The sequence below is a fragment of the Cryobacterium algoritolerans genome (genome assembly GCF_004402785.1).
GTDB classification, from domain to species: domain Bacteria; phylum Actinomycetota; class Actinomycetes; order Actinomycetales; family Microbacteriaceae; genus Cryobacterium; species Cryobacterium algoritolerans.
The window spans coordinates 1-102,535 of record NZ_SOFP01000083.1 but is presented as its reverse complement, the minus strand read 5'-3'; the positions used below and the strand labels follow the sequence as shown (position 1 = coordinate 102,535).

Annotated in this window: 102 protein-coding genes, 4 tRNA genes and 2 pseudogenes; 69 read left to right on the top strand and 39 right to left on the bottom strand. The window is 65.5% G+C overall.

All coding sequences use genetic code 11. From position 1 onward, the window contains the following. Nucleotides 1-826: 826 nt before the first annotated feature. The 5 genes from E3O19_RS17280 to E3O19_RS18525 all read left to right on the top strand — a co-directional run bounded on the left by E3O19_RS17280 (nucleotide 827) and on the right by E3O19_RS18525 (nucleotide 5,225). A complete protein-coding gene (locus E3O19_RS17280) occupies nucleotides 827-1,138 on the top strand; it encodes a hypothetical protein (RefSeq protein WP_134569510.1) in 312 nt (103 codons plus the stop codon). A gap of 161 nt (nucleotides 1,139-1,299) precedes the next feature. Further along, entirely contained in the window at nucleotides 1,300-1,662 is a 363-nt protein-coding gene (locus E3O19_RS17275; protein WP_174776959.1) for a DUF4190 domain-containing protein, read from the top strand. Nucleotides 1,663-1,889: 227 nt separating this feature from the next. Beyond that, entirely contained in the window at nucleotides 1,890-2,999 is a 1,110-nt protein-coding gene (locus tag E3O19_RS17270) for a hypothetical protein (RefSeq protein WP_134569509.1), read from the top strand. Between the two features lie 147 nt (nucleotides 3,000-3,146). Further along, nucleotides 3,147-4,238, top strand: coding sequence for a type I restriction endonuclease (locus tag E3O19_RS17265; RefSeq protein WP_134569508.1), 1,092 nt, complete (start codon nucleotides 3,147-3,149; stop codon nucleotides 4,236-4,238). A 561-nt stretch (nucleotides 4,239-4,799) separates the two neighbouring features. Beyond that, nucleotides 4,800-5,225, top strand: a complete 426-nt coding sequence (locus tag E3O19_RS18525; protein WP_241981464.1) for an NINE protein — start codon at nucleotides 4,800-4,802, stop codon at nucleotides 5,223-5,225. Nucleotides 5,226-5,292: 67 nt separating this feature from the next. On the opposite strand, the gene E3O19_RS17255 is transcribed toward E3O19_RS18525, so the two are convergent. After that, complete coding sequence (locus tag E3O19_RS17255; protein WP_134569507.1) at nucleotides 5,293-5,994, bottom strand: SOS response-associated peptidase; 702 nt, start codon at nucleotides 5,992-5,994, stop codon at nucleotides 5,293-5,295. Between the two features lie 378 nt (nucleotides 5,995-6,372). Between E3O19_RS17255 and E3O19_RS17915 the strand changes: the two genes are divergently transcribed. Further along, nucleotides 6,373-6,642 carry a helix-turn-helix domain-containing protein gene (locus tag E3O19_RS17915; RefSeq protein ID WP_166804611.1) on the top strand — a complete coding sequence of 90 codons (270 nt, stop codon included), beginning with the start codon at nucleotides 6,373-6,375 and terminating at the stop codon, nucleotides 6,640-6,642. Nucleotides 6,643-6,774: 132 nt separating this feature from the next. Here E3O19_RS17915 and E3O19_RS17245 read toward each other — a convergent pair whose 3' ends face one another. Together E3O19_RS17245 and E3O19_RS18900 are read right to left on the bottom strand one after the other, a co-directional pair. Next, nucleotides 6,775-7,191 (bottom strand): hypothetical protein, encoded by a 417-nt coding sequence (locus E3O19_RS17245; protein WP_134569505.1) that lies wholly within the window; start codon nucleotides 7,189-7,191, stop codon nucleotides 6,775-6,777. 157 nt (nucleotides 7,192-7,348) lie between these two features. Further along, nucleotides 7,349-7,597, bottom strand: a complete 249-nt coding sequence (locus E3O19_RS18900) for a helix-turn-helix domain-containing protein (protein WP_134569521.1) — start codon at nucleotides 7,595-7,597, stop codon at nucleotides 7,349-7,351. A gap of 171 nt (nucleotides 7,598-7,768) precedes the next feature. Here E3O19_RS18900 and E3O19_RS17235 point away from each other — a divergent pair, with 171 nt between their 5' ends. Both E3O19_RS17235 and E3O19_RS17230 read left to right on the top strand, forming a co-directional pair. Continuing rightward, the gene (locus tag E3O19_RS17235) at nucleotides 7,769-8,656 is read left to right on the top strand and encodes a site-specific integrase (protein ID WP_134569504.1); all 888 of its coding nucleotides are present in this window, start codon (nucleotides 7,769-7,771) and stop codon (nucleotides 8,654-8,656) included. Beyond that, the gene (locus tag E3O19_RS17230) at nucleotides 8,653-10,404 is read left to right on the top strand and encodes a hypothetical protein (protein WP_134569503.1); all 1,752 of its coding nucleotides are present in this window, start codon (nucleotides 8,653-8,655) and stop codon (nucleotides 10,402-10,404) included. The genes E3O19_RS17235 and E3O19_RS17230 overlap by 4 nt, the downstream gene beginning before the upstream one ends. Before the next feature lie 232 nt (nucleotides 10,405-10,636). Here E3O19_RS17230 and E3O19_RS17225 read toward each other — a convergent pair. Continuing rightward, nucleotides 10,637-10,720, bottom strand: a tRNA-Leu gene (locus E3O19_RS17225). Nucleotides 10,721-11,059: 339 nt separating this feature from the next. Here E3O19_RS17225 and E3O19_RS17220 point away from each other — a divergent pair. The 7 genes from E3O19_RS17220 to pknB all read left to right on the top strand — a co-directional run bounded on the left by E3O19_RS17220 (nucleotide 11,060) and on the right by pknB (nucleotide 19,931). Continuing rightward, nucleotides 11,060-11,809, top strand: a complete 750-nt coding sequence (locus tag E3O19_RS17220; protein ID WP_134569502.1) for an FhaA domain-containing protein — start codon at nucleotides 11,060-11,062, stop codon at nucleotides 11,807-11,809. Next, nucleotides 11,806-12,396 carry an FHA domain-containing protein FhaB/FipA gene (locus tag E3O19_RS17215; RefSeq protein WP_134569501.1) on the top strand — a complete coding sequence of 197 codons (591 nt, stop codon included), beginning with the start codon at nucleotides 11,806-11,808 and terminating at the stop codon, nucleotides 12,394-12,396. The genes E3O19_RS17220 and E3O19_RS17215 overlap by 4 nt, the downstream gene beginning before the upstream one ends. Before the next feature lie 4 nt (nucleotides 12,397-12,400). Then, nucleotides 12,401-13,630, top strand: a complete 1,230-nt coding sequence (locus tag E3O19_RS17210; protein WP_134569500.1) for a PP2C family protein-serine/threonine phosphatase — start codon at nucleotides 12,401-12,403, stop codon at nucleotides 13,628-13,630. Further along, the gene (locus E3O19_RS17205) at nucleotides 13,614-15,026 is read left to right on the top strand and encodes an FtsW/RodA/SpoVE family cell cycle protein (RefSeq protein ID WP_134569520.1); all 1,413 of its coding nucleotides are present in this window, start codon (nucleotides 13,614-13,616) and stop codon (nucleotides 15,024-15,026) included. The genes E3O19_RS17210 and E3O19_RS17205 overlap by 17 nt, the downstream gene beginning before the upstream one ends. Then, nucleotides 15,026-16,477 (top strand): peptidoglycan D,D-transpeptidase FtsI family protein, encoded by a 1,452-nt coding sequence (locus E3O19_RS17200; RefSeq protein ID WP_134569499.1) that lies wholly within the window; start codon nucleotides 15,026-15,028, stop codon nucleotides 16,475-16,477. Before E3O19_RS17205 ends, E3O19_RS17200 begins: the two co-directional genes overlap by 1 nt. Beyond that, the gene (locus E3O19_RS17195; protein WP_134569498.1) at nucleotides 16,474-18,171 is read left to right on the top strand and encodes a serine/threonine-protein kinase; all 1,698 of its coding nucleotides are present in this window, start codon (nucleotides 16,474-16,476) and stop codon (nucleotides 18,169-18,171) included. Before E3O19_RS17200 ends, E3O19_RS17195 begins: the two co-directional genes overlap by 4 nt. Nucleotides 18,172-18,299: 128 nt before the next feature. After that, complete coding sequence (pknB, locus tag E3O19_RS17190; RefSeq protein ID WP_241981462.1) at nucleotides 18,300-19,931, top strand: Stk1 family PASTA domain-containing Ser/Thr kinase; 1,632 nt, start codon at nucleotides 18,300-18,302, stop codon at nucleotides 19,929-19,931. Between the two features lie 24 nt (nucleotides 19,932-19,955). Here pknB and E3O19_RS17185 read toward each other — a convergent pair whose 3' ends face one another. From E3O19_RS17185 to E3O19_RS17180, 3 genes are read right to left on the bottom strand one after another with little or no spacing between them, the layout of a single operon-like run. After that, nucleotides 19,956-20,594, bottom strand: a complete 639-nt coding sequence (locus E3O19_RS17185; RefSeq protein WP_134569496.1) for an anthranilate synthase component II — start codon at nucleotides 20,592-20,594, stop codon at nucleotides 19,956-19,958. Continuing rightward, entirely contained in the window at nucleotides 20,591-20,752 is a 162-nt protein-coding gene (locus tag E3O19_RS17910; protein WP_166804610.1) for a hypothetical protein, read from the bottom strand. Before E3O19_RS17910 ends, E3O19_RS17185 begins: the two co-directional genes overlap by 4 nt. 8 nt (nucleotides 20,753-20,760) lie before the next feature. Continuing rightward, nucleotides 20,761-21,600: a class E sortase gene (locus tag E3O19_RS17180; RefSeq protein ID WP_134569495.1), complete on the bottom strand. Its 840-nt coding sequence runs from the start codon at nucleotides 21,598-21,600 to the stop codon at nucleotides 20,761-20,763. 83 nt (nucleotides 21,601-21,683) lie between these two features. Between E3O19_RS17180 and E3O19_RS17175 the strand changes: the two genes are divergently transcribed. Then, entirely contained in the window at nucleotides 21,684-21,929 is a 246-nt protein-coding gene (locus E3O19_RS17175) for a cell division protein CrgA (RefSeq protein WP_134569494.1), read from the top strand. A gap of 82 nt (nucleotides 21,930-22,011) precedes the next feature. Here the strand turns inward: E3O19_RS17175 and E3O19_RS17170 are convergent, their stop codons facing one another. Together E3O19_RS17170 and E3O19_RS17165 are read right to left on the bottom strand one after the other, a co-directional pair. Beyond that, on the bottom strand, nucleotides 22,012-22,845 hold the full coding sequence (locus E3O19_RS17170; RefSeq protein WP_134569493.1) for a rhomboid family intramembrane serine protease: 834 nt from the start codon (nucleotides 22,843-22,845) through the stop codon (nucleotides 22,012-22,014). A 12-nt stretch (nucleotides 22,846-22,857) separates the two neighbouring features. After that, nucleotides 22,858-23,397, bottom strand: coding sequence for a peptidylprolyl isomerase (locus tag E3O19_RS17165; protein ID WP_134569492.1), 540 nt, complete (start codon nucleotides 23,395-23,397; stop codon nucleotides 22,858-22,860). Between the two features lie 127 nt (nucleotides 23,398-23,524). Between E3O19_RS17165 and E3O19_RS17160 the strand changes: the two genes are divergently transcribed. After that, nucleotides 23,525-24,052, top strand: coding sequence for a hypothetical protein (locus E3O19_RS17160; protein WP_134569491.1), 528 nt, complete (start codon nucleotides 23,525-23,527; stop codon nucleotides 24,050-24,052). Nucleotides 24,053-24,503: 451 nt separating this feature from the next. On the opposite strand, the gene E3O19_RS17155 is transcribed toward E3O19_RS17160, so the two are convergent. From E3O19_RS17155 to dnaA, 10 genes are all read right to left on the bottom strand, one after another. Further along, nucleotides 24,504-24,576: transfer RNA gene (locus tag E3O19_RS17155), tRNA-Ala, on the bottom strand. A gap of 70 nt (nucleotides 24,577-24,646) precedes the next feature. Beyond that, a tRNA-Ile gene (locus E3O19_RS17150) sits at nucleotides 24,647-24,720 on the bottom strand. A gap of 83 nt (nucleotides 24,721-24,803) precedes the next feature. Then, nucleotides 24,804-25,211 (bottom strand): DUF3566 domain-containing protein, encoded by a 408-nt coding sequence (locus E3O19_RS17145; RefSeq protein WP_134569490.1) that lies wholly within the window; start codon nucleotides 25,209-25,211, stop codon nucleotides 24,804-24,806. Continuing rightward, nucleotides 25,204-27,753 carry a DNA gyrase subunit A gene (gyrA, locus tag E3O19_RS17140; protein WP_241981468.1) on the bottom strand — a complete coding sequence of 850 codons (2,550 nt, stop codon included), beginning with the start codon at nucleotides 27,751-27,753 and terminating at the stop codon, nucleotides 25,204-25,206. The genes E3O19_RS17145 and gyrA overlap by 8 nt, the downstream gene beginning before the upstream one ends. Nucleotides 27,754-27,814: 61 nt before the next feature. After that, complete coding sequence (gene gyrB, locus E3O19_RS17135; protein WP_134569488.1) at nucleotides 27,815-29,791, bottom strand: DNA topoisomerase (ATP-hydrolyzing) subunit B; 1,977 nt, start codon at nucleotides 29,789-29,791, stop codon at nucleotides 27,815-27,817. Between the two features lie 120 nt (nucleotides 29,792-29,911). Beyond that, nucleotides 29,912-30,376, bottom strand: a complete 465-nt coding sequence (locus tag E3O19_RS17130) for a DciA family protein (protein ID WP_134569487.1) — start codon at nucleotides 30,374-30,376, stop codon at nucleotides 29,912-29,914. A gap of 16 nt (nucleotides 30,377-30,392) precedes the next feature. Next, entirely contained in the window at nucleotides 30,393-31,595 is a 1,203-nt protein-coding gene (gene recF / locus E3O19_RS17125; protein ID WP_134569486.1) for a DNA replication/repair protein RecF, read from the bottom strand. Nucleotides 31,596-31,600: 5 nt separating this feature from the next. Beyond that, entirely contained in the window at nucleotides 31,601-32,488 is an 888-nt protein-coding gene (gene gnd, locus E3O19_RS17120; protein ID WP_134569485.1) for a phosphogluconate dehydrogenase (NAD(+)-dependent, decarboxylating), read from the bottom strand. 14 nt (nucleotides 32,489-32,502) lie between these two features. Continuing rightward, the gene (gene dnaN / locus E3O19_RS17115; RefSeq protein ID WP_134569484.1) at nucleotides 32,503-33,651 is read right to left on the bottom strand and encodes a DNA polymerase III subunit beta; all 1,149 of its coding nucleotides are present in this window, start codon (nucleotides 33,649-33,651) and stop codon (nucleotides 32,503-32,505) included. A gap of 365 nt (nucleotides 33,652-34,016) precedes the next feature. Next, complete coding sequence (dnaA, locus tag E3O19_RS17110) at nucleotides 34,017-35,435, bottom strand: chromosomal replication initiator protein DnaA (RefSeq protein ID WP_134569483.1); 1,419 nt, start codon at nucleotides 35,433-35,435, stop codon at nucleotides 34,017-34,019. Nucleotides 35,436-35,831: 396 nt separating this feature from the next. Here dnaA and rpmH point away from each other — a divergent pair, with 396 nt between their 5' ends. The 8 genes from rpmH to E3O19_RS17070 all read left to right on the top strand — a co-directional run bounded on the left by rpmH (nucleotide 35,832) and on the right by E3O19_RS17070 (nucleotide 40,819). Continuing rightward, nucleotides 35,832-35,969, top strand: coding sequence for a 50S ribosomal protein L34 (gene rpmH / locus E3O19_RS17105; protein ID WP_134507576.1), 138 nt, complete (start codon nucleotides 35,832-35,834; stop codon nucleotides 35,967-35,969). Nucleotides 35,970-35,977: 8 nt separating this feature from the next. Beyond that, nucleotides 35,978-36,361, top strand: a complete 384-nt coding sequence (rnpA, locus tag E3O19_RS17100; RefSeq protein WP_134569482.1) for a ribonuclease P protein component — start codon at nucleotides 35,978-35,980, stop codon at nucleotides 36,359-36,361. Nucleotides 36,362-36,367: 6 nt separating this feature from the next. Beyond that, nucleotides 36,368-36,679: a membrane protein insertion efficiency factor YidD gene (gene yidD, locus E3O19_RS17095; RefSeq protein ID WP_134569481.1), complete on the top strand. Its 312-nt coding sequence runs from the start codon at nucleotides 36,368-36,370 to the stop codon at nucleotides 36,677-36,679. 8 nt (nucleotides 36,680-36,687) lie between these two features. Continuing rightward, nucleotides 36,688-37,659 (top strand): membrane protein insertase YidC, encoded by a 972-nt coding sequence (gene yidC / locus E3O19_RS17090; protein ID WP_134569480.1) that lies wholly within the window; start codon nucleotides 36,688-36,690, stop codon nucleotides 37,657-37,659. An 18-nt stretch (nucleotides 37,660-37,677) separates the two neighbouring features. Further along, nucleotides 37,678-38,193, top strand: coding sequence for a Jag family protein (locus E3O19_RS17085; RefSeq protein WP_134569479.1), 516 nt, complete (start codon nucleotides 37,678-37,680; stop codon nucleotides 38,191-38,193). Nucleotides 38,194-38,207: 14 nt separating this feature from the next. Next, complete coding sequence (rsmG, locus tag E3O19_RS17080; protein ID WP_134569478.1) at nucleotides 38,208-38,837, top strand: 16S rRNA (guanine(527)-N(7))-methyltransferase RsmG; 630 nt, start codon at nucleotides 38,208-38,210, stop codon at nucleotides 38,835-38,837. 85 nt (nucleotides 38,838-38,922) lie between these two features. Beyond that, entirely contained in the window at nucleotides 38,923-39,867 is a 945-nt protein-coding gene (locus E3O19_RS17075) for a ParA family protein (RefSeq protein ID WP_134569477.1), read from the top strand. Next, nucleotides 39,860-40,819: a ParB/RepB/Spo0J family partition protein gene (locus E3O19_RS17070; RefSeq protein ID WP_134569476.1), complete on the top strand. Its 960-nt coding sequence runs from the start codon at nucleotides 39,860-39,862 to the stop codon at nucleotides 40,817-40,819. The genes E3O19_RS17075 and E3O19_RS17070 overlap by 8 nt, the downstream gene beginning before the upstream one ends. Nucleotides 40,820-42,012: 1,193 nt before the next feature. Here E3O19_RS17070 and E3O19_RS17905 read toward each other — a convergent pair. The 7 genes from E3O19_RS17905 to E3O19_RS17030 all read right to left on the bottom strand — a co-directional run bounded on the left by E3O19_RS17905 (nucleotide 42,013) and on the right by E3O19_RS17030 (nucleotide 51,633). Further along, on the bottom strand, nucleotides 42,013-42,408 hold the full coding sequence (locus tag E3O19_RS17905) for a hypothetical protein (protein ID WP_166804609.1): 396 nt from the start codon (nucleotides 42,406-42,408) through the stop codon (nucleotides 42,013-42,015). 1,331 nt (nucleotides 42,409-43,739) lie between these two features. After that, on the bottom strand, nucleotides 43,740-44,696 hold the full coding sequence (locus tag E3O19_RS17055) for a D-alanine--D-alanine ligase family protein (RefSeq protein WP_134569474.1): 957 nt from the start codon (nucleotides 44,694-44,696) through the stop codon (nucleotides 43,740-43,742). A gap of 40 nt (nucleotides 44,697-44,736) precedes the next feature. Further along, entirely contained in the window at nucleotides 44,737-46,056 is a 1,320-nt protein-coding gene (locus tag E3O19_RS17050; RefSeq protein ID WP_134569473.1) for an aminotransferase-like domain-containing protein, read from the bottom strand. A 186-nt stretch (nucleotides 46,057-46,242) separates the two neighbouring features. Continuing rightward, on the bottom strand, nucleotides 46,243-46,566 hold the full coding sequence (trxA, locus tag E3O19_RS17045) for a thioredoxin (protein ID WP_134569472.1): 324 nt from the start codon (nucleotides 46,564-46,566) through the stop codon (nucleotides 46,243-46,245). 11 nt (nucleotides 46,567-46,577) lie between these two features. Beyond that, entirely contained in the window at nucleotides 46,578-47,552 is a 975-nt protein-coding gene (trxB, locus tag E3O19_RS17040) for a thioredoxin-disulfide reductase (protein WP_134569471.1), read from the bottom strand. Nucleotides 47,553-47,714: 162 nt separating this feature from the next. Further along, a complete protein-coding gene (gene murJ / locus E3O19_RS17035; protein WP_134569470.1) occupies nucleotides 47,715-49,331 on the bottom strand; it encodes a murein biosynthesis integral membrane protein MurJ in 1,617 nt (538 codons plus the stop codon). Next, nucleotides 49,324-51,633, bottom strand: coding sequence for a DUF6049 family protein (locus E3O19_RS17030; protein ID WP_134569469.1), 2,310 nt, complete (start codon nucleotides 51,631-51,633; stop codon nucleotides 49,324-49,326). Before E3O19_RS17030 ends, murJ begins: the two co-directional genes overlap by 8 nt. Before the next feature lie 80 nt (nucleotides 51,634-51,713). Here E3O19_RS17030 and E3O19_RS17025 point away from each other — a divergent pair, with 80 nt between their 5' ends. From E3O19_RS17025 to E3O19_RS16960, 14 genes and pseudogenes are all read left to right on the top strand, one after another. Next, a complete protein-coding gene (locus tag E3O19_RS17025) occupies nucleotides 51,714-53,144 on the top strand; it encodes a CCA tRNA nucleotidyltransferase (RefSeq protein ID WP_134569468.1) in 1,431 nt (476 codons plus the stop codon). Next, on the top strand, nucleotides 53,134-54,030 hold the full coding sequence (locus E3O19_RS17020) for a carbohydrate ABC transporter permease (protein WP_241981461.1): 897 nt from the start codon (nucleotides 53,134-53,136) through the stop codon (nucleotides 54,028-54,030). Before E3O19_RS17025 ends, E3O19_RS17020 begins: the two co-directional genes overlap by 11 nt. Further along, the gene (locus E3O19_RS17015) at nucleotides 54,017-54,838 is read left to right on the top strand and encodes a carbohydrate ABC transporter permease (RefSeq protein WP_134569466.1); all 822 of its coding nucleotides are present in this window, start codon (nucleotides 54,017-54,019) and stop codon (nucleotides 54,836-54,838) included. Before E3O19_RS17020 ends, E3O19_RS17015 begins: the two co-directional genes overlap by 14 nt. 45 nt (nucleotides 54,839-54,883) lie before the next feature. Next, a complete protein-coding gene (locus E3O19_RS17010; protein WP_134569465.1) occupies nucleotides 54,884-56,218 on the top strand; it encodes an ABC transporter substrate-binding protein in 1,335 nt (444 codons plus the stop codon). A 457-nt stretch (nucleotides 56,219-56,675) separates the two neighbouring features. Then, nucleotides 56,676-57,044, top strand: a pseudogene (rpsF, locus tag E3O19_RS18725) (30S ribosomal protein S6); the annotation flags it as partial. 180 nt (nucleotides 57,045-57,224) lie between these two features. Next, nucleotides 57,225-57,728, top strand: coding sequence for a single-stranded DNA-binding protein (locus E3O19_RS17000; protein ID WP_134569463.1), 504 nt, complete (start codon nucleotides 57,225-57,227; stop codon nucleotides 57,726-57,728). A 54-nt stretch (nucleotides 57,729-57,782) separates the two neighbouring features. Continuing rightward, nucleotides 57,783-58,046 (top strand): 30S ribosomal protein S18, encoded by a 264-nt coding sequence (gene rpsR / locus E3O19_RS16995; protein ID WP_035835236.1) that lies wholly within the window; start codon nucleotides 57,783-57,785, stop codon nucleotides 58,044-58,046. A 9-nt stretch (nucleotides 58,047-58,055) separates the two neighbouring features. Further along, nucleotides 58,056-58,505 (top strand): 50S ribosomal protein L9, encoded by a 450-nt coding sequence (rplI, locus tag E3O19_RS16990; RefSeq protein WP_134569462.1) that lies wholly within the window; start codon nucleotides 58,056-58,058, stop codon nucleotides 58,503-58,505. Nucleotides 58,506-58,945: 440 nt separating this feature from the next. Then, nucleotides 58,946-60,337: a replicative DNA helicase gene (gene dnaB / locus E3O19_RS16985; protein WP_134569461.1), complete on the top strand. Its 1,392-nt coding sequence runs from the start codon at nucleotides 58,946-58,948 to the stop codon at nucleotides 60,335-60,337. 259 nt (nucleotides 60,338-60,596) lie between these two features. Further along, nucleotides 60,597-61,742 carry a Re/Si-specific NAD(P)(+) transhydrogenase subunit alpha gene (locus tag E3O19_RS16980; protein WP_134569460.1) on the top strand — a complete coding sequence of 382 codons (1,146 nt, stop codon included), beginning with the start codon at nucleotides 60,597-60,599 and terminating at the stop codon, nucleotides 61,740-61,742. Then, on the top strand, nucleotides 61,742-62,053 hold the full coding sequence (locus tag E3O19_RS16975; RefSeq protein ID WP_134569459.1) for an NAD(P) transhydrogenase subunit alpha part 2: 312 nt from the start codon (nucleotides 61,742-61,744) through the stop codon (nucleotides 62,051-62,053). The genes E3O19_RS16980 and E3O19_RS16975 overlap by 1 nt, the downstream gene beginning before the upstream one ends. After that, nucleotides 62,050-63,423, top strand: coding sequence for an NAD(P)(+) transhydrogenase (Re/Si-specific) subunit beta (locus E3O19_RS16970; RefSeq protein ID WP_134569458.1), 1,374 nt, complete (start codon nucleotides 62,050-62,052; stop codon nucleotides 63,421-63,423). The genes E3O19_RS16975 and E3O19_RS16970 overlap by 4 nt, the downstream gene beginning before the upstream one ends. Nucleotides 63,424-63,518: 95 nt before the next feature. After that, nucleotides 63,519-64,118, top strand: coding sequence for a DUF308 domain-containing protein (locus E3O19_RS16965; protein ID WP_134569457.1), 600 nt, complete (start codon nucleotides 63,519-63,521; stop codon nucleotides 64,116-64,118). After that, the gene (locus E3O19_RS16960) at nucleotides 64,115-64,369 is read left to right on the top strand and encodes a hypothetical protein (protein ID WP_134569456.1); all 255 of its coding nucleotides are present in this window, start codon (nucleotides 64,115-64,117) and stop codon (nucleotides 64,367-64,369) included. The genes E3O19_RS16965 and E3O19_RS16960 overlap by 4 nt, the downstream gene beginning before the upstream one ends. Nucleotides 64,370-64,431: 62 nt before the next feature. Here the strand turns inward: E3O19_RS16960 and purB are convergent, their stop codons facing one another. Both purB and E3O19_RS16950 read right to left on the bottom strand, forming a co-directional pair. Next, nucleotides 64,432-65,814, bottom strand: a complete 1,383-nt coding sequence (purB, locus tag E3O19_RS16955) for an adenylosuccinate lyase (protein WP_134569455.1) — start codon at nucleotides 65,812-65,814, stop codon at nucleotides 64,432-64,434. Then, complete coding sequence (locus E3O19_RS16950; protein ID WP_134569519.1) at nucleotides 65,811-66,338, bottom strand: low molecular weight protein-tyrosine-phosphatase; 528 nt, start codon at nucleotides 66,336-66,338, stop codon at nucleotides 65,811-65,813. The genes purB and E3O19_RS16950 overlap by 4 nt, the downstream gene beginning before the upstream one ends. Before the next feature lie 44 nt (nucleotides 66,339-66,382). Here E3O19_RS16950 and E3O19_RS16945 point away from each other — a divergent pair, with 44 nt between their 5' ends. Then, the gene (locus tag E3O19_RS16945; RefSeq protein WP_134569454.1) at nucleotides 66,383-66,760 is read left to right on the top strand and encodes a hypothetical protein; all 378 of its coding nucleotides are present in this window, start codon (nucleotides 66,383-66,385) and stop codon (nucleotides 66,758-66,760) included. Next, the gene (locus tag E3O19_RS16940; RefSeq protein ID WP_134569453.1) at nucleotides 66,757-68,229 is read left to right on the top strand and encodes an alpha/beta hydrolase family protein; all 1,473 of its coding nucleotides are present in this window, start codon (nucleotides 66,757-66,759) and stop codon (nucleotides 68,227-68,229) included. The genes E3O19_RS16945 and E3O19_RS16940 overlap by 4 nt, the downstream gene beginning before the upstream one ends. A 43-nt stretch (nucleotides 68,230-68,272) precedes the next feature. Here the strand turns inward: E3O19_RS16940 and E3O19_RS16935 are convergent, their stop codons facing one another. Further along, nucleotides 68,273-68,665, bottom strand: coding sequence for a phage holin family protein (locus E3O19_RS16935; protein WP_134569452.1), 393 nt, complete (start codon nucleotides 68,663-68,665; stop codon nucleotides 68,273-68,275). Nucleotides 68,666-68,749: 84 nt separating this feature from the next. Between E3O19_RS16935 and E3O19_RS16930 the strand changes: the two genes are divergently transcribed. The 9 genes from E3O19_RS16930 (at nucleotide 68,750) to E3O19_RS16890 (ending at nucleotide 77,528) form a co-directional block, all read left to right on the top strand. Then, entirely contained in the window at nucleotides 68,750-69,856 is a 1,107-nt protein-coding gene (locus E3O19_RS16930; protein WP_134569451.1) for a histidinol-phosphate transaminase, read from the top strand. Between the two features lie 4 nt (nucleotides 69,857-69,860). Then, nucleotides 69,861-70,988 (top strand): thiamine pyrophosphate-dependent dehydrogenase E1 component subunit alpha, encoded by a 1,128-nt coding sequence (locus tag E3O19_RS16925; RefSeq protein WP_241981460.1) that lies wholly within the window; start codon nucleotides 69,861-69,863, stop codon nucleotides 70,986-70,988. A gap of 95 nt (nucleotides 70,989-71,083) precedes the next feature. Further along, nucleotides 71,084-72,043, top strand: coding sequence for an alpha-ketoacid dehydrogenase subunit beta (locus tag E3O19_RS16920; protein WP_134569517.1), 960 nt, complete (start codon nucleotides 71,084-71,086; stop codon nucleotides 72,041-72,043). Between the two features lie 115 nt (nucleotides 72,044-72,158). Continuing rightward, the gene (locus E3O19_RS16915) at nucleotides 72,159-73,553 is read left to right on the top strand and encodes a dihydrolipoamide acetyltransferase family protein (protein ID WP_134569450.1); all 1,395 of its coding nucleotides are present in this window, start codon (nucleotides 72,159-72,161) and stop codon (nucleotides 73,551-73,553) included. A gap of 100 nt (nucleotides 73,554-73,653) precedes the next feature. Then, nucleotides 73,654-74,658, top strand: a complete 1,005-nt coding sequence (locus tag E3O19_RS16910; protein WP_198413942.1) for a metal ABC transporter substrate-binding protein — start codon at nucleotides 73,654-73,656, stop codon at nucleotides 74,656-74,658. Between the two features lie 7 nt (nucleotides 74,659-74,665). Beyond that, nucleotides 74,666-75,457, top strand: coding sequence for a metal ABC transporter ATP-binding protein (locus E3O19_RS16905; RefSeq protein ID WP_241981459.1), 792 nt, complete (start codon nucleotides 74,666-74,668; stop codon nucleotides 75,455-75,457). Next, complete coding sequence (locus tag E3O19_RS16900; protein WP_198413941.1) at nucleotides 75,458-76,327, top strand: metal ABC transporter permease; 870 nt, start codon at nucleotides 75,458-75,460, stop codon at nucleotides 76,325-76,327. Continuing rightward, nucleotides 76,327-77,133 (top strand): metal ABC transporter permease, encoded by an 807-nt coding sequence (locus tag E3O19_RS16895; RefSeq protein ID WP_134569449.1) that lies wholly within the window; start codon nucleotides 76,327-76,329, stop codon nucleotides 77,131-77,133. Before E3O19_RS16900 ends, E3O19_RS16895 begins: the two co-directional genes overlap by 1 nt. Beyond that, on the top strand, nucleotides 77,130-77,528 hold the full coding sequence (locus tag E3O19_RS16890; RefSeq protein WP_134569448.1) for a Fur family transcriptional regulator: 399 nt from the start codon (nucleotides 77,130-77,132) through the stop codon (nucleotides 77,526-77,528). Before E3O19_RS16895 ends, E3O19_RS16890 begins: the two co-directional genes overlap by 4 nt. A 177-nt stretch (nucleotides 77,529-77,705) precedes the next feature. Here E3O19_RS16890 and E3O19_RS16885 read toward each other — a convergent pair whose 3' ends face one another. Beyond that, nucleotides 77,706-78,239 (bottom strand): hypothetical protein, encoded by a 534-nt coding sequence (locus E3O19_RS16885; RefSeq protein ID WP_134569447.1) that lies wholly within the window; start codon nucleotides 78,237-78,239, stop codon nucleotides 77,706-77,708. Nucleotides 78,240-78,741: 502 nt separating this feature from the next. On the opposite strand from E3O19_RS16885, the gene rpmB reads away from it, so the two are divergent. From rpmB to E3O19_RS16860, 5 genes are all read left to right on the top strand, one after another. After that, a complete protein-coding gene (gene rpmB, locus E3O19_RS16880; protein WP_104099753.1) occupies nucleotides 78,742-78,978 on the top strand; it encodes a 50S ribosomal protein L28 in 237 nt (78 codons plus the stop codon). After that, nucleotides 78,978-79,145: a 50S ribosomal protein L33 gene (rpmG, locus tag E3O19_RS16875; protein ID WP_104099752.1), complete on the top strand. Its 168-nt coding sequence runs from the start codon at nucleotides 78,978-78,980 to the stop codon at nucleotides 79,143-79,145. The genes rpmB and rpmG overlap by 1 nt, the downstream gene beginning before the upstream one ends. Nucleotides 79,146-79,147: 2 nt before the next feature. After that, nucleotides 79,148-79,453 carry a 30S ribosomal protein S14 gene (gene rpsN / locus E3O19_RS16870; RefSeq protein ID WP_134569446.1) on the top strand — a complete coding sequence of 102 codons (306 nt, stop codon included), beginning with the start codon at nucleotides 79,148-79,150 and terminating at the stop codon, nucleotides 79,451-79,453. A 269-nt stretch (nucleotides 79,454-79,722) separates the two neighbouring features. Then, on the top strand, nucleotides 79,723-80,010 hold the full coding sequence (locus E3O19_RS16865) for an HU family DNA-binding protein (RefSeq protein WP_134521924.1): 288 nt from the start codon (nucleotides 79,723-79,725) through the stop codon (nucleotides 80,008-80,010). A gap of 118 nt (nucleotides 80,011-80,128) precedes the next feature. Further along, a complete protein-coding gene (locus tag E3O19_RS16860) occupies nucleotides 80,129-82,123 on the top strand; it encodes a bifunctional copper resistance protein CopD/cytochrome c oxidase assembly protein (protein WP_174776958.1) in 1,995 nt (664 codons plus the stop codon). Between the two features lie 5 nt (nucleotides 82,124-82,128). On the opposite strand, the gene E3O19_RS16855 is transcribed toward E3O19_RS16860, so the two are convergent. Beyond that, the gene (locus E3O19_RS16855; protein ID WP_134569445.1) at nucleotides 82,129-83,172 is read right to left on the bottom strand and encodes a hypothetical protein; all 1,044 of its coding nucleotides are present in this window, start codon (nucleotides 83,170-83,172) and stop codon (nucleotides 82,129-82,131) included. Between the two features lie 140 nt (nucleotides 83,173-83,312). On the opposite strand from E3O19_RS16855, the gene E3O19_RS16850 reads away from it, so the two are divergent. Continuing rightward, nucleotides 83,313-84,623 carry an ATP-dependent DNA helicase gene (locus E3O19_RS16850; RefSeq protein ID WP_134569444.1) on the top strand — a complete coding sequence of 437 codons (1,311 nt, stop codon included), beginning with the start codon at nucleotides 83,313-83,315 and terminating at the stop codon, nucleotides 84,621-84,623. A gap of 155 nt (nucleotides 84,624-84,778) precedes the next feature. Here the strand turns inward: E3O19_RS16850 and E3O19_RS16845 are convergent, their stop codons facing one another. Both E3O19_RS16845 and E3O19_RS16840 read right to left on the bottom strand, forming a co-directional pair. Beyond that, nucleotides 84,779-85,030 carry a hypothetical protein gene (locus E3O19_RS16845; protein WP_134569443.1) on the bottom strand — a complete coding sequence of 84 codons (252 nt, stop codon included), beginning with the start codon at nucleotides 85,028-85,030 and terminating at the stop codon, nucleotides 84,779-84,781. Nucleotides 85,031-85,089: 59 nt separating this feature from the next. Further along, nucleotides 85,090-85,506 (bottom strand): DUF4383 domain-containing protein, encoded by a 417-nt coding sequence (locus E3O19_RS16840; protein WP_134569442.1) that lies wholly within the window; start codon nucleotides 85,504-85,506, stop codon nucleotides 85,090-85,092. Nucleotides 85,507-85,670: 164 nt separating this feature from the next. On the opposite strand from E3O19_RS16840, the gene E3O19_RS16835 reads away from it, so the two are divergent. Next, entirely contained in the window at nucleotides 85,671-87,002 is a 1,332-nt protein-coding gene (locus E3O19_RS16835) for a serine hydrolase domain-containing protein (RefSeq protein WP_134569441.1), read from the top strand. 9 nt (nucleotides 87,003-87,011) lie between these two features. Next, entirely contained in the window at nucleotides 87,012-87,533 is a 522-nt protein-coding gene (locus E3O19_RS16830) for a DinB family protein (protein ID WP_134569440.1), read from the top strand. A 74-nt stretch (nucleotides 87,534-87,607) separates the two neighbouring features. On the opposite strand, the gene E3O19_RS16825 is transcribed toward E3O19_RS16830, so the two are convergent. Further along, nucleotides 87,608-87,871, bottom strand: a complete 264-nt coding sequence (locus E3O19_RS16825) for a GlsB/YeaQ/YmgE family stress response membrane protein (RefSeq protein WP_134569439.1) — start codon at nucleotides 87,869-87,871, stop codon at nucleotides 87,608-87,610. A gap of 102 nt (nucleotides 87,872-87,973) precedes the next feature. Next, nucleotides 87,974-88,366, bottom strand: coding sequence for an Asp23/Gls24 family envelope stress response protein (locus E3O19_RS16820; protein ID WP_241981458.1), 393 nt, complete (start codon nucleotides 88,364-88,366; stop codon nucleotides 87,974-87,976). A 339-nt stretch (nucleotides 88,367-88,705) separates the two neighbouring features. Between E3O19_RS16820 and E3O19_RS16815 the strand changes: the two genes are divergently transcribed. After that, entirely contained in the window at nucleotides 88,706-90,142 is a 1,437-nt protein-coding gene (locus tag E3O19_RS16815) for a nitronate monooxygenase (RefSeq protein WP_241981457.1), read from the top strand. A 142-nt stretch (nucleotides 90,143-90,284) separates the two neighbouring features. Here the strand turns inward: E3O19_RS16815 and E3O19_RS16810 are convergent, their stop codons facing one another. Further along, on the bottom strand, nucleotides 90,285-91,178 hold the full coding sequence (locus E3O19_RS16810) for a D-hexose-6-phosphate mutarotase (protein WP_166804608.1): 894 nt from the start codon (nucleotides 91,176-91,178) through the stop codon (nucleotides 90,285-90,287). A gap of 152 nt (nucleotides 91,179-91,330) precedes the next feature. On the opposite strand from E3O19_RS16810, the gene E3O19_RS17900 reads away from it, so the two are divergent. From E3O19_RS17900 to E3O19_RS18895, 3 genes and pseudogenes are all read left to right on the top strand, one after another. Next, entirely contained in the window at nucleotides 91,331-91,669 is a 339-nt protein-coding gene (locus tag E3O19_RS17900; protein WP_166804607.1) for a 2TM domain-containing protein, read from the top strand. A gap of 43 nt (nucleotides 91,670-91,712) precedes the next feature. Continuing rightward, entirely contained in the window at nucleotides 91,713-91,934 is a 222-nt protein-coding gene (locus E3O19_RS16800) for a PLDc N-terminal domain-containing protein (RefSeq protein ID WP_134569435.1), read from the top strand. Between the two features lie 252 nt (nucleotides 91,935-92,186). Further along, nucleotides 92,187-92,931: pseudogene (locus E3O19_RS18895) on the top strand (SOS response-associated peptidase). Here the strand turns inward: E3O19_RS18895 and E3O19_RS16780 are convergent. Further along, a tRNA-Gly gene (locus E3O19_RS16780) sits at nucleotides 92,931-93,001 on the bottom strand. The pseudogene E3O19_RS18895 and the gene E3O19_RS16780 sit on opposite strands and share 1 nt — an antisense overlap. A gap of 71 nt (nucleotides 93,002-93,072) precedes the next feature. Here E3O19_RS16780 and dcd point away from each other — a divergent pair. Together dcd and E3O19_RS16770 are read left to right on the top strand one after the other, a co-directional pair. After that, nucleotides 93,073-93,678 (top strand): dCTP deaminase, encoded by a 606-nt coding sequence (gene dcd / locus E3O19_RS16775; RefSeq protein WP_134569433.1) that lies wholly within the window; start codon nucleotides 93,073-93,075, stop codon nucleotides 93,676-93,678. Nucleotides 93,679-93,967: 289 nt separating this feature from the next. Then, the gene (locus E3O19_RS16770; protein ID WP_134569432.1) at nucleotides 93,968-94,489 is read left to right on the top strand and encodes a hypothetical protein; all 522 of its coding nucleotides are present in this window, start codon (nucleotides 93,968-93,970) and stop codon (nucleotides 94,487-94,489) included. Nucleotides 94,490-94,693: 204 nt separating this feature from the next. Here the strand turns inward: E3O19_RS16770 and E3O19_RS16765 are convergent, their stop codons facing one another. Both E3O19_RS16765 and E3O19_RS16760 read right to left on the bottom strand, forming a co-directional pair. Further along, nucleotides 94,694-95,494, bottom strand: a complete 801-nt coding sequence (locus tag E3O19_RS16765) for an isocitrate lyase/PEP mutase family protein (protein WP_134569431.1) — start codon at nucleotides 95,492-95,494, stop codon at nucleotides 94,694-94,696. Between the two features lie 72 nt (nucleotides 95,495-95,566). Beyond that, a complete protein-coding gene (locus tag E3O19_RS16760) occupies nucleotides 95,567-96,892 on the bottom strand; it encodes an MFS transporter (RefSeq protein WP_134569430.1) in 1,326 nt (441 codons plus the stop codon). A gap of 189 nt (nucleotides 96,893-97,081) precedes the next feature. Between E3O19_RS16760 and dnaK the strand changes: the two genes are divergently transcribed. Genes dnaK through E3O19_RS16735 form a run of 5 tightly spaced genes read left to right on the top strand, consistent with a single transcriptional unit; the run spans nucleotide 97,082 to nucleotide 102,156 of the window. Then, nucleotides 97,082-98,968: a molecular chaperone DnaK gene (gene dnaK / locus E3O19_RS16755; RefSeq protein WP_134569429.1), complete on the top strand. Its 1,887-nt coding sequence runs from the start codon at nucleotides 97,082-97,084 to the stop codon at nucleotides 98,966-98,968. After that, complete coding sequence (locus E3O19_RS16750) at nucleotides 98,968-99,558, top strand: nucleotide exchange factor GrpE (protein WP_134569428.1); 591 nt, start codon at nucleotides 98,968-98,970, stop codon at nucleotides 99,556-99,558. The genes dnaK and E3O19_RS16750 overlap by 1 nt, the downstream gene beginning before the upstream one ends. Further along, complete coding sequence (locus tag E3O19_RS16745; protein ID WP_134569427.1) at nucleotides 99,551-100,555, top strand: DnaJ C-terminal domain-containing protein; 1,005 nt, start codon at nucleotides 99,551-99,553, stop codon at nucleotides 100,553-100,555. Before E3O19_RS16750 ends, E3O19_RS16745 begins: the two co-directional genes overlap by 8 nt. Nucleotides 100,556-100,557: 2 nt before the next feature. After that, the gene (locus E3O19_RS16740) at nucleotides 100,558-100,977 is read left to right on the top strand and encodes a heat shock protein transcriptional repressor HspR (protein WP_134569426.1); all 420 of its coding nucleotides are present in this window, start codon (nucleotides 100,558-100,560) and stop codon (nucleotides 100,975-100,977) included. A 6-nt stretch (nucleotides 100,978-100,983) separates the two neighbouring features. Then, on the top strand, nucleotides 100,984-102,156 hold the full coding sequence (locus tag E3O19_RS16735; protein WP_134569425.1) for a class I SAM-dependent methyltransferase: 1,173 nt from the start codon (nucleotides 100,984-100,986) through the stop codon (nucleotides 102,154-102,156). Nucleotides 102,157-102,535 lie beyond the last annotated feature (379 nt).

Here is a 102,535-nt window from a genome sequence, read left to right as displayed (position 1 = left end):
CGGCGATCAAAGACGGGCTGGACATGATGGTGGATTCCTCATTCTCGCCCTACGTCATACGGCGGACTTGCTGTTAGCTACTGGCCTCACCCAACCCTGACACGTAGGGGTTTCCGCGCCGGGCTGAACCTATCCTGAAGTGTCTTGCGAACGATCGTTACCGTACGCCACACTCCTTGGCGTCGGATATTCGACGAATCCCATCGCCACCCCCGTTGATCCCACTTGTTCGGGGGTCTGTCGGACTGGTCTCCCGGCTGCTAGACAGAAGGGTGCCTGTATGGATGGGCGCTTGGGGGAATTGACGTGGGGCAACATGGGGCATGGTCCTAGAGACTGGAACCCGCCGGGATATTGGGACGCACCGGCGGCCAACACAATCACACGCCCCCGCAGTAGGTACGTTGCGACCCAGCCGCGCGCCAGGTCGAGCAATTTGACTGGCTTGCTGGCCGTCGCGTTAGGCCTCTTCTCTACTCTCTTGCCTCTCGCTCATCCGGACGTCAGCACGGGGTTCCGCGGATTTGCCTTCACGACTGCCGGCATCACAGCGATCTCGCTCGCCATTCGAGCAACGCAGCTGCGACGGGAAGGCCGAGCGTCGAGCCGGTTACTGCCCGCAATCGGCGGCACTCTCGGTGTCGCCGGGACACTGCTGTCCATTTGGAGCCTGGCGTTCTTCTATGCCCCAAACGCCGTACCCCCCATGCCGAGCCTGGCTTCGCTAACCGCTCTGACCCAGCCCATGGCCACCGCGCCTGGTGTCCTCCCACAGGCGATCCCGGCAGCCCCGGCACCGCAAGTAGTTCCAGACGCCCCAGCGACGATGCCGCTGGCCACCACGCCACGTTCTCCCGAAGAAACCCGTGCAGCCATGCAGATGGCAGCCGGCACGATCTCGTTTGTCCTCAAGAATCTACAAACGCCTGGACAACCATGGCCGACGGAACTCCTCATCAACGCGGACAACATGGTCTCGACACCAGAAGGCCATGCGCTCTTTCAAATCCCTGTGGGCACAACAGGCGGATACGCACGGAGCACTAGTGGGGAGAATTATCGCCTCACGATCAGCGACGACTCCTCGGGTGCCGGCGTAACCTTCGATTCCGCAACTGGCCTCGTGACCAACAACTGACCGCATGATGAACAAAGCAACCGCGGGAATCGCCATCCCTACAACTCCGCGACAAGCACCAGCCCGGTGCACATCGACGCCTGGTCGGCAGGCGCCAATCACACGAAGCCGTCCTTATCAACGACGACGGACGCTTCCGAGCGCACTTCCCCACAAACGAAATGAGTGACCAGCAGATGTCCTCCTACCCGCAGCAGCAGATCATCTATCAGCAGGTCATCAAGCCACCCACCAACGGCATGGCGGTCACCTCACTTGTTCTCGGCATAGTCGCCATCGTCACCGGGATCTGGATACCCATCCCGATCCTCGGGCTGGTCATGATGTTCTTGGCCTTCCTGCCTGCAGTGCTCGCTGTGATCTTCGGCCACGTTGGATTGCGAAACGCAAGCCGCCTCGGCGGCATCGGACGCGGCGCCTCACTCACAGGGCTCATCCTGGGGTACGTCACGCTCGGCATTTCCGTGATCACGACTTTCCTGTGGATAGTCACCGCAGCGGCGGCATCAAGTTCAGGCCAATAGAGTCTCCCGGGCGTGTCCCGCCATCGTCCAACCCCGTCAATGTCAGGGCACCTCCAAGAGCCTTGCCAGCGAGTGTCAAGAAATGAAGAAACCGAAGTTATCTGACCGCAGTCCCACGCTCCGACCTGACGTCCAGTTGGGGTGTACCCCAGCTGTCATGAGCGGATACCCACTCTGGGGGTGACCTCTGGCCCAATGCCGACCTGCGCCACCGATAGGTTCAAAACATGCCTGAATCCTCGCTGGACGCCTTTGCAAGATTCTTGGCCAAATGGTTTGTAAAAGGCCGGCGTGCTTCGGGCGCCATTTACGAAGCAGTTAAGCCTTACCTGGCGAAGGCATTCACTGCGACTTTCGGGACCCGAAAGAGAAAGATTCTCGCTGCTTCACTGGCTCTGGCGATCCTGGTCGGGGTTACGGGTATGACCGTTGGCGGCAACTATTCCGAGGAACAGGCCCGCATCGCCGCAGTCGCTGTCAAGGCTGAGAAGGATGCGGCGCTTGCCACGGCTGCCGCGAGCCGGAAGCTTGGGGATGCCAGGTCGGACGCGGCAGAGCGCCTGATCACCGGTGAAGGCTTCCGCGTCGAATCAGCAGACTATGCAGTACCTGAAGACACAGCTGCTTTGGAAGCTGCCCTCACGAAACTCAGGACGATCCATTACAGCGGCACCGCAGCAGAGGTTTCAACTGCCTCCTCAAAGGTGTCAATCTGGGTTGAAACGATCGGAGACAGACCGATCCCCCACGACTGGCGGATCAGCTGCAACGACGCCAAGTACACGGCCCACGATTTCCCCACCTTCCGGGACGTTTGGGCGTCAACGCTGGAACTCGTCAGCTGCACCCCCGGCACCATGACGGGGGACTTCTATACGGACATCCAGAACGCAGCTGTGGCATCAGGCGCGTCACCGAGCATCGACAAGGTCGGAACTTTGTATGCCGTCTGCGCCGACTTGAGCTTCGGCACATACGGCTCACTGGCGAGCTATTCCGACTCTCAAGTGAAGGAACTGACTGGCGCTTTGACCATTTGCCCTGACCAGCCCAGCGCGCCCCTTATTCAATTGAAGATCACGGCCCAGGCGAAGGCAGCTGCGGATTTGGCATCAGGTGCCGTGTTCGGATCAGGCGTTCGCCGAATCGGCGAAAATATCCAGCCCGGGGTCTATGTCTCCGAAGGGTCGGCTGGGTGCTACTGGGAACGCCTCGATTCAACGGGCGAGATCATCGACAACAACTTCATCATGGGCGCCACTCGCGCCCAGGTGACGGTCCAGAGCTCGGACTACTCATTCAATTCCACGGGATGCTCCCAGTGGAGAAGGCAGTAACTGGGGCGCTGCACAGCCTTTCAGGCTGGGCGCTGGCGAGTGTCAGCAACTGCCAAGAGTCCTTCGCCGCGCCGCATGCAGGATTGGCGGAGCGATGTCCTCGGCCGGCGCTAACGTCTGTAACAGAAACTTGATTTTGGGGGAACCATGGATTTTGCGGAGCTATTGGCGGCATTGGCACTGAAAGTGCGCAATCAGCGCGGTGCGATTCAAACCGAGGAAGCGACGAAGAACGCATTCATCATGCCGTTCATCTCAACAATCCTGGGCTACGACGTTTTCAACCCGCTTGAGGTCGTTCCTGAGTTCACCGCAGATGTCGGCGTGAAGCGCGGCGAAAAGGTTGACTACGCCATCATGCGTGACGGCGAGGTACAGATCCTCATCGAGTGCAAGAAGTCATCCGAGCCGCTCAAGATCGAGCATGCGTCCCAGCTTTTCCGCTACTTCGCGGTGACCAATGCCCGCATCGCCGTTCTGACCAATGGCGAAACGTACCAGTTCTACACCGACCTTGACGCACCCAATCGCATGGATGAGAAGCCGTTCCTCGTTCTGGCCCTGCTGGACATTGATGAGACCCTCATCCCCGAGCTTCGGAAACTCACCAAGGATGTTTTCGATCTCGATTCCATCATCAGCTCCGCCGAAGAACTGAAATACATAGGCCAGATCAAACGTACGATCGCAGCCCAGTTCACGGAGCCACAAGATGAGTGGATTCGCTTCTTCACGACCCGAGTTTATGAGGGAGCGTTTACACAAAAAGTACGCGAGCAGTTCACTTCGCTGGTCACGAAGGCTACGAAGCAGTACCTGAACGATCAGGTGAACGCGAGGCTGAAGACGGCCCTCGGCGGGTCGAACTTCTCATCTTCGGACGCGGCTGCCGAGACAATGAGCAGCATCCCGGTTGCTCAAGATGACCTGGACCGCGATACGGAAATCATGACCACCCTGGATGAGCTTGAGGGATACCAGATCGTGAAGGCAATTGCGTGCAGCGAGGTCAAGCCTCAGCGCGTTATGCATCGCGACGCGAAGTCCTACTTCGCAATTCTGCTTGATGACAACAATCGGAAGCCGATCGCTCGCTTGCACTTCAATAGCAAGAAGCAGAAATATATCGGGATTTTCGACGGCGATAAGGTCGAGACGCGCCATCCAATTGATTCACTCGACGAGATCTATTTGCATGCAAGTGCAATCCGGGACACCGTTCGGATTCACCAGGGCTAGTTCGTCCAGCGGCATTGATACCCACCTCCAAAGCAAGTTCGCCATTCCTGAGAGCTGTGGGTGGGGGAACTGACGCGCCGGCGGTCACCGGGTGTGCCGCGACCCTACCGGTCCCAGGTGATGTGCCGCGACCCTGCCTTCGGATGTACGGCTCCTTCCTGGCTCTTGGGGCAGAGACGGAAGGGAGCATCCCGAGTTACTTGGTTCCGCATGCTGTTCTCCCCCTTCGGGGTGATCGCCCTGCTTGACGAGCATCGTTACGCTGAGAAAGAGCTTGGGGAGCGAATATGGAGTACGTTTTTATCTGGATTATCGGGTCCGTTGTCGGTCTTGCCATTACGTACGCCGTGATTCAGGCGGCAGTGCGCTCAGCGCTCTTCGGTCACTACAAGGTAGTCAGGTGGTACGAGGCAACGGGCGAGTGGCTGCCCAGCTACGGTTCGTGGAAGGAAAAGCCACGACAACTCGATGGCATCGCTTCGCCGCCGTCCAAAGCGGTCAGGTAGGCTCCGCGACTTCGCAAGGCCGTACAGTACGAATGAAGCTTCTTGATGGGGGATCGTGAGTAACGACGTTGAGGCGCCGCCAGGTTGGTACATCGACCCGAATGACGCGACGCTATATCGCTGGTGGAACGGCACCACGTGGACCGCGCAGTCATCCCCGGCGGCAACTGCACCCATCCAGCACGCGATCCCGATAGCACGTAGCCCCATCCGGCAGACTCCCGGCGCCAAGGACTCCACCACCGCATATCTGTTGTGCATTCTTCTAGGCGGAGTCTCCGCACACAATTTCTACCTGGGTCACATCCGCACTGCGATCATCTTCCTGCTTCTCTGGTGGGGAGGGTGGGTACTCACTCCATTCGGATTCGGATATCTACTACTCCTGGGCGCGGCAATCATGTGGATAATCGACCTCATCTACATGCCCGAGTACGTGCGGAGCGCCAACGCGAGGCTGCACGCAAACAACCGCCCGTGATCTCTCGGTCCGCGGTCTAACGACCTCCCTTGAAGCTCTTCCAATCGGCTGCGCTGGACGCCGGGCCCTACCCTTTTTTGGCCGCAGGCTCAATAAGGGCAGAATCCTCAGGATCGAGCGTGCGGACATTGTTCACAGTGCGGGCTACCGGGTACGCCGTCACGGTCCTGGCGACAGCCACGGAGCTGCGGTCAAGCATCGAGAGGGCTTCTTCCTGGTCGCTGATCTTCTCCGGCCGCAGCCATTGTTCCCACACGTCCGGGGTCAAGAACACGGGCATCCGGTCGTGGATCTCGCCTGACGCGTCTCGCGCTGCGCGCGTGATGATCGTGAACGTGATCTTCCACACGTCGTCCTCTTGCCGAGCGGCGTAGAGGCCGGCCGCGGCCAGCACATCGCCGTCGCCGTGGAGGAAGTAGGGCTGTTTCCCGTCGTCCATCTGCTGCCACTCGTAGTAGCCGGCCATGGGCACCAGGCACCGTTGGCTGGCAAACGCGCTGCGGAACATGCCGTTACTGGCCACCGATTCCAGGCGCGCGTTGATGGGGGCCGGGCCACCCGGCTTCGCCCAGCCCGGCTTCAATCCCCACGACGCCAGGTCCACGTCCCGCTGCACGGTTTCGTCGTGGATCCATTCGCGCACGACGGGTGCCGAGTCCGTGGGGGCGACACTATACGAGGGCTGCCAGTCGGCGGCGTTGTCGCCGGTGGCGTCGAAGAAGCTCAGCAACTCGGCTGAGGTGCTGGGGACCACGTATCTGCCGCACATGCAGTAGAAACTAGCTCTCCCGCGGCCTCGTCAGCAATGGGATCGACCTGCTGTTCTGAGCGTCGTCATGGGAGAAAAATCAGACGAGTTGCACGAAGTCGCACTCCGGCAGCACAATATGGGCCGTCATCGCTGCCCTCGATCGCCATGGGGTCCAAGCATCGTTCGCAGTTAGGCACAATGTCGTCGTCCATGTCAGTCACATCACGCGCACACCACTCTTGGGTGGCCACCCCCGAGGGACGGTCGCCTTCTCGCCAGACGATGGTGCCCCCTTCGGTGGAGAGCTACAGGGTTGATAGGGACGCCACATGCAAGCATATTCGTGCATGCAGTTATGCACGGATATGCTTGCATGTGGCGGAAGTGCCGCCCCAAATGAAGGGCAAGCTCGCGATGTACACGGTGACTATCAGGCGATTCCGCGATCTCGGCGCTGTCATCAAAGCGGTCCGCAGGTCCCGCGGCGTCCGCCAGGATGAGCTGGCCGAGGACCTGGCCATCACCCGCAACTATCTCCAAGAGCTCGAGAACGGCAAGCCCACCCTCTACATCACCCGTCTTTTCCGCGCCTTGAACAAACTGGGTATCACCCTCACCGTCACGTACACCCTCGGTAATAAGGCGGACGACCATGGCGTCAGCTGATATGTAGGGTCTTTTGTCAGGGGGCGTAACTCGCCGACAGCTGGAGGAGTCGCAAGCTATGCCAAGCGAACGCACCTCGAATACAAGCCTGTTGCGGCTGGAGATGGCTTCGAAAGCGAGGCGCAGCGCTAGCTAGGGCTGTTCCTGTTCGCGGCAGCCGGCCGGCCAGTTTCGCTCGTCGGTGAGGATCGCGCGCACCGTGTCGAATCGTCGCGCCCAACTGACCAGATCGGCCAGCTGCATCAGCGTCTCTCCGCGTTGGATTCGAACGAGCCGGTCATAGGTGAGGCCAGGCGGAAACGAGTTCTCGCTCTCGGCTGCGTTCTCGCGCGTGACGAAATCTTCGAGACTGAGTCCCAGAGCAAGCACCCCCTCACGGACAGCATTGGCAACAGCATGCTGCAGCTGCGCAGCCAGGAACCTCGGGTCCGTCTCCTGTATCCCCGGTGCGGAGCGAACGGGTGAAGACGATCTTCCGAACTCTCTGCGCACCGCCACAAACTCTCTTGGTTCAAACTTAAACCCTCCGGGCGCCGCCTGTTTCACCATTCGATCAGGCTATCAAAACACCCTGTCTGGAAAGACTTTGATTTTGAAAAGTGGTAAGAAACCCTGCCATTAGTACATTTTTTACGTATTTGCTAGTGAGATTCCCCGTTTGGAGCCGCTAACTACGGAAATCTCTGCGCATAGAGCAAATATGGAATCATCCCTCGATACGCTCTTCGTCCACCCCATCAGCATGTCCCGGCCACAGGGGCACGCCCAACCCAAACTCGAGTTTGGCGAGGGTCACAATGTCCGGCCAAGACAGGCCATTAAGCACGGCGGCGATAGTCGCCCGGTCGACTCCAGTGACTCTGGCGACTTCCCGAATGCTGCGGCTATCGATGGCGCTGCGCAGGTTCAGAACGAATTGCCGCGCTACCTCGGCGACCGGGTCGCCGCTCCGCATCGTCGGCCAGTCGACACACAGCTCGTGTGGGGCGACACGAGCTGGGCGCGGACTCATGTTCAGAGCCTATCCGCAGCCATCGGGGCCTTCTCGGATTCGTCCGTGTCGGAGGTAGCTGGTCTACTCTCTGGCTGTAGCTACAGCCAGATGAACGAGGGGGTGCGCGCAGTCATGACCAACTACAAGCCACAGCGCAGCCACCCCGAATGGACGCGCATTGAAGCGTTCGTGAAGGACGCTTGTTCCCTCGCCGCTCCAAAGACCACGTACACGGCGTCTTTGCTCCTCACCGTCACCAGCGCGTTCGCGCTGTGGTGTGTCGCCGACCAAGGCTGGCCGTTGCAGGCCGACGTCATTTTCAGCCGACAAGCCATCGACATGTACTGCAGCCAGGAGAACCCCGACCGTTCTGAGGGCACGCGCCGTAACTACCGAGCGATTCTGATGCGCGTCTCCGAGGTCGTCGCTCCCGAGGAACACCCCGATGCCATGACACCGTTGTCCAGAAAGCGCATCGCCGAGCCCTACTCGAACGAGGAGATGGACGAGTTCTCGCTGTGGGCGGTTGGGCAGAACAGTACGGAGAAGCGCCGGCGCGCCATGCTCATGTTGGCTTTCTGCGCGGGAGCAGGACTCAAGTCGAGCGATGTCAGCACCATATATCCCGACGATGTCGTCGTTGACAATCTCGGTATCACCATCACCGTCGGTGGCACCAACCCGCGACTTGTCCCCCTCGAGGGCCAGTGGGAGACGTGGATGATCGCGATTCTTGCGCAGGTGCCTCGTGACATCCCCATCTGGGGCAAGCCGAACCGCACCCTCGACGGCAAGCTCCTATCCAGCTTCACCCAATACACAGTGGGCCAAAGGCCCCGGGGCGACCGGCTGCGGGCCACCTGGAGTGTCGACCACCTCCGCGCCGGCACCCGAATCAAAGAACTGATGCGGGCCCTGGGCGTCGACAAGTTCGAGAGCCTCCCCCGCTACCTCGAGTTCGTCGACGCGCTCGACGACGACTGCTATCGCACTGAGCTCCGCGGGGAGGTCCGCCCGTGAGCGCTATCTCCGACGCCGCGCTGCTGGAACAGCGGATGCAGTCCACATTCGGTATGACCCGCCACGAGTACAAGCGTGAGCGGGCGCGGGGTCCTGTGTCCCGCGCCTACCTGAACAACGCAATCCGCATTGTCGACAACTCCGGAGTGGTACTGAAGCTTCTTGAATGGCGACAGATGCGGCTGAAATCGAACGCCGGCGTCAAGCCCACCATCCCCTTCCGGGCAGTCCTGGTCCTCTTTCTTCTTCACATTCAACTCGGCTTCGGCATCAACTACCATCGCATCGCCGAGACCCTGGACGTCCACTTCGGCGCCGAGGAATTCGCTCTCCTCGGTATCCAGGACCGGTTGGGTGACCATGAAGACTGGTATCAGCGCCTCTGGCGCTCAGCGAACCGCATGATGAAGCTCATCGACCCGCATCCGGCCCCTCGGAACAAGCGACTGAAGCCGAAACCCTTTGCCAAACTGCTAGCCAAGCAGTCGACGCCGAAAGCCCTGCAGAAGTCCGAACGCAATCTGGCGCGCCTCGACTGGCTCTGCGAACAGCTTCTCCACACGAGCGTACGGATGCTCCCCGCGGACGTCTGGGCTCAGTACCACGGCAATATCGCCGCAGACGCCACCCTCATCCCGGGCACCGGGAGGCCCAACCCGACAGACAAGGGCATGCGGCGAGGGAACGCCGACCCGTACTCCGGACGGTATCGCCGTGAAGGCAAGCACGATGGATTGGGCGCAAAGACGGACCAACCGGGCTACGAACTCGAAATCAGCGTCATGGTCTGGGACAAGCCGGGCCAGAACACAGTCTTCCCCTCCCTGATCACCGCCGTCGGTTTCCATCGGCCGGGTGAAATCATCGGCTCAGGGGTCAAGCTTCTGGACTCGCACCAGCGACTGGGATTCACGAGCGGCCTCGTCATCGTCGACCGGGCCTATAACGGTGAGAAACCGCGCAACTTCCAGATTCCCGTGCGCAAGCGCGGCTGCGAACTCGTCATCGACTATAAGAGGACTGACCTGGGACTCCAGAATCAGTGGCGCGACCTCATCCTCGTGGACGGCAACTGGTATGTCACCTGGATGCCCCAGGACCTCATCGATGCCGCCAAGAACTACAACACCCGGGTGAACGACCCCCTTGACCCCAAGAATCCCAAACGACTGCTCGACAAGATGACATTCAAGGCCTACCTTGCCAGGCGCGACGCCTACCGGATGAAGCCGAAAGGCCGGCCCGATAAGGATGGATTCCAGCGCTTCATGTATCCGACCCCCGGCACGTACATGGCAATCGACCGCGCCAGCGGCAAGCGCGTCGCCCGGCCCGTGACACCAGCGACCATCACCATCCCGATGGACGCCGGCGCCCCGGCCGAACGGAATCAAGACCCGAGACTGGCCGTGAAGCACCTACAGAAGTTCGCCTTCAAGTCCCCTGAACACCGGAAGTACTTCGGCATGCGCAGCCTCGTCGAGTCAGCGAACAAGACACTGAAGTCGAAAAACTTCGAAGACCTCGCCAACGTCAGCAAACGCTCCGGCCGCGGGTTCGCTTTCAACTACCTCGCGGCGACCCTCGCAGCCGTGTCATCGAACCTGCGGAAGATATTCGACTTCCTCGTCAAGTCCACCGAACGTGACAGCGGCGAAAAACTCCGCCGAGAACGCCGACGCAAGGAAGCCACCGGAACACCACTGACCAAGCACAGCGCACTGCCGGCGCTCTCACCTCCGCAGTAGCCGACGCCACCACCAATTCCGAACGACAACACGACCATTGAACGCTTCAGCCTGCCCACAAGCAGGCTGATTGGCGTTTAACCCGCGAATTCCCGAGCGGCGAGCGGCCATACCGCTTCTGAATTCGCTCGGACTCTTTAAAAGAAGAAGGCCGGCTGAGCATTTCTGCTCAACCGGCCTGTTCACTTGGATTTCATGAAAACCATTCCTGGATTTCCTGAAACACCCCTTGTGCGCGAGGGGGGACTTGAACCCCCACGTCCTTTCGAACACTGGCACCTGAAGCCAGCGCGTCTGCCAATTCCGCCACTCGCGCGAACTTAGGAAGATTAGCACTTTCTGGAGGTTATGCGCCATTCGAGGTGGTGTGGCCCGGATTGCGACGGGTCGTGCGCTACCGATTGCTCGGCGATCCTAGTCTCGACAGGCTCGACCACCGGGGCCCGCTCGACCGCCGGGGCGACCCGACGTCCTGGTCGAAAGAAACCCGAATGCCGGGGCGGGACGGGCTCGACCCGTGGGCCCGGCCGAAGAAACGGGCGATGCAGCCTCCCTCCCGTAGGATGACAAGCCGTGCCCCCAATTGCCTGGCGGGCGAGTTAACAACTCAGGCAAGTAACATGCAGATAGCCGAAAGGATCGGATCGGGAGACCTGTGGGCATTCTGGACAACTTTGAAAAGGGCTTGGAGCGCGCCGTCAACGGTGCATTCGCCAAGACCTTCAGGTCGGGGCTGCAGCCCGTGGAGATTACCTCCGCACTGCGCCGCGAGCTCGACACGAAAGCAGCGGTCGTGTCCCGCGATCGCATTCTCGCGCCCAATCGCTTCGTCGTTCGGATGAGCCACGCGGACTACCAGCGCATGACCAACCTCGGCCCGACCCTCATCGACGAGCTCACCGAGCTGGTGCAGCAGCACGGCCGCGAGCAGCGCTACCAGTTCGCCGGCGGCGTCTCAATCGCCCTCTCCGACGACCGCGGGCTCAGCGAGGGCATGGTGCAGATCGACTCCAGCACGATCAAGGGCAGCGTCACCTGGACCCCGGTCGTCGACGTCAACGGCAAGCGCTACCCGCTCACCAAGTCCCACACCGTCATCGGCCGCGGCAGCGACGCCGACATCACCGTCGACGATACCGGCACCTCACGCCGCCACGTCGAGATCCTCTGGGACGGCTCCCGCGCCCAGGTGCGCGACCTTGGCTCCACCAATGGCTCCCAGCTCAACGGATCGCCGGTCAAGCAGGCCATCCTCGAACCCGACTCGGTCGTCACCATCGGCCGCACCCGGATCGTCTTCCGGGTCATCGCGCAGGCCGCCGCCGGGGACCCCGTCGCCGATCGCCGTCACGAATCGCCCCCCGACCGCCACGACATGGGCGGATTCTGGGGGCCCTCCGCATGAGCGTCAGCGAGCTTACCCTGCTTGTGCTGCGCCTCGGATTCCTGCTGCTCTTATGGCTGTTCATCTTCGGCATCGTCTACGCGTTGCGCAGCGACCTGTTCGGCCAGCGGGTGCGCAAGCAGCAGCCGGATGGCACGTCATCCGCCCCGCCGATCGCCTTCGCCGCCGCCGTGCCCACGCCCGTACCCGCCGCAACCCTGCCGCCGACCGCCTCCGCCGCGGCCCTGACCGAGCAGCTGACCGCCAGGTCGGCCGCCCCCCCGGCAGGTTCCGGCCCGGAACGGGCGACCGCCAGGAACGCCACTCGCCTGGTGATCACGTCCGGCCCGAAGTCTGGCACGGAGTTCCCGCTCACCTCCGACTCGGTCACGATCGGCCGGTCGGGCGACTCGAGCCTTGTCATCCGTGACGACTACACCTCGACCCACCACGCCCGGCTGATGCTCTGGAACGAAGAGTGGATGATCCAGGACCTGGACTCGACCAACGGCACCTTTCTGAACGGCTCGCGCCTCGCGGTTCCGACGCCGGTTCCCCTCAACACCCCCGTCAAGATTGGCGCAACCAGCTTCGAGCTTCGGCGGTAGCTGCATGGCGACAGTCAGTCACAGCGCGGCCGCGTCCCACGTTGGAAAGATTCGGTCCAACAACCAGGACTCCGGGTATTCGGGCCGCCAGCTGTTCATGGTCGCCGATGGGATGGGCGGGCACGCCGGCGGCGACGTCGCATCCGCGATCGCTACGAAGCGCATCATCGAGGCCGACCAGCCGTACCAAACCCCGCAGGACGCCGAATTCGCCCTGCAGGCTGCTCTCATCGCCGCGAACTCGCAGCTGGCCGAGACCGTGTTCGAGCACACCGAGCTGACCGGGATGGGCACCACGGTCAGCGCGCTCGTCGTGCTCGAGGGTGAGGTGGCGATCGCCCACATCGGCGACTCCCGCATCTACCTGCTCCGCGACGGCGAGCTCTCCCAAATCACCATCGACCACACCTTCGTTCAGCGCCTCGTCGATAGCGGCCGCATCACCGAGCAGGAGGCCATGGTCCATCCGCGCCGGTCCGTGCTCATGCGCGTGCTCGGCGATGTGGAGTCATCGCCGGAGATCGACACGTCGATTCTGGCCACCCTCCCCGGCGACCGCTGGCTGATCTGCTCCGACGGGCTGAGCGGCGTGGTCTCGAACAACGCCATCGCCACGGCCCTCTCCACCGACCTCGACGCCCAGGGCGTGGCGGACCGTCTGGTCAAGGAGAGCCTCGACGGCGGCGCGCCGGACAACGTCACCATCGTCGTCGTTGACATCGGTTCCCCCACCGAGCGGGTCGACGTTCCCACTGTGGTCGGCTCCGCCGCCGCGCCCCTCGCCTTCGGGGAGGAGCCGAGTCGCAGCCGCGCCCTGCGCATGTCCAGCCTGCGACTGCACCCGGTGCGGGAGACCCACTTCGAACCCGACTCGCAGGACTACCTCTCCGAGCTCATCGAAGAAGACGAGCGCCGCGCCCGCCGACGTAAGATCACCTGGCTGATGGGCATCATCCTGCTTGTCATCGCCATCGTCGGCGTTGCGGTGCTGGGCTACCAGTGGACCCAGACCCGCTACTTCGTCGGGGTCGAAGGCAGCAACGTGGCCATCTTCCAGGGGGTGCAGCAGGATCTCGGCCCGATCACGTTGTCGTCGGTCTACGAGGACACCAGCCTCAAGGTGTCCGCCCTGCGGGTGTTCGACCGACAGCAGGTGCAGCAAACTATCAGCGCGACCTCTCTGGAAGACGCGAAACTCATCGTCGAACGGCTCCATGATGCCACCCTCAAATAGCCGCGGCACGGCGACGGATGCCGGCCATCGCCCGCAGAGCGCGAAGCCGGGCCGCGTACGCCGCCTGCATCTCCCGCAGAAGCTGCGCAACCTCGAACTGTTCCTGCTGCTCATTGCCTGCGGCATCAACGCGGCCGCCGTCGTGCTCGTGCAGCTCGGCGCCCTCGGTCACATCGACACCACCCTCGTGTTGCTCGGTGCAGGCCTGTCGGTGCTGGTCCTGTGCATGCACGTGGTGCTGCGCTTGGTCGCCCGCGACGCCGACCCGTTCATCCTGCCGATCGCCTCCCTGCTTAACGGAATAGGCATCGCCATGATCTACCGCATTGACATCGCCAATGGGGACGCCGGTTGGGAGAGCGCCGCCGTTCGACAAACCGTGTGGAGCGCTCTGGCCATCGCCTGCGCGATCGCGGTGGTGCTGGTCATCCGCAACCACCGGGTGCTGTTCCGCTACACCTACGTCGCCGGCTTCATCGCCGTCGTCCTCCTGCTCCTCCCCCTCGTGCCGGGGCTCGGCCGGGAAGTCAGCGGCGCCCGGGTATGGATCGGGATCGGCTCGTTTGCCACCTTCCAGCCGGGTGAGATCGCCAAGATCGCCCTCGCCGTCTTTTTCGCCGGCTACCTCGTGCGCAACCGCGACAGCCTGTCGATGGTCGGCAAGCGGTTCCTCGGCATGCGTTTCCCGCGCCTGCGCGACCTTGGCCCCATCCTGGTGGTCTGGGCACTGTCGATGTCGGTCATCATCTTCCAGCGCGACCTCGGCACCGCGCTCCTCTACTTCGGGCTGTTCCTCGTCATGCTGTACCTCGCGACGGGTCGGCTCAGCTGGGTGCTCCTCGGCATGTCGCTGTTCCTCGGCGGCGCCATCATCGCCAGCCAGACCCTCGGATACGTCAACGGCCGGTTCACCAACTGGCTGGACGCCCTCAACCCGGACGTGTACGGGGCCAGCGGCGGCAGCTACCAGCTGGTGCAGGGCCTGTTCGGCCTCGCCAAGGGTGGCCTGATCGGAACCGGGTTGGGCCAGGGCCGTCCGGACATCACGCCGGTTCCGCAGAGCGACTACATCATTGCCAGCCTCGGTGAGGAACTCGGCCTGGCCGGCATTTTCGCTATCCTGGCGCTGTACCTGCTCTTCGTCGCCCGAGGTTTTCGGATCGGCTTCGCGGGCAACGACGATTTCGGCAAACTGCTCGGGGTGGGTCTCTCCTTCGTCGTCGCCCTCCAGTGCTTCATCGTCATCGGTGGCGTCACCCGGGTGATCCCCCTCACCGGGCTGACAACGCCGTTTCTCGCCGCGGGTGGTTCGTCGCTTGTGGCGAACTGGATCATCGCCGCCCTGCTGCTGCGCCTGTCCGACACCCTGCGCAACCAACCCAGGCTGGTGGTTTAGTGAATCGCGAACTCAAGCGCGTCAGCATCGTCGTGATGCTGATGTTCGTCGCCCTCCTCACGTCGACCACGATCATCCAGGTCTTCCAGGCGGACAGCCTCACCGCGGATGCCCGCAACACCCGAACGCTCTACGACGGCTATTCGGTCGAACGGGGTGCCATCCTCGTGGCCGGCAACCCGATCGCCCAGTCGATGCCGGTCGCCGACGACTACAAGTTCCAGCGCACCTACAGCAACGGGCCGCTGTATGCGCCGATCACCGGCTTCACGCCGATCAACGGCTCGCCGACCGGGCTGGAGCACGCACTCAACGGCGAGCTCAGCGGCACGTCCAACGCCCAGTTCTTCGACAAGATCAACTCGCTCATCACGGGGCAGAATGCGAAGGGCGCGTCGGTGGAGGTCACCATCGACCCGCTCGCGCAACAGGCCGCCTGGGATGCCCTCGGCAACCTCACCGGGTCCGTGATCGTGACCGAACCGAAGACCGGCCGCATCCTCGCCATGGTCTCCAAGCCCGGCTACGACCCGAACCTGCTGACCGTCCACGACAACCAGAAGGTCACCGACAGCTACGAGTCCTTGGTCAGCGACAAATCAAACCCTCTGATCAACAGGGCAACCAACGCGCTCAACCCACCCGGATCGGTCTTCAAGCTCGTCGTCGTGACAGCCGCACTCGAATCCGGCAAGTTCACCCCGGAGAGCACCTTCCCGAACCCTGGCACCTTTCAGCTGCCGGGGTCCAGCTCGATTGTGATCAACTCGGGCGGCGGAACCTGCGGCGGCGGCGACACCGTCACCATAGCCACCGCCCTGCGCCTGTCCTGCAACATCCCGATGGCCGAACTTGGACTCCAACTCGGCGACAAGGCCATCCGTGACACCGCCGAGAAGTTCGGCTTCAACACGGATTATTCGATTCCGTTGAATGTGTCCCAGAGTGCCTACCCGCTCGAACTAGACGACGCCCAGCTGGCCCTGTCGGCTTTCGGGCAGACCAGCGTGCGCGCCACTCCGCTGCAGATGGCCATGGTTTCGGCCACGATCGCCAACGGTGGCGTGGAAATGGCCCCGAATCTGATCGACCAGATTCTTGCGCCGAACCTGAGCCCGCTTCAGTCCTTTGAACCCCGCACCCTGAAACGTGTGATGAGCGCGGAAACGGCCGCGACGATCACCCAGATGATGGTCAATGGGGTCCGGGACGGTGCCGCCAGCAATGCAAGAATAGATGGGGTCAACGTGGCAGGTAAGACGGGCACGGCAGAGAATGCCGCCGACGATCCTTACACCTTGTGGTTTACCGGATTCGCCCCCGCGGAGGATCCGAAATATGCAATCTCCGTTCTCGTCGAGGATGGCGGGGGACTTGGCCAGACGGGGTACGGCAATCTCCTTGCCGCACCAATTGCAAAGCAGGTACTAGAGGCGGTGCTGAATAAATGAGACCCACAGCAGGGCTCACCTTCGGGGGACGATACGAACTGCAATCCCGGATCGCCATTGGCGGCATGGGGGAGGTATGGCAGTCCATCGACCTCGTGATCGGGCGCACCGTCGCGATCAAGATCCTCAAGGACGAATACCTCGGTGACCCGGGCTTCCTCGAGCGTTTCCGCGCCGAGGCCCGCCACGCCGCACTCGTCAACCATGAGGGAATCGCCAACGTCTTCGACTACGGAGAAGAAGACGGCAGTGCGTTCCTCGTCATGGAGCTGGTTCCGGGCGAGGCTTTGTCAACCATCCTCGAACGCGAGCATGTCCTGCCCACCGACAAGGTGCTCGACATCGTTGCCCAGACCGCCGCCGCGCTGCACGCCGCACACGCTGCCGGACTGGTGCACCGCGACATCAAGCCGGGCAATCTGCTCATCACGCCCGACGGCCGGGTCAAGATCACCGACTTCGGAATCGCCCGCATCGCCGACCAGGTTCCGCTCACCGCGACCGGCCAGGTCATGGGCACCGTGCAATACCTCTCGCCCGAACAGGCCAGCGGGCGCTCCGCCTCGCCCACCACCGACATCTACTCGCTCGGAATCGTCGCCTACGAGAGCCTCGCCGGCCGCCGTCCGTTCACGGGTGAGTCTCAGGTTGCCATCGCGATGGCCCAGATCAACGAGACCGCGCCTGACCTGCCCGAGACGGTGTCGGAGCCGGTGCGCAACCTCGTCATCTCCTGCCTGGCCAAGAACCCCGCCGACCGCCCCGCCTCGGCGGCGCACCTCTCCCGTGCCGCGGCGGCCTTGCGCCGCGGGGACATCGCCGCAGCGGCCGCGTCCGTGCCCGCGATCATGAACGGCGTCACGCCGACCGCCGCAACGATGCTCATGCCCGGCGCCGGCGCCATGGCCGCGACGACCGTGCTGCCCACCGGGACTCCGGCCACCCGCGCGTCGACCGCAGCAGCCGCCGCGGCGGCCAAAAAGCGCAGCCCGTGGACCTGGCCACTGATCGCACTGATCGCGCTGCTCGCTATCGTGCTCACCGGAACCCTGATCGCCCTCTTCAACCAGCAGGGCGCCACCCCGTCGGCTACCCCGTCGACATCCTCGACGCCGAAGGCGACGCCCAAGACGACCCCGACGCCGACGCCCACGCCCACGCCCACGCCGACCAGCAACACTGTCGAGGTGACCCTCGCGGACTATGTCCGTCTCACGAGCTCGGAGGCCCGCGACAAGTTGGCTGGGTTGGGCTTCGTCGCTGATGTGCAGACCGGCAACGCGTCTACCAAGCCCGAAGAGGTCGCGGACACCGTCTACTCGGTGAACCCGACCGGGCCTGTGCGCAAGGGCGAGAAGATCACGGTCAAGGTCTACGCGCCCGCCGTGACCCCGGATGCCCCCACCGTCGCTCCCACAGCGACCCCGGCCGCCACGGCACAGAACAAGCCCGTGACCGTGACCTGGACCGCGCAGTCCTGCCCCAGCGGCCAGACCCTGTCCGGCTACGAGGTCCTGGCTGAAGGGCAGGGCGCCGTCTCGCCCGCCGCCGTCGGAGCGGACGCCACCACGGCGACGGTGACCACCGGTCCGGCTTCCGGAACGTTCACGGTCAAGTTCCGGTACCTCTGTGGCGGGGCACCGTCGCCGTACTCCCCGTCGTCAACCGCCGTCACCGTCACCGCGGTGCCGTAATCGGTGCCGGGAGCGTTCCGGTAAAGTAGGGGAATCTGTGTCCGCGAACTGGGAGCAATGCTTTGACTGATGAAGGCCGTGTACTCGCAGGTCGATACCGCGTAGGCGCACTCATCGGACGTGGCGGAATGGCCGATGTCCACATCGGCACCGACTCCCGGCTCGGCCGTACGGTTGCCATCAAGCTGCTCAAGTCTTCGCTGGCCGCCGATCCTGCGTTTCGCACCCGCTTCCGCCAGGAAGCGCAGGCCGCCGCCAGGATGGCGCACCCGACCATCGTCCGCGTCTTCGACGCCGGCGAGGAGACCGTCGCCGATGCGAGCGGCAGCGAAACGCAGATCCCGTTCATCGTCATGGAATACGTCGACGGCCGCCTGCTCAAGGACATCATCCGAGAGGGTCCGCTCGTCTCGGCCGAGGCCGTGCGCATCATCGACGGTGTCCTGACCGCCCTCGAGTACTCCCACCGGGCCGGCGTGGTGCACCGCGACATCAAGCCGGGCAACATCATGATCACCAAAACCGGCCAGGTCAAGGTGATGGACTTCGGCATCGCCCGCGCCATCTCCGACTCGTCGACAACGGTCGCGCAGACGACCGCGATCCTCGGCACCGCCTCCTACTTTTCTCCTGAGCAGGCCAAGGGCGAGTCCGTGGATGCCCGCACCGACCTGTACTCCACCGGCGTCGTCCTGTTCGAGATGCTCGCCGGCCGCGCACCCTTCCGCGGCGACAGCCCCGTCGCCGTGGCCTACCAGCACGTGAGCGAGACCCCGGTCAAGCCCAGCTCGATCAACGCGAAGGTGTCCCCGGCCCTCGACACCGTCGTGCTCCACGCCCTGGCCAAGGACCGGTTCGCCCGATACCAGAGCGCGGTGGAGTTCCGAAACGACGTCGAGACGGCCGGCTCCGGCCAGATTCCGGTGCGCCGTACCCTCGACGATTCCGGGGCCGGCCTGTTCGGAGCGCCGCCTACGACCGCGTCCGGTTCCGAGCTCGCTCTCAAGCAGCTCTCCGAGGACGAGACCATGGTGCGCACCCAGCGCCGCCCCCCGGTGATCTGGGTGTGGGCCGGGATCCTGAGCGTGATCGTGATCGTCATCTCGGTGATGATCTGGGCGTTCAGCCTCACTCCGAGCAGCGACCTGCCAGACAACTCGCGCAAGGTGCCCTCGCTCACCGGCCAGACCTACGACAAGGCGCAGAACGAGCTGCTCGACCGCGATCTGGCGGCGACTATGGCCCAGGAGCCCAGCGCCACGGTCCCCAAGGACCGGGTCACCCGCACCGATCCGCCGGCAGGCACGATCGCCCAGCCGACCGACGTGATCAAGGTCTACGTGTCCACGGGAGCCCAGCCGGTCGAGGTCCCGGATGTCGCCAACACGCCGATCGCGGATGCCCAGGCGGCCATTACCGCCCTGGGCCTCGTCCCCGGCTCGGTCACCCAGGAGAACTCCGCCAGCATTGCGGCGAACCTGGTGCTCGGCACGGACCCGCCGGCGCTGAGCGCGGCGAAGACCGGCGTCACGGTCAACTTCACCGTGTCAAGCGGCCTCGTGACACTGCCGAATCTCGTCGGCCAGTCCCTGACCGCCGCCAGCGACCTACTCAATGGGGCCACCGTGCAGCTCCTGCCCATGCCCACCCCTGATGGAGGTTGCCCCCAGAAGCCCGGGTCCCCGATAACCAAGCAGTCGGTCCCGCCCGGTGACGTGGCACAGAAGTCCGAGGTCACGCTCACCTACTGCAGCGGCTGACCGTGCCTCGCCCCGCGTCGGCTGCTAGCTGAGCTTCAGCATGGGCGTGAGGCCCTTCGCGGTCTCTTTCGCCTCCGGTAGGCCGGCCAGCGCCAGCCAGTTGCCCAGCATCCGGTAACCGCCCTCGGTCAGCACCGATTCGGGATGGAACTGCACGCCAAGGATAGGGGCGGAGACGTGCCGGAGGCCCATGATCACGCCGCCCTGGGTGCGTGAAGACACGATCAGGTCGTCCGGAACGGTCGAGTCGACCACCGCAAGCGAGTGATACCGGGTGGCTGTGAATGGCTGCGGCACGCCCTCGTAGAGGGCACTGTCGTCGTGGGTGATCAGGCTCGTCTTGCCGTGCATGAGTTCATCGGCGTTCGTCACCGTGGCACCGAGGGCCTCCGCGATGGCTTGGTGGCCCAGGCAGACGCCGAACAGGGGCAGACCGGACTCCAGCGCTGCCCGCACGATCGGGACCGATACCCCGGCGTCAGCCGGCTTCCCCGGGCCGGGTGAAAGCAGCACACCGTCGTACTCGGCGATCCGGGAGGCGGCATCCGCGTCAGCGAAGGCGTCGTTACGCAGCACCACCGTCTCGGCGCCCAGTTCCATCAGGTACCCGTTGAGGGTGTAGACGAAACTGTCGTAGTTGTCGATGACGAGTATGCGGGTCATGGGGTTCCCACCGTGGCTTCCTGGTTGTTGACGATCGAGTCCACCCAGGGAAACACCCAGGTCGAGAGAATGAGGAGCAGGCCGGCCAGCAGGACGAGCAGGAGCAGGAGGCGAATCCAGACCGGGCCGGGGAGAATCCGCCAGAGCGCTGCGTACACGGTGTCCCCTAACCCTGCGCCTGGGCGGCGATGATGGTGGCGAGTGCGGCCGGAGCGCCGGCGGACGTGGGCTGCCAGGACTCGAACACGCCGTAGGCGATGATGCGCTCGGCCGTGGAATAGAACGGGTTGCAACTGGTCAGGGTGACGATGCGGTCCACCGCGGTCGCATCAGGGCGGTGCGGCACAGGGTCGAGAACCTCGACGGTGGCCGGGGAAACGTATTCGAGGTCGCGGAATCGGTAGGTGTAGAACCCGTCGCTGGTCTGCACATAGATAGGATCGCCGAGCTGTAACTCATGGATCAGGTGCATGCCGCCGCCGTTGGCACTGCGATGTGCGGCGACGGCGAAGTTGCCGACCTCACCGGGCATTTGAGTCCCCGGGTAGTGCCCGATTCCGAGCTGAGGACTATTGAGCACATCCAGCCCTACTCCCTCGGCGATCGACCGGTGGTAGTCGGCGCCGAAGCGCGGCACGTAGAGCACGGCGAAGGCATCCGTCGACCGCGGCGCTCCCGCTACCACCGGATCGCCGAAACCGGTCGGCTCCGGCGTTGGTAGGGCCGTGTGGCCCCTGGCGAGGCGATCCTGTTCGATCCAGTTCCGGCTGATCTCCGCGGCGGCGCTGGATTGCGACCCGGCCATGACGGCGTCGTTCCACCACAGCTGCCAGCCGAGGAACAGGAGCACGAGCACGCCCGCCGAGATGAGGAGTTCGCCGAGCACGCCCGCCGAGATGAGGAGTTCGCCGAGCACCCCGGCGACACTGATCCGGCCCCGCGGGCGGTGACGTCGGCGCCCGCGGCGGGTCTCTTCCGCGGCGGGCTGATCGTCTCGGTCGGACATGGTCTCGATTCTAATCGGCGCAGGGCAGCACGTTGACGAGTCGACTGCGAGCGGGAACAGGCATTCAGGCTAGAATCGCAGGCATGGCACGCACGAATCCCCGCACCAAGCCCGCCCGTACCGAGGTCGTTCGCTCTGGCGAGGAAGCTCCGAATGCCGTCTGGTTCAAACCGGTCATGTTCGGCTTCATGCTGATCGGCCTCGCCTGGATCATCGTTTTCTACGTGAGTCAGGGCACCCTTCCGGTCGCCTCGCTCGGTTCGTGGAACATCCTGGTCGGCTTCGGGATCGCCTTCATCGGCTTCCTGATGACGACCCGTTGGCGCTGACCACCCCCATTCAGGCGAGACAATTACACCCGTGTAATTATCCCCATGTGGAAACAGCTGTGGATAACTTCAAAGCCGGAACCTAGGCCAGGAACTTGGCGAAGCTGAGGGCCACCAGGAGCGCTCCGAAGGCGACGATCAAACCGGTCTGCAGCCGCTGATCCCTGATCCGCCGGGTCTGCACGTAGATCAGGCCGATGACCGCGCCGCCGATCAAACCGCCCACGTGGGCCTGCCATGCGATGCCCAACCCGGGGATGAAGCCGATCACGAGGTTGATGCCGACCAGGACCAGCAGCTGGGTCGAATTGCCGCCCAGCCGGCGCTGGATGACGAGGAACGCCCCCATCAAACCGAAGATGGCCCCGGATGCACCGACGACCGGTACGCCGGGGTCGGCCAGGAAGAGCACACCCAGGGACCCGGCCAGGCCGCTGAGAATGTAGAGCGCGAAGTACCGACCCCGGCCGAGCATTCCTTCGAGGATCTGTCCGAAGATCCACAGGGTGTACATGTTGAGTGCCACGTGCAGGATCGAGCCGTGCACGAGGGCGGTTGTCAGCATCCGCCACGGCTCGAAATTGGCCGGGTAGGAATAGGCGCCGGCGTAGAGCAGGAGGCCGGTGATGCTGCCGCCGAGGAGGAACTGCACCACGTAAACGGCGAATGTGACACCGATGATGCCGTAGGTGACGGTTGGGCTGCCCGCGCCCCCGAGCCGGGTCAACAAGGCCGGTTTGGTCCGGGGCGCGTTCCTGCGCTGCTCCTTCATGCACTCGGGGCAGATCACGCCGACCGCGGCCTGGGTCTGGCAATCGGGGCAGATGGTGCGGCCGCAGCGTTGGCAGAGCACGAAGCTCTGCCTGCCCGGATGCCGGTAGCAGGAATTCGCGGCGGCACCGGGCAGGTCACTCATGGCTGATGGTGCCTAGACCTGCTCGACGGTGACGCTCTCGATGACGACCTCGATGAGGGGACGGTCACGACCGTCGGTGGCAACCGTGGCCAGCTTTTCGACGATGGAGCGGGAGGCTTCGTCTTCGACTGCGCCGAAGATGGTGTGCTTGCCCTGGAGCCAGGTGGTCGGCACGACGGTGATGAAGAACTGCGAACCATTGGTGCCGTGGCCACCCTGGAGGCCGGCGTTCGCCATGGCGAGCACGTAGGGCTGGGTGAAGTCGAGGTCGGGGCTGATCTCATCGTCGAACTGGTAGCCCGGTCCGCCGGTGCCCTGGCCGAGCGGGTCGCCGGCCTGGATCATGAAGTCCTTGATGATGCGGTGGAAGACGGTTCCGTCATAGAGGGGGGCCTTCGAAACCTGACCGGTGGCGGGGTGCTTCCACTCGATCTCGCCGGTCGCGAGACCGACGAAGTTCTTGACGGTCTTCGGCGCGTGATTGCCGAAGAGGTTGACCTTGATCGGCCCGAGGGTGGTATTGAGCGTGGCGACGGCAGTGTGCTTTGACATGGATCCAATTCTTGCACAGCAGGATTGACTCAATCTGACTGCCCAACAGGGGATACCCAGAGCCCTCACAGTCGATTGCGTGGCAAGATGGAGGGAGTTAGCCACATGACATCGATGGAGGGTCCAGATGAGCCTGTCACGCAAGCGCCGCAAGGAACTAACACAGCTGCGCAAGAGCGCGGACGAATTGTGGAACCACCAACAGGAAGTTCTTGAGCGCGCGAACGCGATTGCGCGCGAGGCTGGCCGGCAGGCCGGGGTCCTCACCCGTGAGGAAGTTGTTCCCCGGGTTCGCGAGAGCTACGAGAACATTCTCCGACCGAGCGTGCAGGCCACGCAGGACCTGGCCGAGGGCGTGCGACACCAGGTCGTCGATAAGGTCCTCCCGGGCCTCGGCACCGCGATCGGCACCGTGATGAGCGTCGGCGACGTCGCTCGCGACGCACGTGTGCGCGCTGCGATCAACCGGGTGCGGTTCCAGAAGCCTGTCGTGATCGAGAAGAAGGGCCTCGGCGCCGGCAGCTACATCGCGATCGGAGTGGGACTCGCAGCCGCTCTCGGAGTCGCCTACGCCGTCTGGCAGACGTTCCGTGCCGACGACGAGCTCTGGGTGGCTGAAGACGAGCCTGCAGCCGCTGCCTCCGTCGAGGATTAGTCCTCCGATTTCCCAGGGAAGGGCCCGCATCCATTGGATGCGGGCCCTTCCCTGTGCCCCCAAGCCACCCGGCCCGCGAGTCTGCACCGGTAGTCGACCCCGCACGGCTGGTCGAGCTTGTCGAGACCCCCGTGAAAATAAGGCACTGCGGAACACGACACGGATCCACGGGACGGCTGGGCGTGGTCTCGACAGGCGGCACGACCACCGTCACCGCAACCCGGTCGATCCCCCGGCCACCCGGGCCCTCATTCGACTCCTGAAGCCCGCGCATGGATCCAGGTCATGCTTGCAGGGCGTTGTACCGGTGCGTCGGCCCGGAACAGGGCCACAATCCGCACACAGCGCCTGAGAACCTCTGGAGACCCGGGGGCATAACGCGTTCGACCCGCGGGTTTCCCCACAGGAAAAACTCCCCTTCCCACAACGAGGAGACGGTCGTTCTTTTTTGTGGAGCCACGGGGAATCGAACCCCGGACCTCCTGCTTGCAAAGCAGGCGCTCTACCAATTGAGCTATGGCCCCGCATGATCACGGGGACGTGTGGGTTGCAGTACTACCTGTTCCGCAGCACTACGTGTCTTGCAGTAATACGTGGGGATACCGGGATTTGAACCTGGGACCTCTTCGTTATCAGCGAAGCGCTCTAACCAACTGAGCTATATCCCCCTATTGGGCAGATTTGAGACTACCGGATCCGGCCGGTTTCTCCCAATCGGGCCGAGAATCAGCCCCATTGGGAGAGGTCGACGCTAGTTGTTCGTGAAGCCGACGAGCAAACCGCCGGTGATCTTGACGCTCAGGTTATACAGCACGGCATAAACGGCGCCGAGTGCCGTAATGACGACGGTGTTCAGGATGGCTACGACGACGGCGAAGCCCATGACGTTGCCGATCGACAGGATGCTGGCCAGGTCCGCGGACGAGCCGGCGATGTCCGCGTACAGGGCGTCGACCTTCTCGAAGATCCCGGTTCCGTTCAGCACGGTGAAGACCAGGAAGGTCGCAACGATTGTCACGATCCCCAGGCACAGCGCGATCAGGAACGACAGCTTCACGGCCGACCAGAAGTCGATGTACACCAGTTTGAGGCGCACCTGCTTACCCACGCTGGGCCTCCGGCCTGATTTCTTGGCGAGCTTTTCTGCAACACTACTCATTTACGGGTTCTTCCTCTCCCGAATCGCCGCTCGGTTCAGCCGCAATGATCTCGGCAACCAGGTTGCGTTCGGTGTTCTTCGCTATGGCAATGATCCGGTCTTCATCCGCAAACTTAGCGAAGACGACGCCCATCGTGTCCCGTCCCTTGGCAGGGACTTCGGCGACGTCAGAGCGTACCACCTTGCCGCTGGCAAGAACCACAAGGACCTCGTCCTCCTCATCGACGATGAGGGAGCCGACCAGGTCGCCTCGGTCGTCGTTCAGCTTGGCAACCTTGATGCCCAACCCGCCGCGGTTCTGCAGGCGGTACTGGTCGGCGGCGGTCCGTTTTGCATAGCCACCCTCGGTAACGACGAACACATACCCATCGTCCGAGACAACAGATGCGTCGAGCAGCTTGTCCTCGCCGCGGAAGTGCATCCCGATCACACCGGAGGTGCTCCGGCCCATCGGGCGCAGCGCTTCGTCCGACGCCGTGAACCGGATGGACATGCCCTTGCGAGAGACGAGCAGCAGGTCGGAGTCCTCTTCGACGAGCAGTGCGGAGACGAGTTCGTCGCCCTCGCGGAGTTTGATCGCAATGATCCCGCCCGTGCGGTTCGTGTCGTATTCACTCAGCGCGGTCTTCTTGATCAGGCCGTCCCTGGTGGCAAGGGTGAGGTACTGGGCAACCCCGTAGTCGCGGATGTCGAGGATCTGTGCGATCTCCTCGCCAGGCTGGAGTGCGAGCAGGTTGGCGACATGCTGGCCCTTCGCGTCGCGGCCTGACTCCTGCGCCTCATACGCCTTGGCCCGGTAGACCCGGCCCGTGTTCGTGAAGAACAACAACCAGTGGTGCGTGGTGGTGACGAAGAAATGCTCGACCACGTCATCGGCGCGCAACTGCGCGCCCTTGACACCCTTGCCGCCGCGGTGCTGGTTGCGGTAGTTGTCGCTGCGGGTGCGCTTGATGTAGCCGCCGCGGGTGACGGTGACCACCATTTCCTCTTCGGGGATGAGGTCTTCGACCGACATATCACCGTCGAAGCCGAACATGATCTCGGTGCGCCGCACATCGCCGAACTTGTCGGTGATCTCGGTCAGTTCCTCGCTGATGATCGTGCGCTGGCGCTGCGGACTGGCCAGGATCGACTTGAATTCGACGATCTGCAGTTCGAGTTCGGCGGCCTGGTCGATGATCTTCTGACGCTCAAGGGCGGCGAGGCGGCGCAGTTGCATGGTCAGAATCGCATCGGCCTGGAGCTTGTCCACGTCGAGCAGGTCCATCAACCCCGTGCGGGCGTCGTCGACCGTCGGGGAGCGACGGATGAGGGCGATCACCTCGTCGAGGGCGTCGAGGGCCTTGAGATAACCGCGGAGGATGTGCGCGTCCGCTTCGGCCTTGTTCAGGCGGAATTGGGTGCGCCGAACGATGACGTCGACCTGGTGGGCGACCCACGCGGCGATGAAACCGTCGAGGGACAGCGTGCGCGGCACGCCGTCGACGATCGCGAGCATGTTCGCGCCGAAGTTCTCCTGCAGCGGGGTGTGCTTGTAGAGGTTGTTGAGAACGACCTTTGCGACCGCGTCGCGCTTGAGCACGATCACGAGACGCTGGCCGGTGCGGCCGGACGTCTCGTCGCGAATGTCGGCGATCCCGGCGATCTTGCCGTCCTTGACCAGGTCGGCGATCTTGATCGCGAGATTGTCGGGGTTGACCTGGTACGGCAGTTCGGTGATCACAAGGCAGGTGCGGCCCTGGAGTTCCTCGATGCTCACGACGGCGCGCATGGTAATGGAGCCGCGGCCGGTGCGGTAGGCATCCTGGATGCCCTTGATACCGAGGATCTGCGCGCCGGTCGGGAAGTCCGGTCCCTTGATGCGCAGGATAAGCGCTTCGAGAAGCTCGTCCCGGGTCGCGTCTGGGTTCTGGAGGTACCAGAGGGCGCCCGCGGCCACCTCGCGCAGGTTGTGCGGCGGAATATTGGTGGCCATGCCGACGGCGATGCCGACCGACCCGTTCACCAGCAGGTTCGGGAACCGGGCGGGCAACACTGTCGGTTCGAGCGTGCGTCCGTCGTAGTTATCCTGGAAGTCGACGGTGTCTTCGTCGATGTCGCGGACCATCTCGAGGGCCAGCGGGGCCATCTTCGTTTCGGTGTATCGCGGGGCGGCGGCGCCGTCGTTACCGGGGGAACCGAAGTTTCCCTGGCCGAGGGCGAGCGGGTACCGGAGGCTCCACGGCTGCACGAGGCGCACGAGCGCGTCGTAGATCGAGGAGTCACCGTGCGGGTGGAATTGACCCATCACGTCGCCGACTACACGGGCGCACTTGGAGAATGCCTTGTCGGGGCGGTAACCGCCGTCGAACATGGCGTAGATGACTCTGCGGTGCACCGGTTTCATGCCGTCACGCACGTCGGGCAGGGCGCGCCCGACGATGACGCTCATCGCGTAGTCGAGGTAGGAGCGCTGCATCTCCAGCTGGAGATCGACCTGGTCGATCCGGCCGTGCTGCACGAGGTGCTTGGCCGCGGCCTCGGCATCCGCCGCTGTGACCAGACTGTCGCCACCGCTGGCCGCGGAGGTATCGCCGCCGGGGGTGCCGTCGCTGGTGGTGTCGTCAGATGTCAAGGAAACGCACGTCCTTCGCGTTCTTTTGGATGAAGTTTCGGCGGGACTCGACGTCCTCGCCCATCAGGGTGGAGAAGATCTCGTCGGCGGCGGCCGCGTCGTCGAGGGTGACCTGCAGCAGTGTGCGGGACTCAGGGGCCATCGTGGTTTCCCACAGTTCCTTGTAGTCCATCTCGCCGAGGCCCTTGTAACGCTGGATGCCGTTGTCCTTCGGGATCCGTTTGCCGGCGGCAGCACCGTCGGCGAGCAGGGCGTCGCGTTCCTTGTCGGAATACACGTACTCGTGCGCCGAGTTCGCCCATTTGAGGCGGTAAAGCGGCGGCTGGGCGAGATAGACGTAGCCGAGGTCGATCAGCGGTCGCATGTACCGGAACAACAGGGTCAGCAGCAGGGTCGTGATGTGCTGGCCGTCGACGTCGGCGTCGGCCATCAAGACGATCTTGTGATACCTGACCTTGTCCGGGTTGAATTCCTCGCCGATGCCGGCGCCGAACGCGGTGATCATCGCCTGCACCTCGTTGTTGCCGAGGGCGCGGTCCAGTCGAGCCTTCTCAACGTTGAGGATCTTCCCTCGCAGCGGAAGGATCGCCTGAGTCTCCGGGTTGCGGCCCTGCACGGCGGAGCCGCCGGCCGAGTCACCCTCGACGATGAAGATCTCGGAGATCGACGGGTCCTTGCTCTGGCAGTCCTTGAGCTTGCCCGGCATCCCGCCACCCTCGAGGAGACCCTTGCGGCGTGCGGTTTCTCGCGCCTTGCGCGCGGCCATCCGGGCGTTCGAGGCCTGCAGTGCCTTACGGATGATTTCGCGCGCCGGGTTCGGGTTGCGGTTGAACCAATCGGAGAGCTGATCGTTGGCGACCTTCTGCACGAACGACTTCGCCTCGGTGTTGCCGAGTTTGGTCTTCGTCTGGCCCTCGAACTGCGGCTCGGCGAGCTTGATCGACACGACCGCAGTCAGGCCCTCGCGCACGTCGTCGCCGGTGAGGTTGTCATCCTTCTCCTTCAGGATGCCCTTTTCCCTGGCGTATTTGTTGACCAGGGTGGTCAGCGCCGCGCGGAAGCCCTCTTCGTGGGTTCCGCCCTCGTGCGTGTTGATCGTGTTCGCGTAGGTGTGCACGCTTTCGGTGTAGGCCGTGGTCCACTGCATGGCCACTTCGAGCGCCATCTTGCGTTCGTGGTCTTCCCACTCGAACGAGATGATGTCCTCGTTGACCAGGTCTGCCCTCTTCGCACGGTTCAGGTATTCGACGTAGTCGACGAGACCCTTCTCGTACATGAAGGTCTTGTGGATCGGGTTGCCCTCTTCGTCGAGGTGCTCCGGCCGCTCGTCGGTGAGCGTCAGGCTCAGACCCTTATTAAGGAATGCCATCTGCTGGAACCTGGCCCGCAGGGTCTCGAAATCGAACTCGATCGTCTCGAAGGTTTCCGCGCTCGGCCAGAAGGTGATCGTGGTGCCGGTCTCATCCGATGCCTCATCCATGGTGAGGGGGGCATCCGGCGCACCGTCATGGAAGCGCTGGCGCCACACGTGGCCCTGTCGGCGAACCTCGACGTCCAGGCGAGAAGACAACGCGTTGACGACCGAGCTGCCGACGCCATGCAGGCCGCCGGAGACGGAATAACCACCACCGCCGAACTTTCCGCCCGCGTGTAGAACGGTCAGCACGACCTCGACGGTCGAGCGGCCCTCCGCCTTGTGGATGTCAACCGGAATGCCACGGCCGTTGTCGGCGACGCGAACGGCGCCATCCGCCAGGATCTTGATGCCAATGGTGTCGCAATGCCCGGCAAGAGCCTCATCGACCGAGTTGTCGACAATCTCGTAGACGAGATGATGAAGTCCCCGCGGTCCCGTCGACCCGATGTACATACCGGGTCGTTTTCGAACGGCTTCAAGTCCTTCGAGAACCTGGATATCGTCGGCACCGTATCCGTGCTCCGGCTCGATCTGTGGTTCAACTGACACTGTAATGGGGCTCCTGACCGTCGCGCGGGCGACCCTTTAGCTTACCAAACGGGTGCACGGACCCGGGCCAAAATCGGCGATCTGACGCGTTTTATTCCCGGGGTGACCAGATTTGTCTCCCTAGCCGTAGGTATCGCGCGGACCGCGCCCTGGGATTGATCTGGGACCCTTTTTCCACGAGGGGGCGTTGGGTCCCTGAAAACGGATCGATTGAATGCCCGCGTCCGGGTACCTCACCGAGATGTGCGTCATGATGTCAACCCGCATCATCCGAAGCTGAGTGGCCCAGGCCGTCGACTCGCATTTAACGGTGAGGACGCCGTCCTCGATGCCCGCCGGAGTGGAGTGCTTCGACGTTTCCTCACCGGCGAGTTCAATCCACGAGTCAAGCAGCTCGGACTGGGCCAGCGGGGAATTCCAGCCAAGCTGCAGGGTCAGCGAGTTGATGGTGTCGCCGATGCCGCGCGGGTCGCGACCCGCTCCGAACGGAACACTGGACCCGGTTTCATCCCTCGGGCGCCGCCTGGCGCGCACCCGCTTAGCGTTCGGGTCGCCGAACACGTCCTTGAAGTGCAGGTAGACCATGGATGCCTCCCTCGGCTCAGCCACCGACGACCGCCCCCGCGTTGATGTGGATCGTGTGCGCGGTGAGTTCCTCCGGAACATCCTCGAACACGGCCGCAGTGATCAGCACCTGCTGGAATCCGGTGACTGCCGCGGCCAGTCGTCTCCTTCTGGATAGGTCGAGTTCGGCGAAGACGTCGTCGAGGATGAGCACCGGGTCACCGCTGGCGGAATCCCGGCGGAGCAGCTCGGCCGAGGCGAGTTTGAGGGCGAGGGCGAACGACCAGGATTCCCCGTGACTGGCATACCCCTTCGCGGGGAGCTGGTTGAGCATGAAGACCAGGTCGTCTCGGTGCGGCCCGACCAAAGTCATTCCGCGGTCGAGTTCCTTGCGCCGCAGGCCGGCCAGTGCGGTCCGGAACAGGTCGGTCGTCGACGCAGACCCGGTGGTCGAGCTTGTCGAGACTCCGGCACCAATGGTGGTCTCGACAGGCACGACCACCGCACGCTGCTCGAACGAAGCGGCATTCTCCTCGTCCGCTCCCATGATGCTGAGCGAACTGAGCAGGCTCGGTCCGTGGTCTTCCCCGGCAACGGCCTGATAGGCAGTGCGGAGCGGTTCGCCGAGTTGTCGCACGAGTTCGACCCGCTCGTCGATGATCTCGGAGCCCAGTTCGACGAGCCGGTCGTCCCAGATTTCCAGTGTGCCCAGTTGGGTGGTGCGCAGACCTGACGCGCGGGCCGACTTCAGCAGGGTGTTGCGCTGGCGCAGAACCCGGTCGTAGTCGGCGAGGACCCCGGCTAGCCGGGGGGTGCGCAGCACGAGGAGCTGATCAAGGAAGCGACGCCGACCGGACGGGTCGCCACGCACCAGCGCCAGGTCTTCGGGGGCGAACAGAACGCTCGAGAAATACCGGGGCAGGTCACGAGTCTTGATCACCGAACGATTCACCTGGGCCCGGTTCAGTCCGGTGCGGTTGATCTGAACCTCGGTGAGCAGGTCGCGCCCGTTATATTCGAGTCTGGCCCGGATGATCCCGGCATCCTGGCCGGCCCTGATCATCGCCGATGTGGTCGACACCCGGTGCGAGCTGAGTGTACTGAGAAACCCAAGAGCCTCAACCAGGTTGGTCTTCCCCTGGCCGTTGCGCCCGACGATGAGGTTCGGCCCCGGTTCAAAGGGAACCTCGACCGCCGCATAGTTGCGAAAATCGGTGAGGGAGAGGTGAGTGACCCGCACTCGAGTCAGTCGGCCTTTTTGACGGCGTGGCCACCGAACTGGTTGCGTAGCGCCGCGACTGCCTTCATGGCCGGCGAGTCTTCCTGGCGGGAAACGAATCGTGCGAAGATCGCCGCACTGATCGTCGGGACTGGAACGGCGTTGTTGACGGCTTCCTCGATGGTCCAACGGCCCTCCCCTGAATCCTCGACGAAGCCCTCGATCGCACCCAGGTCGGGATCCTCGTCCAATGCCTTGACCAGCAGCTCGAGCAGCCAGGACCGCACCACTGTTCCACGTTGCCAGGCCTTGAAGATCCCGGGGACATCAGTGATCAGGTCGTCCCGTTTTTCGAGCAGTTCATAACCCTCGGCGTAGGACTGCATGAGCGCATATTCGATGCCGTTGTGCACCATTTTCGCGTAGTGCCCCGCCCCGACCTCGCCGGCGTGCACGAAGCCTTCTTCGCGCGGCCCTTCCGGGCGCAACGCGTCGAACACGGGCATAGCCCGCTCCACCTGGTCGGCGTAGCCGCCCACCATCAGCCCGAAACCGTTGTGTAGACCCCACACCCCACCGGATACCCCGGCATCGATGTAATTCACCCCGGTTTGCGCGAGCAACGCTGCGTGGGTGAAATCATCGGTGAAACGGGAGTTGCCGCCGTCGATGACAAGATCGCCGCGCTCGAGTAGATCGGAGAGTTCCGTGATCACCGCGGTTGTGATCGCGCCGGCCGGAACCATCACCCAGACCAGGCGCGGAGAGGGCAGTACCGCAACGAGCTCGGCCGTCGAGGCGACATCCGTCAGCGCCGGGTTGCGGTCGTATCCGGTCACGTCGATTCCGCCCGCCCGGAGGCGGTCGCGCATGTTCGCGCCCATTTTGCCGAGGCCGATGATCCCGATGTGCATGGTCTGTCTTCCGATCAGCGCAGCAGCAGGTTGGGCTGAAGCAGGTACTTGTAACTATCGGCGCCCGGCTGGTCCCGCGATGTCTGGCTCGTGACCAGCACGGGGCCGGGCTTGTTGGGGTTCTCGGTCTTCGTGAACGAGATACGCACGAACTCGGAGTGCACGGCACCGAGTCCGTCGAGCAGGAACTGAGGCTTGAGCGAGACGACAGTGTCGGTTCCGGAGAGGATCGCGTCAATCGTTTCCGACGCCTGCGCCTGCTCGGACCCGATCGCTTCGAGGGTGAGACCGTCAGCGGTGAAGGTGAAGCGTAGTGCTGCCTCACGCTCGAGGACTAGCTGCACCCGGCGGGTCGCTTCGACCAACTCGGCCGTGTTCATCACTGCGTAGTTGTCGACGTTCTCGGGGAAAAGCCTTCGAACGGGCGGGTAGTTGCCCTTGATCAGGAGGCTGGTCACGGTTTTTTTGTCGGCTGTGAACGCGATCAGTTCGCGGTCGTCTGTGTTCGTGATGGCCACCGAGATGGTGCCGCTGTGGCCGAAGGTTTTGCCGACCTCCTGCAGTGTGCGGGCAGGAACAAGAGCGGTGATGGTGTCAGTGGCGGTAGTCGTACCTGGGTCCCAATCGATCTCGCGCACGGCGACACGGTAACGGTCGGTCGCGACGAGGCTGAGGTTGTTCTCGGTGATCTGAAGTTGGACCCCCGTGATGACCGGGGTGACATCGTCCCGCGACGCAGCGACGGCCACCTGGGCAACGGCGGCAGCGAATTCTTCTGCCGGCACGAGTCCGGACTGGGCGCTGACCTGCGGGATGCTTGGGTATTCCTCAACCGGCATGGACAGCAGGGTGAAGCTGGCCGAGCCGCAACTGACCGTGATCCGGGACTCATTTGTCGAGAATCGCACGGGGGCGTTGGGCATCCGGCTGGCGATCTCGGCCAGGAGTCGACCGGAGACCAGCACCTTGCCGATTTCCTCGACATCTGCGGCGATCTCGGTTTGCGCCGACACCTCATAGTCAAACGACGAGAGGATGAGGCCGGTCGCCGTCGCTTCGATCAGCACACCGCTCAGAATGGGCAGCGTGGTGCGCTGGGGAAGGAGCTTCACAGCGAAGGAGACGGCTTCGCTGAAGACGTCTCGGTTGGCCTGAAATCTCACGAAGTCACTCCTGTCGCTGGGAGACCTGGATACGGCCTCAATGCTAGTCGGGTTTTTTTGTCATTCGCTGCGCCGGTGTGGAGCAGCGAAGGTTGTCGGATGGAGAGAGATAGAAGTTAATTGTTAATCTTCTTAACCGTTGTGGAAACTGTGGATAACTCTGTGGATGACGCGGAATGACTGGGAACTACAAGGATGTAACTTGTTGGCAGCCTGTGAGCGTTAATCTCACTCCGGTGGTGGACCTCGCCGCGGACCGACTCGGTTTGCACAAGCGAAGCCCGAGTTTCTACAGGTTGAACCCTGTTATCCAAAGAGTTTCCACAGGGTTTTCCACAGGTGTGAAAACTGAGAGATTCTGCGACTTATTTATAGCGGTGGTTCTGTTTGATGCGATTTGTGAGCTCTGTGACCTGGTTGTAGATCGAGCGACGTTCCTTCATCAGCTCGCTGATCTTCTTGTTCGCGTACATCACAGTGGTGTGGTCGCGGTTGCCGAACAGTTGTCCGATCTTGGGCAGCGAGAGGTTGGTGAGCTCGCGGCAGAGGTACATGGCGATCTGGCGCGCCGTGGCGACGGCCTGGGACCGGGACGAACCGTAGAGGTCGTCGACGGTGAGTTTGAAGTAGTCCGCCGTGTTGGTGATGATGTCCACCGGGGCGATGACATTGTCTTCATCGAGCGTGATGAGGTCCTTGAGCACCGTCTGAACCAGGTCCATGTCGACCGGAGTACGGTTGAGACTGGCGAACGCGGTGACCCTGATCAGGGTGCCTTCAAGTTCGCGGATGTTGGAGGAGACCTTCGATGCCATGAACTCGAGGATGTCGTGCGGCACCTGCAGCTTCTCGCTCTGGGCCTTCTTGCGCAGGATGGCTATGCGGGTTTCGAGGTCGGGAGCCTGCACGTCGGTGATCAGGCCCCACTCGAAGCGTGACCGCATCCGGTCTTCGAACCCGGTGAGGTGCTTGGGCGGCAGGTCGCTCGTGATGACCACCTGTTTGTTGTGGTCGTGCAGAGTGTTGAAGGTGTGGAAGAACGCCTCCTGCGTCTCTGCCTTGCCCTGGAGGAATTGGATGTCGTCGATCATCAGGATGTCGATGTTGCGGTATCGGGACTGGAAGGCCGAGCCACGGTTGTTCGCGATCGAGTTGATGAAATCGTTGGTGAACTCCTCGCTACTGACGTAGCGAACGCGGATGCCGGGATAGAGGCTCATCGCATAGTGGCCGATGGCGTGCAGAAGGTGAGTCTTGCCCAATCCGGAGGACCCGTAGACGAAGAGCGGGTTGTACGCCTTCGCCGGCGCTTCCGCGACCGCCACCGCGGCAGCGTGTGCGAACCGATTGGACTGGCCGATCACGAAATTGTCGAAGCTGTACTTATTGTTCAACCGGGTGTCGTGCGGGCGCTCGGGTGAGGTGCTCTCGAAGACCGACTGCGGTGCCGCCGGGGTGTCCACGTCGGGGGTGGACATCTTCTCCTGCACCGGACGGATCGATTCCTTCTCCAGCTCCGGGTTGACCACGACGTAGAAGGTCGACACCGCGGTCGATTCGGAGAGTTGGCTCATGGCAGTCAGGAGCGGCACCCGCATCCGCTGGTTGAGCATGCTCGCGGTGAACTCGTTGGGCACCTCGAGATAGAAGGTTCCCGCGGCGATGCCCTTGGGCTCGACCAGGTTGAGGAAGCCGTAAAGCATCGGTGTGATGGTGTCGTCGGACTCCAGGCTGGTCAGGACTGCCCGCCAGGTGTCTGCGATAGGTTGTTCTTCGATGGCCATGGTTCCCCGTTATCTCTATTTGTTGCCTTCAAAACGACGGAGAGGGCGGTGCGAGCTCGTCCCTGAACGCGTCTTCCAGCCAAAGCATCCACAAGGTTATCCACCGCCTGTGTGCAAATTAGGCTGAATTCTCAGGGTTTGTTGAAAACCTGTGGATAACTTGTCCTCACGGTAGCCAATCCGCCGCGATGAGGCAAAATTCGTTGCCACTCCATGCGCGTGTCTTGCCCAGTACAGATGAATTCTTGTGCAGAATCGATCCTTTGGGGTCTTCGAGTTTGACCAGCGGAGGTCGAAGCCGTAGTTTTAATCAGTTGACCCCAGCCCGAGGGCTACCTCACTCTTTCCCGGCCGCTTGTTTTGGCCTGCGGAGATTTAACACGTGGAGACAAAACTATGAGCAAGAGAACGTTCCAGCCGAACAATCGCCGTCGCGCCAAGGTGCACGGCTTCCGCCTTCGCATGCGCACCCGCGCCGGCCGCGCGATTCTCGGTGCTCGCCGTCGTAAGGGTCGCATCGAACTTTCCGCTTAAGCACTCTCGTGCTCGCGGGGGCCAATCGCATCACCAGCGGTGACGACTACAAGATGGTCGTTCGTCGCGGTGTGCGGGTCGTTGGCCCACACCTGGTTGCCTATCTGCGCCGGAACCCCGATGGGGAGCCGGTGCGGTTCGGGTTCATTGTCGCCAAAAACGTCGGGAATGCCGTCAGGCGCAATCGGGTTCGTCGGCGTCTGAAAGCAGCCAGTTTTGATCTCCTGTCATCGGTGCGCCCGGGCACGGATGTTGTCATCCGCGCCCTGCCGTCGGCGAATGATGTCTCTTGGCCCGAGTTGTTTTCCGAAGTTGCGGGAGCGCTGGCGAGATACCAGCGTCAACCCGTGAGCCCTCGAGTCGATCCAGCACCGAACCCCGTGAATCGATGAACGTCGATGAATAGGGCGATCGCGACCGTCGTTCTTCTCCCCCGTAATGGAGGAGTGGTTCTGCTACGCGCGTACCGAGCCGTGATTTCACCGCTGTATGGCGATGTATGCCGGTACTATCCATCTTGTTCGGCCTACGCATTCGGGGCCGTTCAGGAACACGGTCTGGTGGTCGGATCGGCCCTGGCCGCCCGCAGGCTGGCTCGGTGTCATCCGTGGGCCGAAGGTGGGATCGATGACGTTCCCCTGAAGCGAAAGCGTCGCTACACGGTGACGTCGTTTGGATTTGTTGTCGCACCGAGCCACGGAAAGGGCTGACCCAAAGTATGGACCTCCTAGGTACGATTCTCTGGCCTCTGAAATGGGGAGTCGAGCTTTTGCTCGTCGCCTTCCACGGGGTCTTCACTAGCCTCGGAATGGGCACTAACGACGGCATCACCTGGGTGTTGTCCATCGTGGGCCTCGTCCTGGTCGTGCGCGCGGCCCTCATCCCCATCTTCGTCAAGCAGATCAAGAGCCAGCGCAAGATGTTGGAGGTCGCGCCTCAGCTCAAGAAGATCCAGGATAAGTACAAGGGCAAGAAAGACCAGTTCTCGCGTGAGGCCATGTCCCGCGAGACCATGGAGCTCTACAAGCGGACCGGCACGAATCCGCTCAGCTCGTGCCTGCCCCTGCTGCTGCAGATGCCGATCTTCTTCGCCCTGTTCTCCGTGCTCAACGACGCCCAGCACGCCAAGACCGGTGTGGGCCCGCTGAACGCCGACCTAGCCAAGAGCTTCGGCAAGGCCACCCTGTTCGGCGACGCCCCCCTCAATGACTCCTTCGCGTCGCAGTGGACCGCCATGACCGCCGGCAACCCCTTCAATATTTCGGTCATGATCATCGCCGCCACAATGGTCGTCCTGATGACGGCATCGCAGTTCATCACGCAGTTGCAGATCGTCTCCAAGAACATGTCGCCGGAGACCAAGGCGAGCCCGATGTTCAAGCAGCAGCGCATCATGCTCTACCTGCTTCCCCTGGTCTTCGCCTTCTCCGGTGTGGCGTTCCCGCTCGGGGTCATGTTCTACTGGCTGACATCCAACATCTGGACGATGATTCAGCAGTTCCTGGTGATCCGCAACATGCCGACGCCCGGAAGTGAGGCCGCCAAGGCTCGTGAGGAGCGGCTTGCCCGCAAGGGTAAGCTCATCGCCACTGACGGGGACGTTATCGTGGTCGAAGAACCCAAGAAGCCCCAGCGGCAGCAACCGATCGCCAAGAATCGTGCCAAGAAGCAAACCGGCCCCAAGAAGTAGAAAAGACAGAAGACCAACGTGACTGAGAACACTGACGTGATCGCCGCGGATGCCCCGGCCGACGACTCCCCCACGCTCGACCAGCTCGAGAAGGAAGGGGACATTGCCGCCGACTACATCGAGGAGTTCCTCGATATCTGCGATCTCGACGGTGACATCGACATCGACGCTCACAACGGGAGGGCCTACGTCTCCGTGCAGGCGACGGATGCCGACAACCTCAGGCTCCTGTCCAAGCCGGAGACAGTGAATGCGCTGCAGGAACTCACGCGGCTGGCCGTGCAGAACAAGACCGGCTCGTTTTCGCGATTGATCCTCGACATCGGTGGATCGCGGGATGCCCGGCAGGCCGAATTGGCTTCCCTGGTTGCCCGCGCGATCGAGCGCATCGAGGGCGGGGCCGCCGAGGCTTCGCTGCCGGCGATGTCCTCGTACGAACGCAAGCTGGTGCACGACCTTGTCTCGGAGCACGGTTACGTCTCCGAATCCAAGGGCGAGGGTCGCGACCGCCACACGGTCATCACCGCTTCCTAGCAACACTCGAAGAAGTGACTGAGATCCTTGAGGCCGAACCGGCCGTCGCCTCCGAACTGTTCGGGGAACGGATTGATGTTGCCCGCGCCTTCGCTCACAACCTCGCGGCCCAGGGAGAAGAACGAGGACTGATCGGGCCACTCGAGCTTCCGCGGCTCTGGAGTCGGCACATCCTCAACTGTGCGATCGTCGCTCCCCTGCTCCGGCCCGGCCTGGTCGGAGACGTCGGTTCAGGGGCCGGCCTGCCCGGTCTGGTGCTGGCCATCGCCCGGCCCGAGGTATCCTTTGTCTTGATCGAACCGATGGAACGTCGGGTGGCCTGGCTGTCCGAGCAGGTCGCAGCGCTCGGCCTCGGCAACACGATAGTGATGCGGGCGAGGGCCGAAGACGTGCGTCTTCCCCAGCGCCTGGACCAGGTCACCGCGCGGGCCGTGAGTGCATTTCGCACCCTGATCCCCCTCACCGCTCCCCTGCTCCGGCCGGGTGGTGAGCTGGTACTGATGAAGGGTGCGGGTGCCCAGGGCGAAATCGAGGCCGCGGCGAAGGCCATCCGCAAGTATCTCCTCGACAGTGTCGAGGTAATCACGCTCGGCAAGGGTGTGCTTCCGGATGTCACGAGGGTCATTAGGGCTACAGTGGATTAGTCCCCGATTTTCGGCCTGAGCGATAGGTGCGGTCAGAATCAGGGCCTCTGGATGGCTCATTAACCGTCGACTGCAAAGGTTTCACGTGAAACATCCTGGCGAAAACCAGCAAAGCACCAAGACCGCCCCAGGGTTCGACGACACCACTCCCCTGGCGCGCGAGATCTCCGAGCTGACTCGTCGTCGGCAGGTGATCGCGGCCGAGCAGCTGCCGAAACCCGAACAGACCCGGGTGATCACCATCTCGAACCAGAAGGGCGGGGTCGGCAAGACCACGACCGCAGTCAACCTCGCGGCGGCACTGTCCAGGCAGGGTGCCCGCGTGTTGGTGATTGACCTTGACCCCCAGGGCAATGCGTCAACGGCACTTGGCGTCGAACACCGTGCGGAAACCCCGAGCGTTTACGACGTCATCGTGAACGACATGGAACTGGCCGCTGTCGTACAGGAGAGTCCAGAGGTCGGTTCGCTGTATTGCGTGCCCGCGACCATCCACCTGGCCGGAGCAGAGATCGAACTTGTCTCCCTCGTCGCCAGGGAGCAACGGCTCAGCCGCGCCCTCGCGGTGCACCTGAAGTCGATGGAGGATCCCTATGATTACGTCTTCATTGATTGTCCGCCATCGTTGGGGCTGCTCACGATCAACGCCTTCGTCGCCGCGCGCGAGGTGCTCATCCCGATCCAGTGCGAGTACTACGCCCTCGAGGGTCTCAGCCAGCTCCTCAAGAACATTGAGTTGATTGAGAAACACCTCAATCCGGAACTGACGGTGTCCACGATCCTGCTCACGATGTACGACAGCCGCACCAACCTGGCCAACCAGGTGGCGCAGGATGTGCGGGACCATTTCCCGAACCAGGTGCTGGATACGCTGATTCCGCGCTCTGTGCGCGTGTCTGAGGCCCCGAGCTACGGCCAGAGCGTCATTAGCTACGACCTGAACTCTGCAGGATCGCTCTCCTACCTCGAAGCAGCAGCAGAAATCGCCCGACGGGGCGCCCCAGGACAGGAGAAGCGTAGTAATGGCTAAACGAACCGGACTTGGTCGGGGAATCGGTGCCCTGATCCCCATACAGGACGACCCGACGCTCGCCCGCCCGGTCGACGTTTTCTTCCCGTACTCCGAGGCGTTGCGTCCGGTCGAGATGGTGGAAGCCCAGGATCTCCTGCCCGTTCCGGGGGCGCGTCTGGCTCACCTCGATCCCGCGGATATCGTGCCGAACGCACACCAGCCCCGGAGTGTCTTCGACGAGAGCGACCTCGCCGAACTTGTTCACAGCATTCGCGAGGTCGGTGTTCTGCAGCCGATCGTGGTGCGGCCGATCCTGGAGCTGCCAGGGAAGTACGAACTGGTCATGGGTGAGCGCAGGTTGCGCGCCACGAAAGAGGTTGGCCTCGACACCATCCCGGCCATCGTGCGGGAGACCGCGGATGTCGACATGTTGCGCGACGCGCTGCTGGAGAACCTGCACCGCGCACAGCTCAATCCTCTGGAGGAGGCATCTGCGTACCAGCAACTGCTGGCCGATTTCGGCATCACCCAGGATGAACTTGCCCAGAAGATCGGGCGGTCCCGTCCTCAGATAACGAACACCATTCGTCTGCTGAAGCTTCCGGAGGCGGTCCAGCTTCGCGTTGCCGCCGGTGTTCTCACGGCCGGCCACGCCCGGGCCATCCTCTCGGTTGGTGACGCCGAGGGAATGCTGCGGCTTGCCGACAAGATTGTCAACGAGGACCTGTCCGTGCGCGCGGCTGAGGCAGCCGCCACCACCGAATCTCGCCCGACGAAGGCGAAGCCGGCTGCCGGCCGCCGGCAGGGGCACCTCGACGAGATTGCGGATCACCTCGGGGACCGGCTCGACACCCGGGTGAAGATCCGCTTAGGTGCAAGAAAAGGCCAGATCACGGTTGATTTTGCGACAATAGGTGACCTCAACCGAATTTTGGGCGTCATTGGCGAACCGGGTTTCGGCGCCAGCTGATCTTTTTTGATTCTTGGGGAGGTCTCGTGCCGGGCTTCCTGCTGGGCTCCTTTGCGTACCTGGGCTGTTCCCGCACTCTCTTGACAGCCTATGCGAGCGGCTTGCCCACTCCCCCATGCTCCGAAACTGGGTGCCAATGCGTGCTGCTTCGTGCGGCCTGCAGTGGCTTGTCTGCATAGTTTCACGTGAAACATGCTGACGCTGCGTGGAGGTGACGGAGGGCGGAGTCAACTGGGCTTTGCGACCTTCGGATTCTTGGAGTACCAGTCGCTACTCGTCGAGCGCTTCAACCGGTGTCGTGAAGCGTAGTGCTTTGCGTGGCCGTTGGTGGGATGTCGCAGCGGCCACAAGATCGACGGTGTGCGCAGCGACTGCGGGAAATTGTCCTCGATGATGTGATGGTGTCACGCACGGCCGTGGAGCCGTGTCCGGCTATCGGCGGCGCGCTGCTGGGTCGTGCGCCGCTCATGGAGTTCCCGTGCATTGCGTGTCCGATCTTCGGCGCCACGTACACGAGCTCCTGAGGGCTCATGCATGTATCGGCGCATGCGCTGGCTGCTGCGCTGCTTCCCTTTTACGGCGCCTGCCGCGGCTGCCAGCGTGTCACAGCGCTGTTGCGCCTCGATAGTCGATCTGTCTTGCGCCGCGGTTGGCCGCGTTCTGCGGCGGTTCGCGAGAGCTGGTCGTCGGTGGTCACCCCAGGTCCGGAGCACACCCTCAGAGCCCAATACCCCTAGCGCCTGGCGCTCCGTACTCCGCCCTACCGGGCGCCTCATCCGTCACAGCGCCAGCGGCGCCCTTACGGTCAGCCCGGACCCTTGGTCGTCGCTCGGGCCAGCGTGGCGTCGTGAACCCGGGTGGTGTCAGCCCTGGACGAGTGTCCACGGCACGACGGCCGGTGTTTTTGGTCGGCTTCCTCGTCCTGATTGGGTCCATCCAGGAGGAGGCTGTCTAAGTGGGTACTGTCTGGTCGGAGCGTCACCCGCCGCGTGTGGCGTGGGGAGACACGATTAGGTGTCACTGCTCCGGGCGAGCCGCATCATGTTTCACGTGAAACACGACCGTCGCTTGGCCTGCCCTGTTCGATGGGCTGCAGTGTTCAGGGCTCCTGTCCCAATAGCTCGGGTTCGGTCATGCGCGCAGGAAACCGGTCCCGGATACATTAGAGCGCAACCGCACTCACTCCCCCACCGCTACCCGGTTTTCCCCACGTGTTCCGGCAGGCGCTCCGTCAGGCGCCCGGGTGGGTACTGCGGTGGGTACTGCGGTGGGTACTGCGGTGGGTACTGCGGTGGGTACTGCGGTGGGTACTGCGGTGGGTACTGCGTCAGGTTCTGCGGTGGGTTCTGCGGTGGGTTCTGCGGCAGGCTCTCCCCCGGGCTTCGCGGCGGGTTCACCGGCACGGTGTCATCCCGTCCGTCGCCACGGTGTACCTGGGCGTGAGCCTGTTGCCAGTGCCGTTCCGGTGGCAGACTCAGCACGCTGAGCCGCACGCTGAGCCGCACGCTGAGCCGCACGCTGAGCCGCACGTTGAGCCGCACGCTGAGCCGCACGCCGGGTCGCACGCTGAGTCGCACGCCGGGTCGCACGCCGGGTCGCCTGCTGGGCCGCCCGCTAACCGGAAGTTCCCTTTCCTTCCCTGCCTTGCCTGTCCTGCCAGTGCGACCGGAAGTCGCCTGTCATCGCCAGGGCGCGGGCTGGGCGCGGGTGGTGACGGTTTGTCGAGCAGTGCCGGCGACCGTGTTCGCCGGCTGCACACGAGCACGGCGCTGGCCGAACGAGGCCTGGCCAACAGCGGCAGTGACCCGCCGTCGAGACCCCCAGCGGGACGCATTGTCGATACTCGTCCCAGATCCCGGGGTTCGATTTCCTTGGGAATCGATCTATACGCACTTGCTCACCACTGCTGCTCCGAGGGCCAGGTAAGCGCTCGATTCTTTTGAAGGCGGTCTCCGACCGCGGCTGGCAAGTTGACCAGTTCTAAGATCTCCGCAACAGGTCGAAGGGAGCACGTCGAGTGTCCGGCTGGGGGGTGTTCACGCCGGCGGTGGAATTCGTTTGCCGTGTAGGCGTGGGCTGTGAGTACACGGGTGTTGAGTGCGTACCGGCCTCGATACTCGTTGCCACCCTGCGTTCGTCCTGAGTGGAAACTCTGGAGAATGTTTCACGTGAAACGTTGACGCTAAGGGTTTACGGGAATGGGATCGCGGCGGTGAGACATCCCCGGTCCTGGTGGAGAACATGAGCTTCGACGTGCCCGTTCCCTGTCAGCGTCTGGACCGCGCAGCGTGTGAGTGCGTTTCCGGTGGCGTGAACGAGGCCGAAGTCACGATTGAGAGGGGAAGGATCCATCCCCCGACCGGACGGGTTGCTTCCGTGGATCCAGGCCCTGTCGCGAGCACAGGCCATCCGATGGCAGTTCGGGAATGACGGTGTGGGAATGATGGTCTGGGAATGATGGTGACATGTTGGACGCCGTGAGGGGAAGCTATCGGCGTTGCGGGATTCAGGGTCCACCGACTAACGCGCTACGGTGTGACGCACACGTCATGCCCCTCTGCGACGATCGAGACAATTCCCAAAATCGGGGCCCGGCAGTGTCGACAGCGTCGCAACCAGAGGGTCAGCTGACCTCCCCTGAAACCCTGGACGTGGTTGCCGGCGCGTTGCTGGAATCTAAATGAATCTGGGAAATATTCAACAGTGGGCAGATTTGGGCGTAAAACCCCGCAAAAAGCGGTCCGGTCAACTTCCCGTGGTGGACCTTAGGATCAATCCTGACGACACGAAATGCGGCTTTCCACGCGTTCGTTCGCACTCTTCCGGGCAGTAGATGAGGCATCATCGAAGTGCGCTCAGCACCGCCCGTCGATGATTGTCGATGTTTCACGTGAAACCACTCAATCCGGTCGTGCAGACTTCAGTCGTGTTCGAGTGCCGCCTGGGCAAGTGCTTCGTAGACGGCGCCGAGGGACTGGCCGGAGGCCTCGATCGATTGCGGTACGAGGCTGGTCTCCGTCAATCCCGGAAGCACGTTCGCCTCAAGGAACCATGGTGTGCCATGGTCGTCGACGATGAGATCGATCCGGGAGATGTGTCGGAGTCCGAGGAGGCTGTGCACGGCCACGGCAGTCTCGGCGACCCGCGCGGCGACCTCGGGAGAGATTCGGGCCGGGGTGTAGAAGAGTGTGTCGCCGGCGATATACCGTGCCTCGAAGCTGTAGACGCCGACGAGGGGAGAGATCTCCACGGCCGGCAGTGCGGTGGGTCCGTCACCGGTGTCGATGACGGTGACTGCAAGTTCGGTGCCGATGATCTTCTCTTCTACGACCGCGACGGATGCGTAGGTGTACGCGTCGACCATCGCGCGCGGCAGTTCCGCTGACGTCTCGACGATGGTGACACCCTGGGCCGAGCCGCCCTCGGCCGGCTTGACGACCAGTGGAGTGGGCAGCGAGGAGAGAACGTGCTCGAGCACACTCGCGGCACCTAGGTCACGGAAGGTCTCCTTCGAGAGCGCGATCCAGTCCGGAGTCGGGAATCCGGCCCGACGGACGAGTTCCTTCGCCGTCGGCTTGGACCACGCGAGTGCCGCCGGTCCTCCTCGCGAACCGACGTGAGGGATTCCGGTCGTCTCGAGCAGAGCGAGGAGAGCGCCGTCCTCACCGGTCGCCCCGTGCACCACCGGCCAGACCACGTCGGGGTGGCGACGCGTGAGGTCGGCGAGCAGCCCGGCCTGTGGGTCGAGTACGGTTACGGTGTGGCCTCGGCCCGTGAGTGCGTCCGCGACTCGGCGTCCCGAACGCAATGACACGTCGCGTTCGTGCGAGATCCCGCCGGCTAGCACGATGATGTCAAGTACCGCTAATTCACTCATGATCAGGGTTTTTCCTTGTTCTGGCCGATTGGTTCTGGGGCTAGGAGATGTCGGGCGGGGGCGAGCTGAACCGCGAGTTCTCCCGGTTCAGATTCAGGGAGCCCGTTCCGGCGAACGTGTCGAGAAGGTCGAGTTCGTCCCGAATCACGGCAGCAAGGCGACGTATGCCAATTCGGATATGTTCCGGTGTCGGATAGCAGAAGGATAGGCGCATATTCTGGCGACCGTCGCCGTCCGCGAAGAACGCCGTCCCGGGCGTGTACGCCACGAGTTCTTTGACGGCCCGCGGAAGCATGGCCTTGGAGTCGAGGGGGTCGGGGAGGGTGACCCAGACGTAGAAGCCTCCGTTGGGATTGGTCCAGGTCAGCTCGGGCAGGTACTCGTCCAGCGCGCTGAGCAGGGCGTTCTTCCGTTCGTGGTACACACCCCGGAAGGTGTTGATCTGACCCTTCCAATCAGCGCTGGAGAGGTACTCGGAGATCACCAGCTGGCTGAAGGAGCTCGGCGATAACACCGCGGCCTCGTTGGCGAGCACGAGCTTCTCGCGGATGGCGTGGGGCGCGATCGCCCAACCCACGCGGAAGCCCGGGGCGAGGGTCTTGGAGAACGTGCCGAGGTAGAGAACGCCGTCCTGTTCGAGCGAACGCATCGCATCCGGGGCCGGCTGGTCGAAGTAGAGCAGGCCATACGGATTGTCTTCGAGCACCAGGATGTCGTTCCGGCGGCAGATCTCCAGGATCTCGATCCGGCGGGCCCAGCTCAGAGTGACTCCGGCGGGATTGTGGAAGTTGGGGATCGTGTACAGGAACTTGATCGTCTTGCCGGCGGCCTTGACGGTGATGATGTGCTCCCGTAGTGCCTCCGGGATGAGACCGTGCTCGTCCATGGGTACGTGGTCAACCTCGGCCTGATAGGACTTGAAGATGACCATGGCCGTCACGTAGCTGGGGCCCTCGGAGAGCACGACGTCGCCCGGGTCGAGGAAGAGCTTGCTGACGAGTTCGAGGGCGTGCTGGGAGCCCGTGGTGACAACCACGTCATCGGCGTGGGCGCGGATGCCTTCGAGCGCCATCACCTCGAGGATCTGTTCCCGCAGCACGGGAACCCCTTGACCGGAGCCGTATTGCAGGGCTGTCGGGCCCTGTTCGCGCATGACCCGGCCCATTGCGTTGATCACAAGGTCTGGTGGCAGTGCCGCCACGAACGGCATGCCTCCGGCGAGGGAGACCACCTCGGGGCGGGAGGCCACGGCGAAGAGGGCCCTGACCTCGGAGGCGCGCAGGCCCGCGGCTCGCTCGGCGTAGTGGTGGTACCACGGGTCGAGATTGTTGCCGGTCTGGGGTGAACCCTGTCCTGTCACGTCACGTCCGTTCTGGTGTGGCTTCAATCGTAGGCGGTGTCGCGCAGGGGCTTGTCCTCGCGGCGAATTCCGGTGACCGTGCAGGGGTCAGGTCGGGTGGGGACCATCGGGGTACGAAAAAGACCCGCCCGGGTGGTGGTACCGGGCGGGTCCTCACGTGTATCGACCTGACGGCCGGTGACTGAACTAGGCCAGATAGGCGGCCAGGTCGGCCACGAGGGCGACCTTGGGCTTGGCTCCGATGACGGTCTTGACGACCTCACCCCCCTGGAACACCTTCATCGCGGGGATGGAGGTGATCTGGTACTTCGCGGCCAGGGCCGGAAAGTCGTCGACGTTGAGCTTGACGATGTCGATCTTGTCGGCGTTCTCGCTCGCGATCTGGTCGAGGATCGGACTGACGGCGCGACACGGGCCACACCACTCGGCCCAGAAGTCGACCAGAACGGTCTTTTCGTTGTTGATGACTTCCTGGTCGAAAGTCGCGTCGGTAACGGCGCGTGCAGACATGTTTTTACTCCTTAGTTGGTGACTGATACGAGTTCGGTCTCGCCGGCGTCAGCCAGCAGGTCCGCGGGAAGGGAAGCGAGGTAGTGCTCGGCGTCGAGCGCTGCGACGGTGCCGGATGCGGCGGCCGTCACGGCCTGGCGGTAGGTCGGGTCGATGACGTCGCCGGCGGCGAAGACGCCGGTCTGGCTGGTCTTGGACGAGCGGCCGGCGACGGCGATGGTGCCCTCGGGGGTCAGGTCGAGTTGTGCGTGCACGAGGTGGGTGCGCGGGTCGTTTCCGATGGCGACGAAGACTCCGCCGACCGGCAGGCTGGTCTCCGTGCCGGACATGATGTTGCGTAGGCGCAATCCGTCGACGGCCTCGGCCCCGGTGATGCCGACGACCGCGGAGTTCCAGACGAATTCGATCTTCGGGTTCGCGAACGCCCGCTCCTGCATGATCTTCGAGGCACGGAGCGTGTCCTTGCGGTGTACGACATAGACCTTGCTGGCGAACCTGGTCAGGAAGGTGGCTTCCTCCATGGCGGAGTCACCGCCGCCGATCACGGCAATGGTCTTCTCTTTGAAGAAGAACCCGTCGCAGGTGGCGCACCAGGACACGCCGCGACCGGACAGTCGCTCTTCGTCGGGGAGCCCGAGCTTGCGATACGCCGAACCGGTGGCGAAGATCACGGCCAGTGCCTCGTGGGTCTCGCCGGAGCCGAGCGTGACGGTCTTGGTTGCGCCGGTGAGCTCGAGCGCTGTGACGTCGTCGTAGACGACCTCGGTGCCGAAGCGTTCGGCCTGCTCCTGCATTTTGGCCATCAGCTCCGGTCCCTGGATCCCGTCGGGGAAGCCGGGGAAGTTCTCGACCTCGGTCGTGTTCATCAGTTCACCGCCGGCTTCAACGGAGCTGGCGATCAGCAGCGGATTCAGGTTGGCGCGTGCGGCGTAGATGGCGGCCGTGAAGCCGGCCGGTCCTGAGCCGATGATGATGATCTGGCGCACGCGGGGAACTCCTTCGAATTGGGGGGCAGGGCAGAGATTACTTGCCTGGCTGCCGGGTACAACACATCCTAATCGGATGCTATTCCGCGCCCCCGGTCCGCCCACAGCGAGCACACAGCCGGGCGCGAGGATGACCCGCTCCGGGATCGGTGGGGACGGCGTTCAGCGTCGGAGGCGGGCGAACACCGGGGCGAGGAAGCCACGGAGTTCGTCGCTGCGCATCAGCAGGAGCAGGCCGAGGTAGACGACCGACATGGATGCGCCGATCACCAGCATCGAGGCGATGGCCTGTGCTTTCCCCGAGAGGGCGAAGCCGCCCTCTTGCGTGCCGCCGAGAACGGAGAGCAGCACGAGGCCGAGCGCGACGGGCGGCAAGGTAGCCACGAAATATTTGACCAGGCTGCGGGCGATGCGCCTGCCGTCGATTCCGCCGAGCCGCCGGCGCAGCAGCCAGGCCGCGAGGACGGCCTGGGCGATCCCGGATACCGTGACCGTGAGGGCGATGCCGGCTGCGATCCACTCGGTCGGCAGGAGGGCGCAGGCGAGAACGCCGACGATGACGAGCACCACCTGGAACAGGGTGAAAAAGAACGGCGTGCGGGTGTCTCCGAGCGCGTAGAACGTGCGCTGGATGACGAAGAGAATGCAGAAGGCGACCAGGCCGATCACGTAGGCGACGATCACGTTTCCGATGCCCTGGACCTGGCCGAACTTGGAGACGAAGACCGCGGCGAACGGGTAGGCGCAGACGGCGATCACGGCGGAGGCAATCACGATGATGAGGGTCGTTCCGCGGATGGCGGACGACGCATCCGTGCGCACCAGGTCGAGCTTGCCGACCGCCGCGTGTTCGCTCATCCGGGTGAAGTAGGCCGTGGCCACCGAGACCGTGATCACCGAGTGGGGCAACATGAAGATCAGCCACGCGGTGTTCAGCACGGCAACGGACGCATCGGTGTCGCCGGCCAGGGTGACCACCCGTGTTTCGACGATGCCCGCGAGTGTGGTCAGCAGCAGCATCCCGAAGGTCCAGCTCGCCATCTTGCCGGCCGCGCCGAGTCCGACCCCGCGGAAGTGGAAGTCCGGTCGGAAGCGCAGCCCGATCCGGTGCCAGAAATAGAACAGCACGACTGCTTGCAGCACGACACCGAGGGTGGCGCTTCCCGCCAGCACCGCGATCATCGCCGGGGTGAACTCCCCTGCCAGGCGCACGCCGTCCGGGTCGGCGCCGTAGAGCAAGGAAAAGACGACCAGGCCCACGATCGCGACGACATTGTTGAGCACGGGCACCCAGGTGAAGGGGCCGAACGACTTGCGGGCGTTGAGCACCTCGCCGAGCACCGTGTACAGGCCATAGAAGAAGATCTGCGGCAGGCACCAGAACGCAAACGCGGTGGCCAGGGCCAGCGCCCCAGGCTTCATGTTCGGCGCGTAGAGCAGGGTCAGCACCGGGGCGAGCGCAGTCGCAACGACGGTCGTGACGCCAACGATGACGAGGGCGAGGGTGACGAGCTTGTTGATGTAGGCCGTGCCACCGTCGGCGTGCAGGCTGGCACGCACGATCTGGGGCACCAGTACCGCCGTGAGCACGCCGCCGGCGACGATCACGTAGACGGTGTTCGGCAACTGGTTGGAGACGGCGAACGCGTTCGTGCTCTGGCCGACCTGGCCGATCACACCGGCGAGCACGATCAGTTTGATGAAGCCAAGGATGCGGGACACGATCGTGCCCGAGGCCAGGAAGGCGCTTGCACGCCCGATGCTGCCGGTCTCAGGCATGCGGCTCCGTCTCGGCCGCGTTCGAGGAGGCTGGGAGAACTTCGACGGCGGCGGCCGGGTCGGTGGCAGTGCCGGGGTCTTCACGATCCCGGCGTCGGCGCAGGATGTTGCGCCACACCCCGAAGCCGAAGAACAGCACGACGGCGGCGGCGAAGATAATCGACCCCAGGCCCTCCCAGTCAGCCCGCACGTTGATCGGGATGAGGGCGGGCTGGTCGATCAGGGTGCCGGCTGGGGTGAACAGGGTCACCCGCAGGGTCACCGCGCCGTTCCCGACCGCCGAGGTCACGGGGATCAGCACGGTGCGGGCGGATTGCGCCTCGATCGTGGACTCGACGTCACTGCCGACCAGCAGGCGGCCGTTCGACGGGACAACCTGCACGCGCACGGTGACGGCCTGGCCCAGGGTGTTGTCCAGAGTGACGGGGATGTCCACCTTGCTGCCGAGGACGTTGATCGGCCCCTTGGTCGAGACCGAGACGGAACGGAGCAGGGCGGAGGAATCGACCAGGCTGGTGCCGACGGCGTCCCTCCAGCTGCCCGGCTGGGATGCCCAGGAATTCGACAGTAGCGAGAGCACGGTGAGGCGGTGTTCGGCGGTCACCCTCAGGGGGGCGGTCAGTGCCGAGGAGAACGCGACCACCTCGGTCTCGCGTGCGAGCAGTCGCCTGGCTAGTTCGGCGCGCTCTGCGGGTTCGGTGCGGCCCTCGAATTTGACGGCGGTGGTGGTGGCGGCACGCGCGGCGGTGAGCGTGGCCGGTGCGTGCCAGGAGAGGGCAGCGAGGGCATCGAGCGTTTGACCGAGTCGTGCGGCGCTCGGCGGCCAGCCGCGATCGAGGGTGGCGAGAAGGGTGCGGGTCGTGCCGGGCTTCTCAGCCGAGACCACGGCGAGTTGCGATCCAACCTCGGCCATGGCCTCACGCCAGGCGTCGTCGGACGTCGACAGGGCGGCCGTGCGGAGGGCCTGGGAGAGCGGGTCGTCTATGACGAGCCCGGTGCCGGCCCCGTCACCCAGGGCAACGGCGGTGTTCGGGGTGATGTCACTGTCGGACCGGCTCACATTCTTGCCGGAAAGGATCGTCGTGCTGAGGCCGACGGCCCCGAAGATCGGGAGGTCGGCGGCGGCAACGGAACCCTCGTGTGGCCAGCCGATGTCGGTCGCGGTGTAGTCCCAGGCGAGCAGCTGTTCGGTGGTCGGGGCGGCTCCGCCGACCGGCCCGGGCGGCTGGGTGGTGGTGGTGGTGGTGGTGGCGGACGGTGCCGGGGTGCTGGAGGGGGAAGGAGGCACGGTCGCTGTCGCCGGCGGGGTCGGCGTGACTGTCGCGGTAGGGGTGGTGAACAGGGTGGGGTCGATCGCCTGGTCGAATGAGGTTGGCATGATCAGACTCGCGGCCCCGGCCTGCGTCTGGAGGGCGAGGTCCGCATCCGCATAGCTGAGCGGGAATATCTCGTTTTTTGCCCGGCTCAGCTGGTCGAGCCAGGCGATCGCGCTGGGCGGCGCCGAACTGCCCAGGATGCGGATGGACACGATGATCCGCGGGTCGATGGCGATGGCCACCGGGCGGTCGACCACACCATCCAGCTGCCGGGTGAGCACCCCGGTCGGGCTCGTGAACGTTTCGAGCGCCTTCTCGGGGATCAGGCCGGTCGCCTGCTCCGGTGCCGTGATCGGCATGACCACGGCGACGTTCACTGGGGTCAGTTTCTCGTTGGAATACCAGACGAACGTGCCACGGCCCTGGGCCTTGACATCGCCGTTGTCGGTCAGGGTGACCGCGATGCCGCGGGCACCCCACGCGTTCCCGGTGGTGAGGCCCACGGAGTCGGCCGGCACGGAGACGGTGAGGATCTCGGTGCTATCGGGTTGCACGGGGGCCTTCATCGCCTCGCTCGTCATCAGGTCGCCCGGCTTCCCTGCCTTCTCGGGGCGGAGCCAGTTATTCAGGGCGGAACGGCTGGTCAAAGCGCGCTCGGCAAGGTAGAGATCGATCGTGCCGGGGGCGATCGGGTCCGCGGTCCCGTTCTTGATGGTGACCGTGACGATGAGGTCTTCTCCGGCGTGCAACGGCTTCAGTGACACCGGGGCAACGGCGATGCGCACCGAATCGGCGGGGACGGCACTGGTCGTGACGCGTGCCGGGCCGGTCGCACCCGCGGCGGGAACGGCGGAGGCGGCGAGAGGGGCCGTCGCGGCCAGAACGAGGGCGAGGACTGCGCCGAGCAGTGCCCCGACCGGCCGACGGCGACCAGAGCGCGGTTCGGGGAGCGCAGGCCGACGCGCAGGAATTGAATCGGCCACCATGTAGGGGATTCTACGGCGTGCGGGCTGGGATATCCGGCCCGGGGCGGGCGGTGACGCGCCCAGCAACTAACATGGGGGTCATGCAGAGCGTCGCGACAGCCCTCACGCGGCTGGGCGACCTGGCTGCTACTCCCCCGGTTTCGGCCCTGGCGCACGCGTTTGCCGTGGCCGGCCACGAGTTGGCCCTCGTCGGCGGACCGGTCCGGGATGCGTTCCTCGATCGTCCGATCAATGACCTCGATTTCACCACGGATGCCACCCCGGATCAGATCCTCGAGATTGTGAAGCCGCTCTCAGACGCCCAGTGGGACATCGGCCGTGCGTTCGGCACCATCGGAGCCAGGGTCGCCGGCGAAACCGTCGAGATCACCACCTACCGGGCCGACAGCTACGACGGGCAGACCCGCAAGCCCGAGGTCGTCTTCGGCCTGAGCCTCGAGGACGATCTTCTCCGTCGCGACTTCACGGTGAATGCCCTGGCCCTCCGCCTGCCCGAACTCACCCTCGTTGACCCGGCAAACGGAATCGACGACCTGCTCGCCGGAGTCCTGCGCACCCCGATCTCGCCCGAGGTGTCATTCGGCGACGACCCGTTGCGGATGATGCGGGCCGCCCGCTTCACGGCTCAGCTGGGCTTCCGCCTCGACCTCGACACCGCGGTGGCGATGGAGGCAATGGCCGACAGCATTCGAAACATCTCTGCCGAACGGGTCCGCGAGGAGCTGTCCAAACTGCTGCGTTCCGACAGTCCGCACGGCGGCCTGGAACTTCTGGTCGAGTCCGGCCTCTTCGACCGGGTACTACCCGAGATCCCGGCCCTGCGGCTCGAGGTCGACGAGCACCACCATCACAAGGACGTCTACCAGCACACGCTCACCGTGCTCGACCAGGCGATCGGCTATGAGAAGTCCCGCGGCGGGTTTGACGGACCCGACCTGATCGTGCGGTTGGCGGCGCTCCTGCACGACATCGGCAAGCCGGCGACCCGCAAGCTCGAACCGGGCGGCGTGGTCAGCTTCTACCACCACGACCTGGTCGGCTCGAAGCTGGCCAGGAAGCGGCTGCGCGCCCTGCGCTTCGACAACGACACCATCGCCGCCGTCTCCAAGCTGATCGAACTGCACCTGCGGTTCTTCGGCTACAGCGAAGGAGCCTGGACCGACTCGGCGGTGCGCCGCTACGTGCGGGATGCCGGCGACCAGCTAGAACGCCTGCACATCCTGACCCGCGCGGACGTGACGACCCGGAATCGGCGCAAGGCCGACCGCCTGGGCTTCGCCTACGACGACCTCGAACAGAGGATCCGCGAACTCGCCGAGCAGGAGGAGATGGCCGCGGTGCGCCCAGACCTCGACGGCGAACAGATCATGGCGGCTCTCGGCGTGCGCCCGGGTCGGGAGGTGGGCGAGGCCTACCGCTACCTGCTCGATCAGCGCCTCGATGACGGGCCGCTGGGCGCGGAAGAGGCAACGCGCCGGTTACGAGCCTGGTGGGCAGGGCGTGGCGAGTAGCCGCCGGAGAAGTCACCCCGGCATCCGTCGGCGCAACACGATAACCGGTTACGCACTGCTGGCGCCGAGCCTGTTCGGGGTTGTCTGCTTCATGCTGCTGCCTGTGCTCGTGGTGGTGTGGCTCAGCTTTCAGAGCTGGGACCTGATCGGCCCGATCAGCTTCGTCGGCATCGACAACTACCGGTCTGTGCTGTCGGACGGTGTGTTCGGCAATTCCCTGCTGGTGACCATCCTGTTCGTGGCCCTCGTTGTTCCGATTCAGACCATGATCGGGCTGGGCGCGGCCTCGCTGCTCACCCGGGACCTGCCCGGCTCCGCCTGGTTCCGCACCATCTACGTGCTGCCGTGGATCTGCGCCCCGCTCGCCCTCGGCGTGGTCTGGAAATGGATCCTCGCGCCCACGAACGGCGCCCTGAACGCCCTCGTCGGGGCCAGGATCGAATGGCTGAGCGACCCCGCACTGGCCCTGCCGACCGTGGCGGCCGTTGTGATCTGGACTAATGTCGGCTACGTCACCCTGTTTTTCATGGCGGGGCTGCTCAATATTCCCGAGCAGATTCTGGAGGCGGCGCGGATCGACGGCGCCGGCCCGGTGGCCATGTTCTGGCAGATCAAGATCCCGCTGCTGCGCCCCACCATGTTCTTCGTGCTCGTCACCACCGTGATCTCGGCCTTCCAGGTGTTCGACCAGGTCTACGCGCTGACCCAGGGCGGCCCTGCCCACACGACGGATGTCGTCGCCGCCCGGATCTACTATGAGGCGTTCAGCGCGTTCGACCTGGGCCGTGCCGCCGTGATGGCGGTCGTGCTGCTCGTCGTCCTGGTCGTCATCACCCTCGCGCAGCAGCTGTACTTTCGCCGGAGGGTCACCTATGAAATGGACTAGGACCGTGGGCGTCTACCTGGTGCTCGGCCTCGGGGCCTCGTTCACGCTGGCGCCATTCCTGCTGAGCATCCTCACCGCCTTCAAGACCCGGGAGCAGTTCGCCGGCCAGTCCGTGCTGGCCTGGCCGGACCCGTTCACCGTCGAGAACATCGTGCGGGTCCTGACCGGACCGGCCGAGTTCGGCCGTGCCGTGCTGGTCACCCTGCTCGCGGCCGTGCTCATCCTGATCGGTCAGCTGGTCTGCTCGATCCTCGCGGCGTACGCATTCGCCCGGGTGGACTTCCCGGGCCGCCAGGTGCTGTTCTGGGTCTACCTGTCGACGCTGATGATCCCGCCGGTGGTGCTGATCATCCCGCTCTACCTGATGATGACGCAGGCCGGGCTGCGCAACTCGTTCTGGAGCCTCGTGCTGCCGTTCGCGTTCGCGTCCCCCTACGCGGTCTTCCTCCTGCGGGAGTATTTCCGGGGCATCCCGCAGGAGCTGATCGACGCGGCCAGGCTCGACGGGGCGAACACACTGGACGTGCTGGTGGAGATCGTGGTGCCGCTGTCGAAGCCGATCATCGCGACCCTGACCCTGATCACGATCGTCAGCCATTGGAACAGCTTCATGTGGCCGCTCGTCGTCACCACCGGGCCGCAGTGGCGGGTGGTCACCGTGGCGACGGCGTCCCTGCAGAGCCAGTTCAACGGCAACTGGACCCTCGTGATGGCCGCAACCACACTGGCCCTGGTGCCCCTGCTGGCGCTCTTTCTGGTCTTCCAACGGCAGTTCGTGCGGTCCATCACCATCTCCGGTTTTAAGTAGGATTAGGGTTTCCCAGCGTCGTCCAGACTCCCCCGAAGGACACCAATGCCCAAGCGTTCCACAGTCATCGCCGCCAGCGCGCTTGCCGCGGTACTCGTCATCGCCGGGGCGGTGACGGCACTGACCGTCGGCGGCCAGGCCTCCGCCGCGAAGACGACGGTCACCGTGCGGCTCTGGGATGACCAGGTTGCCAAGGCCTACGAGGCATCTTTCGTCGCCTTCGAAAAGAAGAACCCGGACATCGACGTCACGGTGACCGTGATCCCCTGGGCCGACTACTGGACGAAACTGCGCACCGACGTGGCCGGCAAGAACGTCGATGACGTCTTCTGGGTGGACGGCGGCGACTACCCGGCGTATGCCGACGCCGGCGCGCTGCTCAACATCGACAGGGCGCTGGGCGCGGATGCCGCCGCCGGGTGGTCCCCGGCCGTCGTCAAGCAGTACACCCGCGACGGAGTGCTCTGGGGGGTTCCGCAGCTCGCCGACCCCGGCATCGCCGTGTACTACAACGCTGACCTGCTCGCGCAGGCCGGCCTGACTCCGGCCGACATCGCGGACCTGCACTGGGATCCGACCGGGGCTGCAGACACCCTTCTCCCGGCATTGAAGAAGCTGACGAAGGACACGAACGGGAAGAGGGCCGACAGCCCCGGCTTCGACGGTACCAGCCTGGCCCAGTACGGCTACAACGCGGGCTACGACCTGCAGGCCATGCTGCTGAACTACGTCGCCTCCGGTGGCGCGGCCTTCCAGGACGGCGAGGAGTACTCCTTCGCCTCGCCGAAGGGGACGGCGGCGTTCGCGTACCTCGTCGACCTGATCAACACCGCCCATGTGGCGCCGTCTGCGGCCGACACGAACACCAACGGCGACTTCAGTCGTGACCAGTTCCTGCAGGGTAAAATGGCGCTCTTCCAGAGCGGCGTCTACAATCTCGCCAACGTCAACGACGGTGCCTCGTTCGCCTGGGGCGTCACCCGGCTCCCGGCCGGTCCGGCCGGAGCGGTCAGCGGCGTTGACGGCATCGTGGCCGCCGGCAGCACCTCCTCCGCCCATCCCGCAGAGACGAAGCGCGTGCTCGAGTGGCTCGGGAGCTCCCGGGGATCCAGCTACATCGGTGCCAACGGGTCCGCGTCCCCGGCCGTCACGGCCGCCCAGGCGGACTACACGGCCTACTGGGCCGCCAAAAAGGTCGACATACGCCCGTTCTACGACGTGCTCAAGAATGGCTCCGCGCCAGCCATCATGGGCGGCGGCTGGCCGGCCGCCGACAACGCGATGCGACCACTGCTGCAGGAGGTCTTCCTCGGCCGCACCCCCGTCGCCGAGGGTGTGAAGGCCGCGCAGGACGCCGCCAACGCGGCCGTCGCGAAGTAACGGCCGTCGCGAAGTAACGGCCGTCGCGAGGTAACGGCCGTCGCGAGGTAACGGCCGTCGCGAAACCGCCGCCGTCGCGAAACCGATGCCGTGCCGCCGCAGTCGCGAAACCGTTGTCGTCGCGCAGCAGCAGCAGCCGTCGCGCAGCAGCAGCAGCCGTCGCGCAGCAGCCGCGGTCCCGATGCCGGGGTGGCCTGCTTCTCCTCCACGGGGAGGCACTGTCGTGGATTTTTGCCCCGTCGTCGGTGTGACCGGCGCCGGTGTGGGTCGCGACGGCAGGATCGTCGTTGCCAGTCGCGGAGGGCGCCTGGCCGGAGCGGTGGCGAACGGCCGTCGCATCCGGTAGTCTTGGCAGGTTGTCTGCGTGCCGGAATCCCGGCCTCCGCGTTCGACACATGCACAACCCTCCTGTTGCAGAGATTCTGCAGCCGTTTAGTCCGAAGGAGGTGGGTTAGTCATGCATCAGTACGAGTTGATGGTTATCCTCGATCCCGAGATCGATGAGCGCACCGTAGCTCCCAGCCTTGACAAGTTCCTCAACGTTGTTCGCAACGATGGCGGAACGATTGACAAGGTTGACGTTTGGGGTCGCCGCCGTCTCGCATACGAGATCAACAAGAAGACCGAGGGCATCTATGCCGTCGTCGACTTCACCGCGAACGCTTCTGCGACGGCCGAGCTCGACCGCCAGTTGAAGCTGTCCGAGGCAGTCATGCGCACCAAGGTCCTCCGCGCAGAAGAAGGCATCGCCCAGGTTGCCGTCGCGAGCAAGCTTGCCGCCGAGAAGGCCGCCCGCAAGGCAGCCAACCCGAAGGTCATCGCAGCCAAGGCTGAGGCCGCCGCTGCCGCTCCGGCCGCCAAGGTTGCCGCATCCGTGAAGCCTGCGTCGGCAGCAGCCGCCGCGGCCGTCAAGGCTGCTCCCGCCAAGGTCGACGCTCCTGCCGCGACGGAAGCCGACGCTCCCGCCGCTGCCGTGCCCGCCGACAAGGTAAGCGACAAGTAGCCCATGGCCGGCGAGACCGTAATCACCGTAGTGGGCAACCTCACCAGCGACCCGGAGCTGCGTTACACGCAGAACGGACTGGCGGTTGCCAACTTCACCATCGCATCCACTCCGCGCAATTTCGATCGCGCATCAAGCGAGTGGAAGGATGGTGAGTCGTTGTTTCTGCGTGCGAGCGTCTGGCGTGAATTCGCCGAGCACGTTGCAGGGTCACTGACCAAGGGTTCCCGAGTCATCGCTACCGGGCGTCTCAAGCAGCGTTCGTATGAGACGAAAGAAGGCGAGAAGCGCACGAGCATGGAGCTCGAGATCGACGAAATTGGTCCTTCGCTGCGCTACGCCACCGCTTCGCTCACCCGCGCGCAGTCATCGTCCTCTCCTCGTGGCGGCGGCGCACCTGCCGTCTCCGGGAACGACGAGCCCTGGGCGGCCACCGCCCCCGCCACGAACACCGGCGGAGACGTGTGGAACACTCCGGGCAACTTCAGCGACGAGACACCCTTCTAAGCCAGGCCCCCGGGTAGCTGGCTGAAAAACACTTCTTAAGAAAGTAAGGAAATCATGGCTGGAAAGTCGAGCGGCGACCGCCGCAAGCCGCTCCGTGGAGCTAAGGGCGGCAAGAATGCCGCTCCCGCGAAGTCGATCCGGGTTGGTGTCATCGATTACAAGGATGTCCCCACCCTCCGCAAGTTCATCTCCGAGCGTGGAAAGATCCGCGCCCGTCGTATCACCGGTGTCTCCGTCCAGGAGCAGCGCCTGATCGCCCGTGCCGTCAAGAACGCCCGTGAAATGGCGTTGTTGCCCTACGCCGGCTCAGGCAGGTAGGGAACTCACATGTCAAAAATCATTCTGACGCACGAGGTCTCCGGCCTCGGTGCACCCGGTGACATCGTCGAGGTCAAGAACGGGTACGCCCGCAACTACCTCTACCCGCAGGGGTTCGCCGTGTCCTGGACCCGCGGTGGCGAGAAGCAGATCGAACAGATCAAAGCAGCTCGCGTCGCCCGCGAGCACGCCACCCTCGAGGAGGCCCAGGCTCTCAAGGCCGCACTCGAGAACGCCAAGGTCAAGCTGGTCGTCAAGGCCGGCGAAGGCGGGCGCCTCTTCGGTTCCGTCAAGCAGACCGACGTTGCCGAGGCAGTCGCGGCTGCCGGACTCGGTGCCATCGACAAGCGCAAGATCGAGCTCAGCCCGATCAAAATGACCGGTGAGCACAAGGCAACGGTTCGTCTTCGTGACGAGCTCAGCGCCACCATCACACTGCTGGTGGTAGCCGCAAAGTAAGCATTGCCGCACTTTGTAGCGGTGGGTTCCGAAAGGTGCCCACCGCTACTCCTTTTTTAAGCCCGGCGTATCCCCCTGTTCCGGGGGCATTTCAGATGCTGAATGCGAGCTTTTGTACACAGGCACCCGCTCACAATCCCAAGGTTCAAGGCGTAGTTGAGACAAGTTTTTACACACAGCTGTGAGTAGATTAAAAGCCTGATCAAAAGCATTTTATTGCCGAAAGCTCTTAAGTTGTCCACAGCTGAATCCACAGCTTGTGCACACGACACACGGCGTTTCGCGCAGATTTCCCACAGCCTTATCCACAGGGTCGTTTGGTCGCTGTGAAGACGCGTCCGTATCGTGGGCACGCGCCCGATTCATGGTGTGCACGGGGTGCGGACAGGTGTTGTCGGTGGGCCCTGATAGACCAGCACCAGGAATAGAAGGAGGCACGGGTGTCGATCGCTCACTTGGGTCTGGCAGACAAGCGTGGAGCAGATGCGCGCGGCGGAGCCGAGACCCGGCACACGGAGCGCACACTCCCGCATGACCTTCTCGCCGAGCAGAGCGCCCTCGGCGGAATGATGCTGAGCAAGGATGCGGTCGCCGACGTCGTCGAGACCGTCCGGGCGGCCGACTTCTACATCCCGAAACACGAGATCATCTTCGACGCGATCCTCTCGCTCTACGCGCAGGGTGAGCCCACCGACGTCATCGCGGTCACCGACGAACTCACCAAGCTCGGCGAACTGTCGAGGGCCGGCGGTGCGGACTACCTGCACACCCTGACCAGCCTGGTTCCGACCGCGGCCAACGCGGGTTTCTACGCCTCGATCGTCGCCGAGCGGGCGCTGCTTCGCCGCCTGGTCGAGGCCGGCACCCGAATCGCCCAGCTGGGCTACTCCGGCGAGGGCGAGGTGCTCGACCTGGTGAACACTGCCCAGGCCGAGATCTACGCCGTCACGGGCGGCACCGAGACCGAGGACTATGTGCCGTTGACGGATGCCGTCACGGCCGCCATCGACGAGATCGAGGCCGCCAAGCTCAAGGATGGCCAGATGACCGGTGTGCCGACCGGCTTCGCGGACATGGACGAGCTCACCAACGGCTTCCACCCCGGCCAGCTCATCATCGTGGCGGCCCGACCGGCCCTCGGCAAGTCCACCCTGGCCCTCGACTTCGCCCGGGCAGCGTCGATCAAGCACGACATGCCGAGCATCTTCTTCTCCCTCGAAATGGGACGAAGTGAAATCGCCATGAGACTGCTTGCCGCCGAGGCTTCCGTCCCGCTTCAGAGCATGCGAAAGGGATCCGTCGACGCCCGCGACTGGACCACGATCGCGGCCACCCGCGGCCGCATCAATGACGCCCCGCTGTACATCGACGACAGTCCCAACATGACCCTGGTCGAGATCAGGGCCAAGTGCCGCCGACTCAAGCAGCGGGTCGGCCTGAAGATGGTCATTATCGACTACCTGCAGTTGATGACGTCTGGCAAGAAGGTCGAGTCCCGCCAGCAGGAGGTCAGTGAGTTCTCGCGGGCGCTCAAGCTGATGGCCAAGGAACTTCAGGTTCCCGTGATCGCCCTGTCACAGCTGAATCGTGGCCCCGAACAGCGCGCAGACAAGATGCCCGCCATCTCCGACCTGCGAGAGTCTGGTTCGCTCGAGCAGGATGCCGACATGGTCATCCTCCTGCACCGCGAGAGCGCCTACGAGAAAGACAATCCGCGCGCCGGCGAGGCCGACCTCATCGTCGCCAAGCACCGTAACGGGCCCACCCGCACGGTGACTGTTGCATTCCACGGTCACTACTCGCGCTTTGCGGACATGGTTCCAGGAGCCTAGGCCCGGTCCGATAGCGTCCTCCCGTCCCGTCCCGTCCCGTCCCGTCCCGTCCCGTCCCGTCCCGTCCGCAGTCTCCTCCCCTCGGCCGGTCAGCGTCCGGAACCACGACCGGTATGAGGCGGCGCGTCGATCCTTCCGGCGGTCAAATCCGCCGAGCGGCGGACGATCACCGCTACGCTACGAACGGGGCTAAGTGCCGCGCCAGCGTTCGGAACGGTCCGTGCTCGCTCGTGGCCGGGCGCCACGGAGGAGAACGCGCGTGAAGGTTGGCATCGGTCGAGAGCGACATGAGGGCGAACGCCGCGTTGCGGCAACACCGGAGACAGTGCTCCAGATCGCGGCGCTCGGAGTCGATGTGTTGATCGAATCCGGCGCAGGCACCGACGCGGGCCATCCCGATGCCGCCTACGCGGAGGCCGGGGCATCCGTCGTCGCCGAACTCCCGCTCGCCGAGCTCGACGTGTATTGCCACGTGCGACCGCTTACCCCGGAGCGTGCCGCTCAGCTCCACCGCGGCCTGATCACCATCGGCCTGGCCGCACCGGCCGCGGAGCTGCCCACTGTGGCCGCCCTCGCGCAGGCCGGGGTCACGGCTTTCGCCCTCGAGCTGGTGCCGCGCATCTCCCGGGCCCAGTCGATGGATGCCCTCACCTCCCAGGCGCTCGTCGCCGGCTACCGGGTCGTGCTCGAAGCCGCCATCCGGTTTCCCCGGTTCTTCCCGCTCTACATGACCGCGGCGGGAACGATTCCGCCTGCGCGCGTGCTCGTGCTCGGAGCCGGAGTCGCCGGCCTGCAGGCCATCGCCACCGCCAAACGGCTGGGCGCGCGGGTGTCCGCGTACGACGTGCGACCTGCCTCGGCAGACGAGGTCACTTCCATGGGCGGAACCTTCGTCACCCTCGATCTTGATGCCATCGAGGGTGTGGGCGGGTATGCCCGAGAGCTCAGCGAGGACCGTTCGGTGCGTCAGCGCGAACTTCTCGCTCCGCACGTGGCCGCCGCCGATGTGCTGATCACCACGGCCGCGATCCCGGGCCGTCCGGCGCCCCTCCTGGTGACCGGCGAGATGGTGGCCGGCATGCGGATGGGCTCTGTCGTCATCGACCTGGCCGCGGAATCCGGCGGCAACGTGGAGGGTGTCGTCGCGGGGCGGGACGTCTCCGTGCGCACCAGCGCCAACGACGGCGTGGTCACCCTGGTCGGCATGAAGGACACGGCGTCGACAATGCCCGCCGACGCATCCCGGCTCTACGCGAAGAACGTGGCCAACCTCCTCGCCCTGATGACGCACGACGGGCAGGTATCCCCCGACTTCACCGACGAGGTCATCGCCGGCTCCTGCCTCACCCACGCCGGCGAGGTTCGGCACGCGCCGACCGCCGCGGCCCTGAACGGAGAACGCTGATGAATCCCGTCACCCTGCTGACCGTCGTCGTCCTGGCGGTCTTCGTCGGCTTCGAGGTCGTCTCCAAGGTCTCGAGCACGCTGCACACCCCCCTGATGAGCGGCGCGAACGCCATCCACGGCATCATCCTGATCGGCGCCATCACGGTCGCCGGGCAGAGCCTGAACCCGGGGCTGCTCATGTTGGCCCTGATCGCCGTCGTGCTCGCGACGGCCAACCTGGTCGGCGGCTTCGTCGTCACCGACCGGATGCTCAAGATGTTCGCCCCCCGCAAACAGGCGGGCGCTGACGCGAGGGACGAAACGAAATGAGCCTGCTCTCCCCGGAGTGGACCGGCCTGCTCTACCTGGTCGCCGCGGTCTGCTTCATCCTCGCCCTGAGAGGGTTGTCGTCGCCGAAGACCGCCCGCCGCGGCAACCTGATCGGTGCCGGCGGCGCGCTGCTCGCCGTCATCACGGTGTTCCTTTCGTCCCGGATTGAGAACATCCCGGCCATCCTGGTCGCCGTCGCGGTCGGTTCGGCGATCGCCGCCCCGATCTCGCGCCGGGTCGAAATGACGCAGATGCCTCAACTCGTCGCGCTGTTCAACGGCGTCGGCGGAGGAGCGGCGGCCCTCGTCGCCATGCTCGAGCTGGGCAACAGCGACGGGCCGTGGGCGAAGGTCGCCGTGGTCTTCACCATGCTTGTCGGCGCTGTCTCGTTCTCCGGGTCGGCCGTCACCGTCGGCAAGCTACAGGGCCTGATCAGCTCGCGCCCGCTCGTTTTCCCCGGGCTCGCGCTCGTGATGGGCGGAATCGTCCTCGTTGCCCTCGTCGCCGGCGGTTTCGTCGTCGCGACCGGCGCCGCGCTCTGGGCTGTCATCCTGCTCGTGATCGGGCTCATCGTCGGGGCGCTGCTGGTGCTGCCGGTCGGCGGCGCCGACGTTCCGATCGTCATCTCGCTGCTCAACGCATTCACCGGCCTCGCGGTCGCCGCCTCGGGCATCGTGCTCGGCAACCTGCTGCTCGTCGTGGCCGGCACCCTCGTCGGGGCCAGCGGTACCATCCTCACCAGAGCCATGGCCTCGGCGATGGGCCGCGGGGTCAGTGGCATCCTCTTCGGCGCGTTCAAGGGCGGCTCTACCGCCGGAACGACCACCCAGAGCGACCGCCCGGTGCGAACGTCCAATCCCGAAGACGTGGCGGTGCTGCTCAACTACGCCCAGCGGGTCGTCATTGTGCCCGGCTACGGTCTCGCCGTCGCGCAGGGGCAGCACACGATTGCGGAACTGGCCACGACTCTCGAGGCGCGCGGCGTGGAGGTGGTCTTCGCCATCCACCCGGTGGCCGGGCGGATGCCGGGTCACATGAACGTGCTGCTCGCAGAGGCGAATGTGCCCTACGAGTCGCTCCGGGAGATGGCCGAGGTCAACCCCGAGTTCAAGAACACCGATGTCGCCCTCGTCGTCGGGGCCAACGACGTCGTCAACCCCGCCGCGAAGACGTCCCCCGGCTCGCCCATCTACGGCATGCCGATCCTCGACGTCGGCGACGCCCGTCAGGTCGTTTTTCTCAAGCGGTCGATGCGCCCGGGCTTCGCCGGGATCGAGAACGAACTTCTCTACGACCCGAAGACCAGCCTGCTCTTCGGCGACGCGAAGGACTCCCTGACCAAGATGCTCGGCGCCGTCAACGCCCTGTGACCGTCGGGATCGGTATCGGGGGCCCCGGGCGGGCCGACCGGAGGCGCGCCGCGTAGACTGATGCAGTCCTAACCCGTTACGAAAGAGGTTGCCGCGTGGCCAACGTCCAGGCACAGAGCGCTGTCGGCGGACGCTACTGGGCGGTGCCGATCGTGCGCGCGGCACTCGCGCTGGTCCCGGCCGCCGTGATCACCTTCAACGCGAACCACTCGGCCGAATTCGGCCTCTTCGTCTTCGGCGCTTTCGCCCTGCTCAGCGGCATCATGGTGGGAATACTCAGCCGTCGTACCCTTGCCGACCCGCGGGACCGCTCCCTGTTCGTCGTCCAGGCCTCCGTGGGTGTGATCGCCGGCACGATCGCCCTGATCTTCCACGGCGGTGGCCTCGGCTTCTTTCTCTACCTCGTCACCGTCTGGGCCGCCGTGACCGGCTTTGTCGAGCTCTACAGCGGCATCCGTGCCCGCCGCCGCGACCCAGGCGAGCGCGACTGGATGCTGGTCGGCGCGCTGACCGCTGTGCTCGCCCTGGTCTTCCTGCTCCTGCCGCCCAACGCGGTCGTGTCGGTCGGCCTGCTCGGCGCCTACCTCGTGCTGCTCGGCGTCTACCTCGTCATCGCCGGGTTCTCGCTCAAATGGGCGGCGACGCCCTCCGCGCGCGCTGACACGGCTTCACCCAACGATTTGGACACCCTGTGACCCAGAACACCCCCCGCAAGCCCAGCCGCTCCGAACTCCTGAAGCCCCTCGAACTCGTCGGCCTGTCCGGCGTGATGGCGCTCTTCCTCGGGCTGGTGATCCTGATGAGCACGCGCGAACCCGTGCTGGCCCTGATCGGGTTCGGCGTGACCTTCATCGTCGTACTCATCGTGATTGCGATGCTCGTGCTCAACATGAAGCCGAACGACGCGGAGAAGACCGACCTGGACGAGCAGAACAAGGGTCTCTGACCCGTCCGCCCGAGGAGGGCTCCGCCCCGCGGGCGGCACGCCACCCGCGGGCCGTGTGAGCGCTAGGGCAGGTAGTCGACCAGGGAGTCCGCGAGGCCGACGTACGCGGCGGGGGTGAGCGCGAGCAGGCGCGCCCTGGCGTCCTCACCGATCTCGAGCCCGGTGACGAAGACCACCAGGTCGGCCTGCTTGATGCGCTTCCCGCGGGTGAGTTCCTTCAGCAGCGCGTAGGGGTCCGCGATCGTGGACCTGCCGGCCGAGACTTCGGCCCGGATCACGGTCTGGATCGCCTCGCCGAGGATCTCCCAGTTCGAGTCCAGGTCGCTCGCCAGCAGGCTGCGATCGATGTCGAGCTCGCCCAGGCCGCGCACGATGTTGTCGAGGGCGAGCAGAGAATGGCCCAATCCCACACCGATGTTACGCTGCGTGGTCGAGTCCGTCAGGTCCCGCTGTAGCCGCGAGGTGACGAGGGTGGCGGCGAGCGAGTCGAGGATCGCGCTGGACAACTCGAGGTTGGCCTCCGCGTTCTCGAACCGGATCGGGTTGATCTTGTGCGGCATGGTCGACGAACCCGTGGCGCCGGCCTGCGGGATCTGACGGAAGTAGCCGAGGGAGATGTAGGTCCAGACATCCGTGGCCAGGTTGTGCAGCACCCGGTTGGCGTGGGAGACCCTCGAGTAGAGCTCGGCCTGCCAGTCGTGGGATTCGATCTGGGTGGTGAGCGGGTTCCAGGTCAGGCCGAGGCCCTCGACGAACTCGCGGGAGACCGTTGGCCAGTCCACGGCAGGGTCCGCGGCGACATGCGCGGCGAACGTGCCGGTCGCGCCGCTGAACTTGCCGAGGTACTCGCTGGCGGCGATCTGCTTCTCCAGCCGCTCAAGCCGGTAGACGAACACCGCGAGCTCCTTGCCGACAGTGGTTGGCGTGGCTGGCTGGCCGTGGGTGCGGGCGAGCATGGCATCCGCCCGGTACTCCAGGGCGCGCAGGCGGAGGGCATCGATGGTGGCCCGGAACTTCGGCAGCCAGACCGTCCGGACGGCCTCGCTCACGGTCAGTGCGTAGGAGAGATTGTTGATGTCCTCGCTGGTGGCCGCAAAATGGGTGAGTTCGCTGATCTGGTCGAGTCCGAGCGCGGTGAGGCGCCGCCGCACCAGGTATTCCACGGCCTTCACGTCGTGGCGGGTGGTGGCCTCGAGCACGGCGAGTTCGTCGATCTCCGCCTGGCCGAAACCGGTGACCAGGGCGCGCAGTGCCGATTTCTGATCCGCCGTGAGTGGGGCGGACCCGAACAGGCTGCGGTCGGTGAGGGTGATCAGCCATTCCACTTCGACCTGAACGCGGGCGCGGTTGAGGCCGGCCTCTGACAGGTACTCCCCCAGTTCGGTGACGGCGGCGCGATAGCGGCCATCGAGTGGGCTGAGGACCTGGGGCGGTAGTGGACTCATCGGACTCCCTGTCTGATTGCGGGCGCAAGTTGCGCGAAGAGCGCGCGGTTTGCCCTGTCAATCATGCCTAAAACGGAGTCAAACAGCGCATCGTCGGAATAGTAGGGGTCGGGTACGTCGAGGAGGGGCGCTTGTTCCGGGTCGAAACTGAGCAACAGGCGCACCTTGTTGCGATCGTGATCGGTCGTCGCCCAGTTGTGGAGAATGCGCTCCTGCGCCCGGTCGAGCACGACAATGAGGTCGAGGTCGGCGTACCAGTCTGGGTCGAATTGGCGGGCGCGGTGGTGGCTTCCGTCGTAGCCCTGGCGGGCGAGCGAGGCGATCGTGCGGTCGTCGGCCTGCTCACCCACGTGCCAGTCCCCGGTGCCGGCGGAGCTCGTGGCGATCAGCCGGCCGAGGCCGGAGCGTGTGACCAGGTCGCGTAGTGTCACTTCGGCCATCGGCGAGCGGCAGATGTTCCCGGTGCAGACGAAAATGATCCGGAAGGGCGTCGACTCATCAGGGGTCAGCGCCGAAAAATTCATGCCTCCATTCTGGTCCCCAATCTCCTCCTCCATACCCACCCGCCGTGCGGACATTCGGTGAATTCCACGCACGTTCGGCGGGCGCCGGGCACGGTGTGCTTCGCTGGGCAGCCAACCAGGGAGGCGCCGCCGTGATCCAGACCGGCTCGATCGTGCTCGTCGACCCCGCCCGGCGCGAGAGACGGCTGGCCGAGCTGCGCCACCGACGGATGCTGCTGCGCGAGCTCCGTGACGACGTCGACTTCGCCTGGCGAGGGCTGCTCCCCGCGGACCTCGGCGGCTCCTGGCGGTCGGCGGCTCAACGCGGCTACTCCGAACGTCGCCGGGAACTCGTGGACGAGCTCCGCCGAGCCTGCCGGGACCTCGACGATGCGCTCACGGCCGTCGAGGCCGCGATCGCCGCGGTCACGGCGTCGGCGTGACCGGGCGGCCGGTGACCGGGCGCCCGGTACCCGGCGGCGGCGAGAGGGGCTCCTCCACCGACCTGGTCGTCTCCGGCGGTGGCAGCACCCTGGTTGCCACGGATGCGCTGCTGGCGGAGGCGGCGACGCTGCGCACTCTGCAAGCCGCAGCAGACGACTGGCAGGAGCGGCTGGAACAGATCCGATCGCTCGATTCGGAGCCGGTACCGGCCCCGCAGTGGACCGACGGTGACATCGGGCTGAGCGTGTTCGGGGCCGAGCGTGCGATCCATCAGGTCGGTGAGCGGAGCGGAGCCCTGGCCGATGCCCTGGTGTCTGCGGCAGAGGGTTACGGCAGGGCCGAGCGGTCGGCCGAGTATCTTGGCGGGTTGGGCGGGTTCTGGCTCGGTTACGCGATCGGCCGGGTGGCCCCGTTCCTCGTCCTGGCCGCGGTGCCGGCCCTCGCCGCCGGGGCGATCGGCTGGCTCCTCAGCGGTGTTGTGACCGGCAGCCGCCCGGGGGATGCGCCAGCGACGGCGGCACGGTGGTTGGCCCAGAACCCGCGGGCGCTGACCAACCCCATCGTGCCCGCCGCGCTGCGCTTGCTCGTCTCATCGGTCGACGACGCGGCGGCCGGCGTGACGGCACTGCCGTTCCCTGTGTCGTTTGCGCTCGGCGACCAGGGTGTCGGGCTGCTCGGCGTGACGACTTCCGCGGCGGGGGTGCTGGCTGTCGCCCGCCCGCTCGGCCTGCTCAGGGAGACCGGCGTCACGGTCGGCCGGGTCGGCGGGCCCACGCCGGCCGGCCCGCCCACCGGGTTCGGTGACCTTGCCTCCCGAATTCCGGCGGCGGTTTCGGGAGGGGCGCAGGTGCGGGTCGAACGTTACGGTCCGGCCGGCTCCGCGGCCTGGGTCGTCTACATCGGGGGCACGGCCGAGTGGAGCCCAGGAGTCACCAGAGAGCCGTGGGATCTCAGCTCGAACGTCGCCGCCGTGGCGGAGGAGGGCGCCGGCTCCTACCGGGCCGTCCTGGAGGCGATGCGCGAGGCCGGGGTGCAACGAGCCGACCCGGTGGTGCAGGTCGGGCACTCCCAGGGTGGGCTGGTCGCCAGCCAGCTGGCGGCATCCGGGGAGTTCAACACCGTCATGATCGCGACCTTCGGAGCCCCGAACGGCCAGGTCGACGTTCCGGCGGGCCTGCACGCCGTGTCGGTCGAGCACTCCGACGACATCGTTCCGGCACTGGGCGGGGTGGGAGGTCGGGACGAGGACCGCCTGGTCGTGCGCCGCGAGGTGTTTGCCACCGAGCCGGTGCCCGTGGACCGGGCACTGCCGGCCCACGCCCTCTCCGCGTACCGGGAGACGGCGCGGCTGATGGATGCCTCGCCCGAACCACGGCTGCGGGAGTTCCGTTCGGCACTGGAAACGGTGCTCGGCGGGAAGCCGGGGTCGATGTCCCGGTGGCGGGGCGTGCGGGCATCCGAAAATTGAGCCCGGTTGACGCCCGGCCACCGGCTTCAGGGTCGGCGGCGGTCTACCGCCGGGGGGTGGCCGGGCGGGCGAGCAGGCCGAGCAGCCAGCTGACGATGCCGAGGACGAGCGCGCCGACCACACCCCAGCCGAAGCTGTCGACGACGAGTCCGAAGCCAATCAGGCCGGAGATCCACGCGACGAGCATCAGCAGCAGGCCGTTCACGACCAGCGCCAGCAGGCCCAGGGTGAGGATGTAGAGCGGAAACGCGACCACCCGCACGAAACCGCCGACCACCCCGTTCACGATCCCGAAGATGAGGGCGATCAGCAGGTAGCTGATCAGCACGGCGGCCGTGTCGGTCGCGTAGGGCACCACATGCACTCCGACGACAAGCAGGGTCGTGACCCACAGTGCGATGGCGTTGAGGATCAGCTTGATCAGGAATCTGGCCATGCCACCACTATGACACCGGATACCGGATACGGGGGACCGCACCGCATTGCACTGTCTGCATATGCCCCGGCGTAGAATCGGCGAGTGAGCCCATCAGACCAGCCATCGGTCCGCCTGCGCCCTGAGATTGTCGCCCTGCCGGCCTACCGGCAAGGACAGGCCGCCGCGGCCACGGCGTTCAAACTCTCGAGCAACGAGAACCCCTTCGACCCGCTGCCCGGCGTCATCGAGGCGGTCAGCGCCGAGACCGCGTACAACCGGTACCCGGACGCCTCGGCCCTTGCCCTGCGTGAGCGTCTCGCCGCGAAATACGAGATGGCGGTCGACGAGGTGCACGTCGGCGCAGGATCGGTTGCCCTCCTTGCGCAGTTCATTCTCGCCGCGGCCGGGCCCGGCGACGAGGTGCTGTACTCCTGGCGGTCCTTCGAGGCGTACCCCAGCCTCGTCACCGTGGCCGGCGCGACCAGTGTGCGCGTGCCCAACCGGGACGACCACGGCCACGACCTGCCGGAGATGGCCGCCCGGATCACCGAGCGCACCCGTGTCGTCATCGTCTGCAGCCCGAACAACCCGACCGGCACCATTGTCACGTCGGACGAGTTCGAGGCGTTCATGGCGGTCGTGCCGAACAACCTCCTGGTTCTCCTCGACGAGGCCTACGCCGAATTCGTCACCGACCCCGAGGCGGTCACGGGGTTGCCACTGCTCAGGCGCTACCCGAATCTGGTCGTACTGCGCACCTTCTCGAAGGCGTACGGCCTGGCCGGCCTGCGGGTCGGTTACGCGCTGGGCCCGGTACCGATTCTCGACGCCGCCCGCGCTACCGCGATCCCCCTGTCGGTCACCGGTGTCGCCGGCGCCGCCGCCATCGCCTCCCTCGCGGCAGCCGACCAGCTGTTGCGGCGGGTGTGCACCATCACGCAGCGGCGCGACGCGGCCTGGCGCGCGCTCACCGAGCAGGGCTGGAACATCCCCGCACCCCAGGGCAACTTCATCTGGTTGCCCGCCGGCGAGGAAACCTCGGACATCGCCGACGTTCTGTCCGCGGTCGGACTGGTCGTGCGACCGTTCCCGCCGGAAGGCATCCGGATCTCGATCGGCGAGGAAGAATCTGTGGAAAAGCTCGTGGACATGTGTGCGGATATTGTCGAGGATCTACCAACGGGGCATCCGGCCCGACGGATAGGTTAGTACGGTGTCAGCGACCTCGAACGCCTCGCCAACGGTGCAATTGCTCTCCCCCGCCGGTGTCTTCGCCCCCAGTGAAACCGCCGCGGAGTTCCTGCCCTACCTCGACCAGCTCACCGAGGCCGACTACCGCCGGTTCTACCGCGACATGGTCGTCATCCGCCGTTTCGACAAGGAGGCCGCCAACCTGCAACGCCAGGGCCAGCTCGCCCTCTGGGTGCCCAGCCACGGTCAGGAAGCCGCCCAGGTCGGCTCCGCCCACGCCACCCGCCCGCAGGACCACATCTTCCCGTCCTACCGGGAGCACGTCGTCGGCATGATCCGCGGCCTCGACCTGGTCGACATCCTCCGGATGCTGCGCGGGGTCACCCTCGGCGGCTGGACCCCCGAGGACCACGGCAATTTCCACCTCTACACGCTCGTACTCGCCTCCCAGACCCTGCACGCCACGGGCTATGCGATGGGAATGCAGTTGGACGGCTCGACGGCGACCGGCAACCCGGAGACCGACCAGGCCGTCATCGTCTACTTCGGCGACGGCGCATCCTCGCAGGGCGATGCCAACGAGGCCCTCGTCTTCGCGGCCAGCTACCAGACTCCGCAGGTCTTCTTCCTGCAGAACAACCACTGGGCCATCTCCGTCCCGGTGACACGCCAGTCGCGTACTCCGCTGTACCTGCGGGCCGGCGGATTCGGCATCCCGGGCACCCAGGTCGACGGCAATGACGTGCTCGCGAGCTACGCGGTGACCGCCAAGCACCTTGACGATGCCCGGGCAGGCAGGGGCCCGGCCCTGATCGAGGCGCTGACCTACCGGGTGGGCGCCCACACCACGGCCGACGACCCCACCAAATACCGCGATCCCGAGGAGCTCGCCTACTGGGTGGCCAGGGACCCGATCGTGCGGTTCCGCGCCTACCTCCAGGGTCTCGGCGTTGAAATGGAATTCCTCGACGCCGTTGACGAGGAGGCGGAGGACAACGCCGCCGACGTGCGCCGCCGCGCCCTGGAGATCCACTCGCCGGAGAAGAACGTGATCTTCGACAATGTCTACGCCGAACCCCACCCTCTGCTGCAGGAACAAGAGGCCTGGCTCGAGCGGTACGAGGCATCCTTCGAAGGAGGCGACGCGTGAGCGACACGATCGTTTCGGCCGCCGCGCACGCGGCACCGGTACCTGCCTGGGAAACCGCGGCGGCAGAGGCAGGCCCGGAAACGGCCAACCTCCCGATGACCAAGGCTCTGAACGCCGGGCTGCGCCTGGCGATGCAGGACAACCCGAAGGTGCTCCTGATGGGCGAGGACATCGGCCCGCTCGGCGGTGTCTTCCGGGTGACGGAGGGCCTGTACGCCGAGTTTGGCGACAAGCGTGTACTGGACACTCCGCTTGCGGAGTCCGGCATCATCGGCACCGCGATCGGCTTGGCGCTGCGCGGATTCCGCCCGGTCTGCGAGATCCAGTTCGACGGTTTCGTGTTCCCCGGCTTCGACCAGATCACCAGCCAGCTCTCCCGCATGCGCAACCGTCACGAGGGCGGAGTGTGCATGCCCGTCGTGATCCGGATCCCCTACGGCGGCCACATCGGATCGATCGAGCACCACCAGGAAAGCCCGGAGGCCTATTTCGCGCACACGCCGGGCCTGCGCGTGGTCAGCCCGTCCAACCCGCACGACGCCTACTGGATGATGCAGGAAGCCATCGCCTCGGACGATCCGATCATCTTCTTCGAGCCCAAGAGCCGATATTGGCCCAAGGGCGAGGTGAACCTGGGAAGCAGCGGCATCCCCCTGCACGCCAGCCGGGTTGTGCGCACCGGCACGGATGTCACGGTGCTCGGCCACGGCGCCATGGTCAGCGTGCTGCTCCAGTCCGCCGACCTTGCCGCCGCGGAGGGAATCAGCATCGAGGTCATCGACCTCCGCTCGATCTCGCCCGTCGACTACGGGCCCATCCTCGCCTCGGTGGAGAAGACGGGCCACCTCGTCGTCGCCCAGGAGGCCCACGGCTTCGTCAGCGTCGGATCGGAGATCGCCGCCACCGTGATGGAGAAGGCGTTCTACCTGCTCGAGGCCCCCGTGCTGCGCGTCTCCGGTTTCGACACGCCATTCCCGCCCGCCGCCGTGGAGACGCATTTCCTCCCCAGCCCGGACCGGGTGCTGGAGGCCGTCGACCGCGCCCTCGCCTACTGACCATGCCCTGCCGGCTTCCCCGACCCGGACCGTTCCGGTCGATTGCGCCCGCTCCGACGGGCACTCCCGACCGGAACGGTACGTCTCGCCTCACCAATCGCAAGGAGCGCACTCCATGAGCGTGTCGAATTTCACACTGCCGGATGTCGGCGAGGGCCTCACCGAGGCTGAAATCGTCGAGTGGAAGGTTGCGCCGGGCGACACGGTCGCGATCAACCAGGTGCTGGTCGAGATCGAAACGGCCAAATCGCTCGTCGAGCTACCCTCGCCCTACGTCGGCGTGGTCGGCGAGATCCTGGTCCAGCCCGGAACGACAGTCGACGTCGGCACCGTGATCATCACGATCGTCTCCCACGCTGCGGCCGATGCCGCGGTGTCCGCTCCCCCGGTCGCGCAGGGCCGCCTCGCAGGCGCTCAGGAGAACGAGCTGGCCGGCGCGGCAGCGGATGCCGGTTCCACCATCACCGACGAACCGGCCGAGAAGGCCGGCGCAGTGCTCGTCGGCCGCGGCGCCACCGCGACCATGCCCACCCGGCGCAAACGCCACGGCGGCACCTCCGTCGCCCACGAATCGATCGCCCCCCCTCCCGTCGCCGCTGCGCGCCCCGCGGCAGCGCCGCTCCCCCAGCTGCCGCGCACAGCATCCGCCGGACCGGTCATCGCCAAGCCGCCGATCCGCAAGCTCGCCAAGGACCTCGGGGTCGATCTGGCGCTGGTCGAGGCGACCGGCCCGGTCGGCGACGTGACCCGGGAGGACGTGCTGCGCGCAGCCACGCAGGCCAGCGTCTTCCGCAACATCCAGACACCGGAGTGGCCGAGCGACCGCGAGGAGCACATCCCCGTCAAGGGTGTGCGCAAAGCCATCGCCCAGGCCATGGTCTCCAGCGCATTCACCGCGCCGCACGTGAGCCTGTTCGTCGACGTGGACGCCACCCGCACGATGGAATTCGTCAAACGGCTCAAGGCATCCACCGACTTCGCCGGCGTGCGGGTCTCCCCCATGCTGATCATGGCCAAGGCCATGATCTGGGCGGTACGTCGCAACCCCACGGTCAACTCGATCTTCACCGACGAGGAGATCATCATCAAGCACTACGTCAACCTCGGCATCGCGGCAGCGACCCCGCGTGGCCTGATCGTGCCCAATGTCAAAGAGGCCCAGGACATGAGCCTGCTCGAGCTCGCGGGGGCGCTCGAACGGCTCACGATGACCGCGCGCGACGGCAAGACCACCCCGGCCGACATGTCGGGCGGCACGATCACGATCACCAACATCGGCGTGTTCGGGATGGACACCGGCACCCCGATCCTCAATTCCGGCGAGGCCGGAATCGTCGCCCTGGGCACGATCAAGCAGAAGCCGTGGGTGGTGGACGGCGAGGTACGTGCGCGATTCGTGACCACGATAGGCGCGAGCTTCGACCACCGGGTCGTCGACGGAGACGTCGCGAGCCGCTTCCTGGCCGATGTCGCGAGCATTATCGAGGAGCCCGCGCTGCTCCTCGAATAGCCGCCGGGGCCGAGCTGCCGCTCCCGCCGGGCCCACCGGGCATCGAATCGCGCACGGTAATGGTTTTGACAATCATTATCAATAAGCGTAGCGTCTTAGTGTGATCCCCCCGAAGCTCGCCCTGCCTGCCCTTGTCGTTGCGGCTGCGCTCGTGCTCACCGGCTGCTCTACCTGGGCACCCGGAAACGACAGCACATCGGGCGGCCTGTCGATCGTGGCCACGACCACCCAGGTCGCCGATCTCACCCGCAACGTGGTGGGGGACACCTCCGGGGTCACCGTGACCCAGCTGGTTCAACCCAACCAGAGCGCCCATGCCTATGACCCCTCGGCCGCCGACCTCACCGCGCTCGGCCGGGCGGATGTGCTCGTGATCAACGGTGTCGGACTCGAGGGGTGGCTGAACGACGCCATCGACGCCTCCGGCTTCCACGGCGTCACCGTGCACTCCGACACCGGCATCACGATCGCGGCAGATGCCGCCGGCAATGATGTGACGGCGCACGCCGGAGACGCCGCCCACGACTCCGCCGGGGGCAACCCGCACATCTGGACCGACGTGGCCAACGCCGAGGCCATGGTGCGCACCATCGAGAAAGGGCTCAGCGCCGCCTCACCGCGCCGCACCTCCGCCTTCGCAGCCCACGCCGGCGCCTACGGCGAGAAGCTGGCCGCGCTCGACGCGTGGATCCGGGCCAACGTCGACCAGGTCCCGGCCGACAAACGACTGCTCGTGAGCAACCACGACGCGTTCGGCTACTTCACGACCGCCTACGGCATCACCTACGTCGGCAGCGTCATCCCGAGCTTCGACGATAACGCCGAGCCGAGCGCCGCCACCATCGATCGGCTGGTCTCGGCGATCACGGCCACCGGCGTGAAGGCCGTGTTCTCGGAGGCCTCGATCAGCCCGAAGGCCGCCGCCACCATTGCGAGACAGGCCGGCGTGGCCGTCTACTCCGGCGAGGACGCCCTCTACGGCGATTCCCTCGGCCCGGCCGGGAGCAACGGTGCCACCTACATCTCGTCCCAACTGCACAACGTGCGGCTCATCCTCCGGTCGTGGGGCGTCACCCCCTCCGCGGTCCCGGCCGAACTGCAATAGTGGTCTCGTGAACGAGAACGAGTCTCAGCTGGGCGGGGCCCCCGTCGCGGCGCTCAGGGTGGCCGGGGCATCCTTCTCCTACGGGCATAAGCCGGCGCTGGAGGACATCAGCTTCGAGCTGGCCGCCGGCGAGGCCGTGGCGCTGATCGGCCCCAACGGCTCCGGCAAGTCGACCCTGCTTAAGGGCATCCTCGGCCTGATCACCAGGGTAGCCGGAACCGTGGAAGTGCTCGGGGAATCGACGGCACCCACCGGCAGCATCGGCTACGTTCCGCAGACCGACGAGCTCGACCCCGAGTTCCCGATCACCCTCGAGCAGGTGGTCCTGATGGGCCGATATCGCACGCTCGGCTGGCTGCGACTGCCCGGAAAACGAGACCGGGCCATGGCGGCGCAGGCGCTGGACGCCGTCGCGCTCGGTCACCTCGCGAAGACCCGTTTCGGCGAGCTCTCCGGCGGCCAGCAGCAGCGAGGCCTCCTCGCCCGCGCCATCGCGGCCGGGCCGCGCCTGCTGCTGCTCGACGAACCGTTCAACGGACTCGACCAGGAGAACAGGGAGGCGCTGGTCGGCACGGTGCAGCGGCTGAAAGACGACGGCGTGGCCGTGCTGGTCTCGACCCACGACCTCGGGCTCGCCCGCGTCGTCTGTGAGGACGTGCTCCTGCTCAATGGCAGCCAGGTGGCCTTCGGGCCGACGGACCAGGTGCTGAGCCTGGAGAACGTTCAGCGCACATTCACAGCCGTCGGCGTCGAGATGGACGAGCATACCGTCGTCGTCCCCGGCCACACTGGCCACTGAGTGGACATCCCCAGCGCCCTGTTCGACGCGTTCACCCTGCCGTTCATGGCCCGCGCCCTGGTGCTTCTGCTCGTGCTCAGCCTGGTCGCCGGGGTGGTCGGGGTGCTCGTGAACCTGCGCGGACTCGAATTCATCAGCGACGGGCTCACCCACGCCGTCTTCCCCGGCATCGCCATCGGCTTCGTCTGGGGCGGCCGCGAGGGACTCTTCGCCGGTGCCATGATCGCCGCCGTCGTCACCGCCGTCGTGCTGGCCCTGATGACCCGCCGAGCCGTTGCGATCGACGCCGTGATCGCCATCGTCTTCACCGCCATGTTCAGCATCGGCGTCATCGTGGTGTCGCGGCAGACCAACTACGTCGGCCAGCTCGAACAGCTGTTGTTCGGGCGCCTCCTCACGGTGAGCCCGGTCGAGGTGATCCAGACCGTCGTCATTTGCACCGTGGCACTGGCCATTGTGGGCTTCACTCTCAAGGAGCAGGTCTTCCGGGCCTTCGACCGCACCGGCTTCGCCACGGTCGGCTTTCACCTGACCCTCCTCGACGTGCTCCTCAACGTCGCCATCGCCCTGGTGGTGGTGGCCGCATCGAGCGCCGTCGGAACGCTGCTCGTGCTCGCCGTGTTGATCGTCCCGGGCGCCGTGGCACGGCTGTCCACGAACCGGCTCTGGCTGCTTTTCCCGATCGCGGCGACGGTCGCCGCCGTGGGGGCCTGGCTGGGGCTCACGCTCGGTTATGCGGCATCCGTCAGTGCCGGAATCGACCTGCCGAGCGGCGCAACGGTCGTGCTCGTTCTGGTGGCCGGTTATTTCCTCGCGCTCGTGGCGCGGCTCGCCGTCGACCGGCGCAAGCGCGCGCGAGTAGCCCGCTGATGGGCTACTTCGAGAAGGCACTGCTGGCCGCCGCGGTGATCGGCGCGCTCTGCGGCCTGGTCGGCACACTCGTCATCCTGCGTCGGCGCACATTCTTCGCACAGGCGCTGACCCACGCGACCTTCCCGGGGGCGGTGGCCGCGGCCATCCTCGGACTGAGTATTCCGTTGGGAGCATTTTTTGCAAGCATCGCCATCGTGGGGGTGATGACGCTGATCGGCCGGGTGCGCCGGCAGGGGAGCCAGGTTGCCTCGGGGATCGTGCTGACCGCCGGCTTCGCGCTCGGGATTCTCCTGCAATCGCTCAACCCCGCCCTCCCCGTGCACGTCGACTCCTTCCTCGTCGGGTCTATCCTCACCGTGACAACGGCGGATGTCGCGTTGGCCGGTGGGGTGCTCCTGGTTGGGCTGCTCTTCGTCGTCTTCCTCGGCAAAGAGATCCTCTTCTCGACCTTCGACCGCGCCGGCTACCGGGCGGCGGGCTACCGGGAATGGCCGATCGAGCTCCTCAGCCTGGCGCTGATCACCGCGACCGTTGTCACCGCCATGCCGGCGGTCGGCGCCATCCTCGCCATCGCCCTGATCGCAGCGCCGGCCGCCGCGGCACGCCTGCTGGCGCGCACGACAACACAGATATTGCTCGTCGCACCGGTGCTCGGCGCGGTTGCAGGCATCAGTGGGGTGCTCCTGTCCCGCGTGCTCGACATCGCGGCCGGCCCCGCGATCGCCCTCACGGCCGCCGCATTCTTTCTGGCCGCCCTCGGCGTGCGCTCCCTCGGCCGGGCGCGGTTACGGTTGAGAACATGAAGCGAAACACCTGGCAGCGGGAGGCCGTGCGCACGGCCCTCGGCGACACCGAAGGCTTCGTGAGCGCGCAAGGCTTGCATTCCCGGCTGCACGCCACCGGGTCGCCGATCGGTCTCGCCACGGTCTACCGAGCCCTGGCCGACCTGGCGGTCGAGGGCGAGGCCGACTCCCTGCAGTCCCCGGAGGGGGAGAGCCTGTACCGCGCGTGCAGCACTACGGACCATCACCATCACCTGATCTGTCGCCGGTGCGGGCTCACGATCGAAATCGAGGTGGATGCCGTCGAGAACTGGGCGACGAACGTGGCCGCGGAGCACGGTTTCAGTCAGGCTGCACACGTGATCGACATCTTCGGGCTCTGCACGGCCTGCACCGCGGCATCCGTCACCGCCTAGGACAACCGCAGCGTCCGAGGTGCTCTTCCCACGGAGGTTGCGTTGCGTACGTGTTTCCCAATCGCGATCACACTCGAGCTGAGCTCGACGCTGAGCTCGTGGCGGGCTGGCCCTCGCCAGAACGCTCTGTCTAGAACGGGGGCCACGGTGGACCGCCGGGCTCCGATGAGACGCGCGTCACAGGCGATGCCCGTTTTGCCTGGAATTCTGGCGGTCGCCGGCGGGGCGCTGTGGTTGGGCTTCGCAGTCATCGGCAGCGACAACCTTGACGGCGCGGTCGGTGAGGTGGGCCGAAATCGTCTGTGGACGTCGGCCCTGTTGTGCTGGCTGGCCGGCGTGCTTATCCCCACGGTTGTCTCCTGGCGAGGACTCTCTGCCCTGATCCGGGTCAGTGCTGTTCTTCCGGCCAGCGGGTTGCTCCTCATGCTGGTGGGCAATGTCGCGGAGTACTGGTTGTTCAACGGCCTTCCCCGCGAAGGGCGAGAGGGGTTCGCGCGCGCATTGGCCTGGATGATCTTTTTGCTCGGATTTCTCATCCTGCTGCTCTCCCTGCCGCTCTGCGGGATGGCGCTGCTTCGCGCGCGCGCCGCGGTCGATCGGTGCGGCGGCGATCGCGGTCGAGCCGCTGACGATCGGTGCGATCTCCCTCAATCTCGACCTGCGCGTTCTGCCGCTCGCGGTGCTGAGCATCACTATGGTGGGGTTCGTCATCGTTCGCCCTCGCCTGGGGGACGGTCAGCCCAGTGGACGCCTTCATCCCCGGTGATGGCCCCGCATCACTTCCTCGTGAAGCAGGGGCGGGTCTGCTAACGCTTTGGGGGATGGCGCTGAGGACGCCTCCACGGTAGGTGACGCCGAGTTTGTCGGAGCGGGTGGCGATGCTTCGCCCTTGTTCCTGGTCGCAGAAGCTCCGTTCGAGGACGTTGCGGCCCGTCGGAGTGTCACCACCAGGGGCCGGAGCGACCAGCAGCACCAGGGGCCAGCCCTTCCCGTCGGTCAATGCTTGGATTTTGATGCACGCCCTGGGCCGTATTGCCCGGGGAGGGCACCGGTTTGCGGATTGGAGGCCATGCCCTTAGTCTTGATTACTGCTGCGCATATCTGTGCGTGCATTGCCGTTTTCAGAGGCTCCCCGTTCACCGGGAAACGCCTGTGTTTCGGCCGACAAGAGATCTTGGGAAGGGCATTCGCCCTTCGGTATTGGAGGAGAACCATGGCAGCTACCTGCCAGGTGACCGGAGCCGTTCCCGGCTTTGGACACAACATTTCGCACTCGCACCGACGCACCAAGCGTCGCTTCGACCCGAACGTACAGACCAAAAAGTACTACGTACCGTCGCTTCGCCGTAACGTGACCCTGACCCTCTCGGTCAAGGGCATCAAGGTAATCGATGCTCGTGGCATCGAGTCGGTCGTCAAGGACCTTCTCGCCCGTGGGGAGAAAATCTAATGGCCAAGCAGCATGACGTTCGCCCGATCATCAAGCTCCGTTCGACGGCTGGAACCGGTTACACCTACGTGACCAAGAAGAACCGTCGCAACGACCCCGACCGTCTCGTGCTCAAGAAGTACGACCCCGTAGTGCGTAAGCACGTTGACTTCCGTGAGGAGCGCTAAAAATGGCGAAGAAGAGCATGATTGCCAAGAACAACCAGCGCAAGGTTATCGTCGAGCGCTACGCTGCGAAGCGCCTTGAACTGAAGAAGGCTCTCGTTGACCCGGCCGGCACGGATGAGTCGCGCGAAGCGGCTCGCCTCGGCCTGCAGAAGCTGCCCCGCAACGCGTCGCCGGTTCGCGTGCGCAACCGCGACGCGGTTGACGGCCGTCCCCGTGGGCACCTCAGCAAGTTCGGAATCTCCCGCGTCCGTTTCCGCGACATGGCTCACCGTGGTGAACTGCCCGGCATCACCAAGTCCAGCTGGTAATTCGGCCTGATTCCTGTTCGAAACCTGGGTTGTGAACACTGACGGGGATGTCGACTTCGGTCGGCATCCCTTTTGTTTTGCGCGGAGAGCGCAAAATGAGCCGCTTCCGGGGGTGAAAGCGTCTCAAAACGCCGTAAATCCGCGGTTTTTGGCGGATCTCTGTTAGATTCAACGCGGTCGAACCGACCAACGGAGTCGCCCATTGAGGGTGTCGTCCGCGTTTACGTTGAAACCTGTTTTTACAGACAAAGGTCCGAGGAGGACACTCAATGGCTGACAAGTCGCTGAACAAGACCGAGCTCGTTGCCAAGGTTGCCGCAGACTCTGGCCAGAGCCAGGCTGCCGTCGACGGCGTTCTGAACGCTTTCTTCGCAACCCTCGCCGACACCGTTGCACACGACGGCAAGGTCACGATTCCGGGCTGGCTCGGAGTCGAGCGCACCGCTACCGCAGCGCGCACGGGCCGCAACCCGCAGACCGGCGAAGAGATCGCCATCGCCGCGGGCCACCGCGTCAAGCTGACCGCCGGCAGCAAGCTGAAGGCCGCCGCAAAGTAATCTCGCTTTCATGCCGGGGGCGTCGACTTCGGTCGGCGCCCCCGGTCTTTAACGTCCCTCGCGTCTGTCGAGGAGGGGCCGGGCGTTTTCGACAGTGGGGCGCGGATAAGCTGGGTCAGTGACTCGTCTCCTGCGCATATCCGGTCCGGCGGTGCTCCTGATCGTGGCCGTGCTGTCGGCCCTGGTCGCCCTTGCGTACGGCGGCGGCGCCGCCGGACAGCTGCTCGCCGACCCGGGCCCCGTCGTGCGGTGGGGTCTTCCGCTGGCGAAGCTTCTCGTCAACCTCGGTGCGGCAGGAACCATCGGCTCGCTCGTGCTGACCTGTTTCGCACTGAGCCCGCGTGAGCCGGAATTCAACACGGCGATCGACTTCGCCGCGGCATCCGCAGCCCTGCTCACGGTTGCTGCGGCGGTGACCGGCTTTCTCACCCTCCTGCAGGTGACGAACGTGCCGCTCAGCTTCGACGACCGGTTCAGTGCCACCGCCGGCCAGTTCTTCAGCCAGATCGAACTCGGCCAGGCCTGGCTCGGCACCACGCTCATCGCGGCGGGGGTCACGGTGCTGTGCGTCGCAGTGAGGAACCAGACCGCCCTGGTCTTCGTGGCCGCCCTGGCCGTCGGGGCGCTCGTTCCGATGGCCCTGCAGGGGCATGCGGCCGGTGCGGAGGGACACGACGTGGCCATCACCGCGCTCGGCCTGCATCTCGTCTTCGCGGCGGTCTGGCTCGGCGGCCTGCTCACCATCGTCGTGCTCCGCACACAACTGGTCGGCGACCGGATCGACGTCGTGATCGCCCGGTATTCCTCGCTGGCCATGGTCTGTTTCGTCGTCGTCGCGGCCACCGGTTACGTCAGCGCCGAACTCCGGATCGGAACCTGGGAGCGGCTGCTCACGACCTATGGCATTCTCGTGCTGGTCAAGGTCGTCGCGCTGATCGCCCTCGGCGGGTACGGGGTGTTGCAGCGCCGCTTCCTCGTGTCCCGGATGCAGCGGAGCGCGCAGCCGGGCGACGCCCGGTCACGCACTTGGTTCTGGTGGCTCGTCGTGGCCGAACTGGGCTTCATGGGCCTGGCCTCCGGCGTCGCGGCGGCACTCGCGCGCACGGCCACCCCGGTCGCCCAGATTGTGGCGACGTCGGTGCCGACCGCGACCCCCGCCCAGATCCTGACGGGGGAGGTTCTTCCGCCGGAACTCACCTTCGGCCGGTATTTCACCGAGTGGAACTTTGACCTGGCCTGGGTTTTGTTCTGCGCCTTCGGGGTCTTCTTCTACCTAGCGGGGGTGGCGCGCCTGCACCGCCGCGGCGACAAGTGGCCGATCTACCGCACCGTGCTCTGGGTCATCGGCATGCTGATCCTGTTCTACATCACCAACGGCGGTGCGAACCTTTACGCGAACTACCTGTTCTCGTCGCACATGCTCATGCACATGGCGCTGACGATGCTCGTGCCGGTGTTCCTCGTCCCCGGCGCGCCCGTGACTCTCGCGGCCAGGGCCATCCGTAAGCGTCAGGACGACAGCAGGGGCCCACGCGAGTGGATACTGCTGGCCGTGCATTCCCGGTACGCGGGTGTTCTCGCGAACCCGCTCGTCGCCGCCGGGCTCTGGGCCGGGTCGTTGTGGGTGTTCTACTACTCCACCCTGTTCAGCTGGGCGACGACCGACCACATCGGCCACGAGTGGATGGTGGTCCACTTCCTGATCACCGGGTACCTGTTCGTGCAGTCCCTGATCGGAATCGACCCGGTGCCCTATCGGCTGCCCTATGCCGGCCGGTTACTCCTGTTGCTCGGTACGATGGCGTTCCACGCCTTCTTCGGGGTGACCCTGATGACCGGCACCGGGCTCCTGCTCTCCGACTGGTACGGCGCGATGGGACGGGACTGGGGTCTCAGCGGCATCGCCGACCAGCAGATGGGCGGCGGCATCGCGTGGAGCGTCGGCGAGATCCCGACGATCGCACTGGCCATCGCCGTGGCCATCCAGTGGAGCAGGAGTGACGAGAAGGAATCCCGGCGGACAGACCGCAACGCCGACCGCACCGGCGAGGCGGAGCTGAAGCGGTACAACGACCAGCTGGCCGCTCTGGCCTCCCGCGACCGGCTGGTCTGAACGCATCAGTGCAGTTGGATCGCCAGTGATCCGTCGGGCCTGACTGTCACGCTCAGGGCCACCGCGAACGGAACATTCTCGTCCCTCGTCGTGACCTCGCCGTCGAACAGTGACTGCACCTCGACGACGATGTGGGCCTGACCGGTGGTGTCGGCCATCTCGAAGGTGGTTGCTCCCGCGGTCAGGGCAACCACCGGGTAGGCCGCGATCGTCCAGACCGGGACGCCTTTGACCCGGTCGTTGATCTCGATGCCGAAGGGGCAATTCGACGGCTGGAGCACCTTCTGGGTGGTGCAGGCGTCGAGGAAGCCGTTCAGCTCGGTCTGCACCTGATCGAGGAACAGCTTGTTCGGTTCGGCGTCGACAGTGACAGCCGCGGCCCCGTTCTTCGTCAACGCGATCTGCTGGGCCCGGGCGGTGAGCAGAGTCGATGAGTGCGCGATGGAGTACACCGCGGGCGCGAACGCGAGGTACGCGGCCTGGTTCGAGAAGGTGGCCGGGGCGTCGGCCGCTGCATGCGCCCTCGCGTCGAGGGTGAGACCGTTGACGGTGAAGGACGCCTCGTGCAGCACCGTGACCTGCAACACGGCGAGGGGGCTGACGGCGAACCGCCAACTGTCGAAGACCCCGGCAAAGGTGCCGGTGTGGGCCACGCTGAATGCCATCGACGCGGGCTTCCCGTCGAGCCGGAAACCGTAGGCGACCGTGTGTCGGCCCGGTTCGTCCTCGGTGTCGCTGATCAGACGGAGGTCGGTGAGCGTGCCGAGCACCGCTGGACGCAGCAGGGTGGCCGGCAGGTCCCCGGGAAGTTTGGCGGCCGTGAGCGCCTTGTCTGTGAGTTCGACCCCGGGCAGCTGCAGAGCGCTGGTGGTGTCGTGCCGGGCGACGGCCTCAAGATACTGGCGCACGAAACCGCCGGCGCTGTACAGGTCGCGGTTGAGCGCACCGATCGCGGCCACGAAGGCGGCACAGAGCAGGGCGGCAATCACGACCATGGCGAGGATGGCGCGTCGCCGGCTGCTCCGGCCCGTGCCGTCCCCATTGCTCACGTCAACATCCTCCCATGTCGCGGCTCCGCGGGCAGGCACCCGCTCTTCCCGGAGTGCACAGGCAGGGTGTTGGCGGCTGCCGGTCGCGGGACAGCGGATACAGTGGATTGTCCCGTCCTCACCGACCGAAAGCGTCCTACGTGTCCGAGATCCCGCTGTCGCGCGAACAAGCCGAGGTGTTCCAGGCGATCGAAGGCACCCGCCAGAACGTCTTTGTCACCGGGCGGGCGGGAACGGGCAAATCAACGCTGCTCAACCACCTCTCCTGGAACACCAGCAAGCAGATCGTCATTGCGGCGCCCACCGGCGTCGCCGCCCTCAACGTTGGCGGCCAGACCATCCACTCGCTGTTCCGGCTGCCGATCGGTGTGATCGCAGATCACCCGATCGACCAGAACGACCAGTTGCGCAAGCTGCTCAACACGATCGACACCGTGGTCATCGACGAGGTGTCCATGGTCAATGCCGACCTGATGGATGCGATCGACCGCAGCCTGCGCCAGGCCCGGCAGCGGCCGAGCGACACCTTCGGCGGGGCGCAGATCGTGCTCTTCGGCGATCCGTACCAGCTTGCCCCTGTTCCGGGGGACTCTGACGAGCGCGCCTACTTCGCCGACACGTACCGGTCGATGTGGTTCTTCGACGCCAAGGTCTGGCGGGACGCTGACCTGCGCATTTTCGAGCTCACCGAGGTGCACCGCCAGCACGATGCGGACTTCAAGCTCATGCTCAACGCCGTTCGCCACGGCCGGGTTACGCCGGAGATCGGGGGAGCGCTCAACGCGGCAGGGGAGCGGAAGCCCCCGACGGAGGGCGTGATCACCCTGGCGACCCGGAACGATTCCGTGAACCGGATCAATGCGGCCGCCCTGAAGCGACTCTCCGGGAAGGCGCTCACGGCTAAGGCGGACGTCACCGGCGATTTCGGCGGGCGCACGTTCCCGGCCGATGAGGTGCTCGAGCTCAAGGTCGGCGCGCAGGTCATGTTCCTGCGCAATGATTCCCCGCAAGACGGCGGTCCGCGCTGGGTGAACGGCAGCATCGGTACCGTCACCCGGGTGGACTCGACGGTCTACGTGGACATCGACGGGGTGACCCACGAGGTGGAGCCCGCCGTGTGGGAGAAGTTCAAGTACACCTACAACCAGACCACCAAGAAATTGAGCAAGGACGTCGTGGCCGAGTTCACGCAGTTCCCGTTGAGGTTGGCGTGGGCGGTCACCATCCACAAGTCGCAGGGTGCCACCTACGAGCGGGCTATCGTGGACCTCGGGGCACGAGTGTTCAGCCCCGGCCAGACCTATGTCGCGTTGAGCCGGCTAACCAGCCTCGACGGACTGTACCTCACCCGCCCGCTGCGGCCGAGCGATATCATCGTGGACGAGAACGTGCAGCGTTTCATGAACGGTCCTCGCGGCGACCTGCCCGCCCTGCCCGCCCTGCCCGGCTGACCGCTCTCGCTCTCGCTCTCGCTCTCGCTCTCGCTCTCGCTCTCGCTCTCGCTCGGTCGCCGCGCCACGTGTGCACTCCCCGCGCCGCACCCCGCAGGCGAGCGTCGCGGCGCAGATTGAGGAAGCGGGCGCACGATCGAACGTGCGCCCGCGTCTCAAACCCGCGCCGCGAGGCGATGGATGGAGCCGTGGGAGCCGCGGGGAACGGTGTGAGCGCCGAACAAGGCCAGATCCGGGGCGACCAGCCGCCCGCGTACCAGCGTCGCGACGCCCCGGCCGAGTTCGGCGACGCCGAACCCGACCATGACGATCCCGAGGAGCACCGTGGCGCTCGCCCCAACCGCGAGGTGAATCGTGTCGGCGCCCATGGCGACGAAGGTGATCCAGAGGCGGCCGGTCGAGGTCATGGCGTTTCTTGCGGTGGAGCGGGTGTTGGCGAGGTCGGTGTCAGCTAGGTCGTGGCCGATCAGGCCGTGGCGGTGCGGTTGCGGTTGACAACCTTGTCGGTGGCGAGTCCGGCTCCGAGCAGCACGATCGCACTGGCGAGGTGCAGGAAGTGGTCGGGGGTGTTCAGGGCGAGGATGTTCAGCGCGGTGCTCGCGATGAAGAAGCCGACGATGCCGAGCAGCAAGTAGACCGCGCCGATCGTGGTGTTGACGGCTTTCGCCGCGGGAACACTGGCCAGCCCGGCAATCAGGAGCGCGGCGCCGATCAGAAGGTGAGCGACATTGTGCAGCGGATTGACCGCGAAGAGGCCGAGGAGCAGGCCGCCCTCGGTCGCGATGAAGCTGATGCCGCCGGTCACGGCGAAGCCGAGCAGTCCGACGAGCAGGTAGACGGCACCGAAGACGGTTGCGACGAGACGATTGGGTGATGTGCGCATGAGAAGACCTCCTGTTTGGTGTCACGGTCGATCCGTGCACGATAACTATTCGGAGTTGCGGGCGATTCGGTTTGGTCAAAGCACCCGCAGCATCCGCGTCCTGGGTACACTCCGTCGTACCGGGGCCAGCATGACGGGGGTAACGCAATGAACGTCGAGATGCCATGACCAACGTTGGGCGGGCGCCCCGACGGTACGCCGTGGCGGCACTCGCCGTGAGCGCAGCCCTTCTGTTCACCGGATGCACGGATACAGCTGGTGCCGTCGGCAACAGCCACCCGCAGGTGCGGGCCCCCTTCCCGACGGAGGTCGCCGGCCGCCTGGACGCCGCCCTCGCCGAAGCGATCACCCAGTCCGGCTCCAGCGGAGCCCTTGCCGGCGTATGGGCGCCGTGGGCCGGGCAATGGGTCGTGTCGCCGGGAACCACGGCGCCGGGGAACGGGGTACCCATGGGCACGGCCATGAGCTACCGCATCGGCACGAACACGACCACGCTCACCTGCACCGTTCTCGCGAAGCTCGTTGACGAGGGCACCGTGAAACTCGACGACCAGGTCTCGACCTACCTCGACCGAATTGTTGGCCTCGAGGGGGTCACTCTCGGCCAACTGTGCCGGAACACGTCCGGCCTGGCCGATTACACCCGGAACCTGCTCCCGCAATTCGTGAAGAATCCCACCCGGATCTGGCCAGAACGCGAGGTCGTGTCCAGCGGGATGGGGTCACCGCGCGTGGCGCTACCCGGTGGCGCCTGGGCGCAGTCCGACACCGGGGTCGTGCTGCTCGGGATGGCCCTAGAGGCGGCAGCCCACCAGGACCTGTCGTCGCTCTATCGGAGCCGGGTGCTCGAACCGCTGGGCATGACCGGCACGAGCCTGCCCGACTCGAATGAGCTGGGCCTGCCTGGCGCGCACCCACAGGGATTCGCCGCCACGCTCGACGCGGCCGCGCGCCCCCTCTGCGACACCGTGCTCAACGTGACCGAGCTGTCGCCGTCAATGGGTGCGGCGGCGGCCGGGGCAGTGTCGACTCTTGCCGACCAGAAGAAGTGGGTGAGCGCCCTCGCCGAAGGCTCCCTGCTCACCGACGCCACCGCGACGGCGCAGTGGGCGACCGTGGCGGAAGGAGCCGACGCGCCCGCCTGGCGCCGCTACGGCCTCGGTGCCGAGCAGGTCGGTCCGCTCCGCGGGCGCGCCGGAGCGATCCCCGGGTTCATCTCGGCCGCCTACTCTGATCCGGTCAGTGGCCTCACGATCGTGGTCGCCTTCAACAACTCGACCGACGGGGCCGGATTCGCCGAGGCCGTGGCGCGGCGCCTCGCAGCCATTGTGTGGGCTGTGCCGGAGCCCGCCACCACGGCGGGCACCGACGTCGTGGATTCCCCACCGGCCGCCGCACCATCGACGCCCTTGCCGTGGACCGAAGAGGAGGCGGCGGAAGCGACCCGCGCGGGGACGACCTGCGCCCCGCCCGCTGCGCCGGCGCCCGCCGGATAGGATCTGCCCATGGCAATCGAAGCAGACACGAAGGACTGGACCTGGGTGCTCGAGACCCCGTGCCCCGAATGCGGTTTCGCCGCGGCGGAGGTGGACTTCGACGACATCCCGCGGCTCGTGCGCCGAAACGCGGCCCGCTGGATTCCGGTGCTGCACCGCACGGATGTCGCCGTGCGCCCGAACGACCACACCTGGTCTGCCCTGGAGTACGCGGCCCACGTATGCGACGTCTTCCGCATCTTCGAGGCGCGCTTGCGGCTGATGCTCACCCAGGACAACCCAGCGTTCCCGAACTGGGACCAGGACGCGACGGCGATCGCGAACCGCTATAACCAACAGGAACCGGCCGCGGTGGCCCGGGAAATCACCGAGGCCGCCGCATCCGTCGCCGACGCGTTCGCAAACGTTGCGGCAGGCGACGTGGGGCGCACCGGACGCCGAAGCGACGGCGCCGTCTTCACAGTGGCGACCCTGGGCCGGTACTTCGTGCACGACCCGGTGCATCATCTGCATGACGTGGACGGCGGCTGACCTCCGCCGGGCACGAAAAAGCGGGCGCACCAGGACTGGTGCGCCCGCTTGCGGCTGGGAGGCCGTCGTGCCGGTCAGGCTCGGCGGCGTCCGGCGAGGGCGCCGTAGACCAGGAGCACGATGATCGATCCGACGATCGCGAGGAGCCAGGTCGAGATCGAGAAGAAGTCGCCGAGGTTGACCCCGAAGATGAGCGAGCCGAGCCAGCCGCCCAGGAATGCACCGATCACGCCGAGGATCAGCGTAAGGAACCAGCCGCCGCCCTGACGGCCGGGGAGGATCGCCTTTGCGATGGCGCCGGCAATAAGTCCGAGAATCAGAAATCCGATGAAGCTCATGGGTGTGTCCTTCTTTTGTGGGGTAGTCGGGTCGGTGGACCCTGGGTCAGTGCAGGTGCTGGGGCGCCGCAGCGCGGGTCGATCTGGTTCGGTCGGCGGGGGTTACGCGGGGCCGGCCGGGGTCTCCGGCTCGTCGGTTGTGTTCGAGGCGTAGTGAACATCCTTGACGGTGACGTCGACGGCGGTCACCTGCATGCCCACGATCGCGTGGATCGCGTGCGTGATCGCGGCCCGCACATCGTCGGCAACCTTCTGCAGTTCGTGGGGGTACTCCACGACCAGGGAGATCTCCACGGCAACCCGGGTCTCGTCGACGGCGATGCTCACGCCCTGGGACAGGTCGGTTCCGCTGATGGCGTCGCGGATGGCCCCGAGGGCACGCACGGCGCCACCTCCGAGGGCGAAGACCCCGGGAACCTCCCGTGCGGCGATCCCCACGATCTTCGCAACAACGCTGTCCGCGATCACGGTCTTGCCGGTGCCGGAGGCTGCCACGGTTTCGAATGCGGTGGTGTCAACGATGGTGAACTCCAGTCTCTCTCGGCCTGCCCGCCCTAAAAGGGCGGCGACCGCTGTTGGTCAATTACTAAGACGTTAGCCCGGACGGATTCGTCACGTCGAAGTTGCAAAAAGTCTGAAAGAGGAGAAAATCCGGCGTGGTCCGCTCACCGCTCGCCGAGACGGCGCGCCACCGCTCCGCGGGCCACGGGTGCCGCTGCCCGCCGCCCTCTCTGCGAAGTTGCACTCCTGGTCCGGCATATGCCCTGAGTTAAGCTGAAACCGGCTCGGCAACCCAGAACTCACGGGCCCCAGGCAACACCCACGGAGGCCCTCGTGCTCGAAAACTCACTGCCGATCGTCATCCAGGGCGGCATGGGCATGGCCGTCTCGTCGTGGCAGCTCGCCCGCACGGTGTCCCAGGCCGACCAGCTCGGCGTTGTGTCCGGGATCGCCCTCGATACCGTGCTCACCCGGCGGCTGCAGGACGGCGACCTGACCGGCGACATCCGTCGGGCCCTCGACGCTTTCCCGGTGCCTGCGATCGCGGAGCGTGTGCTGGCCAGGTTCTTCCTGGTCGACGGCCGGCCAGAGGGCGGCTCCTACCTCCCCGTGCCGAAGCTGTCGCTGCACCCCACCCGGGAGCAGCAAGAGCTGAGTGTGCTGGGCAACTTCGTTGAGGTCTGGCTGGCGAAAGAAGGTCACGACGGCCGTGTCGGCATCAACTACATGGAGAAGGTGCAGTTGGCCACCCCGGCCGCCGCCTTGGGGGCGATGCTGGCCGGCGTAGATTATGTGCTGATGGGAGCAGGAATTCCACGGGAAATCCCGCACCTCCTGAATGAGTTCGCGGCGGGCCGAGAGGGTCGGGTCACCATCGACGTATCCGGCTCGGAGGCCGTGCACACCGTCGGGGTCGATCCGGTCGACCTGCTAGGCGAGGCGCTTCCGGCCCTGCAACGCCCGAAATTCCTCGCGATCGTTGCCGCGCATGTGCTCGCGTTCTACCTCGCCAGGGACGAAGAGATCCGCCCGGACGGCTTCATCATCGAGGGCCCGACCGCCGGCGGCCACAATGCGCCGCCGCGCGGCCGGCTCACCCTCGACGACGACAGGCAGCCCATATATGGGCCTCGCGACGACGCCAACCTCGAGAAGATCGCCGAACTCGGGCTGCCCTTCTGGCTCGCTGGAGGCTACGGCCAGCCCGAACGGGTGGCCGAGGCACTCCTGGCCGGTGCGGCCGGGGTGCAGGTCGGTACCGTGTTCGCGCTCAGCCGCGAGTCCGGCCTCGCCGACACCCTGCGCGACGCTGTGCTCGACCGGCTCGGCGACGGCGAGCTGTCGATCAGAACGGATGCCGCGGCCTCGCCGACCGGATTCCCGTTCAAGGTCGCGCAGTTGCCGGGAACGCTCTCCGTGGCCGCGGTCTACGACGAACGGGTGCGCCTCTGCGACCTCAGCTACCTGCGGGAACCCTACGAGCGAAAGGACGGCGTCGTGGGCTTCCGCTGCCCGAGCGAGCCGGTGCACATGTACGTGCGCAAGGGCGGCACCGCCGAGGACACGGTCGGCCGGGCCTGCCTGTGTAATGCGCTCACGGCGACCGTCGGACTGGGCCAGACTCGCAAGACCGGGTATGTCGAATCCCCTCTGCTCACCCTCGGCAACGACGTCGAGGGTGCCGGCGCGCTCCGTGCCGCCTATCCGGAGGGTTGGGGCGCGGCCGATGTCGTCGCCTGGCTCCTCGGCCGGGTGCCCGCCGCGCGTTGAGCCCGCGCGCGCCCAGCCCGCTGGGCACGTTGAGTTGCGGACGAAGCACCTATATCACACACCTTTATCGCGACGGTGAGGGTGCTTTTTCCGAAACTCAATCGTCCGAACGCGGCGCCCCGGTGACGGGCGCGTCCGCGGCTCAGCCGGCGACGTCGAAGACGGCCGTCAGGGTGTGGCTCTCCCCGGGCTCGAGTTGCACCCTGTTCTCCCGCACATTCGCCGATTCCACGCAGACCATCCCGGTCCACTCGTCGTCGCCGAAGTCGCCCATCGAGGCCGCCTTGGCAATCCAAGGGTTCCAGACGATCGTGCTGCGCGAGCCGCCGGTCGCGATCGACACGGTGCGCCGGGAACCGTCGGTCACGATCGTGGCGGCGGGGCTGTCCAGGTAGATGCGGTCCGTTTCCGCGGTGAACCGTACGGGCCCGGTCTCGGTCTCGACCGACATTCCGTGGAGTTGGTCCAGGTAGGGCGCTCCCTCGAGGCCGCCAATCTCCGTGGCGCGAATGTCGTCGACGGCCAGGTAGCTGTGCAGCGCCTCCTCGAAGCCGACGGCATCCGTGTCCCGGTTCGTCACCGTGAGTGCGAGGGTCAGCCGGGCACCGACGGTCACTGTGTAGAGGGCCTCGAAACGATGTGGCCAGGCCGTGGCGCGTGTGGCCGGGCTGTCGCTCAGCCGGAGGGTGACGGCCACGGCCTGGCCGTCGTCCCGCGCGCCGACGAGCTCCCACTCGGCCAGCCGAGCGAATCCGTGCGCTGGGGCAACCGGATCGAGGCGGTTGGCTCCGAACCACGGGAAGCAGATCGGCACTCCGCCGCGAATCGCCTTCGCCTCGGTGAACACGCCGGCCTCGCTCAGCCAGAGCACGGGACGACCGGCGAACGGCGTCCACGCGACCAGATGAGCGCCGTGCAGGTACAGTTCGGCCGAACCGTGCTGACCGGCCACCCGCACGACGGGCAGGCCACCCCTTCCGGTCGCCAGGCGAACGGATGCCGGCAGTACGGCCGGGTCGAAAGGTGCGGGTGACAAGGAGCCTCCTGAATGTTGGCGGCGCCAACGCCGACCTCCAGCTTTGCAGAATTCCCCGGCTCCGCGCGGAAAACGCCCGTGGCGGCGATCGACCTGCCGGGCTAGCGTGTGCATTGAAGCTTCGTGCGCCAGCCAACCAGGAGGTTGCGGATATGTCAGGACCCACCGACCCAGGCGAACCGGGCTTCGTCCCGAACGGCCAACCGGGCTCCGGCCCCGTGCCCGACGCGACGGCACAGTCGGCGATGGATCGGGACTGGGCCCGCAGCAGGCTTGAACGCCGCCGCAGGCTCGGCGATTCCATCGTGGCGTACGTGGTGATCAACCTGTTCCTGATCGGAATCTGGTCGGTCATCGGCCAGGGTTATTTCTGGCCCGGTTGGGCGCTCGCCGGCTGGGGTGTCGCACTGATCCTGGAGATCTGGGGCTTGTTCTCCCACCGGCCGATCACGAACGCCGACATCGACCGGGAAATGCGCAAGGGAAGTTAGGCATTCGTTCGGGTTGGCGCCCGGAATAGGAATGGAGCAGCAGATGGCGAAGAAGCGTTGGAGTGACCTGAGCGGTACGCAGAGGGCGGCGACGATGGTGGGTTCGGCGGCGCAATTCGCCCTCGCGGCCGCAGCGTGGTCTGACCTGGCGAATCGGCCGGCGAAGCTCGTCAACGGGAAGAAGGCGGTGTGGGCCGTGATCATCGCGGTGAACTTCGCCGGCCCGATCTCCTACTTCCTTCTGGGGCGTCGCGGCCGCCGTTGACCCTGCACCGCAGGGCCGGTGAGGAATACGCTGGACGTGATTCGGGGTATCGCGCCGCGAAAGTCGAAAGGACGTTCAGCACCGGACTTCCAGTGGCTGCACGCGCTATCCCCAGTACTACTGGGCCTACGGCAACCATTCCTTGACGAACGGTGCCGACTGGATGTCGGTGCTCGCCCTCTTCGGTGGCTCGTTGCTGGTCGGTGCCGCCACAGCGCTCGTCCTGCGCCAGCGTGACATCGGGGTCTAGGGATGCTCCATTGCCGCGTCGTGCGCCGGGTGCTACCTGTGGGCATGTGCGGACGCTTCGCGATGGACAAGGACACCGACGACCTGATCCGGGAGTTCGTCGCATCCGGCGGCGATTTCCGGGAGTGGCGGCCGTCGAACAACATAGCACCGACCGATCTCGTCCCTGTCGTACGCGAGTGGGAGCACCACCACGCGGTCACTCGGGAGGTGGACGGGGCAACCTGGGGTCTGCCGTCTGCCTGGGCCGCCGGTGCGAAGGCCGGCGCCGATCAACGCCCGCCTCGAGACCGCGGCAACGAACGGCATGTTCCGCGCCGTGCTCACCTCCCGGCGGTGCATAGTGCCGATGACCGGCTACTACGAATGGGAAGACCAGCCCGACGGCAAACAACCGCACTTCATCCACGGCGACGGTCTCCTCGCGGCGGCCGGACTCTACGACGGGCGGCAGGAGGACGACGGAACCTGGACGCACAGCATGGCGCTGAACACCAGGCAGGCCAGGTAGGCCTCCGGTGAGATCCACGATCGGATGCCAGCCTTCCTCGTCAGGCACGTCTGGGACGAGTGGCTCCGGCCGGGCAAACTCACCGATCCCGGCGACCTGCTCGACCTGCTCGACCTGTCATCGCCGGCGGTGGCGGAGAGCGTCATGAGCCACCCGGTGTCTTGCCGCGTCAACAATGCGCGTGTGCCCGACGCGGAGAAGGAGGGCCCGGCACTCACTGCGCCGGTGGAGCTGTGAGCGGATGACGGGAATCGAACCCGCGCTATCAGCTTGGGAAGCTGAAGTTCTACCATTGAACTACATCCGCGCGCCGGGTGAAGGGGTAAGCCAGCACCGAACCGTGCCAGCATATCAACTCCACGCCGTTAGGCTGGAACCGTGCTGCTCTCGGATCGCGATATCAAGGCTGAAATCGACGCGGAACGAATCCGTCTGGAGCCGTATCGGCCCGACATGATCCAGCCGTCGAGCATCGATGTGCGCCTGGACGGCTTCTTCCGACTGTTCGACAACCACAAGTATCCGTACATCGACCCGGCCGAAGACCAGCCGGACCTCACGCGGTTGATCGAGATACCCAGGGACGAGCCCTTCATCCTGCACCCCGGCGAATTCGTGCTCGGCGCCACCTACGAAAAGGTGAGCCTGCCCGACGACGTCGCCGCCCGGCTCGAGGGTAAGAGCTCCCTGGGTCGCCTCGGCCTGCTCACTCACTCCACGGCCGGGTTCATCGACCCCGGCTTCACCGGTCACGTCACGCTCGAACTGAGCAACGTCGCCACCCTGCCGATCAAACTGTGGCCGGGCATGAAGATCGGCCAGCTGTGCTTCTTCCGGCTGAGCTCGCCCGCCGAGCGCCCCTACGGCTCGGCCGAGTACAGCTCCCGCTACCAGGGGCAGCGCGGACCGACGGCGTCCCGGTCGTTCCTGAACTTTCATCGTACCGATGTCACGGTCTCGACAAGCTCGACCAGCGGGGAGTAGTCCGACCAGCGGGGAGTAGTCCGACCGGCGGGGAGTGGCCGAACTGCCGGGGAGTGGTCCGACCAGCGGGGAGTGGCTCGACCGGCGGGGAGTGGTCCGACCAGCGGGGAGTGGCCGAACTGCCGGGGAGTGGTCCGACCGGCGGGGAGTGGCCGAACTGCCGGGGAGTGGTCCGACCAGCGGGGAGTGGCTCGACCGGCAGGGAGTGGCTCGACCGGCGGGGAGTGGTCCGACCAGCGGGGAGTAACCCGTTAACACGCATGCAACATGCGCCCGGTAAAATCGGGTCATGACCATATCCGTGCCCCGTTTCACCGAGGCGCTCATCGCGCCGGGACCGACGCCTGAATACCCGGGACGGATGCGCCGGTTCGGCCAGCTCGTCGGAACCTGGGCGGCCAAGGGGTCACGGCTGGACGAGGCCAGTGGCGAGTGGCGCGAACGCGACTTCATCTGGATCGTCGACTTCGTGCTCGACGGGCGCGCAGTGCAGGACATCGAGGTCGTCGCCAGCGACACCCATCCGAGTGGGTTCGAGACCGTGGCGATGGCCGTGCGCGTCTACGACCCGCACGCCGGGGCCTGGCGGGTCAGCTACTTCGCGCCGAAGATCGGGGAATATTGCCACCTCGTGGCCACCCCGCACCGCAACGGCCTGCGCCAGGACGGCACGGGCACCGATGGCCGGCCGATCCGTTGGAACTTCGTCTCGATCACGGACGACTCGTACTCCTGGGAGGGCTGGGTGTCCGACGACGAGGGCGTGACCTGGCTGCTCGTCGAGCACAACGAGGCCACCCGCATCCGTTAGTCGGCTGCGCTGCGCGCTTCGCTGAACGCGTGCAGCCCAGCGCGTGCAGCCGAGCGCGACACAAGCGCCGCTGCGCGCCGGGCGTGCCAGGGGCGCAGCGGCGCAACTGGCGCGCCCGGCGGTAGGAGTGCCCTCGAGTGCTCCCGCAACGGAAGCCTTCGCAGCCGGGAGCTGCAGGGTGGAGCTTCAGGCACCCAAAGCGAGCTACAGGGCGAAGGGGAAGGCGAGGTCGGCGGGATAGTCGCCGAGGGAGGTGAGCTGGGACGCGGAGCGGTGCAGGGCCGCGAGGGTGAGGCCGAGCGAGCCGGGGCCGAAGCTGACCCGGGAGACGCCGAGCTCGGCGAGGCGGGCCAGCGGCACGGCGCCCGGATGCCCGATCACCGAGACGCGGCCGTTGACCTCGTCGAGGGCTCGCTTCACCTTGTTCTCGTCGTCCAGCCCGAGGAAGAAGATCACATCGGCGCCCGCGTCGAGGTACGCGTTCGCGCGCGCGACCGCCTCGTTCCACTCGCCCCCGCCGGCCAGAGTGTCAACGCGCGCGTTGATCACGAGCGGGATCCCGGTCGCGTCCGCGGCGGTGCGGGCGGCGGACACGCGGGCGGCCGCGGTCGGAATGTCGAACTGGGGAGCCTTCGGTGCGCCGATCGAGTCCTCGAGATTGATGCCGACAGCGCCGGACTCCTCGATCAGGCGGCGCACGTTGCGGGCCACCCCCGCGGCATCCGGGGCGTAGCCCTTCTCGAAATCGACAGACACGGGCAAATCCACCGCGTCGACGATCAGGCGAGCCGCGGCGATGGCCTCGTTCACGCTGAGCCCCTCACCGTCCTGCAGCCCGCGCACATTCGACACCGAATGCGAGGCGGTCGCGAGGGCCTTCACGCCCGGCGCCTGCGCCACGACGCTCGCGGTGATGGCGTCCCACACGTTCGTGACAATCAGCGGAGTCCCGGGGACGTGCAGCGCGTTGAGGAGTTCGGCCTTCTGGATCTGCATGGTAGTCATCACACCAGCCTGACAAGGAAGACCGGCCCGAACGAGAGTTCAGCGGATGTCCAGACAACAAACAGGTCCCGCTCAGCTGATTTGGTCCTGCTCCGGCTTCACCGGAATCAGCACGAGCAGTCCGACGAACAGGACGAGCACGATGCCGAGGATGCCCCAGTAGGTCTCGCCGAAGATCGTGACCATCAGCGCGAACATGGTCGGTGCGAGGAAGCTCACCGCGCGCCCCGTGGTGGCGTAGAGGCCGAAAACCTCACCCTCGCGGCCCCGCGGGATCAGCCGGGCCAGGAAGGTGCGACTGGCCGACTGGGCGGGGCCGACGAAGAGTGTCAGGGCGAGACCGGCGGTCCAGAAGACGACCTGCCCGCCGTCGTGCAGGAAAAAAACCAGCCCGCCGCAGACGATCAGGCCGACCAGGGCCGTCACGATCACCGGTTTCGCGCCGAGCCGGTCGTCGAGCACGCCGACGCTGATGGTCGCGATGCCCGCGACCACGTTCGCTGCGATCGCGAAGATGATCACCTCGCCGGGCGAGAACCCGAAGACGGATGCCGCGAGCACCCCGCCGAAGGTGAACACCCCGGCCAGGCCGTCCCGGAACACTGCGCTCGCGATCAGGAAGTACACCGTGTGCCGACTGGTCCGCCAGAGCCGGGCGATGTCCTGGCCGAGTACGACGTAGGAGCGGAGGAAGCCCACCCGTTCCCTCCGCACGGTGGCGGGGGCATGGTACTCGGGCACGGTGAGCAGCACGGGCAGGGCGAACAGGCCAAACCAGGCCGCCGCGATCAGCATCGCCACCCTCACCGAGAGGCCGTTCTCCCCGGTCACGCCGAACAGACCCACCTCCGGCTTGATGAAGCCGAAATAGACGATCAGCAGCAGCACGATCCCGCCGATGTAGCCCATGCCCCAGCCGAATCCGCTGACCTTGCCGATCGTGCGCGGGCTGGAGACCTGGGCGAGCATTGCGTTGTAGTTGACGCTGGCGAACTCGAAGAAGACATTGCCCGCGGCCACCAGGAACAGGCCGAGCAGCAGGAAGCCGGGCGAGGCCTGCACGAAGAACATTCCGGCGGTGATGGCCACGACGATGAAGGTGTTCACTCCCAGCCACAGCTTGCGCCGCCCGGACGTATCGGAGCGCTGCCCGGTGATCGGCGCGAGCACCGCCACCAAGAAACCGGCGATCGCCAGGGCCCAGCCCAGCTGCGCCGAGATCACGTCCTTGTCGCCGAAGGACGACCCCGTGAGGTACACGGTGAAGACGAAGGTGGTGACGACCGCGTTGAACGCCGCGGAGCCCCAGTCCCAGAAGCTCCAGGCCACCACGCGGCCGCGGCTCGTCTCGTGCGGCGACACCTGGGCATCCGTGCCGCCCTGCGCAATCCCGGTCATGCGCCCAGAGTACTGGGCGGAGGCAGCCACGCGCGGGAAACTTCAAAGTTGAGTCGCTCACACTCAACTTTCAGCTGGCTGGCTTGACTCGGATTTGCGCTGATGCCACACTTGAGTCATTACCGCTCAAGTCTGAAAGATCATACCGATCGATCGCGCTGAGAATAACTTTTGAAGGAGAACGCACACATGGCCCGTGCAGTAGGCATCGACCTCGGAACCACCAACTCTGTGGTGGCCGTCCTCGAGGGTGGAGAACCCACCGTCATCGCAAACGCCGAAGGCTTCCGGACCACCCCGTCCGTCGTCGCCTTCACCAAGGACGGCGAGGTACTGGTCGGTGAGACCGCCAAGCGCCAGGCCGTCACCAACGTCGACCGCACCATCTCATCGGTCAAGCGCCACGTTGGTACCGACTGGAACGTCGCCATCGACGACAAGAAGTACACCCCGCAGGAGATCTCCGCCCGCATCCTCGCCAAGCTCAAGCGCGACGCCGAGCAGTACCTGGGCGACAAGGTGACGGATGCCGTCATCACCGTTCCGGCGTACTTCAACGACGCCGAGCGCCAGGCCACCAAGGAGGCCGGTGAGATCGCGGGCCTCAACGTGCTCCGCATCATCAACGAGCCGACCGCCGCTGCCCTCGCCTACGGCCTCGACCGCGGCAAGGAAGACGAGCTCATCCTGGTCTTCGACCTCGGCGGCGGAACCTTCGACGTCTCCCTCCTCGAGGTGGGCAAGGACGACGACTTCTCCACCATCCAGGTTCGTTCGACCGCAGGCGACAACCGCCTCGGCGGCGACGACTGGGACCAACGGATCGTCGACCACCTGATCAAGAAGTTCAAGGAAACCACCGGCGTCGACGTGTCCAAGGACAAGATTGCCAAGCAGCGCCTCAAGGAAGCCGCGGAGCAGGCCAAGAAGGAACTCTCCAGCAGCATGTCGACCAGTATCCAGCTGCCCTACCTCTCGCTCACCGAGAACGGCCCCGCCAACCTCGACGAGACTCTCACCCGCGCGCAGTTCGAGAAGATGACCGAAGACCTGCTCGACCGCACCAAGAAGCCGTTCCAGGACGTCATCCGTGAGGCCGGCGTCAAGGTGGAAGACATCGCCCACGTCGTTCTCGTCGGTGGTTCCACCCGGATGCCCGCTGTCTACGAGCTCGTCAAGAGCGAGACCGGTGGCAAGGACCCGAACAAGGGTGTCAATCCTGATGAGGTCGTCGCCGTCGGCGCCGCACTCCAGGCCGGCGTGCTGAAGGGCGAGCGCAAGGACGTGCTGCTCATCGACGTCACCCCGCTGAGCCTCGGCATCGAGACCAAGGGCGGCATCATGACGCGCCTGATCGAGCGCAACACGGCTATCCCGACCAAGCGCAGCGAGACGTTCACGACGGCCGACGACAACCAGCCGTCCGTGGCGATCCAGGTCTTCCAGGGCGAGCGTGAGTTCACCCGCGACAACAAGAACCTGGGCACGTTCGAGCTGACCGGCATCGCGCCGGCCCCGCGCGGCATCCCGCAGGTCGAGGTCACCTTCGACCTCGACGCCAACGGCATTGTGCACGTGTCCGCAAAGGACAAGGGCACCGGCAAGGAGCAGTCGATGACCATCACCGGCGGCTCGTCGCTGGCGAAGGAAGACATCGAGCGCATGGTGCGCGAGGGTGAGGAGCACGCCGCGGAGGACAAGCGCCGCCGCGAGGCCGCCGAGACCCGCAACACCGCCGAGCAGCTCGCCTACTCGATCGAGAAGCTGATCAAGGAGAACGACGAGAAGCTGCCCGAGGAGGTCAAGACCGAGGTCCAGGCCGACGTCGACGCCCTCAAGTCCGCACTCGCCGGAGACGACGACGCGGCAGTGAAGACCGCGTTCGACAAGCTCAACGAGAGCCAGGGCAAGATCGGCGAGGCCATCTACAAGACCAGCCAGGCGGATGCCGCAACGCCTCCTGCCGACGCCGGGGAGCCCACCGCGGAGTCCGGAAAGGCCGATGAGGACGTCGTTGACGCCGAGGTTGTCGACGACGAGGACGACCCGTCGACAAGCTCAGGAACCAAGAAGTAATGACAGACGACAAGCGTCCCGAGGGCGAACCGTTCGAGGAGGGGGTGCCCGCTGAGGGTGCCCCCGGGGCCGACGACGACGCGGAGACCGGTGCTCCGGCCGACGGGATCGACGAGGACGAATTGACCGTCCAGGACATCCTCGATGCCGCCGACCGCGAAGCAGCCGAACCGTCCGACGAGCACCTCGCCGACCTGAAGCGGGTCACCGCGGAATACGCGAACTACCGTAAGCGCACCGAGGCGAACCGCGAGGTCGAGCGCGAGCGCGTCACCGTGGATGTCGTCAAGGGCCTGATCCCTGTGCTCGACGACCTCGACCGGGCCGAGAAGCATGGCGACCTCGTTGCCGACACGGCCTTCAGCACGATCGCCGCCAAACTGCGGGCCAGCGTGGAGCGCCTCGGCGTGAAGCCGTTCGGTGTGGTGGGGGAGCCCTTCGACCCGAACGTGCACGAGGCTATCTTCCAGTTGCCGAGCACGGACGTGGAGGCGGACACCGTCGGCGATGTGGTCGAGACCGGCTACTTCCTCGGCTCGACGCTCCTGCGTGTGGCCAAGGTCGTCGTTCAGGTACCGAGCGATGGCTAGCCAGGACTGGTTTGACAAGGACTTCTACAAGGTCCTGGGTGTCGCGAAGGATGTCACTCCGGCCGAGTTGAAGAAGGCGTACCGGAAGCTGGCCCGCAAGTATCACCCGGACTCCAATCCAGGCAACCCTGCGGCCGAAGCGAAGTTCAAGGAAATCAGCGAGGCCCACTCGGTGATCGGCGATCCTGCCCAGCGCAAGGAATACGACGCCGTTCGCGCCATGGGCGGTGGAGCACGCTTCACCGCCCCCCGGGGTGGCGGTGGCGGTCAGGCCGGCGGCTTCGACGATGTGTTCGGCGGCATGTTCGGCGGAGGAGCCCGGCAACAGGGGTACTCCTACGAACAGGGCGGCTATGACGACCTCCTCGGCGGATTGTTCGGCCGTAATGGTGGTGGTGGTGGTTTCGGCAGCACGAGCGGCGGCTTCCGCGGCTATGGCGGTCCGACCCGCGGCCGGGATGTCATCGCGTCGACCACCGTTGACTTCATCACGGCCACCCACGGAGACCAGATCACCCTCCAGACACAGGATGGTCGCGCGATCAAGGTGAAGATCCCGGCCGGTGTCGCGGATGGCCAGAAGATCAAGCTCCGCGGCCAGGGCCAGCACAGCCCAGACGGCGGCGAGTCCGGCGACATCGTACTCACGGTCTCGGTGCGCAAGCACCCGGTCTTCGAGCGCGAGGGTCTGAACCTTCGAGTGTCCGTTCCGGTCACCTTCGTTGAAGCTGCGCTGGGCGCGACGATCGAGGTCCCCACCCTCGGTGGCCCTCCGGTCAAGCTGCGGATCGCACCGGGCACCCCGAGTGGCCGTGTCCTGAGGGTCAAGGGGCGCGGGGTCGTGACGCCCAAGGGCACCGGCGACCTGCTCGCCGAAGTCCAGGTTGCCGTGCCGTCGCATCTGTCCAAAGACGCCGAGGAGAAACTTGAGGCGTTCGCGGCCGCCCTGCCGAAGGAGAACCCGCGCGAGGACCTCTTGGCGAAAGCGAGAGATTAGCGGTGGATGAAAACACCCGGGTCTTCGTGATCTCGATGGCGGCTGAGCTTGCGGGCATGCACCCGCAAACCCTGCGCCAGTACGACCGCCTGGGGCTGGTGAGTCCCGACCGCACCCCCGGTCGGTCCCGCCGGTACTCCATGCGGGACGTGGCGAAGCTGCGCGAGATCGCGGACCTGGGTGCGGAGGGTGTGAGCCTGGAGGGAATTCGGCGCATCCTCGAACTGGAAGACCACGTTCGCGGGCTCGAGTCCCGCCTGCGCGAGCTCGAGGCGGCCCTCGCCGACGAGCTGCTCAACCGCCCGGGCCGCCGCGTCTTCGCGGCGGGCTCGGCCGGTGAGGTCATCTCGATGCGCGCCGGCACCCGAACCAGGCGCTCGAACCAGATCGTGATCTGGCGCCCGCTCGGCAACAAGGAGTAGCGCGGCATGACGCACCTGGCCGGGGCGGCCGACCGGCCGTCCCCCTTCGCTTTCCAAAGGCTGCGACGGTACCCGGACGTCGAGGCAGACAATCTCTTCGCCGTGGATGCCAGCGACCGGCTGATCCTGGATGAGGCGGCCGACGCCGTCGCATCCGCAGCCGCGGGCGAGGTCGTGGTGATCGAGGACCGATATGGCGCCCTGACCCTGGGCGCGGCGCACCTCGGTGGAGCCCGCGGCATCCGGGTGCACCAGGACGTGCTCTCCGGGGAACTCGCCCTCGCCCACAATGCCGCCACCGCCGGTCTGACTGGAGTGTTCCGTTCGCTGGGGCTCACGCAGGAGCTGTTGGCCGGCGCCAGGGTCGTGCTGCTGCAACTTCCGCGGAGCCTGTCGGCCCTCGACGAGATTGCCGGTGCCATCTCCCGCTACGCCGCCGCCGACGTCACCGTCTTTGCCGGTGGCCGGATTAAACACATGGCACCGGCCATGAACGGGGTCCTCGCCCGCCACTTCACCCGGCTGGACGTGACCCCGGCGCGGCAGAAGTCACGGGTTCTGGTCGCGAGCGGCCCGATCCGGCCGGATTCGGATTCGGTCGGGACCACCCCGGACTGGCCTCACTCCCAGCACCACGACGACCTGGCCATCACGGTCTGCGCGCACGGGGCGGCGTTTGCGGGGACCGCCGTCGACATCGGCACCCGGTACCTGCTCGAGTTCCGGGGTCGGATGAAACCGGGAGCCCGGACGGCAATCGACCTCGGTTGCGGCACGGGCGTCCTCGCGGCGGGCCTGGCACTGAGCCGCCCCGATCTCACCGTCATTGCCTCCGACCAGTCGGCGGCCGCTGTTGCATCGGCCGGCGCCACCATGTTCGCCAATGGCGTCGCCGACCGCGTGGCGGTGATCCGGGACGACGCCCTCGCGAGCCGGCCGGATGCCTCGGCCGAGCTGATCTTGTTGAACCCGCCCTTCCACATCGGATCGACGGTCCATGCCGGCGTCGCACTCAAGCTCTTCCACGACGCCGCCAGGGTGCTCGTGCCCGGCGGTGAACTCTGGACGGTCTGGAACACGCACCTCGGCTATCGATCGGCACTCATCCGCATTGTCGGAGCCACGCACCAGGTCGGTCGGAACTCCAAGTTCACCGTCACGGTTTCCACCCGTTCCTGACCCCTCGGGTCCTGGCACGGTGCCGCCGGCTGGACCCGTCCTGACCCGCGTCCGGGGGCGACACGCCCGGGATGTAGCCGTGAGTTGCGGCCCCTGGGGATTCACCGTAATGTCATTCAAGTCACCCCACAGGTTCGGAAAGCGGAAGTGCTTGCCGGCCTCAAGCGGGACCAATCCCAAGTCAAAATCTGCCAGTCAGATTCTGTCTTGACGATGTCGTGTTGAGTCCCGTCGCCGGGGCGAAGACGACAACAAGAAACAACAGGAAAAGCCCCAAAGCGAAAGCCGTAGTGCTGGTCAAACAGTGTGGCCTGAGGTTGGGTGCGTCCGATCCTTGAGAACTCAACAGCGTGCACAATGTCAAATGCCAAAAACCTCG

Bases quoted from the DNA above. Each gene is read 5' to 3' on its own strand.
- E3O19_RS17280 (WP_134569510.1), top strand. From the start codon at position 827: ATGCCGCTGGCCACCACGCCACGTTCTCCCGAAGAAACCCGTGCAGCC.
- E3O19_RS17275 (WP_174776959.1), top strand. From the start codon at position 1,300: ATGAGTGACCAGCAGATGTCCTCCTACCCGCAGCAGCAGATCATCTAT.
- E3O19_RS17270 (WP_134569509.1), top strand. From the start codon at position 1,890: ATGCCTGAATCCTCGCTGGACGCCTTTGCAAGATTCTTGGCCAAATGG.
- E3O19_RS17265 (WP_134569508.1), top strand. From the start codon at position 3,147: ATGGATTTTGCGGAGCTATTGGCGGCATTGGCACTGAAAGTGCGCAAT.
- E3O19_RS17255 (WP_134569507.1), bottom strand. From the start codon at position 5,994: ATGTGCGGCAGATACGTGGTCCCCAGCACCTCAGCCGAGTTGCTGAGC.
- E3O19_RS17915 (WP_166804611.1), top strand. From the start codon at position 6,373: ATGAAGGGCAAGCTCGCGATGTACACGGTGACTATCAGGCGATTCCGC.
- E3O19_RS17245 (WP_134569505.1), bottom strand. From the start codon at position 7,191: ATGGTGAAACAGGCGGCGCCCGGAGGGTTTAAGTTTGAACCAAGAGAG.
- E3O19_RS18900 (WP_134569521.1), bottom strand. From the start codon at position 7,597: ATGCGGAGCGGCGACCCGGTCGCCGAGGTAGCGCGGCAATTCGTTCTG.
- E3O19_RS17235 (WP_134569504.1), top strand. From the start codon at position 7,769: ATGACCAACTACAAGCCACAGCGCAGCCACCCCGAATGGACGCGCATT.
- E3O19_RS17215 (WP_134569501.1), top strand. From the start codon at position 11,806: ATGAGCGTCAGCGAGCTTACCCTGCTTGTGCTGCGCCTCGGATTCCTG.
- E3O19_RS17210 (WP_134569500.1), top strand. From the start codon at position 12,401: ATGGCGACAGTCAGTCACAGCGCGGCCGCGTCCCACGTTGGAAAGATT.
- E3O19_RS17205 (WP_134569520.1), top strand. From the start codon at position 13,614: ATGCCACCCTCAAATAGCCGCGGCACGGCGACGGATGCCGGCCATCGC.
- E3O19_RS17195 (WP_134569498.1), top strand. From the start codon at position 16,474: ATGAGACCCACAGCAGGGCTCACCTTCGGGGGACGATACGAACTGCAA.
- pknB (WP_241981462.1), top strand. From the start codon at position 18,300: ATGGCCGATGTCCACATCGGCACCGACTCCCGGCTCGGCCGTACGGTT.
- E3O19_RS17185 (WP_134569496.1), bottom strand. From the start codon at position 20,594: ATGACCCGCATACTCGTCATCGACAACTACGACAGTTTCGTCTACACC.
- E3O19_RS17180 (WP_134569495.1), bottom strand. From the start codon at position 21,600: ATGTCCGACCGAGACGATCAGCCCGCCGCGGAAGAGACCCGCCGCGGG.
- E3O19_RS17175 (WP_134569494.1), top strand. From the start codon at position 21,684: ATGGCACGCACGAATCCCCGCACCAAGCCCGCCCGTACCGAGGTCGTT.
- E3O19_RS17170 (WP_134569493.1), bottom strand. From the start codon at position 22,845: ATGAGTGACCTGCCCGGTGCCGCCGCGAATTCCTGCTACCGGCATCCG.
- E3O19_RS17165 (WP_134569492.1), bottom strand. From the start codon at position 23,397: ATGTCAAAGCACACTGCCGTCGCCACGCTCAATACCACCCTCGGGCCG.
- E3O19_RS17160 (WP_134569491.1), top strand. From the start codon at position 23,525: ATGAGCCTGTCACGCAAGCGCCGCAAGGAACTAACACAGCTGCGCAAG.
- E3O19_RS17145 (WP_134569490.1), bottom strand. From the start codon at position 25,211: ATGAGTAGTGTTGCAGAAAAGCTCGCCAAGAAATCAGGCCGGAGGCCC.
- E3O19_RS17130 (WP_134569487.1), bottom strand. From the start codon at position 30,376: ATGGTCTACCTGCACTTCAAGGACGTGTTCGGCGACCCGAACGCTAAG.
- gnd (WP_134569485.1), bottom strand. From the start codon at position 32,488: ATGCACATCGGGATCATCGGCCTCGGCAAAATGGGCGCGAACATGCGC.
- dnaA (WP_134569483.1), bottom strand. From the start codon at position 35,435: ATGGCCATCGAAGAACAACCTATCGCAGACACCTGGCGGGCAGTCCTG.
- rpmH (WP_134507576.1), top strand. From the start codon at position 35,832: ATGAGCAAGAGAACGTTCCAGCCGAACAATCGCCGTCGCGCCAAGGTG.
- yidD (WP_134569481.1), top strand. From the start codon at position 36,368: ATGAATAGGGCGATCGCGACCGTCGTTCTTCTCCCCCGTAATGGAGGA.
- yidC (WP_134569480.1), top strand. From the start codon at position 36,688: ATGGACCTCCTAGGTACGATTCTCTGGCCTCTGAAATGGGGAGTCGAG.
- E3O19_RS17070 (WP_134569476.1), top strand. From the start codon at position 39,860: ATGGCTAAACGAACCGGACTTGGTCGGGGAATCGGTGCCCTGATCCCC.
- E3O19_RS17055 (WP_134569474.1), bottom strand. From the start codon at position 44,696: ATGAGTGAATTAGCGGTACTTGACATCATCGTGCTAGCCGGCGGGATC.
- trxA (WP_134569472.1), bottom strand. From the start codon at position 46,566: ATGTCTGCACGCGCCGTTACCGACGCGACTTTCGACCAGGAAGTCATC.
- murJ (WP_134569470.1), bottom strand. From the start codon at position 49,331: ATGCCTGAGACCGGCAGCATCGGGCGTGCAAGCGCCTTCCTGGCCTCG.
- E3O19_RS17030 (WP_134569469.1), bottom strand. From the start codon at position 51,633: ATGGTGGCCGATTCAATTCCTGCGCGTCGGCCTGCGCTCCCCGAACCG.
- E3O19_RS17025 (WP_134569468.1), top strand. From the start codon at position 51,714: ATGCAGAGCGTCGCGACAGCCCTCACGCGGCTGGGCGACCTGGCTGCT.
- E3O19_RS17015 (WP_134569466.1), top strand. From the start codon at position 54,017: ATGAAATGGACTAGGACCGTGGGCGTCTACCTGGTGCTCGGCCTCGGG.
- E3O19_RS17010 (WP_134569465.1), top strand. From the start codon at position 54,884: ATGCCCAAGCGTTCCACAGTCATCGCCGCCAGCGCGCTTGCCGCGGTA.
- E3O19_RS17000 (WP_134569463.1), top strand. From the start codon at position 57,225: ATGGCCGGCGAGACCGTAATCACCGTAGTGGGCAACCTCACCAGCGAC.
- rpsR (WP_035835236.1), top strand. From the start codon at position 57,783: ATGGCTGGAAAGTCGAGCGGCGACCGCCGCAAGCCGCTCCGTGGAGCT.
- rplI (WP_134569462.1), top strand. From the start codon at position 58,056: ATGTCAAAAATCATTCTGACGCACGAGGTCTCCGGCCTCGGTGCACCC.
- E3O19_RS16975 (WP_134569459.1), top strand. From the start codon at position 61,742: ATGAATCCCGTCACCCTGCTGACCGTCGTCGTCCTGGCGGTCTTCGTC.
- E3O19_RS16970 (WP_134569458.1), top strand. From the start codon at position 62,050: ATGAGCCTGCTCTCCCCGGAGTGGACCGGCCTGCTCTACCTGGTCGCC.
- purB (WP_134569455.1), bottom strand. From the start codon at position 65,814: ATGAGTCCACTACCGCCCCAGGTCCTCAGCCCACTCGATGGCCGCTAT.
- E3O19_RS16950 (WP_134569519.1), bottom strand. From the start codon at position 66,338: ATGAATTTTTCGGCGCTGACCCCTGATGAGTCGACGCCCTTCCGGATC.
- E3O19_RS16935 (WP_134569452.1), bottom strand. From the start codon at position 68,665: ATGGCCAGATTCCTGATCAAGCTGATCCTCAACGCCATCGCACTGTGG.
- E3O19_RS16920 (WP_134569517.1), top strand. From the start codon at position 71,084: ATGACCAAGGCTCTGAACGCCGGGCTGCGCCTGGCGATGCAGGACAAC.
- E3O19_RS16915 (WP_134569450.1), top strand. From the start codon at position 72,159: ATGAGCGTGTCGAATTTCACACTGCCGGATGTCGGCGAGGGCCTCACC.
- E3O19_RS16895 (WP_134569449.1), top strand. From the start codon at position 76,327: ATGGGCTACTTCGAGAAGGCACTGCTGGCCGCCGCGGTGATCGGCGCG.
- E3O19_RS16890 (WP_134569448.1), top strand. From the start codon at position 77,130: ATGAAGCGAAACACCTGGCAGCGGGAGGCCGTGCGCACGGCCCTCGGC.
- E3O19_RS16885 (WP_134569447.1), bottom strand. From the start codon at position 78,239: ATGACGAACCCCACCATAGTGATGCTCAGCACCGCGAGCGGCAGAACG.
- rpmB (WP_104099753.1), top strand. From the start codon at position 78,742: ATGGCAGCTACCTGCCAGGTGACCGGAGCCGTTCCCGGCTTTGGACAC.
- rpmG (WP_104099752.1), top strand. From the start codon at position 78,978: ATGGCCAAGCAGCATGACGTTCGCCCGATCATCAAGCTCCGTTCGACG.
- rpsN (WP_134569446.1), top strand. From the start codon at position 79,148: ATGGCGAAGAAGAGCATGATTGCCAAGAACAACCAGCGCAAGGTTATC.
- E3O19_RS16865 (WP_134521924.1), top strand. From the start codon at position 79,723: ATGGCTGACAAGTCGCTGAACAAGACCGAGCTCGTTGCCAAGGTTGCC.
- E3O19_RS16845 (WP_134569443.1), bottom strand. From the start codon at position 85,030: ATGACCTCGACCGGCCGCCTCTGGATCACCTTCGTCGCCATGGGCGCC.
- E3O19_RS16840 (WP_134569442.1), bottom strand. From the start codon at position 85,506: ATGCGCACATCACCCAATCGTCTCGTCGCAACCGTCTTCGGTGCCGTC.
- E3O19_RS16835 (WP_134569441.1), top strand. From the start codon at position 85,671: ATGACCAACGTTGGGCGGGCGCCCCGACGGTACGCCGTGGCGGCACTC.
- E3O19_RS16830 (WP_134569440.1), top strand. From the start codon at position 87,012: ATGGCAATCGAAGCAGACACGAAGGACTGGACCTGGGTGCTCGAGACC.
- E3O19_RS16825 (WP_134569439.1), bottom strand. From the start codon at position 87,871: ATGAGCTTCATCGGATTTCTGATTCTCGGACTTATTGCCGGCGCCATC.
- E3O19_RS17900 (WP_166804607.1), top strand. From the start codon at position 91,331: ATGTCAGGACCCACCGACCCAGGCGAACCGGGCTTCGTCCCGAACGGC.
- E3O19_RS16800 (WP_134569435.1), top strand. From the start codon at position 91,713: ATGGCGAAGAAGCGTTGGAGTGACCTGAGCGGTACGCAGAGGGCGGCG.
- E3O19_RS16770 (WP_134569432.1), top strand. From the start codon at position 93,968: ATGACCATATCCGTGCCCCGTTTCACCGAGGCGCTCATCGCGCCGGGA.
- E3O19_RS16765 (WP_134569431.1), bottom strand. From the start codon at position 95,494: ATGACTACCATGCAGATCCAGAAGGCCGAACTCCTCAACGCGCTGCAC.
- E3O19_RS16760 (WP_134569430.1), bottom strand. From the start codon at position 96,892: ATGACCGGGATTGCGCAGGGCGGCACGGATGCCCAGGTGTCGCCGCAC.
- dnaK (WP_134569429.1), top strand. From the start codon at position 97,082: ATGGCCCGTGCAGTAGGCATCGACCTCGGAACCACCAACTCTGTGGTG.
- E3O19_RS16750 (WP_134569428.1), top strand. From the start codon at position 98,968: ATGACAGACGACAAGCGTCCCGAGGGCGAACCGTTCGAGGAGGGGGTG.
- E3O19_RS16745 (WP_134569427.1), top strand. From the start codon at position 99,551: ATGGCTAGCCAGGACTGGTTTGACAAGGACTTCTACAAGGTCCTGGGT.
- E3O19_RS16735 (WP_134569425.1), top strand. From the start codon at position 100,984: ATGACGCACCTGGCCGGGGCGGCCGACCGGCCGTCCCCCTTCGCTTTC.